Origin of the sequence: Actinomadura sp. 9N407 (assembly GCF_044326315.1) — a bacterium.
GTDB lineage: Bacteria > Actinomycetota > Actinomycetes > Streptosporangiales > Streptosporangiaceae > Spirillospora.
The window spans coordinates 113,069-228,411 of record NZ_JBIRAW010000001.1; the positions used below are offsets into that span (position 1 = coordinate 113,069).

The following is a 115,343-nucleotide window of genomic DNA, read 5'->3' on the forward strand; positions in this document are numbered from 1 at the left end:
GCCGTAGCGGCGCTGCTGATCGAGCGGGAGGCGGGGCAGGCGTGCGCGGCGTACGTCCAGGCGGTTGGACGCGCTGGAGCCGCGGGCCGCGACCGCGCGGGCCGCGATGTGCAGGAAGCCGGCGATGAACTCGGGCTCGAAGTGGTCGGGATCGGCGCGTACGAGATAGAGGTGCGGGCCCAGCGCGGCGCCCTCCTCCTTGCCGGTGACGACCCGGGGTACGGCGCCGCGGGCCGTCGCGAGGGTCACCACGTCGCCCTGCTGGAGCAGGACGTGGCCGGGGTCCTCCTCCGTACGGCCGGACGGGGGGCTCTCGGAGATCACGTCCTGGACGGTCAGCACGGGTACGCCGCCGGTCTCGGTCTCCATCTTCAGCGGCGCCTGGTGGAGGGAGAGGATGCCGGCCTTGGCGTGGTCGCCGAACGTTCCGGCCGACAGCGGCTGCTCGTCCACGTCCTCCAGGGAGGGCAGCGCCTGGCGGAGGCCCGAGAGCAGGTCTTCGGCCTCGGTACGTACCGTGGTGAACCGCCGGTCGGCGACCCGCTGGACGTGCCGGCCGGGATCGAGGTCCACCTCGTCGTCGAGCAGGTCGATGATGCGCACGGCACGGCCGACGCCGGGCTCGTCGTACTCGGCGGACGGGTCGCGCTGGAACCGCTGCCAGGCCGCCAGGGCGCGTTCGGCGAAGTCCTCGCGGTCGGCGGTGCTCACCATCAGGATGTGATCGACGCGGGGATCGCCGGGCGCGGGCCTGCGCATGATCCACACCGACAGCGGGACGGCCATGTTGGGCACCGCGCCCACCGGCAGCCCGAACACGCCGCGCAGTACGCCGCTGCGCAGCAGCTGACCGCGGATCCGGCGGCCCGATCTGCGGTTGGCGGCGGCCGGGGGCATCAGCAGGATCACCATGCCGCCGGGCCGGGCGTGCGCCAGCGCGTGCTGTGCCCAGGCCAGCTCGGACTCCATCCGCGGCGGCAGCCCATACTCCCACCGGGGATCGGCGATCAGCTCGTCATAGCCCCAGTTGCGGTCGTTGAACGGCGGATTGGTGACCACCAGATCGGCCTGGACCTCGGGAAAGGCGTCCTGGCGCAGCGAGTCGCCCGCGCGGATGACGGCGTCGCCGGTCTGCAGGGCCAGCCTGACCGCGGTGATCCGCGCCGTGGCCTCGTCGGCCTCCTGGCCGAGCAGCTCCCTGGCCTCCAGCGACTCCAGCCCGCCCAGCAGGAAGCCGCCCGATCCGCACGCGGGGTCGAACAGCGTCTCGGCCTCGTCGCCGGCCAGTTCCAGGACGAGCCGTACGATCGCCTCGGGCGTCTCGTACACGCGCCGCTTGTGCAGCTCGAAGTAGCGCTGCCGCAGGAACTCGAACGCTTCGGGAGCGCCCCGTTCCTTCGCCAGATCGGCCAGGCCCCGCGCGAGCGGAACGTGCCCCGGCTCCAGCGCGGGCGGGAACACCTCGTCGGCCGGCAGGCCCGTCGCGGCGGCCCGTACCGCGTCCGGTAGCTCCTTGACGAGCTTGTCATCGGCGTGCGCGGCGAGCTTGTGCCACTCTCGCGGCTCGCGGTGGGTGAACAGCAGGAAGGCGCCCGCGAACAGCAGCACGTCGGCCAGCGGCACCTGGTCGGCGGCCCGGCGCAGGTCCTGCCACAGGTGCTCGCCGGACGACTCGCGTTCGAGCTTGCCCTGGGCGCCGAGCCACTCGCGGATCTCGGACAGGGAGAACGACGGGCTCGTCGCGGTGCCGCCCACCGGCTCGGGAAAGTCGTCATGTCGCCGCCGCCAGTTACTCACCGCGGCCCGGCCCACCCCAGCGAGGCGGGCGATGTCGGCGGCGGTCACCGTCGCATCAGGCTGCACGTCAACTCCCAGGTCGTGCGCCACCCCGGAGGTCACGCGTGAACATAACGCTACCGCAGCGTACTGTAACCGACCAACGCCGTGTCGGTAATGGTTGATTTAATCAACAACTACCCCGGGCTCGTTCCTGGGACGCGCTTGTGAATGACGTAGCCGCGGGCCACGGCGGCCAGGCATAGCCTGGCCCGATGCGAGAAGACCTGGCGGCACGGCTCCGGCAGTTCGCGGCCGAACGGGACTGGGAACAGTTCCACACGCCCAAGAACCTGGCCATGGCACTGAGCGGCGAGGCGGGCGAACTGGTCGCCGAATTCCAGTGGCTCACCCCCGCGGAATCCGCGAACGTCATGGCCGATCCCGAAGCCGGCCCTCGCGTACGGGCGGAGATGGCCGACGTCTTCCTCTACCTGACCAGGCTCGCCGACGTCCTCGGCGTCGACCTGGCCGAGGCCGCCCACGACAAACTCGACGAGGGCGAACGCCGCTACGACGCCGAAACGTACCGGGGCACGATCCGCAAAGCCCCTCCCCTCCCCTGACCGCCTCATCCATCATGGGGCCGAAGTCCCCGAAGCGAGGACGGCGGCATGAGGATCTCCCGTTCACCTCAGGTCAGCGATGCCCGCACTCAGGCCGACTCCGTCACCACCGCCACATTCAACGAACTCGGCACACAATCGTGGCTCCACCACGAGGGACAGGCTCTGGACGAGTGCAGTTCCACTGCGGCCTTCCTCTCGCTAGGAGAGTGGGGTCCGGTGGAATGCCGCCGTACGGCCACGTACTACTTCACGGTCGAAGAGGACCTGTGCCGTTCGGTCGAACGCTTGCACCGCAGGCTCGGGGAGGCCGGCTGGTCGTCGCCCCCACCCTCCTGCGGCCAGGACGACTCTGCCCAGCAATGCGGAAACGAGCCCCGGGGCGTATACGGCCTGAAGAAGCCCGCGCAAAAGAATTCGTACGGCATCCCGAGAACGGAATGGGGCGACCATTCCTGCCCACCATCGGGCAACGACAACGCCGCCACTCGCGTCAAGCCCCTCAATGATGCGGAAGGGGTGTTCCGGGTGGAATATCGCCCCCTTGATATCCGTACCCTCGCCGCCCGTGTCCTGAAGCCCGGCACATTCCTACCTCAGTGACCATAACCATCGATTACCACCCTGAACGGGACATCGAAGTAGGCCCGAGACCCTTGCTGCCGGGTGTTCGGTGGCCCAGTCGTGGCCGTACCCTTTCCCGGCCTCAACTTGAGTCGTTCAAGACCTCATGAACCGAGTGGGCTCCGCCAGCACCACCAGTGCGCCGTCGAAGTCGGCCAGGCGAGCGGCGAGAGTCGCGGTGGCAAGACGTTCGCTGGGGCTCGCTCTCAGGCGACCGCTCCAGCAGATCCCGCCAGATCCAGGGCAGCCCGCTGTCGACCCCGTCACGGCCGAACACGCGGGTGCGCTGCACCTCGCCCAGTTCCGAGACCAGCCCGGGGTCCGTCAGGAGGATCGCGGGTTCGATCCTCGGAGTCCTGACGCCCGGCTTCCCGATCTTCTGATCGGCCCACAGGAGCCGCTGTCTCAGCTCTTTGGGCTTCCAATCGAGAAGGGGAAGGGGGCTCTTGAGCCCACGGACACGGTCACTTCCGTGGAACCGCCAGGTCCATTTTCTGTTTACGACCCGGCCGGAATGGCCTTTGAGTTCGAGAAGGTATATGCCTCCTGGGGTAGTGGCCAGGAGGTCACACTCGCGTACGCCCCGACGGTGCGATGGACGAGAGAATGACCAGGCGCGGTACGGTTTTACCGCGGGCAGGCGCTTCTTGGTGTGATCGAGGCCGTCCCGTTCCCACGGGTATTTGGATCTGCGTTCCTGGAACCAGCATGGTGAGGACAGCGACGGCGGCTCGATGAGGGGCTCACCGGATGCTGGCACCTTTCACTCCCGTTCGCCTGCCACTCCCCTCAATATTGATCCAGATGTTAGCCACGTCACGCTGGATTCTCTCTCTCCCCCCCGCTGGCCAATGACGGGCAGATATCCCCGCTCGCCATTATCCCACCTCGATTATCGAACACATGAACGAGATTGTTCAGTTTCGGATTTCCGTGCTCTGCGTTCTGGACGAGAACCTAATCGGACGAGCGCTCGCAGGACGAACGCAAAGTAGTCAATCGCATGACGTTGAGTCAATGAACCGGTAACGTCGAAGCCCGGCCCACGCGCAGCGAAGGGAGTCGCGGTGACCGAGAGCCGCGCCATGCCGTACCCGATTCCCGAGTTGCTCCGAGCGGTCCGGGCCGAGATCCGAGCACTGCTGAACCACGACAAGAGCAGCGCCGAGAAGGTGGCGCTTCACGAGGGACGGCATATACGCCAGGTCGGCGACCAGCGTGAGTACCTCTTCTCGTGCAAGAAGTGGAACGAGGCGTTCGGAGTCAGGGACGTGCTGATCCGGCGGTCCCGGTCGAAGGACCCCTGGGCGCCCGCGGACGTCCAGCGGATGCCCGATGGCAAGGTCCGCGTCCAGACAGGCGCCGACCTGGGCTCTCCGCCGTTGAACGTCCAGTTGACGGAGGACGACACCGCGAACATGGAAGTCTTGGCCGAGCGCCTTGAGCAGGCCGGTGGAACGGATTCGGCCATCGATCCCAAGATGGCGGGATTGCTGATCGGTCAGGGCCGTCCGCGAGTCGGCCGGTGCGATGACACCGACCGGCTGGTCCGCGGGTACCGCGACCGGAGGCTGAACCCTCGGCAGCGGCATGCCATCGAGCAGGCGCTCGGCAGCGAGGCCAGCTTCATCTGGGGGCCGCCTGGAACGGGCAAGACGGAGGTCGTGGCCACCGTGGTCGAGGGTTGCTACCGGCAGGGCCTGCGCGTGCTCTTCCTGGCTCCGACTCATGTGGCGGTCGATCAGGCCCTGCACCGGATGTGCGATCTCCTGTCCGCCGAAGACGGGTTCGACGCGGGGCTGGTCCAGCGGGCCGGAGACATCGCGGTCCCCTCGCTCGCGGCCAAGTACGGAGAGCAGATCAACCCCGATCTGATCGCCGACCGGCTCGCCACATCGCTGGACGCGCAGATCGGCCGGCTGACCACGGACCTGGCACCCCTCGCCGCCGGTATCACCCGGCACGAGGAGGCGGCCGCCGCCTCGGTCGACCGGAAACGGCTACGTGACCTCGTCGATTCTCTGGACGCGACCGCCGACGAAGCCGAGAGCGAGGCGTATACCGCGTCCTTCAACGCTCAGCGCATCCGGCAGGAGATCGGCCGTGTCGGCGCCTCCACAGGACTGTTCGCAGCCAGGAAGGAGGCAAGGCTCCGGAGCCTGCACGCCGAGCTCGCCAACGCTGACTACGCATACGAGACGTTCAGCCGCCGGGCTGATGGCGCGCGCCAGGACCGAAGCCGCTGTGCCGCCGACCTGGAGGCGGTGGAGGCCAGGCTTCGTCCGCTCTTGGAGACAGTGAGCGTGCTCCCGGCGATCGGACGGCTCCAGGCGGAGGCCGAGCGCCTCCAGCGGCAGTTGAAGCAAATGCGGGACGAGCGGCAGAAGGTCGCCCAGGCGGTCCGGAGCCGCTGCCGGGTCATGGGGACGACCGTGCCCAAAGCCGTGCAGTCGCGCGCGCTGATGAGTACCGTCGACGTGGTGGTCATCGACGAGGCCGGCATGGTGAACCTCCCCTCGGCATGGTGCGCGGCGGGCCTGGCCGGAAAGCGCCTCGTGGTGGCGGGTGACTTTCGCCAGTTGCCCGCCGTCACTCATGGTTCGGGCGACTGGAAGGCGTCGTCGGAGGACAAGACGCACTCGCGGTTCTGGATGGACCGCGACGCGTTCCACGCCGCGGGACTGGTCGACCAGCAAGGGGGCGCGATCCGCGACGACCCTCGGATGATCTCGCTGAACGAGCAGTACCGCATGCGCCCGGCGATCTGTTCCCTGGTGAACGAGGTCGCCTATCCCGACTCTCCTCTCCGGACCGGTCGGCCGGACGGCAGCCGGTTGCCCCGTTCGCCGCTCATCGAGAGCCCGCTGGTGCTGGTGGACACCTCCAGCCGGGTGCTGAACGGCACGGGCCGGGAAGCGCACAAATCCAACCCGGTCCATGAAGCGGCGGTCCACGAGTTGATCCGGGGGCTCCAGTACGACACGGTCCTGCCCGCCCGCAAATGGAAGGATCTGCCTGAGGGGGAACGGCCGACCGACAGGCTCGCCGTCATCTCCCCGTACCGGAACCAGAAGAAGGCACTCAACGCCAGCCTGACCTACAGGTTCGGGTCCACCTACGAAGGGCTGGTGGACACCGTCCACCGCTTCCAGGGCAGCGAACGGCCCCTTGTCGTCATCGACATGGTCGCGGGCGCCGGGGCCAAGCTGGGGCAGTTCTACGAGGGCACCGGCCTGTCGTCCGCGACCTGTCGTTTGCTGAACGTGGCGTTGAGCCGCGCGCAGGACCATCTCGTTGTGGTCGCCAACGTCGATTTCATGCTCAATGCGCTGGGGCAGGGCAGCGAGGCCGGCAAGATGCTGCACCATCTCCAGCGGCACGCGCAGCGGATTCCGATCGAGGAACTCGTCCCGGTGCGCAGCGCCGCGGATCTCGGGCACCTGGATGCGGAAGAGTTGGCGCGACCGGCGTTCTTCCCTGCGGATGAGGTCGAGCGCGCCGTTGAATGGGACATCTCCCACGCTCGCAGCAGCATCGACATCTACTGCGCGTTCCTCAGTCCTCATCCGGTAAAGCGCTGGTTGCGCCATCTTGCGCCGCGGATCGCCGACGGTGTCCGGGTCACCGTTCACACACGGCGCCATGAGGCCGACACGCGGGAAGCCGACCTCGTCAAGACGCTCGAAACGTCCGGTTGCCAGGTCACGGCACGCGAACGGATGCACGAGAAGGTGATGATCCTCGATGACACCGTGCTGTGGCACGGCTCCCTCAACCTTCTGGCGCACAGCGGGTCCACCGACCTGATGATGCGCATCACCGACCCCGCATCATGCACGCGTGTTCGCCACATCGTGGAACGCGCCCGAATGGATCGTCCTGCGCGTACACCATGGAAACCTCGGTCCGGGACGGCCAACGAGAGGCCGGATTCCGCTCCGTCGGACATCGCCCCGGGGACCGTGGCCGACGGCCGGCTCTACCTGGCCGTCCCATTCGGAGAGAAGGACGATGCCAGGCGCCTTGCAAAAGCACGCTGGGATGGGAAGCTCAGGCTCTGGCACGTCGACGCGAACACACCGCGGGATCGCATTCGGCGATGGCTCCCTCACGACGCGTGACAGGCGCCGCATCGCAACCCCACCTGCGTAATCCGGCGATACCGGCACAGCGTCCCAGTCTTGCCTGCACCACCATCGGAAATCACGGGGAAGCCAATGCCCACTGAGCTGCCACGCACCCAGCTTCGGAACGTCCTGCACGCGTGGCGCGACGATCTGATCGACCTCACCGGGCGCAACCGGCTGCTGAACTTCCGGCATACCAGGACGGCCACCCTGGCGATCCGGGAGCCGTCCGCCGGTCCCCTCCTGGCCGGGCTCGACACCGGGTGGCGCTTCGCCGACCTCCCCGAAGCCGAAGCAGAGGAGGGGAACGGCGACGAGGCGGAAGGCGGAGCGCCTGCTGAGCGACCGGATCTGCCGTACCTTCACCCCGCACAAACCGATGACATCGTCACGCAGAAGACCACCCAGCAGGCATTGAACTCCTCGCTGCGCAAGCTCTACCGCGACTCCAACCAGGTGTTCAATGACACCGGCCTCTGGACGCTCCAGCTTGCCGCGGGCTTCCTCCGGTGGCGCGATCCGGGCGCCGAGGCGTTCAACTCCGCTCCCCTGCTGCTGGTTCCGGCACAGCTGGAGCGACTGGGCCCGGGAAGGTACCGGCTGATCGCCGAGGAGGGCGAGGACGCGGTCCCGAACCCCGCCCTGGCCGTCAAGATGGCCCAGCTCGATCTCGCCTGGCCCGCGGCGGACGACATGAAGGACCTTGACAGCACGCTGACGCTCGTCGGGGACGCGATCGCCGGACAGTCCGGCTGGGAGATCATCGAGGACGTCGTGCTCGCCACGTTCCGGTCCCACAAGGAGGCGATGTACCGGGACCTGCTCGATCACGAGGACACGATCCTCGCGCATCCGCTGGTGCAGGCGATCGGTCTCGGGCCGCAATCCGAACTGCCCGACGACGCATTGTCCTTCGAGCCGGTCGACTCGCACCGGATCGATGAGCTCCAGCCGCCGGAGGAGACGCCCCTCGTCCTGGACGCCGATTCATCGCAGCGCCAGTGCGTCGCCGCGGCTCTGGGCGGTCACTCGTTCGTCATGGACGGGCCGCCCGGCACGGGCAAGAGCCAGACGATCGCCAACATCATTGCGGCACTGATGCACCAGGGGCGCAGCATCCTCTTCGTCAGCGAGAAGGCGGCGGCGTTGGACGTGGTCCGCAATCGGCTGAAGGCGGTGGGGCTGGACTCCTTCCTGCTTCCCCTGCACAGTCACCATGCCAGCCGCAAGGAGGTGGCGAAGGAGCTCGGCCGTGCGCTGACGCTGCAGCCGCGTGCCATGCGTACGAGTTCGGACGAGAGCCGGCGGCTGCTGCGGCGGAAGCGGGAGCAGCTCTCGGCCTATGCCGCCGCGATGAACGAGGAGCGCCCGCCGTTCGACGCCTCGATGCACGAGGTGATCGGCCGGGTGAGCGCGCTGACCGACGTACCGCTGCTCCCGACCGGACTTCCCTCGGATCTGCAGAATGCCTCCATGGAGGAGATCCTGGCCGCGGCCAGGATGGCAGGTGACTCGTGGCGGCCGGTGGTCGAGGGCACGGAGTTTCCCTGGTACGGCCTCAAGAGCGCGGCGTCTCCTCATGGCCGTTTGCGCATGGTCGTAGAATGCGCGGAATCGCTGCGGCGACGGCTGGCGGCACACGCCCCGCTCACCGAGCCGATGGGCCTGACCGCGCCGCGGGACACCGAGCGGGTGCTGGCCCTCTTGGACGCGGCCTCCGAGCGTCCGCCGATCCCGGACGGGTGGCTCTCGACGTCGGATCTGCACGAGCTCCGCCAGAAGGTCGATGACTTCATCTCGCGCGTCACCGAACTCCGAACGGCCCGCTCGCAAGTCATGTCGGACGTCGGTCCCGAGTGGGACCTGCTGCCGGCCGGGCTCGGCACAGGGGTGCCCGCAGATGAAGGACGGCTCATGGAGCTGGCTCCCGAAGGGCTCGCCCTCGCGTCGCTGACGGCATCCCAGGCACGCCGCCTGGCCGATGACTTCCGGGCCACGGCGGCGATGCTGCGGCAAACGCGCTCGTCCCTGGCCGACGTCGCGGCCGCGTACGGCATGCCGGCGCCCCGGACGGCCGATCAGGCGCTCACGCTGTGTTCACTCACCGACTTCGCCCGCGCCGAGCACCGGCCGGAGTCCGCCTGGTTCAGTGCCACAGGTTGGGCCGCCGCCGCCCAGGCCGCGAGCGAACTCCAGAATCGGCTCGCTGCCCTGGCCGCGGCCAAGGCCGCCACCGGCGAGGCCTTCACCGAGGGGATCCTGAGCGTCCCGGACTTCCCGGCCGTGGCCGGACGTGTCATCGAGACGCACGGGCTGGGCAGGCTTTCCGGGGCGCACCGGGCCGACCGGCGCATGCTCGGTGCCCTGACGCACTCCGGTGAGTGGCACAAGTCCGTCGTGAACCGGCTGCCTCAGGCGATCGCCTGGCACGAGGCAGATCAGGCGCTCCGCTATGCCGTCTCCATCCATGCTCCGGCGCTCGGCCGCTACTGGCAGGGCGACCGCACGGCCTTCTCACTCATCGGGGGCCTGCTGGAGAGCGCCCGGCGAATCAGCCAGGCGTCCGCGAACCTCCAGGACGGCACGGCACTCCTGCGGCAGGTCGGCGCCGACGGGCGGCCGGACCTCGACATCTGCGCTCTGGGCCAGGAGATCCGCGACCGTATCGGCCAGTGGCGATCCACCCTGGTTCCGGCGCCGCGTCCCGGCGGCCGTACCAGGCTCGGCCTGGAGCCGCTGGAGGATGCCGCCACCTGGTACGCGGCCCATGTGGACCCGCTCGAGGCCGCCGCACAACTGATGGAGACCGTGCAGGCCGCATCCGCGCAAGACGGCGAACCGACCCTCGCACAAGCACGGCACATGATCCAGCGAGTACACGCCCTGCGCGGCGAACTTCGGATGTTCGAGGTCCGGTCGGGTGCGGACGCGATGGTCTTGCGCGTGTTCTACGACGGCCTGGAAACCGATCTCGACGCTCTCCGGAAGGCTCTTGACTGGGTCGCCTCCGTACGTTCGGAAGGCACCCCGATCCCGGAGGAGGCCGCCACTGCGCTGCTCGGCGAACGGCCCGACGACGAACTGCGCAGGTCGTGGAACGCCTTCCGTGCGGCGGCGGCAGACTTCACACTGCTCTTCGACGACTCCCGCCGGAGCCTCCTTCTTCGGCTCACGGGCTCTTTCGCCGAACTCGGCCAGGAGACGGACCGGCTGGCCGTGGACGAGTCCGGACCAGACGAATGGCGCTCCTTGCGCGAGGCGCGGGCCGTCTTGCAGCGGTACGGACTGGCGGGCCTGATCGACCGTGCCGCCGAGCAGGGCCTGCCCGGTGAGACGTTCGCCCGCGTCATGGAACGCGCCGTTCTCGAAGCCTGGGTCGAGAACGTGTTCTCGTCGGACCCGCGGCTCAAGCCGGTCCGTGCCGTCGAGCACGACAGGCTCGTCGACGAGTTCCGGACCCTCGACACAGCCCTGGTCGAGAACGCCCATGCCCAGGTCATCGACGCCTGCAACGCCAGGAGGCCGCGTACCGGAGTCGGGCAGGCGGCCATCATCCAGCGCGAGGCCGAGAAGAAGAAAAGGCACATGCCGGTCCGCACCCTCCTGGAGCGAACGGCGGACGTCGTCCCGCTGGTCAAGCCGTGCTTCATGATGAGCCCGCTGACGGTCAGCCAGTTCCTGCCGGCGGGATACCGCTTCGACGTGGTCATCTTCGATGAGGCGTCCCAGGTCCTTCCGCAGGACGCGATCAACTGCGTCTACCGCGGCGATGCCCTCATCGTGGCCGGTGACCAGAAGCAGCTGCCTCCGACGAACTTCTTCGCCCAGTCGGAAGACCAGGACGATGAGTACGACGAGGACGTTCCCGATTCCCACGAGTCTCTGCTCGACATGTGCAAGGCCAGCGGACTGATCCGCAGCCTGTCGCTGCGCTGGCACTACCGCAGCCGCCATGAAGGGCTCATCGCGTTCAGCAACCGGTCGTTCTACGACGGCGATCTGGTGACCTTCCCCGGTGCGCGTGAATCGGGCGGCGACGTCGGGGTCACGTTCACCAAGGTCGCCGGAATCTACGAGCGCGGCCGCACCCGCCGCAATCCGCTGGAGGCCCGTACGGTGGCCGAACGCGTTCTGCACCACTACACGGCCCGTCCCTCGATGAGCCTCGGTGTGGTGGCGATGTCGGAGGCCCAGGCGCAGGCCATCGAGGAAGCCGTCGAGGAAGCCCGCGCCGGGCGTCCGGATCTCGACCGGTACTTCACCGAGGACCGGCTCAACGGCTTCTTCGTGAAGAACCTCGAAACCGTCCAGGGCGACGAGCGCGACGTGATCCTGCTGTCCGTCGGGTACGGCCCCGACCAGAACAACAAGTTCACCATGGCCTTCGGCCCGCTCAACCGTGAGAACGGCTGGCGGCGGCTCAATGTCGCCGTGACCCGCGCCCGGAACCGTGTGGAGGTCATCGCATCGTTCTCGGCGGGCGCCATCCGCGACAGCGACAACAAGAGCCGCAACCACTTCAAGCGCTATCTGGACTACGCCGAACGTGGCCCGCTCGTACTCGAACACGCCCCCGTCACTGATGATGCCGCTCCCGAAAGCCCCTTCGAAGAATCGGTGCTGGCCGTTATGGAAGGCTGGGGTTACGAGGTGCAGCCGCAGGTGGGCGTGAGCGGCTACCGGATCGACATGGCGGTACGGCACCCGGATGCGCCAGGCCGCTTCGCGCTTGGAATCGAGTGCGACGGCGCGATGTATCACTCTTCCAGGGCCGCGCGTGACCGCGACCGGCTCCGGGAATCGGTCCTGTGCGGCCTGGGCTGGGAGCTCTACCGCATCTGGGGAACGGACTGGTACCGCCACAGGAACGAGGCGGAGGAACGTCTTCGTCAGGCGGTCGAAGCCGCGATCGCCCGTCCCATCGGTCCTGCCGAGGAGGAGATCCCTCATTCCGCTGCGCCGGATGACGTGGCTCCACCGGCTGAGACACCCGATACCCCGCGCGTAACGATGGAGACCACTGACGGCGAGCACGAGCGTGCTTGGGCCGCCCGCTACAAGATGGCCCAGCTGGAGTTCACGGCGCCGCCCATGGAAATGCACGTTCCGGAGGCGCGGGAGCTCATGCGCAGGGTCTTCCGCAAGATTCTGGAATTGGAGGCCCCGATCCAGAGTGAACTACTCTTCCGCAGGACTGCGGACGCCTGGGGCGGCAGCCGCATCGGTCCCCGTATCCGCGACAACCTCAGCCTGGCCCTCTCCCAGCTCCTGCAGATGGAGCCCGAAGTCGAACGGAAGGGCGAGACCATCACCCTCCGGGGCAGGGCGGTGGTCGCACGGGAGCCGGCCGACCAGATGATCCGCCGGATCGCCGAGGTGCCGCCGGTGGAGCGGAGAGCGGCGATGCTCGGCGTCATCGGCGAGTCTCCCGGCATCTCGGAGGACGAGCTCACCACCCTCGTGGCGCGGTTCTTCGGCTGGGGCCGCCGCGGCCAGGACATCACCCGGGCGCTCGCCGAGGACATGCGCGCGTTGGTGATCGACGGCCGCATCGAGGGGCTGCCGGACCGGATCACCCTGCTCTGACTACCGGTCAGAGGGTGCGGAGGTCGTTGGCGGAGGTGACGACGTGGTCGACGAAGCCGTAGGCGAGGGCCTCTTCGGCGGTGTAGTAGCGGTCGCGGTCGGAGTCGGCCTCGATGCGTTCGACCGGCTGGCCGGTGTGGAAGGCGATGCGCTCCTGCATGAGCTGCTTGGTGGCGCGCATGTGCTCGGCCTGGATGCGGATGTCGGAGGCCGTTCCGGCGATGCCGCCGGAGGGCTGGTGCATGAGGATCGAGGCGTGCGGCAGGGCGTAGCGCTTGCCGGGAGCGCCGGCGCAGAGGAGGAACTGGCCCATCGAGGCGGTGAAGCCCATGGACAGCGTGGCGACGTCGTTCGGGATGAACTGCATGATGTCGTAGATCGCCATTCCGGCGGTCACGGAGCCGCCGGGCGAGTTGATGTAGAGGTGGATGTCGCGCTGCCGGTCCTCGGCGGAGAGCAGGAGCATCTCGGCGCAGATGCGATTGGAGATCTCGTCGTCGACCTGCCGGCCGAGGACGATGATGCGCTGGCTCAGGAGCCGCTGGAAGACCTGGTCTCCCATGAGGGGTGCGGGGGCCTCGGTGGTACGGGAGTCGATGAGCATCTGCATGGCCCCAGGTAACCGGCAGTGCGGTGGGGGCGTCCAACAGCTTCTCGGGGCGCTTTGACAACCGAGGGTTGTTAATCTCGGGGTATGGAGCCTGATCTTCATGGGATGCGGGCCTTCGTGGCCGCGGCCGATGAGCTGCACTTCGGGCGGGCGGCGGCACGGTTGTTCCTGACGCAGCAGGCGCTGTCCAAGCGGGTGCGGAGGCTTGAGGAGGCACTCGGGGTCTCGCTGTTCCTCCGTACGACGCGCAGTGTCGAGCTGACGAACGTGGGGCGGACCTTCCTGCCGCTTGCGCGGGACGTGCTGGACGCGTACGACGTGGCGGTCGCCGCCGTACGGGAGAGCCCGCTGCGGGTCGACGTCTGGGCCGAACGGTTCACCCCGATGGTGCTGCTGCGTGAGGCCGTCGAGCGTTCGCCCAGGCTGCGGGTGGAGCCCAGCATGCGGCAGGGGCTGGCGAACGCGCTGCCTGCCGTACGGAGCCGGGAGCTGGACGCCGCGTTCGGGCGCGTACAGGACCTCGGGGCGTGGCCGGGCGAGCTGGTTCATCGGCCGGTCGAGGTCGTGTCCTTCGAGGCCTTCGTGGTCGAGGAGCATCCGCTGGCCGGCAGGAGCGTGCTGAGCATCGCCGAGCTGCGGGACGTGGGGGTGGTGATGCCCGATCCGGGCGGGGCCGCCGAATGGCGCGGGTGGCTGGAACGGTTCCGCGACGAGCTCGGCGTGCCGGTGCGGTTCACCGAGCCCGCGCTGGGCGTACGGGACTACGGGGAGCTGATGCGGCGGGAGGGCCGTGCCGTCGTGCTCGCGGAACGCGGCATGGAACTGCCGGGCGATCCGGTGATGCGGCGGATCCGGCTGGTGGAGCCGGTCCCGCTGCACCTGTGGTCGATCACCTGGCACCGCGACAACCGGGATCCCCGGCTGGTACGGCTGCTCGAGGCGTTGCCGTGGCCGGATCCGCCCGGGGAGGGCACCTGGCTGCCCGAGGTGGATCTCGAAGGGTGGGGCCCGAGCCCGTCAGAGGGCTGAGGCGCCCGTCTCCGCGTCGATGGCGTAGAGACGGCCGTCGTCGCTGCGCAGGTAGACGATCCCGTGCGCGGCCGATGGGGTCGACCTCACGGCGCCTCCGGTCTGCATCCGCCAGCGGCGCCGGCGGGTCTCGGTGTCGATGGCGTAGACGCATCCGTCCGCGCTGCCGACGTACACGATGCCTCCGGCCAGTACGGGCGAGGAGTCGAGGCGGGCTCCGACCTCGTGCTTCCAGTACGGGCGTCCCGTGGGCGCGTCCAGGCACCACAGGTTGCCTTCGCAGGTGGTGACGTAGACCGATGTGCCGTCCACTGCGGGAGAGGAGTTGATGGGCTCGTCGGGGGCGAAGCTCCAGTGGAGGAGTCCGGTGAGCGCGTCCATGGCGTACGTACGGCCGCTGTAGGTGCTGACGTAGACGGTGCCCTGGACGACGGCGGCGGAGGCGGCGACCGGGCCGTCCATCGGGACCGTCCAGCAGACGTTGCCGTTGCGGGCGTCCAGTGCCGTCAGGTGCCCAGCCTGGCTGCCCATGTAGACGACGCCGTGGACGACCGCCGGTGAGGACGTGACGGGGCCGTCGCTCTGGTAGCACCAGCGGGGGTCACCGGTGGCGGCGTCGAGCGTCCAGAGCCTGCCGTCCTCGCAGCCGACGTGGACGGCGCCGCCGGCGACGGCGGGCGAGGACAGGACGGGGCCGTCGGTGGCGAAGCGCCAGCGGGACTTGCCGGTGTGCCGGTCGATGGAGTGGACGTACCAGGCCCCGAAGATGAACCCGTCGCCGCTGCCGACGTAGACCGACGTGTCCACGACCGCTGCGGAGGAGTCGACCGTGCCCGCCTGGTAGCGCCAGTTCTCCTCGCCGGTGAAGGCGTCCACGGCGTGCAGGTAACCGCCGCCACCGAGGAAGACCGTGCGGCCTTCGACGACGGGCGAGGATGACGCGGCGCCTATGGCGTTGAAGCTCCAGGGGCGCCACGAGGGCGGCTTGATGCCCGGGGCGTACGTCCCGCTGCGGGAGGGGCCTCCACGGAACATCGCCGTCCGCTCCCCCGGCGGCTCGGCCCGCCGCCAGGCCGCCTCGAGGATCGCCCCGGCCTCGAGGCGGGCCTCGGCCACGATCCGTTCCGCCTCTTGACGGGAGCTCTTGACCAGCTCGTCCGGCTCCGGACCGGTATGGGAGGCGGCGGCGACGCGTTCCCAGGCGCGTACCCAGTCGGTCAGCTCCCCTGGCGGGACACCGCAGGCCTCCACGATGGCCACCAAGGACTCACGCCGCGGGTACCTGTTGCCCTTGAGGATCTCGGCGACGTTGGACTTGGAGACATGGTGCCCCGCCTTGCGCGTGCGGCTCTCGACCTCGCGGTACGAAAGGCCGGCGCGAGCCTGCAGCGTACGGAGCAGCGCGTGCAGCCGGTCGGCATCGGTCACCGCGGACAGGTCCAGGTCTCCGGTGTGCGGCGGAACGTCCACCTCGTCCTCGCCTTCTTCCGCCGACGTGCGGCCAGCCTACGCCGGTGTCCAGGATCGTCCCGCGGGTTGTCCACTCCCGGTCCTTACCGGCACCGGTTCGGCCGGACTCGTCCCCGCCCCTGTCGGACGGCACCCGTTCCGGGGTCTGCTGGGACCGGCACGACAACTGAACAGCACGACAACCGAATAGGAGAACGTCCCATGATCCGCAGCACGGGTGAAGGCGGCGAGACCCGCCGCGGCCATCTGGTCACCGACATCCTCAGGCACGCGTTCCTGACCGCCGTCCGCATCCTGACCGGGTGCACGCGCGGGCCCCGGGCCGGTACGTGACGATGGGCGCCACCGATGTCCTCGCCGCCCGGCTCGCGATCGGCGGGCTGGCGGCCGAGCTGCGCGCGTTCGACGGCCTCTGGCTGATCTCGTGGGAGGACGGCCCGACCCTCGCCCGGATGCGGGAGCCGGCCACCGCGCTCATCGCCGGCCACGCGGCGGCGGCGGGCGCGCGGGTCGCGTTCAGCCGGAGCACGACCCCGCGGGCCTGGGCGGCGCGGGCCACGGCGGCGGTACGCGAGGGCCGGCTCGCCCAGGTCCTGCCGAGAGGCGCCACCGCTCCGGAGGGCCTGGTCGACGTCACCCCTGCCCATCTGGCGCTGATCGCGTACGTCCAGGTGCTGGTCGACACCACCGACGATCCCGGACGGCCCGACCTGCCCGAGGACGCGCCGTGGATCGAGCGGCTGCTGGACGCGACGGGCGGCGACCGTACCCTCATGGCCGTCCAGGTCCTCGCCCGGCTGAACACGGCGGCCTCGCCGGCCCCGGCCGACCCGTGTTCGATCGGCACGTGTTCGGCCGGCACGTACGACGAGCTCGCCGCCCGCCGCCTCCTGCGCTCGGCGCGCGGCACCCGGTGCGAGTCCATCCGGTCGCCGCGCCGCAACGGCTGAAGGCGGGATGTGGCCTCGCCGGGGTACGGGTCTTGCGTCGCCGGTACGGGTGTTACGCCATACGGTGGGTCGTTGTGGAGGGCAATGTCGTTGTGGAGGGGCAGGCGCGCGATGCGGAGGAGCTGGAACGGCTCACCGCCTACACGTACCTGACGGTGCAGGACCGGGCCACGCATCTGGCCGTGATGCGGGTGTTCGCCGCCACCCTGCTGGCCGACCTGTCGGCGCACGACGTCGCGGCGCGGATGCTCGGCGAGGTCCCGGTCGACACGGTGGCCGCGAAGCTGGAGCAGCTGCGGGGCTGGGGGAACCTCATCCCGAGCTCGCGCCCGGTCAAGGCGGCCAGCATCCGCGAGTACCACCGGGTGCGGTCGCGGTACCAGCTGTCGACGCTGGGCGAGCGGATCCAGCGGCAGGCGGACGAGATCCTGGCCGGGGCGGACGCGGCGCGGGAGGTCAGCCGGGAGCTGCTGGCGCTGGTGGCGCGGGGGCTGGCCGAGCTGGCGGAGCTGGACGGGCGGCCCGGCGGCGCGGAGCCCCGGGAGGCGCTGGAACGGATCTCGACGCTGTTCGCGCAGTTCGGGCAGTTCGCCGACTCGGTCCGGGACTTCTACGCCTACCTGGGCGAGGTCGTCTTCCGCTACGACCTGGACACCGCGGAGTTCACCGGGTTCAAGGAGCTGCTGCTCGACTACGCCGAGACGATCACCGAGGACGTGGCGCACCACGCGCCGCGGATCCAGTCGAGCCTGGAGGTGCTGTGGCCGCGGCTGCCGGAGCTGCTGGCACGTGTCGACGCCTCCGAGCAGGGGCTGGCCGGGCTGGCGCAGGGCGGCGTGCAGGTGCAGCGCAGCCGGGGCCGCGACCTGGCGGACTGGGCGGGGCTGCGGGCCTGGTTCTTCGACGAGGGCGGGCAGGGCAGCCAGGTGGAGCAGCTGCGGGACGCCACGCTGAGGGCCCTGCAGGCGCTGCTGGCCAACGCCAAGCGGATGATCCGCTCGTCCACGGGCGGGCTGTCGCGGCGGCGTGACCTGCTCCGCCTGGCGGGGTGGTTCGACGGTGCCGACGACGCGACGGCACATGACCTGTTCGCGGCGGCGTTCGGGCTGTACGGGGCGCGGCATCTCGGCCTCGCGCCGGACGCCGAACGCGACGTACCGGCGACGACGAGCTGGTGGGACGGACCTGCCATCGAGGTGCCCGTCGCGCTGCGAGACCGGGGAACGCGAGCGCCGCGAGGCCGTACGGCGGGCCCCGAGGACTACGGCGACCAGCGCGGCAAGCTGCGGCAGGAAGCCGAGGAAGAGGCGCGGCGGCGGCACGCGGCGGCGGCGGAGCTGCGCGCGGCGGGTCCCCGGCTCACCGGCGTGCGGCTGTCGGCGCGGGCCACGGTCCTGCTGCTGGACATGCTGGCGCGCTCGCTGGCCGGGGCGCCGCCGGAGTTCGGCGAGGCGCTGGCCGAGGACGAGGACCTGGGCGTACGGCTGCGGCTCGTACGGGTCCCGGGTGGCGGCGGGAGCGTCGTGCACGGCGCCGACGGCGATCTGTTCCTGGACGGCCTGGAGCTGTGGGTCGGGGCGGACGAGCGTTCCGCGGCGGCGGGATGAGTGCGGACGGCGACTTCGCGGCGGAGCTGGCGGCGGAGCGGCGGGCCGCGGCGCGGCTGCTGCTGCGCTGCCCGCTGGTCACGGCGCGGAGCCATCCGGAGGAGTTCCCGCTGATCCGGCGGCACGCCGACGAGCTGGGCCGCCAGTTCGCGCAGCTGCTGGGGTACCGGCTGGTCGTCGAGCCCGGGTTCGCGCGGCTGATGAAGGCGGGGCTGGGCACCGGCGGCGAGCGCTTCCTGGCGCGGTCGTCGGGGACGCCGTTCACGCCGCGCACCTACGCCTACCTGGCGCTGGCGCTGTCGGTCCTGGTCACCGCGCCCGAGCAGCTGCTGCTGACCGAGCTGGTGACCCGGATCCGCGCGGCGGCGGCCGAGGCGGGCATCGACCCGGGCGAGCCGGGACGCGCGGTCGAGCGGCGGGCCCTGGTCGCGGCGCTGAAGCAGCTGATCGCCTGGCGGGTGCTGGGCGAGGACGAGGGGACGGTCGAGTCGTACTCCGGCGGCGGCGAGGACGCCGAGGCGCTGCTGACGGTGGACCGGGAGATCGCGCGGCGGCTGGTGAGCGGTCCGATCGGGCGGTCCTCCTCGGCCGGTGAGCTGATCGCGCTGGCCTTCGTACCCGAGCGGGACGGGCCGCGGCACGCGGTGCGGCGCCGGCTGGTGGAGACACCGGTGGTGTACGTGGCGGACCTGCCCGAGGATCAGCGCGACTGGCTGCGCCGCAACCAGCGGCGGGAGCAGCGGGTCTTCGAGGACGCGCTTGGGCTGGACACCGAGATCCGCGCGGAGGGCGTCGCGCTGGTCGATCCGCGCGGCGAGCTGAGCGACATCGACTTCCCGGGGACCGGCACGGTGGCCTGGGCGGCGCTGCTGGTCCTCCGGGAGCTCACCGCCGCGCGCGACCGGGACGGCCAGGACGTTCCGGCCGATCGGATCGAGGAGATCCTGGCCGGGCTGGTCGAACGGCACGGCAAGGCGTGGGCCGCGCAGTACACCGCCTCTCCCCCATTGCTGTACGAGGCGGTCACCGGCCTGCTGCGCCGGATGTACCTGCTCGCGCCCGTCCCCGGGGGCTGGCGCCTGCTGGCCGCCGCCGCCCGTTACGCACCAGAGGTGAAGAGCACGTGATCCCGCTGCCGAAGCATCCGCACCGGTTCCGGCTCGGCCGGGCCGGGATCCACCAGGTGTGGCAGTACGAGGAGCAGTTCCTGTTCGGGGACGGGCGGCTGCTGCTGCGCGGCAAGAACGGCGCGGGCAAGTCCAAGGCGCTGGAGATGCTGCTGCCGTTCCTGCTGGACGGCGACACCCGCAAGCTCGACGCGGCGGGCGGGGGCAAGACCACGCTCAAGTGGCTGATGCTGGACGGCTGGAGCGGCGGGACCAACCGGCTCGGCTACCTGTGGGTGGAGTTCGTCCGCGACCGGCCCGGTGGTGAGGGGCAGGATGGCGAGGGGCAGGGCGGGACCGAGCGCGTCACGCTGGGCGCGGCGGTCAAGGCGTCCACCTCGACGCAGGACGCCAAGCCGATGTTCTTCGTGACCTCGATGGCCGTCGGCGGCGGCGAGGGCGAGCTGCCGCTGCACGATCCCGTCCGCCGCCCGTCGGCCGCCCGGCTGCGCGAGCTGGTCGGCCCCGAGAACTGCTTCGACCGGGCCGCCGACTACCGGGCCCGGGTGGCGCGGCAGCTGTTCGGTCTGACCGACACCGCGCGCTACCGCAACCTGGTGCACCTGCTGTACGGGCTGCGCCGCCCGACGATCGGCGACCGGATCGAGTCGGGCGAGTTGGTGAAGGTGCTCGGCGACGCCCTGCCCCCGCTGGACGACGAGGTCATCGACAAGGTGGCCCGCAATCTCGACGACCTGGACACGGTCCGCGCGGAGCTGGCGCGCCTGGAGCGCACCGACCGGGCGCTCACCACGTTCCTGACCGCGTACCGCGGCTACCTGCGGGGCGTGCTGCGCGGCCGGGTCGGGCAGGTCCGCGACGCCCTCGCCGAGCTGGCGTCCCGGCGGCGCAAGGCCGGGGACGCCGAACGCAGGCTGGCCGGCCTCCGGGACGAGGTGGACGTGGCAGCGGCCGCCGTGGACTCGCTGGAGGAGGCCCGCGACGCGGCCGATACGGACCTGCGGGCCCTGCGGGAGAGCGCCGCGTACCGGGCGCTGCAGGATCTGGGCGACAAGCGCGACACCGTACGGGCCAAGCAGGCTGCGGCGGAGGCCGCCTGGAGCGCGGCCGGACTGGCCCGGAAGGGCGAGGCGTCGGCCGCCGGCCGGGTGGACGACGAGGCCGTGGCGGCCGGCGAGGACCTCAACGGGCTGCGGACCTCGCTGCGCGACGCGCGCGGCGAGACCCGCGCCTGCGGCCTGGACGACGCGCTGCTGGGAACGCCTCCCGAAGCGAAGGCGACCGTGCTGTCGCCCGCCCGTACCGACACGGTCACCGATCCCGGTGACGACGACCACCAGGTGGAACGGCCCGCACCTCGCGCGCTGGACGAGGGCGTCGGCGGCGCGCTGGCCGCCTGGGCCGGACGGCTCGGCGAGGCCGACCGGGTCGTCGGGGAACGGCGGCGGGCGGCCAAGTCCCTCATCGACGAGCTCGGGAAGGCCGCCGTCGCGGAACGCGAGGCCACCGCGCTGCGCCAGGACGTGGAATGGCTCGACGAGCAGGTGACGAAGGCCCAGGAGCGCGAGGCGGAACGCGGTGCCGACGTGGCCGCCGTGTCGGCCGGGTACGCGACGGAGGCGCGCGCATGGGCGGAGCGGCTGCCCGAGCCCGGCCCGCTGCTCGCGATGGTCGCGGTCCACGGCGATGACGACGGCGGGCCACCGGCGGAGCGTTCCCTCGACCGGTCCGTCCCCGGGTCCCTCGTCCGGCTGGCCCACGAGATCGCCGAGCCCGTGCTGGCCGCGTACGAGGTGGAACGGGACGCGGCGGTCGCGCGCGAGCGCGCGCTGGACGCCGAGCTGCTCAAGGCGGAAGCGGAGAAGGGGGAGCAGGAGCGGAAGGTCGATCCCGAGCCGCCCCGTTCCCGCTACGCGACCGCCGAGAGGGTGCCGGGATCAGGGGCGCCGCTGTTCCTGCTGCTGGACTTCGAGGACTCCGTGGGCCCCGCTGAACGTGCGGGGCTGGAGGCGGCGCTGGAGGCCGGTGGCCTGCTCAACGCGTGGATGAGCGCGGACGGCGCCGTTCTGTCCCGCGACACCCGGGACGTTCTGCTGCACGCTGGCGCGGCCCCGCTCCGGACACCGAGCCTGCGGAACGTGCTGCGGCCCGTTCCCTCGCACGGGGTGGACGAGGAAACGCTCGAACGGCTGCTGCGCTCGATCGGGCTCGGTGTATCGGACGCGCACAGCTGGGCGGCCACGGACGGGTGCTGGGGGCTCGGGGTCGCGCGCGGCGCGTACGGGAAGGAACGTCCCGAGTTCGTGGGCGCGGGCGTACGGGCGGCCACCCGGGAGCGGCGCATCGCCGAGCTGGCCGCAAGGATCGAGGCGCTGGGGATCCGCCTGGAGGCGGCCGGCGAAGCCCGACTGAGCGTCGAGGCGGCCCGGGAACGGCTCCGCCGCGTCCTGCGCGAGCCGCCCGACTCCGAGCCGCTGACCGGTGCCTGGGTCGCCTACGACCAGGCGATCGGGGAGACCGCCCGCATCACCGTCGAACTGGCCGCCGCGCGCCGCAAGGCCGAGGAGTCCGCCGCCACGGCGGTGAGCCTGCGGACCAAGGCGGAGGCACAGGCCACCGCCGATGCCCTTCCCGCCGATCTGGACACGCTCAACCCGCTGCAGTCCGAGCTCGGCACGCTGCGCGACCGCATCGACAGGCTCACCGGCGACGCTCGCCGCATCGGTTCCCGGCTGGAACGTCACGCGGCCACCCGGGCGGCCTGGGAGGAAGCCCGCGCGAGCCGTACCGGCGCGGAGTCGGCCTACCGCGATGCCCGTACGACCCTCGTCGACGCCCGCCGCGAGCTCGAGCTCCTCGAAGCCGCGGTGGGGGCCTCCGAGCAGGAGCTCATCGAGCGCGAAGGGGCCGCGCGGCAGCGGTACGCGGACGCGCAGCGGGCGCTGCCTGGCCGCCAGGCCGAGCTGGAAAGGGTCCGTGACGAGCGCACCCGCGCCGGAGTGCGGCAGGAGGGCGCGCAGAAGGCGCTGGCCGAGCAGGAAGGGATCGTCGTCGCCGGTGGCGGCGGGCTCCGGCGGCCGCTCGGCCTGCCCGGGCTGCCGCTCGCGGCCGGGACCGGCGACCTCGAAGCGGCGGTGGAGGCGTACGACGCGGCCCAGGACGGCGACGTGCGGGCGCGGATCGCGGCCCTGCGCGTCCTGGCCGACGACATCGCCGGACGGCTCGGCCCCGCCTCGGCCGACGTGAGCGACTCGCTCATCCTGCGCCGGGGGGAGGAGCTGCGCGACGGCCTGGCCGGGGGCTACGACGCCGGGATCGAGGAGGTCGGCGGCATCAAGCGGTTCGCGCTGCACGACGACTCCGGGACCCACGACGCGGCCGTCGTCGGTGAACGGATCCGTACCGCCGTCGAGGCGGCGCGGCTGCGGCTGTCCACCCGCGAGCAGGAGGTGTTCGAGCGCTACCTGCTGGGCGAGCTGGGCGACCACCTGTCCCGGCAGGTGCTGGCCGCGCACGAACTCGTCCAGCGGATGAACGACACGCTCGACGAGGTGCGGTCCTCGCACGGGATCGGCGCGCGGCTCCAGTGGGAGCTGCCGCCGGGCGGCGACGCCGACGTCAAGGCCGCCGTCGCGCTCCTGCGCGGCCCCTCCGCGCTGCGTACGCGCGACCAGTCCGAACGCCTGCGCGACGCGCTGCGGCGCCGCATCGAGGACGCGCGCCAGGCCGACCCGTCCGCCGGGTACGCACTGCACCTGCGGGCCGCCCTGGACTACCGGTCGTGGTTCGCGTTCAAGGTGAAGGTGACCGACACCGCCGATCCGCAACGCGAACGGGTGCTCAGCCATCGCACCGCGCTCAGCCAGGGCGAGCAGCGTGTGGTGTCCTACCTGGTGCTGTTCGCCACGGCGGCGGCGCACTTCTCCTCGCTCGGGGGCACCACCCCGACCGCACCCCGGCTGATCCTGCTGGACGACGCGTTCGCCAAGGTCGACGAGCCGACGCACGGGCGCCTGCTCGGCCTGCTCGTCGAGCTGGACCTGGACTTCGTCATCACCAGCGAACGGCTGTGGGGCTGCTTCCCGACCGTACCGAGCCTGCACATCTACGAGTGCCTGCGCGATCCGCGCGTGCGCGGCGTGGCGACGGTGCACTTCACCTGGGACGGCCGGCGCAAGCGGCTGATGAGCGTGTGAGCGGTCCGCTCGACTGGCTCCGCCGGCCCGCCCTGGCACGCCTGTGGGACGGTCTCGGCAAACGCCTGGAACGCAACGGCCTGGAGGTCAGGGGCCGCCTGACGATCAAGGACGCCACCGCGGCGGAGCGGGAGGCGCTCGGGCTGCTGATGGGCCGCCCGTTCACGGGTGCGGCCGTTTCCATTCCGCTGGCCGAGCTCGACGAGCGGCTCCGTGCGGGCGCGGCCGAACGGGGCCTGGTCGAGATCGTCGAGGCGCTGCGCGGGCCTCTGACCGACCGTCCCGCCGACCGCGCCGCCCGCCGGGACGCGGCCGCGACGATCTGGGCCGACGCGCGGGACGCCCTGCGCGCGCACGAACTCAACACGGCGGAGTGGGCCGTGCCGTGGCTGGAGGAGACCAGGCGCAGCGGCGCGCTGGCACGGCTGCCGGCCGGCGACTCCCGGCGGCTGATCGTCCAGGCCGTCGAGGTCCTCGCCGCGCTGCGGCCGGGGCGGGGCGCCGTCCGTACGGGCCGGGGCGAGCTGGCCGAGCGGGTGACCGGTACGGCGCACGGGCTCGACGACGGCACGCTGCTGGCGCGGATCGTCCAGCGCGCCCTGGCCCGCGCGCACGGAGTCGAGCCGCCGCGCGACGCCTGGACGCGGCGGGAGCTGTGGGAGTCGGCCGGGGTGGCCACCGACCAGGTGTCCAGCACGGTCCTCACGTACGGGCTCGCTCCGCTCGGCACCGACCGTCCGGCCCGCCACCTGCGGGAACGTACCGAAGCGGGCGCCGAGACCCACCTGACCCTGCGGGACCTGCGCGGGATGGGCTGGCGGCTGCCGCCCGGCACGCGGGTGCACGTCTGCGAGAACCCGCGCGTGGTCGAGGCCGCCGCCGACGCGGGCTGCTCGCAGTGGCTCGTGTGCGTGTCGGGCAACCCGGCCACCACCGCCCTGACACTGCTCGACGCCCTCGCGGGCGCCGGGGCCTCCCTCGCCTACCGGGGCGACTTCGACTGGCCGGGAGTCGCCATCGCCAACCGGATGATCCGCCGGTACGAGGCCCGGCCCTGGCGGATGGGCGCCCTCGACTACGAGGAGCACGTCGCCGCCGCACGGGAGCGCGGCACGCCCTTGCAGGCGCTCGGCGGCACGCTCACCGAAGCGGAATGGGACCCCGAACTGGCCCCCGCGATGCTCGCCCTCGGGGTGTCGGTCCAGGAGGAGTCGGCCCTGGAACTCCTGATCGCCGACCTCCGCTGAGCCTGCGGACGTTCAGGTCTCGGTGCCCGGCGACCGCTGCGGCGTCCCGCGGAGGGCGCCGAGGGCGGTACGGACCAGGCCCTTGGCGCCGGCGGCGATGAAGGTCGGCCAGTCGAAGTAGTCGCGCCAGAGGACGATCTTGCCGTCGCGCACCTCGAAGGTGCCGCAGACCCAGAACTCGGCGCGGAACGAGTTGATGATGAGGGCGTCGGTGCGTTCGGTGAGGACGATGTCGCCGTTGGCGGCGATGTTGTGCAGGCGCGCCTCGAAGCCGGTGCCGTAGCGGGCCATGCCGCGCATCTGGCGCTCGAACGCCTTGATGCCGCGGGCGGGAGGGAGCGGGACGTTCTGGTAGACGATCCCGGGGGCGGCGTAGGTGAGGGCCCGGTCGATGTCCAGGTCCTCGAGGGCGGCGAGGAAGTCGGTCACGATCTCGGTGGACATGGCTCCTCCGATGTCGGGGAGGCACCACGCTATACGGGACAATCCCCACATGCAGAGTCTCCCCGACCGACCAACGCCGACCGACCTCGCGTTCGGCGTTCTGGGACCGGTCGAGGTACGCCTCGATGGGCAGGCCGTCGCGGTGGGCGGGCCGCGCGTACGGGCGCTGCTGGCGATGCTGCTGCTGGACGCGGGCAACGTCGTGGGGACCGACCGCCTGATCGACGGCCTGTACGGGGAGGATCCGCCCGGCGACGCCGCCAACGCGCTGCAGTCGCAGGTGTCGCGGCTGCGGCGGGGCCTCGGGAACGGTGCGCTGGTCGCGGGGCATCCGGCCGGCTACCGGCTGGCCGTCGATCGCGAGGACGTGGACGTCCACCGGTTCGAGCGGCTGGCCGGGACGGGCCGGGCGCGGGAGGCGCTGGAGCTGTGGCGCGGCCCGGCGCTGGCCGACGTGTCCGCGCCGTTCGCGGCGGGCCAGGTGGCCCGGCTGGAGGAGCGGCGGGCCGGTGTGGCCGAGGACTGCGCCGAGGCCGAGGTCGCCTCGGGCGAGTACGCGGCGGCGGCGCGGCGGATGCGCGGGCTGATCGCGGACCATCCGCTGCGGGAACGGGCGCGCGGGCTGCTGATGCGGGCGCTGTACGGGAGCGGGCGGCAGGCCGAGGCGCTGGAGGTCTACGAGGAGGCGCGCACGCTGCTCGCCGACGAGCTGGGCGCCGATCCCTCGGCCGAGCTGGCGGAGGTGCACGTCGCGATCCTGCGTGGCAGTCCGGCGCTGCGGCGCGACCAGGTACTCAGCGAGCTGCCCGCCCAGCTGACCAGCTTCGTCGGGCGCGAGCAGGAGCTGGAACGGGTCGGCAGGACGCTGGCGGAGGGGCGGCTGGTGACGCTGCTCGGGCCAGGCGGCGTGGGCAAGACGCGGCTGGCGCTGGAGGCGGCGGCCCGGGAGGAGGGCGAGGTCTGCTTCGTCGACCTGTCCCCGGTCGGCGACGGCGCCGAGGTACCGAAGGCGGTGCTCGGCGCGCTGGGCCTCAGGGAGAGCGGGATGCGTCCCGGCACCGAGACCGCGGCCGATCCGGTGGAACGGATTCTCACCGCACTGGACGGGCGCCGGATGCTGCTCGTCCTGGACAACTGCGAGCACGTGATCGAGGCGGCGGCACGGCTGGCGCACCGGCTGCTCGGGGCCCGTTCGGGGCTGCGGATCCTGGCCACCAGCCGGGAGGCGCTCGGGATCACCGGTGAGTCGCTGCGCCCGCTGCCCCCGCTCCCGCTGCCGCCGGACGGCGCCGCGGCCGGGGAGGCCGCCGCGTACCCGGCGGTACGGCTGTTCGCCGACCGGGCGGCGGCGGTACGGCCCGACTTCGAGGTGGACGCGGAGAACACCGAGGCCGTGCTGCGGATCTGCGCGGCGCTGGACGGGCTGCCGCTGGCGATCGAGCTGGCGGCGGCGCGGCTGCGCGCGCTGCCCGTCCAGGAGGTGGCCAGGCGGCTGGACGACCGGTTCCGCCTGCTGTCGCGCGGCGACCGCGTCGCGGCGCCGCGGCACCAGACGCTGCGCGCGGTGGTCGAGTGGAGCTGGGACCTGCTGGACGAGGCCGAACGGACGCTGGCGCGGCGGCTCACCGTCTTCGCCGGCGGCGCGACTCTGGAGACCGTGGAGGCCGTCTGCGGCGTGGGCGAGGCCGACGACGCGCTGGTCGGGCTGGTCGACAAGTCGCTGCTGCAGACCGACGGCACCCGCTACCGGATGCTCCAGACCATCCGGGCGTTCTGCGCCGAACGGCTGGAGCAGGCGGGCGAGGGCGACCGGCTGCGCGAGGCGCACGCCGCGTACTTCCTCGGGCTCGCGCGGCAGGCCGATCCGCACCTGCGCGGCGGTGAGCAGCTGGAGTGGCTGGCCCGGCTGGCGGCCGAGCACGCCAACCTGCACGCGGCGCTGCGCCGCTGCGTCCGCGACGATCCGGCGACCGCGCTGCACCTGGTGGCGGCCCTGTCCTGGTACTGGTGGCTGCGCGGCCGGATCGAGGGCGGCCCGCTGTCGGCCGACCTGCTGGAACGGGTCGGGCTCAAGCCGCCGGAAGGCCTGGACGAGGAGTACATCCTGTGCGTCACCAACGCGATCTCCGCCGGCGCGTCGGGCCCCGGCACGGCCGCGGCCCTGGATCTGGCCACCGAGAAGATGGCGGCGCTGCAGTGGCAGGTCGCCTACCCGCCCACCCTCGTGCTGTGGGCTCTCACCGCGGGCCCGGAACGTACCGACATCGAGGCCCATGATCTCCAGATCGGCCGGGACGCCTGGTCATCGGCGCTGCTGCACATGAGCGACGGCTTCCTGCGGCAGTTCCGCGGCGAGCTGGCGGGGGCCGAGGAGGCGACCCGGCGGGCGCTGGACGGCTTCCGGGCGCTGGGCGACCGCTGGGGGATCGCCAACTCCCTGGATCCGATGTCCCAGCTCGCGAGCCGGCTCGGCGACCGGCCGCGGGCGATGGCGCTGCTGAACGAGGCGATCGAGCTGATCCAGGAGCTGGGCGCCCTGGAGGAGCACGCCGACCTGCTGTGCCGCCGCGCCGAGATCTTCATCCGCGACGGCGACCTGGACGCCGCGTGCGACGACTTCGAGAGCTCGGCCGACCTGGGCCGCCGCGCGGGTGTGCCCGACAAGGTCGCCGCCGCCCGCTGCGGGCTCGGCGACGTCGCCCGGCTGCGCGGCGACCTGGACACGGCGAGGCGGCTGTACGCGCAGACCGGGGAGGGGTTCACCACCGAGCGCTTCATCGCCTCGGCCACCCGCGTGGCGGCCTCGATCGGGCTGGGCTGGATCGCCCTCGCCGAGGGGGACGCGGAGCAGGCCCGGGCGCGGCTGCGGCGGGCCCTGGAGATCAGCACCGACCATCCGGTCTTCATGAACCGGGTCAACGCGGTCGTGGGCCTGGCGGGCGCCGCACTGCTGGACGGCGACGGCGATCAGGCGGGGCTGCTGCTGGGGGCGGCCGGCGCGCTGCACGGGGTCCGGATCGACGGCGATCCCGACGCCGAGCGGATCGCGGCCGGGGTCCGCGCGCTGATCGGGGACGCCGCGTACGAGACGGCCCGCATGCGCGGCACCGCGATGACGCTGGACGACCTGCTCCCCCGCTGACCCCGTTCCTCGGCCGACCGGCCCCGCCCGCCCCTGACCCTCGCTGACGGGCCGCCGCCGGCACGGTCAGCCGGCGGTGCGCGGACGGTCAGCGCCGCCGCCGAGGGTGAGCGGCATGAACGAGACCTCCCCTGCCTACTCCACGGCCCGCAAATGGGCGACCTTCGCCCTGTGCGGGCTGGTCATCATGGTCCCCGCGCTGGACCTCACCGCGCTGAACCAGGCCGTACCGCACCTCACCGCCGATCTCGGGCCGTCGGCGACCCAGATCCTGTGGATCGCCGACGCGTACGGGTTCGCGCTGGCCGGGCTGCTGATCACGATGGGCGGCATCGGCGACCGGATCGGGCACAAGCGGCTGCTGCTGATCGGCGCCGGGCTGTTCGGGATCACCTCGGCGCTGACCGCGTACGCCTGGACCGCCGAGGTGCTGATCGCGGCGCGGTTCCTGCTGGGCATCGCGGGCGCGACGCTGATGCCCTCCGCGCTGTCGCTGATCCGCCGGGTCTTCACCGAGCCCAAGGAACGGACGATGGCGGTGGGGATCTTCAGCGGGATCGGCGGGCTGGCGGTCGGCCTCGGCCCGGTGCTCGGCGGCGCGCTGCTCGACCACTTCTGGTGGGGCTCGGTGTTCCTGATCAACGTGCCGATCATGATGGTGATCCTGGTCGCGGGGTTCGCCGTGCTGCCCGCCGGGCGCGGCACGCGTCCCGGCCGGCTGGACCTGCTCAGCGTGCCGCTCTCGATCGCCGGGCTGATCGGCCTGGTGTACGCGATCAAGGAGGTCGCGGCGAGCGGCGCGGTGCACGCCGATGCCCTGGTGGCCGCGGCGATCGGCGCGGCGTCGCTGGCGGCGTTCGGGCTGCGCCAGGTCCGGATCGACGATCCGCTGATCGACGTGCGGCTGTTCCGGCGGATGGCGTTCTCCGGCTCGGTGGCCACCAACATGTTCGCGATGTTCGCGCTGGTGGCCCAGTCGCTGATCTTCTCGCTGTACTTCCAGCTGGTGCTGGGCTGGTCGCCGCTGCAGTCGGGCCTGGCCGGGCTGCCCGGCGCGCTGGGCGCCATGGTGGGCGGCGCGGCGCTGGCCCCGCCGCTGATCGGCCTGGTCGGCCGGGCGCGGGTCGTGGCCGCCGGCCTGGCGCTGGGCGCGGTGGCGTACGCGCTGCTCGCCCAGGTCGGGACCGATACTGGCTACCTCGTGATGGTGGGGCCGATCGTGCTGTCCGGGATCGGCATGGGCATGGTCATGACCGTCACCGCCGACACCGTTCTGGCCACGGTGCCCCGGGAGCGTACGGGCGCGGCGTCGGCGATCTCCGAGACCGGGATGGAGCTGGGCGGATCGCTGGGGATGGCGATCCTGGGCAGCGTGCTGAACGCCGTCTACCGCGACAGCGTCCAGGTGCCCGCCGGGCTGCCGGCCGCGGCCGAGCACGCCGCGCGGGACTCGGTCAGCGGCGCGGCGCAGGTCGCCGCCGAACTGCCCGGACGGCTCGCGGCCGAGGTCACGGGCGCCGCCGGCGAGGCGTTCGCGGACGGCATGAACGCCGCGCTGCTGTGCAGTTCCGTGCTCGCCGCCGTCGTCGGGGTGTTCGCGCTGATCGCGCTGCGGAACGTACCGAAGGTCATCCCGGACACCTCCGAGGACGCTGCCGTCCCGGCCGCCGAGACCGTCCCGGCGGCCGCCGGTTAGCAAAAGTGATATCACTTTGCTATTCTGGTGCCATCCACCCTGGAGGTAGCAGATGAACGAAACGACCGGCGTCGCCGGACCCCCCGTCGAGATGCCGAAGATCGAGATCACCGAGCGCATCGCGCACGGCACCGGCGGCTGGCGCATGCTCGGCCTGTCCCTGCTGCTGATCCTGGTCGGCGCCGCCGCGGTCCTGGCCGGGATCGTCGCCGGCGGCGCCGCGGCGATCGCGGCCGGGATCGTGATCGGCTCCCTGCTCGGCGTGGCCGGGCTGGTGATGATGGCCGGGCTGACCGCGGTGGCGCCGGGCGAGGCCCGGGTGCTGCAGGTGCTCGGCCGCTACACCGGCACGCTGCGCACCGACGGGCTCCGCTGGGTCAACCCGATCAGCGAGCGGAAGAAGATCTCCACCCGGATCCGCAACCACGAGACCGGGCTGGCCAAGGTCAACGACCTGGACGGCAACCCGATCGAGATCTCGGCCGTGGTCGTCTGGCAGATCGAGGACACCGCGCGGGCGGTGTTCGCGGTGGACGACTTCGTGGAGTTCGTGGCGTTCCAGACCGAGGCCGCGGTCCGGCACATCGCCGGCAGCTACCCCTACGACTCGCACGAGCGGCGCTCGCTGCGCGACAACGCCGACGAGATCACCGGCAAGCTGTCGGAGGAGCTGTCGCTGCGGGTCGCCTCCGCCGGGGTGACGATCATCGAGTCCCGGATCACCCGGCTGGCGTACGCGCCGGAGATCGCCCAGGCGATGCTGCGCCGGCAGCAGGCGGGCGCGGTCGTGGCCGCCCGGCAGCGGATCGTGGAGGGCGCGGTCGGCATGGTCCAGCTCGCCCTCGAGCGGCTGGACGAGGAGAACGTGGTCGAGCTCGACGAGGAACGCAAGGCCGCCATGGTCAGCAACCTGCTGGTGGTCCTGTGCGCCGACAAGGACGCGCAGCCGGTGGTCAACACCGGCTCCCTCTACCAGTGACCCGTGGCCTCCGAGCGTAAGAAGATCCTGCTGCGGCTCGACCCCGCCGTCCATGACGCGCTGGCCCGCTGGGCGGCGGACGAGTTGCGCAGCACCAATGCCCAGATCGAGTTCCTGCTACGCAAGGCGCTGACCGACGCCGGGCGGATGCCCCGCTCCGCCGGGCAGATGCGGCGGCCGGGACGCCCGGCCCGCCACGACGGCGGCACCGCGAGCGACGAGCGCGGCGCCACCGCGGACGATCTCCCCGAGCCCCCATCCAGCGGGGCCCGCCAGAGCGAGGATTAGACCATGGTCCAGGTTCCCGAATCCCTCCCGGCCCGGATGTACCTGCTCTCGTACGACCTCAACAAGCACCGCATGGCGGTGAAGGGCGGCCGGCTCGGCTACGTGCTGCGGGCCGCCGCCCTCACCGAGCTCTACCTGGACGGCCGGCTCACCGAGGAGCGGCGCCGTCCCCGTCCCGGCACCCCGGGCGACGACCCGTACGGGCTGCTCGCCCGGATCGCCGCCTCCCGGCCGCGCTCCTGGCAGTACTGGGTGCGCAAGGACGGCCGGGCCATGGTCCGGGCCGTCCGGGACGAGCTCGTCCAGGGCGGCTGGATCCGGGTCCAGCCGAGCCGGATGTTCGGGATCTTCCCGTCCCAGCAGGTCACGGTGAAGGACCCGCGCGTGGTCAAGACGCTGTGGGGCGGTGCCTCCTCGGCGCTGCGCGGCAAGCCGGTCGCGCACGTCAACAGCTACGACGCGGCGGCGGTCGCGCTGGCCGCCGCCGGGGAGCTGAAGACCGTGCTCCCCCGGCCCGACCGGCGGCGCCACAAGCGGCGCATCGCCGAGCTGACCGCCCGTTCCGGCCCCGCCGCCCCGGCCGTGCGCAAGGTCCTCTCCGCCGAGCGCGCCGCCGCCGCCGGCTGACCCGGCCGACCCGGCTGAATTGACAGCGCGGCCCCGCTTCGAGGACCCTGACAGGGATCGTTAACCAACCTAACGACCTGGACGGGGAGGGACCGCCGGTGCCGGAGTCCACGGGCGACGGCGAGCGGACGGAGAAGCCGGCCCCTAGCGAGCCGGAGGGGCGCCTGAAGGCGCCCCGAAGGCGAGCGCGAAGCACAGCCAATCCGTGGCGGGTGCTGTCCGCGGTCAGTCTCGGCACGGTGCTGCTGGTCGTCAACGTCAGCACGCTCAACATCGCGCTGCCCGTGGTGGTCCGGCACTTCGACGCGAGCGCCGCGGCCTCGTCCTGGCTGCTGCTGTCGTTCATGCTCGCGCAGACCGGGCTGCTCATGGTGTTCGGGCGGCTGGCGGACGTGTTCGGCCGGCGCGGCACCTACCTGTGCGGGCTGGCCGTGTTCACGCTGGCCAGCCTGCTGGCCGGGTTCTCGCCGAACGTCGAGACGCTGATCGCGATGCGGGTCATGCAGGGCATCGGCGGCGCCGTGCTGCTGGCCAACGGGACCGCCATCATCGCCCAGGCGTTCGGGCCCGCCCGGCTCGGCCAGGGCATGGGCGTCTACCTGGGAGTCCTGGGCGCCGCGCCGCTGCTCGGCCCGTCCATCGGCGGCTACCTCGCCGAGACGGCCGGCTGGCAGTGGGTGTTCTGGTTCAACGTCCCGCTCGGGCTCACGGCGCTGGCGTGGGGGTTCCGGTCGCTCCCCCGGATCCCGCACGGGCCGCGCGAGCCGATCGACATCCTCGGCGCGGTGCTGCTGATCGGCTGGCTGGGCGGGCTGGTGGTGGCGTTCTCCGAGGCCGGCTCGGGCGGCTGGAGCGCTCCGCTGACCCTCGCGGGGGCGATCGCCTGCGCGCTGCTGCTCCCGGTCTTCGTGGTGCGGCAGCGGCGGAGCCGGCATCCGCTGGTGGACCTGGCGCTGTTCGCCGACCGCGGCTTCACGCTGGGCTCGATGGCCGCGCTGTTCAACACCCTCGCCCGGTTCGGCACGCTCCTGCTGCTGGCGCTGTTCCTGCAGGCGGTCAGCGGCATGACGCCCGCCCAGGCGGGCCTGGCCGTGCTTCCCGGCCCGCTGGCCGGCATGATCGCGGCGCCGATCGGCGGCTTCCTGAGCCGCCGGGTCCGGCCCCGAACGCTGGCCGTGGCCGGGTCGGCGACCGTCTGCGCCGGGCTGGCGATGATGCTCCCGCTGCTGTCCGCCGACACCCCGTACCCGCTGGTCGCGCTGTGCCTGGTGCTGGTCTCGGCCGGCAGCGGCGTCTTCGCCACCGGCAATACCGCGGCGATCCTGGGGCGGGTCCCGTCCGAGCGGCTCGGCATCGCCAACGGCCTGCGGATGACCTTGCAGAACGTCGGCAACGTGATGAGCGCCGCGCTCTGCCTGGCCCTGGCCGCCTCGGCCCTGGCCCGTACCGACCGCCACCTGCTCTACCAGGGCGCGGCGGGCGAACTGTCGGGCGGCTCGCTCGGCGCGCTGGTCGACGGCTACCAGCGGGCGTTCGCGCTGCTGCTGGCGGCGTCGGTCATCGCCACGCTCACCTCGCTGTCCAACCGGCTCACCCGCGAGCCGGACGCGACCGGGACTCCCGTTCCCCTTGCACCGGGAAAGGAGCCGGAGCCTAAATCGCGTGCCCGCTGAGAATGGTTCGGCCTAGAGTGTCCGGATGTTCACCAGGCGGCGCAAGAACCCTTCTCCGGTATCGATTCTCGAGCATGTGCGCGCGCACATTCCCAAGGAGGGGCCAGGGCTCACCGAAGGCGGGGAAACGCTGCCCGACGAGGCCGAGATGGAGGGCGCCAAGTGGGCACCGGGCGCGCGCGACGGCGTCCTCACCCACCACTGGGGCGGCAGCGCCGATCCCGACGAGGTCGAACGGCTGTCGGCCGCGCTGCTGGAGGCGGTGAACGGCTCGTCCGGGCCCGGGGCCATGGCCGACGTCGCCGCGTCGCTGCGGATCGTCTCCCTCGTCGACGAGGTGCTGAGCCGGGTGGCCTCGGCCGACCCCGACGCCGAACGGGTGTACGAGCTGGCCTACGCCCTGGCCACCGGGGAGCGCCGCCGCGAGCCGGTGAAGCTGGGCATCGCGCTGCTCGGCCTGTTCGACGCCGGCCACCATCGCGACGAGCTGATGACCCTGGGACGGCACGACGAGTTCACGCTGTTCGTGCTCGTGGCGCTGAGCAACGATGAGGCGACCGCCGAGGACGACCTGTGGGCGCTGGCCCGCGACGTCGAGGGCTGGGGCCGGATCCATCTGGTCGAGCGCCTGTCCGGTACCTCGAATCCGCTGCTGAAAGAATGGATCCTCCGCGAGGGATTCCGCAACGAGGTGGTGGACGCCTATCTCACCGGAATCGCGGCCGAGACGGGCGATCTCGCGGGCGCCCTGTCGAACGAGCCGGACGACGAGCTGCTGTACGCGGCGGGCGACATTCTCACCGGGCTCTGCGAAGAGGGCGGGCCCCTGGAGGGAATGCCCGGCTACGACGACGGCGAGCGCGCAGCCGGCCTTTTCATCGGGCATATGGCCACCCGCGCGAACGACCTGCGCCATTTCCTCGCCGTGCACGCCGTGCGGTCCTACGCGGAAGGCACCTGGCCGGACCTGGCGGCCCGCTGCACCGAGATCATCGATCGTCCCCTGTGGGCGGACCTCGCCCGGCTGGACCTGCGCTCGGCGGACGCCCGGACGTTCAACCTGGCCTCCACCGCGTGCCGGATCCTCGGCATCCCCACCCTGGACGTCCATCTGGAACGACTCCGTACCGGCGACGCCTTCAACGAGACCGACTGGTTCAGGGTCCTCGAGCAGGCCGGGCCCGGAGAGATCGACGCGGTCGTCGGCCTCGCGGCCGAGGTGCTGCCTCTGGAGGCCATCGCCGCCGGCCCGGCGGACGAGGCGGGCACGGGGCCGGACTTCGCGCCGCATCGCAGCCTCGACTGCCTGCTGCAGGACCTCGGCAAGTGGCCGGGCAAGGGCCGTCCGCTGGTGTCGGCGGGCCTGGCCAGCCCCGTGGTCCGCAACCGGAACATGGCCGTCCGCACCCTGGACGGCTGGGGCCGGGACGCCTGGCCGGACGGGATGCGGGACGAGGTCGCCGCCGCCCTCGCCCGCGAGCCCAACGACGGCGTCCGCGGGCGCCTGCAGGCCCTCCTGGACGGCCGCCCGATCGCCTGACTACTCGATCACGATCTCGACCGGGATGTTGTCCCGGGTCGCGTTGGAGTACGGGCACACCCGGTGCGCCTGGTCGACGAGCGCCCGGCCGGTGTCGCCGGCCAGCTCGTCGGGCAGCTCGATCCGCAGCACGACGCTGAGCCCGAAGCCGGACTCCAGGTCACCGCCGATGCCGACCTCGGCGGTGACCGAAACGTCCTTGACGTCCTGCTTGCCGGCGCGCGCCACGGCACCGAGCGCGCTGGCGAAGCACGCCGCGTACCCGGCGGCGAAGAGCTGCTCCGGGTTGGTGCCCTCGCCGTCGCCGCCCATCTCGCGCGGGGCCGCCAGGGCCAGGTCGAGCCGCCCGTCCGAACTGACCGCGCGGCCGTCCCTGCCGTTGGCCGTCGCGACCGCCGTGTAGTGCGTTGCCATGCTTCCTCCTCAGCCGCCGGCGGGTCGTGTCCCGCCGCAAAACTGAAGGTAGCACAACTCAATTGTGCGCAATCTATACATGTGGTTCATCCCACTACAGGCGGTTTGCCGAGTCCTCGGGGGGCAGACCAGACCTATGGGGGAAACAGAGCTACGGAGACGACGTGGAGATCAATCTTGATCTTCGGTTCCCGAGGGACGCGGCCAGCGTCCCGGCGGTGCGGCGGCTGCTGGACGCCTCGCTCGACGTTCTCGGGGTCGAGGAGCCGATCCGCGGGGACATCCGGCTGATGCTGACCGAGGCCTGCGGCAACGTGATCCAGCACGCCCGCGAGGGGGACGCGTACACCGTGCGGGTACTGATCCTGGACGAGCGCTGCATCATCAAGGTCATCGACCGCGGCCTGGGCTTCGAGCCGGGCCCGCCCATGATCGCCCCGGATCCGTCGGCCGAGCACGGCCGGGGCATGATGATCATGCAGACGCTGGCCGACGAGGTACGGCTGCACTCCTACCCCGAGCACGGCGCCCTGGTGGCACTGGAGAAGAAACTGCACTACGGCGGCGACACGCTGGGCCGCAAGCTGGCCGACGCCGGCTGGGCGAACGGCCCGCCGCCCGGAAGTAGAGTGCGTCTGATGAACGAGGCCGATCCCGAACTGCGGGAGTTCGCGACCAAGCTGTTCGACCTGGCCCGGGAGGGCGGGACCGAGCGGATCGTCGCCTATCTGGACGCGGGGATCCCGCCCAACCTCACCAACGACAAGGGCGACACCCTGCTCATGCTGGCCGCCTACCACGGCCACGCCGACACGGTCCGGGCCCTGGCCGCGCGCGGGGCCGACCCCGAGCGCGAGAACGACCGCGGCCAGCGCCCGCTGGCCGGCGCCGTCTTCAAGAAGGAGCCCGAGGTCGTACGGGCCCTGCTGGAAGCAGGCGCCGACCCGCGAGCCGGACAGCCGTCGGCGTACGACACGGCGAAGATGTTCGGCAACACCGAGTTCCTCGCCTGGTTCGACGAAGCCGCCTCCTAAAGCCCTGTCGACTCGTGGCGAGTTCGCCCCGGGCGTCGCCCGTGGAGGCGAACACGCCACGAGTCAACGCAAGGCGGCGGCGTTGTCAGGGAGGGCGTTGTCGGGGAGGAGCAGGCGGCGGGTGGGCAGCGGGATCTCGATGCCCTCGGACTGGAAACGGCGGTGCAGCCGCTTGAGGAACTCGTGCTTGATCCGGAACTGCTCGCCGAACTCGGTGATCCGCAAAATGACGGTGAAGTCGATCCCCGACTCGGCGAAGGTGTGGAAGCGGACCAGCGTCTGGCCCTCCTTCACCGCGCCCTCGATCTCGGCCATCACCGCGTCGCCGATCTCGACGACGACCTTCTCCACGAACTCCAGGTCGGCGCCGTAGGACACCTTCGACTGGACGAGCAGCGACATGTCCTGGGCGGGACGGTGGTAGTTGGTCAGTATCGTGTCCGAGAACCGCTGGTTCGGGATGACCTCGATGTTGTCCGAGAGCGTGCGGATCGAGGTGTTGCGCCAGTTGATGTCGACGACGTACCCCTCCTGGCCGCTGCTCAGCCGGATGTAGTCGCCGGGCTCGATCGTCTTGGACGCCAGCACGTGCACGCCCGCGAACAGGTTGGCCAGGGTGTCCTGCAGGGCCAGCGCGACCGCCAGGCCGCCGACGCCCAGGGCGCCCAGCAGCGGGGTGATCGACACTCCGACGCTCTGCAGCATCACCAGGATGCCGATGCCCAGCACGAGCACCCGGGTGATGTTGGCGAAGATCGTCACATTCGCGGCCACGCCCTGCCGGGCCAGCGCGATCCCCGAGACGACGCCGGCGATCATCCGGGCGCAGGCGAGCGTCACGATGATGATCGTGACGGCGGTCAGCACGCTGGCGAAGACCGACAGCGTGCCCGGCTTGAGCCGCAGGACGTTGACCGCGATCCAGACACCGCCCAGGAGCGCCAGCGGTACGGCCAGGTCGTGCAGCAGCCGTGCGGCCAGGTCGTCCCAGGCCCACCGGGTGTCCCCCGCGCGCTTGTTCAGCCGTCCCGACAGCATGCGCAGGACGACCGCGACCAGCAACGCGACCGCGACCACCGCCGCGGCCACGATGATGCGGGCCAAGTCCAGCGACTCAGGCATGCGTGAATCTCTCCCTCTGGGCGGCGGCTCGGCGCCGGCCGCTCCGTTTCCGCCGATGCGCGGCATTCTTAACGCTCTGCTGCACCGGTCCCGATATCGCCCGATCGTAGTGACTCTGGGCGATGCCCGGGACGTTCCGGAAAGACTGCGAAGGGTGGCCGCGGGGCGACAGTGCGGTGGGTCAGAAGCCTTGCCACGGCGTCACCAGGGCGCATGACGGCCGGCGTTCGGGTCAGCACGCACGGTCAGATCCGGGTCGCGGGCGGACCGGTCAGGGCCTGCGATTACGATCGATCGGATGGTAGGTATCGGGCTCATGCGCCGCCTGGGGACAACGGCGCTCGGTCTTCCGAACGGTCCCCACCGGGTGTCGGTGCACCGCGATCTGAAGGTGCCCGCCGCCGACGGTGTCACGCTGCTGGCCGACCACTACGCGCCGGTGGGCCTGGAACGCCCGCCGACCGTCCTGGTGCGCTCCCCGTACGGGCGGCGCGGGCCGTTCGGGCTGATGTGCGGGCAGGCGTTCGCCTCGCACGGCTTCCAGTCGGTGGTGCAGAGCGTGCGCGGCGGCTTCGGCTCCGGCGGCGTGTTCGAGCCCCTGGACGAGAGCGAGGACGGCCTGGCCACGATCGCCTGGCTCAAGGAGCAGCCGTGGTTCGGCGGCACCTTCGCCATGCACGGGCCGAGCTATCTCGGGTACGTGCAGTGGGCGGTGGCCGCCGCCGCCGGACCCGAGCTGAAGGCGCTGTCGATGCAGGTCACGGCGTCGCAGTTCCGAGACGCCATCAATGTGGGCGGCACGTTCGCGCTGGAGTCCACGCTGATCTGGGTGGACCTGACGTCCCGGATGAAGCATCCGCTGTCCGGCATCACCACCGGCATCATGTCGCCCCGGCGGGCCCGCAGGGCGGCGCTGTCGGGCCGTCCGCTGGCCGAGCTGGACGTGCTGGCGACCGGCGAGCAGCAGCGGTTCTTCCAGGAGCTGCTGGTGAACGGCCCGGACACCCCGTTCTGGGACAAGCGCGACTTCAGCCCGTCGGTGGCGCGGGTCGGCGCGCCGGTGTACATGACGGGCGGCTGGTACGACATCTTCCTGCCCTGGCAGCTCAAGGACTACGCGGCGCTGCGCGCGGCCGGGCACCGCCCGTACCTGACGATCGGTCCCTGGTTCCACGCCGACCAGCGGATGATGCGCGGCTCCATCGGCGAGTCGCTGAAGTGGTTCCGCGCTCATCTGCAGGACGACCCGAGCGAGCTGCGCGAGCTGCCGGTGCGTGTCTTCGTGACGGGCACCGGGGAAGACCGGGAAGTCGGTCGGGGTCGGTTGGTCGGGGAAGGCCGGGAGGTCGGTCGGGGTCGGTTGGTCGGGGAAGGCCGGGAGGTCGGTCGGGGTCGGTTGGTCGGGGAAGGCACTGCGTGGCGGGAGTTTCCGGACTGGCCGGTGCCGGGGATGCGGGAGCGGCGCTGGCATCTGCAGCCGGACGGCGGGCTGGCGCACGAGCGGCCGGGCGATTCCGAGCCGGACCGGTACCGGTACGACCCGATGCATCCGACGCCGTTCATCGGCGGGCCGACGCTGCTGGGCGACAACCGCCCGGTGGCCGACCAGCGGAAGCTGGAGCGCCGCCGCGACGTGCTGACCTACACCTCCGCGGAGCTGGCGGAGGATCTGGAGATCATCGGTCCGGTGTCGGCCGAGCTGTTCCTCCGGTCCGACCGCGAGCACACCGACCTGGTCGTCCGGCTGTGCGACGTGGCACCGGACGGGGAGTCGCTCAACCTGTGCGAGGGGATGCGGCGCCTCGTGCCGGGGACGCCCGAGGCCGACGAGGACGGCGTGCGGCGGGTCGCGCTGGAACTGTGGCCGGCCGGGCACCGGTTCCGGGCCGGGCACCGGATCCGCGTGCAGGTCGCCAGCGGCGCCTACCCGCGGGTGGCGCGCAATCCCGGCACGGGCGACCCGATCGGTACCGCGGACCGGATGCTGACCGCCGACCAGGAGATCTTCCACGAGCCCGGCCGCCCCTCGGCCATCATGCTGCCCGAGATGCCCTAGGGCTTGTCTCAAAGTGGCCTCAGCCGCCGCGCGAGCGCGTTACCTGGCCGGTGAGGCGATGCCGGAGGCGAGCCTCACCGGGCAGATCGCGAAGCGATGCCGCGCTCGCCCAAGGCACGGTCACGGTGCGAGCCGCCAGGCGAGCACCGTGGGCCGGGACTTTGAAACACTAGGCCTTCTTGCGGGCGCGCAGGGCGGCGAGGGCGCGGTCGGCGTGCACGTTCATCCGGATCTCGCTCTTGACGACCTCCAGGACGCGGCGGTCGGTGTCGATGACGAACGTCTGCCGCTTGGTGGGGGCGAGCGCGATGCCCCGCTTGACCCCGAAGGCGGCCCGTACCGTGCCGTCGGCGTCCGACAGCAGCGGGTAGCCGAAGCCGTGCTTGTCGGCGAACTCCTTCTGCTTGCCGACCTCGTCCGCGCTGATCCCGACCGGGTGCGCGCCGGCCTCGGCCAGCTCGGCGGCCAGATCGCGGAAGTGGCACGCCTCGGCGGTGCAGCCGGGCGTCATCGCCGCCGGATAGAAGAAGAGCACCACCGGCCCCTCTTCCAGCAGGCCGCTCAGCGTGCGCGGCCGTCCCGTCTCGTCCGGCAGCTCGAAATCCTCGACCACGTCGCCCACATTCATGGGGATCCTTCCGTTGATGCCCTGCCTTCAGACAGGGAAGGAAACTGACTCCTGCGGAGCAGGGCAGGCAAACCGATCCACCTCAAGGGAGAACTTACGTCCATCACAATGTGTTGCATGAATATCGCAGACTGTTGCGATATCTTGCGAGCCATGGCCACTGGCGTGAAGCGGGCGTTCAAGTTCCGCTTCTACCCGTCCGATATGCAGGCGGCGGAGTTGTCGCGGACGTTCGGGTGCGTGCGGAAGATCTACAACATGGCGCTGGCGGCGCGTTCGGAGGCGTGGGCGCTCCGGCAGGAGCGGGTCGGCTACAACCAGACGTCGGCGATGCTGACGGAGTGGAAGAAAACCGAGGAACTGGCCTACCTCAATGAGGTGTCCTCGGTTCCGCTGCAGCAGGCGCTGCGGCACCTGCAGACGGCGTTCACCAATTTCTTCGCGAAGCGCGCCCGGTACCCGCGGTTCAAGTCCAAGCGGCGCTCCCGCGCGAGCGCGGAGTACACCAGTTCGGCGTTCCGGTTCCGCGACGGAACGCTGACACTGGCCAAGATGGCCGAGCCGCTGAACATCGTCTGGTCCCGGCCACTGCCCCCAGACTGCGCACCGACCACGGTGACGGTGTCGCGGGACGCGGCCGGACGCTGGTTCGTGTCCCTGCTTTGCGAGGACCCAACCGTACAGCCGCTGCCGGTCACGGACGCGGTAGTCGGGATCGACCTCGGCCTGAACCATCTACTGACCCTGTCCACCGGAGAGAAGACCACCAATCCCCGGCACGAACGCCGTGACCGGGACCGGCTGGCCAGGGCGCAGCGGGAACTGTCGCGCAAAATCAAGGGCAGCAGCAACCGGACGAAGGCCAGGCAGAAGGTCGCCCGCGTCCACGCCCGTATCGCCGACCGTCGGCGGGATCACCTGCACAAGCTCACCACTCGACTCGTGCGCGAAAACCAAACGCTCGTGATCGAGGACCTGACCGTCCGCAACATGGTCAAGAATCGGAGTCTGGCCCGCGCCATCTCGGACGCGGCCTGGAGTGACCTGCGGAGCATGCTGGAGTACAAGACGGCCTGGTACCGGCGAGAACTGGTCGTGGTCGACCGGTGGTTCCCCTCCTCCAAGCTGTGCTCTCACTGCGGCGCCCTCGCCGAGAGGATGCCGTTGAACGTCCGTGCCTGGACGTGCAACTGCGGCGCGACCCATGACCGGGACGTGAACGCGGCGAAGAATCTTTTGGCCGCCGGGCTGGCGGTGTCGGTCTGTGGAGCCGGTGTCAGACCTCAACGGGACTCCCTCCCGAATGGGGCGGTCGGCGACGAAACAGAAAACCCTGCGATGCGAGCCGTAGGAATCCCCCTCCATCAGGAGGGGGAGAAGCCAAGGGCTGAACGTATACCAGCGCGGCTCAGCCGAGGAGGGCGCTGATCTGTGGCACCGACCACTTCGCCCGGGCGCCGGGACGGGTGCCCAGGTAGGTGGCGGCGCGGCCGGCGGTCCAGCCGTGCGCCTCGCGCAGGCCGTTGCCGAGCATGGTGAGGTACGGGGCGGTCGGCGCGTTCAGCCGCGCGGGCCCAGCGCCGTGCGGGGACGTGAACGTGAGCATGGGACGGCCCTCGTGCTCGCCGACCTTGACGACGGTCTCGTACCGTCCGGGACCGAGCGTCTGGAGGCCGCCGGCGAGGGCCTCCGACAGGTCCGGGTCCGCGCCCACTTCGCGGTGCATCTCCTGCGCCATGACATCGCAGAACTGCTGCCTGGTCAGCAGGTACGCGCGGGCGGCGGCCCTCCCGGGCAGGGCGGGGTCGTAGAACGCGATGCCGCCGCCCCACGTCGGTGACTCGTGGGCGAAGTAGATGCCGCCGGGCAGCGTGACCGCGTGCTCGGCCTTGGCGGGACGGGAGTCGCGGCAGCCGGTGTACGTATGCGCCCCCCCGGCGGGCCGTCCGCCGGCGAGATAGCAGGAGAAGCGGGCCCGGAAGAGGTTCGAGCCGTAGGCGACGTACCAGACCGAATCATCTTTGCTCATCGCCGCCGATCTTACGGACGGCCCGGCTCCAGGGCGCGAGCGACGGCGAAAACCCCAGCTCAACGCGGTAGCCGCACGCAGACGGCCCATCCCGCCCGGACGGTATGACGCCGGTCATGGTTCCCCTTGTCCGGGTCGTTTTTCTCCGGCGGCACGTTTCATCCGGCCGGGGTCGGAAACACAAAGATCAGCAGGTGTCTAAGACGCAGATACCTCCCGGTTATACCTGTGCTAACCCGGAGGTTCTCGTCATGCACCGTCCTTTGACCATCGCGCTCGTGTCCGCCTCCGACCTTGACGGCGAGCACGTGCAGGCCGTTCATATCCGGGAGATCGCCCGCGCCCTCGGCCGGCCGGTCTCCGATGACAGGGACGGACACCAGGTCACGGTCTATACGCGCCGCCAGGACGACGCGGCGCGGACCCGGAGCCGGCTCGGTTCGGGGGCCGTCCTGCACCAGATCGACGCCGGTCCGGCCCGGCCGCTGAGCGAGGACGAACTGCTCGGCCACATCCGCGATTTCGCCGACGGGCTGCGCGACCGCTGGACCGGTCCCGGCCGCCCGGACGTCGTGCACGCGCATGGCTGGATCGGCGGGCTGGCCGCCTGCGCCGTCGCCCGCGAGCTGGACATCCCGTACGTGATGAGCCCGCACGGGGTCAGCGTGACCGAGCAGCGCGCGGGCCGTACCGTGCACCGCGCCCGCCGCCGGATGGAGACCGTGCTCGGCCGCGAGGCCGCCATGGTGATCGCCGCCTGCGACGACGAGGCGAACACGCTGGTCCGGATGGGCGTGCCGCGCAAGAAGATCGCGGTCGTGCCGTACGGCGTGGACGGCGACCAGTACGCCCAGGTCGGCCCCGCGATGCCGCGCGGCGACCGGGACCGGCTGGTGGTCGTGGCCGCCGACCTGGAGGACGGCGGCGCCGGCACCGCGATCCGCGCCCTGGTGCACGCCCCGGACGCCGAGCTCGCGGTCGTCGGCGGGCCGGACCGCGAGGAGCTGGAGAACGACCCCGCGGTGCACCGGCTGCGGCTGCTGGCCAAGGAGCTGCACGTCGCCGACCGGGTGATCTTCCTGGGCCGGATGCCCCGCAAGACGCTCCCCCGCCTACTGCGCACCGCCAGGCTCGCGCTCTGCCTGTCCCCGCACCAGCCGTCCCCGCTCGTTCCGCTGGAGGCCATGGCCTGCGGCGTCCCGGTGGTCGCCACCCGGGCCGGCGGGAACGCCGACAGCGTGCTGGACGGCATCACCGGCCTGCTCGTCCCGGGTGACCGGCCCGTCGCGGTCGGCCGCGCGATCCGCCGGCTGCTCGCCGAGGAGACGACGCTGCACGGGTACGCGATCGCCGCCGCCGACCGGGCCCACTCGCGCTTCTCCTGGGAGCGGATCGCCGCCGAGACGGCCCGTACCTACCTCAAGGTCCTGCCGCCCGAGCCGGAGCCGGAGATCGTTCCCGAGCCCGAGATCGAGGCTGCGGCCGAGGCCGAGGCCGATGCCGACCTGGTCCCCGAGCCCGAGCCCGCGCCGGAGAACGAGAAGGTCCCCGCCTACACCCGCTGACCCCGTGGCGCAGGGGCCCCCGGAGACTTCCGGGGGCCCCTGCGTTTTGCCCGGGATGGAATACTCGGGCCCATGGGGAGCGAAAGAGCGCTGGTCGGCCGTACCGAGGAGCTCGGTACGCTCACCGGCGCGCTCGACCGGGCCGCGGCGGGTTCGGCCGGCGTCGTCCTGGTCAGCGGGGACGCCGGGGTCGGCAAGACCACCCTGGTCGCCGCCCTCACCCGGGCCGCCCGCGAGCGCGGCTGCGGCGTCCTGGTCGGCCAGTGCGCCGAGCTGGGCGAGAGCATGCCGTACCTGCCGCTGGCGGACGCGCTGTGGGCGGGATCCGGCGAGCCGGGGCTCGGCACGGCGCTGGAGTCGCGGCCCGTCCTGCGCCGCCTGCTGCCCGACGGTGACGGCGGCGGCATCCCGGCGGGCGACCTGGGGCAGCAGCAGCTGTTCGGTGCCGTCCTCGGGCTGCTCGGCGAGCTGGGCCGGGAGCGGCCCGTCGTCCTGGTCCTGGAAGACCTGCACTGGGCCGACCGCTCCACCCGCCACCTGCTGATCTTCCTCAGCCGCGTGCTGCAGCGCGAGCGCGTCTGCCTGATCGGCACGTACCGCTCCGACGACCTGCACCGGCGGCATCCGCTGCGGTCGGTGGTCGCGGAGCTGCTGCGCCTGCCCGACGTGCGGGCCGTCGAGGTCGCGCCGTTCGGCGTGAACGAGACCGCCGAGTACCTCACCACCCTCGCCGGGGACGGCGCCCCGCCCACCGCCGACGAGATCGGGCAGGTCCACCGCCGTTCCGAGGGCAACCCGTTCTACGCGGGCGAGCTCTACACCGCGGCCCGTTCCGGCGAGGACCTCCCGGCCGGGCTCGCCGACCTGCTGCTGGCCCGGCTCGAGGACCTCTCCGAGAACGCCTCCCGCGTCGTCCGGGCCGCCTCGGTCGCCGGCCGCCGGGTGGACGACGAGCTGGTCCGCCAGGTCTCCGGGCTCGACGAGGCCGCCGTCGGTGAGGCCCTGCGCGAGATCGTCTCCCACCAGCTGCTGGTCCCCGACCGCGCCCAGGGCTACACGTTCCGGCACGCCCTGCTCCGCGAGGCCGTGTACGCCGACCTGCTCCCCGGCGAGCGGACCCGGCTGCACGCCGCGTTCGCCGCCCTGCTCGCCGGCACCGGAGCGGCTGCCGAGCTGGCCCACCACTCCCTCGCCGCGCACGACCTGCCCGCCGCGTTCGCCGCCTCCGTCCGCGCTGGCCGCGAAGCCGAGCGGATGGGCGCCCCCGACGAGGCCCACGAGCACTACGACCGCGCCCTGTCCCTGTGGGACGCCGTACCGGATCCGGAACGGGCCGCCGGGACGGAACGCGTCCAGATCGAGCTCGCCGCCGTCCGTGCGTCCGGCCGTTCCGGCGAGCCCCGCCGCGCCATCTCCCGGCTCCGCCGCCTCCGCGCGAGCGAGACCGACGTCCGGATGGGCATGCTGATCCGCGAGCACCTCGCCTATTACCTGGGAGACATCGACCAGTACGAGGAGTCGCTGGCCGTCTCCCGCGAGGCCATCGCCATGATCCCCGCCGATCCGCCCACCCCCGAGCGCGCCGCCGCGCTGGCCACGTACGCCCGTACCCTGCTCGGCCAGGAACGCGACCCCGCCATCCCGGCCATCGCCGAGGAGGCCGTCGCGGCCGCCCGCGCCTCCGGGGCACCCGACGCCGAGGCCAGCGGCCTGGTCACCCTCGGCATCTACCGGGAGTCGCGCGACGCCGGCGGCTCGGTCGGCGCGCTGTTCGCCCGCGCCCGCCGGCTGGCCATCGACTCGGGCAACTACCAGGTCGGGCTGCGCGCGGCGTTCCACCACGCCCGGTCCATGTTCGACCGTGGCGACCTGGCCGGGGCCAAGGACGCCGCCGACGACGCGCTGCGCTTCGTCGTCGCCCACGGCCTCGAATGGAGCGCCTACGGCACGACGCTGCGCTGCCTGCAGTTCCTCATCCACTACACGGCCGGCGAATGGGAGCGGGCCGACCGCCTGGCCGCCGACTTCCCCATCCAGGTGGTACGGCCCGTGGAGGCGCAGGTCTCCTCGTACGCCCTCTTCATCGAGGTGGCGCAGGGCCGCGAGATCGTGCCCGAACGGCTGCGCTGGCTGGAACCCCAGTGGCGCGACGATCCGTACATCGCCTTCGTCGCCCGCAGCCAGGCGGCCGAGTACTTCCTGTGGCTGGACGACCCCGGCGCGGCCCTCTCCCACCTGACGCCCGTGCTGGCCGCCCAGGACCCGAACGACGCCGCCGCCATCAGGGGCGCGGCCACCGCCCTGTGGGCCCAGGCCGACATCGCCGCCCGTGCCCGCGCCTCCGGCGACACCGAGACCGCCGAATCGGCCGAGAAGGCCGCCGACACCCTGCTCGCGCGTGCCCGCGACGCCGCGTCCACGACCCCGGACGGCCACCACCGCGCATGGCTCGGCCTGGAAGGGCACGCCTGGCTGGCCCGTGCCGAGGCCGAACGAGCCCGCGCCCACGGCGTCAACGACCCGGCCCTATGGCGTGCGACGCTCCGGGCCTTCTCGTACGGCTACACCTACGAAGTGGCCCGCTCCCGCTGGCGCCTGGCCGAATCCCTGGCCGAGCGCGGCGACCGCGAGGAGGCCGTCGTCCAATGGCGTACGGCCAAGGAAGAGGCCACCACCCTGGGCGCGGCTCCTCTTCTCAAGGCCCTGGACGACCTGGGCCTGCGCGCCCGCCTCGGTACGGCCCGTCCCGCCAGCAACGGGCTCACCGGCCGCGAACGCGAGGTCCTCAAGCTCGTGGCCGAGGGCCGCAACAACAGGGAGATCGCCGCGGCCCTGTTCATCTCCCCCAAGACCGCGAGCGTCCACGTCTCCAACATCCTCGCCAAGCTCGAGGTCACCAGCCGCACCCAGGCCGCCGCCAAGGCCCACAGCGAAGGCCTCCTCACCTGACCCTGCTCCGTTGACTCGTGGCGTGTTCGCCCCGCCAGTCCGCCGGAAAGGCGAACACGCCACGAGTCAACCGGGAGCTCGGGCGGGGGTGAGGGGGAGGTCCAGGGCGGTGAGCAGGCCGGGTGGGGCAGCGACCACAGCGGGGATGGCGTTGACCAGGCGCATCGCGGTGGCCTTCAGGCCGGCGGTGTTGTGGTCGCCGTCCGAGCCGAGCAGCTGGAGGTCGAGGGTGTAGTCGGGCTCGCCGCGGACCTCGATGCGGTAGCAGCCGGCGCCGACGGGCTGGGGCCAGGCGGGGGCGAGATCGCCGCGCAGGCGGGTGACGTGCTCCAGCACGATGATCGGCTTGCCGCCGCGCATGCCGCGGACCTCGAAGCGCAGGGCGGCGGTGGTGCCCTTCTCGATGGTGCCGGAGGCGACCTCGAACGTCTCGGGGGCGGGGAAGCGGTGGTGCCACTCGCCGATCTCGTCGAGCTCGACGCCCAGGCCGGCGGCCAGCTGGCGGACGACGCTGCCCCAGGCCATGGTGAGGACGCCGGGCTGCAGGAGCATGGGGGTGTCGTCGAGCGGGCGGCCGAAGCCCATGATGTCGAACAGGACCGTGGGCTGGTCGTAGGTGGCGTAGTCCAGGATCTCCAGGCAGCGGATCTCGTCGACGCGCTCGCTGATGCTGGTGAGGGCGAGGGGCAGCACGTCGTTGGCGAAGCCCGGGTCGATGCCGTTCACGAAGATGGAGGCGCCGCCCTCGGCGGCGGCCTCGCGGACGGGGTCGGACATCTCCGGCGGTACGACGCCGTCCGGGAACTGCAGGAAGACGGGGCTGCTGGAGACGACGTTCGCGCCGGAGCGCAGGATGCGGCACAGGTCGTCGATGGCCTCCATGATGCGGATGTCGGCCATGGCGGTGTAGACGACGCAGTCGGGGCGCAGCGCGAGGATCTCGTCGGCGTCGCCGGTGGCCGCGACGCCCAGCGAGCGGTTGAGGCCGGCCAGGTCACCGGCGTCCTTGCCCACTTTCGCGGGGTTGGAGACCCAGACTCCGGCGAGTTCGAGTTCGGGGTGGGCGTCGATGCCGATCAGCGCGTTCCGCCCGACGTTGCCCGTGGACCACTGGACTACGCGAAGGGTCATCTCTGCTCCTAGAGGTCGGGCAGGCCGAGGTCGAGGTTCGGCGTATCGATACCGCCGTCGACCTGGAGGATCGTGCCGGTGACGTACGCGGCGGCCGGGGAGCCGAGATAGAGGGCGGCGGCGGCCACGTCCTCGGCGGTACCGATCCGGCCGAGCGGGGTCTTGGCCTCCATCTCGGTACGGAGCGATTCGGTGGACATCACGATGTCCAGGGCGGACGTGGCGACCGCGCCGACGGAGATGGCGTTGACCCTGATCTTGGGCGCCAGGTCGAGGGCGGCCAGCCGGGTGTAGTGCGAGAGCGCGGCCTTGGCGGTGCCGTACGCGGCGTACCCGCGGCCCGCGAGGCGGCCGATCGCCGAGGAGATGTTGATGACCGAGCCGTCGCTCTCCATCAGGTGCGGCACGGCGGCGCGGGTCAGCGCGTGCGCGGTGCTCACGTTGAACTGGAACGCGTTCTCCATGTGCCGCGGCTCGGTGTCCATGAACGCGCGCGGCATCGCGCCGCCCATGTTGTTGACGACGATGTCGATCCGGCCGAACTCGGCGGCGGCGCGGGCGGCCAGATCGGCCGTCGCGGCGGGGTCGGACAGGTCGGCGGGGACGACCAGGGCACGCCTGCCCAGAGCCTCGATGTCCGCGGCGACTTTGCGGAGCTGGTCCTCGGTGCGGGAGGACAGCACGATGTCGGCACCGGCCTCGGCCAGCGCGCGGGCGCAGGCGGCGCCGATCCCGCGGCCGGCCCCGGTCACGACCGCCACCCGGCCGGGGATCAGGAAGCGCTCTGTGATCATCCCGTCAGCGTAGCCAGAACTAGAACCTGTTTCAATGGATCGGCGCAGCGCGGTCTCAGCCGAGGAAGTCGAAGTCCTGGCCGGCGCCGGCGTCCCGGGCGGCGCGGTAGGCCGTCCAGGCCAGGGACAGGTCCTGCCACGGCAGCCCGACCGGCGCGTACACGGTGATCTCCCGGGCCTTCACCCGGCCCGGGACCTGGCCGCGCAGCAGGTCGCCCAGCGTGCCCGCCGCATGCTCGACGCCGAGGCCGGCGTTGCCGAGCGCGCCCGTCTCCATCGCGAGCGGGATGTCGTCGACCACCACCCGGGCGCTCTCCAGCAGGTCGGTGGACAGCTCGGCCTTGCCGGGCTCGTCGGCGCCCAGCGAGGTCACCTGGGTCCCGGGCGCGATGTCGGCGGCGTGCAGCAGGGGCCGCCGCGACCAGGTCGCGACGATCACGATGGCCGCGTCCTTGACGGCGGTACGCGGGTCGGCCACCACCGAGGCGGGACGGCCCGCCGCGTGCCGTTCGGCGAAGGCGGCCGCGCGCCCGGCGTCGGTGTCGCAGACGGTCAGCCCGCCCAGGTCGCGCAGCGTGGGCAGCCCGCGCATCACCAGCTCGGCCTGCGCTCCGGCGCCGATCACGGTGATCGTACGGGCGTCCGGCCGGGCGAGCGCGTGGGTGCCGAGCGCGGCGGCCAGCCCCGTCCGCCAGGCGGTGACGGTGGCCGAGTCCAGCAGCGCCAGCAGCTCGCCGCTCTCCAGATCGTGCAGGCACACCACGCCGCGCAGCGCCGGGCGGCGGCCCGGGAACTTGGCGTTCACCTTGACCGTGTACGCGGGGATGCCCTCGACCAGGCCGGGCAGCAGGGCCGTGGCGGTGCCCGTGCCCGGCAGCGCGGCCACCGTACGGGACGGTGCCACCTCGGCCGGCCCGGCGGTGAAGCCGCTGCGCAGCCCGGCCATGCACGCCACCGGGTCGAGCAGGCCCTCCAGCACCGGACGGCTCAGCAGTAGGGTCACCAGACCATTCTCGGGGCGGGCCGGTCCGAGCGTCGAGCTGAGATTCTCAGAGTCTGACATCCGGTCAGGTCACCGGAAGGCCCGCCAACCCGGCGAAGACCCCCAGGACGCCCGCGCCGAGGAGGGTGGTGACCACGCCTCGGCGCAGGGCCAGCAGCGCCAGCGCGGCCGCGGCCAGGACGCCGAACTGCCAGGGGTGGGCGAGGGTCAGGCCGAGCGTGACCGCCGAGCCGGCGATGGCGCCGATGACGGCCGGGCCGGCGCCGTCGAAGAAGCCCTGCACGGCGGGGCTGGCGCGGAGCCGGTCGAAGCGCGGGGCGGCGGCCAGGACCAGCGCGAACGACGGCGCGAACGCCACCAGCGCGGCCAGCAGACCCCCGCCCACACCGGCCGCCGCGTACCCGACGACGGCGACGGTGTGCACGACGGGTCCGGGCGTGATCTGGCCGAGCGCGACGGCGGTGGTGAACTCGCCCGAGGTCATCCAGTGGTAGTTGGTCACGGCCTCGGACTGCATCAGCGGGATGATGACGAAGCCGCCGCCGTACGAGAGCGCGCCCACCTTGAACGCGAGCCACGCCACCGCCGCGAGACCGCCCGCGGCCAGCGGCGCGCCCGCGAGGAACGGCGGGAAGAAGGGCGGCAGCATGCGGGTGCGGATCGGAACGCGGCGGACCGCGAGTTCGGCGAACCCGCAGGCCAGCAGGACGAGCACGAGGTAGGGGCCGAGCGTCACGGTGGCCACGCCGCCGATGAGGAGGTAGGCGTACCAGCGGGCGCGGTGGCCGCGGCTGCCCGCCGACCGGGCGCGGCTGGACGGGATGAGGTCGAGCGCGGCCCGTACCGCGACGGCCGCCACGGCGGCGCCCGCGCCCGCCGCCGCGCCGCGTACCCACACGGGCGCCTCGCCGGACAGGAACAGCGCCGACAGCAGCAGGATCGCGACGAGCCCGGGCACGATGAAGCACAGCCCGCCGATCAGCGCGCCGGGGACGCCGCGCAGCCGCCAGGCGCACAGGATCGCCAGCTGCGTGGAGGCGGGGCCGGGCAGCAGGTTGGTCGCCGCGATGCCGTCCTCGAACTCCTCGGCGTCCAGCCAGCGCCGGTCCCGCACAACCAGGCGGCGCAGCAGCGCGATGTGCGCGGGCGGCCCGCCGAAGCCGACGCAGCCGATCCGGCCCCATTCGCGGGCGATCGTCCGCAGGCCGACGGGGGCGCTCGGTGGCGATGGGGACGATGGGGCCGGCTCTGTCACTCCCCCATCATCCACGCCCCCCGCATCACTGAGGGCGCTGCCGTGACATCACCAGGTGGTCCCATTCGGTGAGCCAGTTGCGGCCCTCGTCGTCGATGAACGAGCCGGGCGGCGGTTTCACCTGGTGCTGCCGCAGCCACTCCCCCGGCCGCCGCATCGCGGGACGCAGGCTGCCGTCGCTCGGCATCAGCTGCGGCGGGATCGGGGCGGGCATCGCCTGCGGGACATGGCCCTCGTCCTCCATCTGGGCCAGGTCCTTCTCCTCGGCCATCCCGATCGGGCCCTGCCGCCGGGCGTTGAAGAACTGGTTCACCGCCGGGTGCGTGCTGGACAGGATCATCTCGCGCGGCCCGAACATCACCAGGCCGCGCCGGAACAGCAGGCCGAGGTTGTCGGGCAGCACCCGGGCGGTGCCGATGTCGTGGGTGACGATGAGGAAGGTGGCGCCCAGCTCGGTGTTGAGGTCCACGAACAGCTGGTTGAGATAGGCGGTACGGACCGGGTCGAGGCCGGAGTCGGGCTCGTCGGCGAGGATCACCTCGGGGTCCAGGACGAGCGCGCGGGCGAGGCCGGCGCGCTTCTTCATCCCGCCGGAGATCTCGCCGGGCAGCTTCTGCTCGTTGCCGCCGAGCCCCACCATCTCCATCTTCTCCAGCACGATCCGCCGGATCTCCGACTCGCTCTTCTTGGTGTGTTCACGCAATGGGAAGGCGATGTTGTCGTAGAGGTTCATGGAGCCGAACAGCGCGCCGTCCTGGAACAGCACACCGAACTTGCGGCGCATCTCGTACAGCCGGTGCTCGCTCAGCCGGGGCACGTCGCCGTCGCCGACGTAGACGTGGCCGCGGTCGGGGCGCAGCAGGCCGACGAGGTTCTTGAGGAACACCGACTTGCCGGTGCCGGAGGGGCCCAGCAGCGCGGAGATCTCGCCCGCCGGGATCGTGAACGACACGTCCTCCCAGATGACCTGCCGCCCGAACGACTTGCGCAGCCCCTCGACCCGGATCTCGACGCCCATGGCGACTCCCAGGGCGGGGCGTCCGGGGGCGGGTTTTTCCGCAGCCTCCTGCCGGTCCCCCGCCGACTTCGACTGTACGACGCGATCCGCGCGCGCGGGAGGCCCAGCGGGGACTTATTGGACCACTCGTCAAGGGCCGTCTCCCCCGCCGCAGCGGACCCTCCCGCACCCAATGTGCCCAACCGGCCCACCGAACTTCGGCACATTCTCGACTTACCCGGAGGAATGCGAATCTCCGACCATGTCCGGTGACCTCCGGCGCGCCACAAGGGCGCGCCCAACCCCCACTGGAGGCTCAGTGAAACACCGTCATGCCCGCGTTCGCGGCATCGCGGCCATCGGCGCGGCCACCGGAGTCGTGGCGACCGGCCTGGTCGTCGCCTCGGCCGCACCGGACGACGTGACCGCGGCACCGGCCGGAGCATCGGCCGCGCTCGCACCCTCCCCGCAGGCCGGCGCGGTCAAGACCGCCCGGTCGCTCGCGGGAACGCTCGGCGCGCGCAGCGCCGGGTCGTACATCGACAAGGCCACCGGCTCCCTGGTGGTCACCGTCACCGACACCGGGGCCGCGCGGACCGTCCGCGCCGCCGGAGCACAGCCGCGCACGGTCGAACGCAGCGGCACCGACCTGAAGGAGGTCATGGCCGCGCTCAAGCGCGACGCGACCGTACCCGGCACCGCCTGGGCCGTGGATCCCGCCACCAACCAGGTGGTGCTCTCCATGGACAGCACCGTCACCGGAAGCAAGCTGACCAAGGTGAGGAGCGCGGCGGGCAAGCACGGCGCCGCCGTGCGCACCAAGCGCGTCGCGGGAGAGTTCCGTACGTTCACCGCCGGTGGCGAGGCCATCTTCACCGGCGGCGGGCGCTGCTCGCTCGGCTTCAACGTCAAGAGGGGAAGCGAGTTCTTCTTCCTGACCGCCGGGCACTGCACCGACATCGGCGGCTCCTGGTTCTCCGACCAGGGCAACACCCAGAAGCTGGGCGACACCGACGGCAGCAGCTTCCCCGGGGACGACTACGGCATCGTCAAGTACACGGGTACGCCGTCCGACTCCCAGGGGACGGTGTCCCTGTACGGCGGTACCCAGGACATCACGAGCGCGGGCGCGGCGGCGGTCGGCCAGAACGTCACCCGCAGCGGCAGCACGACCCAGGTCCACGAGGGCGAGGTGACGGCGCTCAACCAGACGGTGAACTATGCCGAGGGCAGCGTCAGCGGACTCATCCAGACCACGGTGTGCGCCGAGCCCGGTGACAGCGGCGGCTCGCTGTTCGCCGGGTCCACCGCGCTCGGGCTGACCTCGGGCGGCAGCGGCAACTGCACCATCGGCGGGACGACGTTCTTCCAGCCGGTCGGCGAGGCGCTGAGCGAGTACGGCGTCGAGGTCTACTGACCGGCGCGGCGACCGACCCATCACAGAGAGGTGTGCGGAAGTCTTGAGACCGCCGGCCCCCGGCCTGGTACCGGGTCAGGGGCCGGCGGGCACCTCGAGGGTCCGCAGGATCTCGGCCACAACCTCGGACTGCTTCGGTACGAGGTAGAAGTGGTCGCCCGGAAAGACCTTCACCCGGACGGGACCGGCGTCGGTGGCCTCGCGCCATCCGGCCGCCGTCACCTCGTCGACATGCGAGTCCTTGTCGCCGAGGAGCACCGTGAGCGGGACGTTCAGCCGCGGCTCGGGCCGGTACTCGTAGTCCTCGATCAGCGCGAAGTCGTTGCGGATGTACGGCATGACCAGCTCGCGCAGTTCCTCGTCCTGCAGCACTTCCGCATCGGTGCCGCCGAGCTCGGCCAGCGCGGCGATCACGCCGTCGTCGTCGCGGCCGGCGACGCGCTCGTCGTCGCGGTCGTGCGGCGGCCGGGCACCGGAGACGAACAGGTGGACGGGGGGCGTGCCTCGCTCCTGCAGCAGCCGCGCCACCTCGTACGCCAGCACGGCGCCCATGCTGTGCCCGAACAGCGCGGCGGGCCGGTCGAGCAGCGGCGCCATCGCCCCGGCGATCAGCCGGGCGAGCTGCCGGGCGTCGGTGACGAACGGGTCGGCCATCCGGTCGGCGCGGCCCGGGTACTGCACGGTGTGCATCTCCACCGCCGGGCCGAGCTCGCGTGCCCAGGTCCGGTAGAAGACCGCCGACCCGCCCGCGTGCGGCAGGCAGAACAGCCGCATCGACGCCCAGGGGCGCGTCTCCACGCAGCGGAACCAGGTCAAGAGATCAACTCCTCCTCGTCGGCCGGGTGCGGGCCGGCGCGCCCGCCCGTGTCCCGGGCCGGGCGGGGGTCGCGGGGCAGCGGCCACGGCGCCGCCCGGGGGTCCGGTACGAGCTTGGGCCCGGTGGACTCGGCGGCCACCTTGAACCCGCGCCGCCGGTAGTTGGCCATCGCGCTCGGGTGATCGAGCGTACTCGTCCGCAGCCACACCCGGGAAGCCGGGCCGGTGCCCTCGGCCCACAGCCGCCCGCGCTGCCAGGCCCGCCGCACGCACTGCTCGACCAGGTAGCCCCCGTATCCCAGCCCCACGAACGCCGGGGTCAGGCCGACCAGGTGGATCTCGGTGTCGCCGCCGTCCTGGGCCTCCATCTCGAAGAACCCGGCGAGCGTGCCCTCGGCCATCGCCAGCCAGGTGCTCAGGCCCGGCCGCCGCACCCAGTCCCGCCAGTCGTCGTACGACCAGGGGAAGCGGTCGGTCCAGCAGACCGGTGCCCCGACCGCCGCGTACAGCGCCCGGTTCACGTCGGCGGACGGGCGGCGGGCGAGGCTGAACGTCATCTCGACGCCGGGCAGCGGCGCGGGCCGCAGGTCGGCGCTGTCGAGCATCTCCATCGTCCACTCGGTGACGGCGGGGACCTCGACCGGGCTAGTCACCCATGGCCTCGATCAGGCTCTTCGGCCGCATGTCCGTCCAGTGCTCGGCGATGTGGTCCAGGCAGGCCTGCCGGGTGTCCTCGTCCTTGGCGACCGTCCAGCCGGCGGGCACCTCGGCGAACGACGGCCACAGCGAGTGCTGCCCCTCGCCGTTGACGAGCACGAGGTAGGTGCCGTCGGGGTCCTCGAACGGGTTGCTCATCGGTGTTCCTCTCGTGGGGGGTTCCGGGGTGTCAGTCGAGCTTGTCGAGCCGGGCGGCGAGGATCGCGCCCATCTCGGCGGCCGGGCCCGGCTCCATCAGCAGGTGGTGGTCGGCGTCGATGGGATGGTCCTCGATGCCGCCGACCAGGGGTCCCCAGTTGCCGGCGGCCGTGGGCGCGTCGGTCGTACGGCCCTGCAGGGCGGTGAAGAACAGCAGGTCGCCGCCGAAGCTCCCGGGCCGGTACTCCTCGGCCTGCCGCAGCCCGTTCTCGTAGTTGCGGTAGACGTTGACCAGGTCGCCCTCGGCGAGGGTGGACAGGGAGTCGCCGCGCGCGGCGAGCACCGCCATGATCTGCTCCAGGTCGGGGTTGCCGTCGGCGGCGACCATCCGCGCGTCGATCCCGATCGACTCCAGCAGCTCGGGCAGGATCTCGCGCCGGTCGGCCTCCAGGTCCTGGCCGTGGTAGGCGTCGATCAGCGCGAGCACGCCGACCTCCTCGCCCGCCTCGCGCAGCCGCAGCGCCATCTCGTACGCGATCAGCCCGCCCAGCGACCAGCCCACCAGGTGGTACGGCCCGGCCGGGCACACGGTCCGGATCTGGGCGAGGTAGTCGGCGGCCGTCTCCTCGACCGAGTCCGGCAGGTCGGGCTCGGTGAACGCGCGCGCCTGGAGCCCGTAGATCGGACGGTCGGCGCCCAGGTGCCGCTGGAACTGGAAGTAGCTCCAGGCCAGGCCGCCCGCCGGATGCACGAAGAACACCGGGGGCCGGGTCCCGGCGGTCCGGATCGGCAGCAGCACCTCGAAGCCCAGCCGGTCCGCCGGCTCGCCGAGCCGGGTCAGCGCCTCCACGGTCTGGTGGGTGAACACGTCGCGCGGCGTGATCTCCAGTTCCGCCCGGCGGGCCAGCCCGGCCAGCCTGAGCGCGGCGATGCTGTCGCCGCCGAGGTCGAAGAAGCCGACGTCGGCCCCGACCCGTTCCAGGCCGAGGGCACCGGCGAACAGCCCGCACAGCACCTCCTCCTCGGGGGTGCGCGGGTCGCGGCCGGCGCGGGCGGCGGTGCCGAAGTCGGGCGCGGGCAGCGCCGTGCGGTCGAGCTTGCCGTTGAGGTTGGTCGGGAACGTCTCGAGCGGGACGAACGCCGCCGGGACCATGTACTCCGGCAGCCGCTCGGCGACGAAGGCGCGCAGCTCCTCGGGCGGGGCGGTCGCGACGACGTAGGCGACCAGGCGCTTGACGCCGGGGGCGTCCTCGCGGGCGATCACCGCGACGTTGGCGACCGCCGGATGGGCGGCGATGGCCGCCTCGATCTCGCCCGGCTCGATCCGGAACCCGCGGATCTTCACCTGGAAGTCGGCCCGGTCGAGGTACTCCAGGGTGCCGTCGGGGCGGCGGCGCATCAGGTCGCCGGTGCGGTACATGCGGTCGCCCGGGGCGCCGAACGGGTCGGCGACGTACCGTTCGGCCGTCAGCGCGGGCCGCCCGAGGTAGCCGCGGCCGAGCCCGGCGCCCGCGATGTAGGCCTCCCCCGGCACGCCGGGCGGGACGTGGCGCAGGGCCGCGTCCAGCACGTACACCCGCATGTCGTCCAGCGGACGGCCGAGCACGGTGGTCGACTCGCCGGGATCGGCGAGGGCCGCGCGCTGCCCGCCGGCGGTGGCGTACGTGGTCGTCTCGGTCGGCCCGTACACGTTGCCGACCGCCGTCCCAGGACAGGCGGCGAGAACCCTGCGGATGGCGGTGGCCGAGCCGGCTTCGCCGCCGGTCAGGACCTCCTTGAGCCCGGCGAACGCCTGCGGCCGTTCCTCCGCGACGAGGTTGAACAGGGTGGTGGTGAGGAAGAGCCCGGTGACGCCCGCCTCGCCGACGATCCGTTCGAGGTCCTCGGCGGAGAGCCGTCCCGGCGGCGCGATGGCGGCCGTACCGCCGCCCAGGAGCGGCGTCCACAGCTCGTAGAGGGAGGCGTCGAAGGCGTGCGCGGAGTGCACCAGGACGCGTTCGTGCGCATCCGCCTGCAGCAGGGAGTCCGTGGCCAGGTCGACGACGTCCCGGTGCCGCAGCATGACGCCCTTGGGCTCCCCGGTCGAACCGGAGGTGAAGAACACGCAGGCGAGCTGGTCGGGCTGGACCGGGACTCCGGGATCGGTGGCGGGGTGGCCGTCGCCGTCGTCCAGCAGCAGGACGTGCGCGCCGGTGTCCAGACCGGCGACGCGATCCGCCATCGCGGTGTCGACGACGAGGACCGGTGCCCTGGCCTCGGAGACCGCCCAGGCGATCCGTTCCGGCGGGTAGCCGTGGTGGATCGGCGCGTAGCAGCAGCCCGCCTTGAGGACCGCCAGGCAGGTGGCCACGAGATCGGCGGAACGTTCGAGGAGGAGGGCCACCGGGGTCTCGCGGCCGACGCCGAGCGCGATCAGGCGGTGGGCCAGCCGGTTGGCGCGCGCGTCCAGCTCGGCGTAGGTGACGGTCGCGCCGTCGGCCGTACGGAGCGCGATGGCGTGGGGGTGCTCCTGGACTCGGGCGGCGAACCGGTCGGTGATGGTGCCGGGGCGGCGGGCGGTGGCCGTTCCCCGCGATGCGCTCAGGGCCGCGCCGCGCTCGGCGTCGTCCAGGACGCCGATCCGGGCGACGGGGGCCTCGGGCCGGTACGCGATCGCGTCGAGGATCGTGACGAAGCGTCGCATCATCCGTTCCGCCTCGGCGGCGGAGCAGACGTCGGCCCGGTAGTCCAGGCGCAGCGACAGACTCGGGCCCGGTACGGCCGCGAACGTGTACGGGTAGTGGGTGGCGTCGTAGCCGTCCACACCATGGAGACTGAGCCCGCCCAGGTCCGTTCCGGCGGATCCGGGATCGAACGGGTAGTTCTCCAGCACCGTCATCGTGTCGAACAGCGTGCCCCGCGTACCCGCGAGCCGCTGGATGTCGGCCAGCCCGAGATGGTGGTGGGCCATCAGGTCGGCCTGCTCGCCCTGCACCCGGGTGAGCGCGTCCGCGACCGTGTCGCCGGGCCGGAACGCGACCCGGACCGGAAGCGTGTTGATGAACAGCCCGATCATCTGCTCCACGCCGGGCAGCTCGGGAGGGCGGCCCGACACCGCAGCGCCGAACACCACGTCCGTACGGCCGGTGAGTCCTCCGAGCAGCAGCCCCCAGCCGAGCTGCAGCACCGTGTTCAGCGTGACGCCCTGGGCGCGGGCCCGGGCGGACAGCGCGGTCGTCAGGTCCTCGTCGAGCCGGACGCGGACGCGCTCGGGAGACGTGACGGCGTCCGGTTCGCCAGCCTTGGGTGCCAGCAGGGTCGGCTCGTCCACTCCGGCGAGCGCACGGCGCCAGGCGTTCTCGGCGGCGTCCCTGTCCTGCGCGGCCAGCCAGGCCAAATGGTTCTTGTACGGAGCGACGCGCGGCAGGCCGGTGTCGTCGCCACCGGCGAGGTAGAGCGCGAACAGCTCGGTCTGCAGCACCGGCGTGGACCAGCCGTCCAGCAGGATGTGGTGATGGGTGAACACCATCCGGTGCAGGCCGTCCGCCAGCCTGAGCAGGACGAACCGCAGCAGCGGCGGCTTGGCCATGTCGAACGGCAGGGCCCGCTCGCGGGCGGCGATCTCCCCGGCGCGGCCAGGGTCATCGGTCAGGTCGATCTCTTCCCACGGCAGCCGCACCTGGCGATGCACGACCTGGACGGCGCTGCCCTCCTTGCGCTGCCGGAACCCGGCCCGCAGGTTGGCGTGCCGGCGCAGCAGCGTCGCGGCGGCGGCGCGCAGGGCTCCGGTGTCCAGCGGGCCCCGCAGGTCGAAGACGATCTGCGCGGTGTACGCGTCCCGGCCGGTGTCGTCGTACAGCGCGTGGAAGAAGAGCCCCTGCTGCAACGGCGACAGCGGCAGGATGTCCTCGAGCTGCGGCTTCTTCTGCTGCGCGGTCAATCCCACTCCTCTTCGGCGTCCAGCTCCGCGGCCAGCTCGTCGATCTCGTCCTGGCTCACCGACACCAGGTCCAGGTCGGACGGCGTGAACCCGCCGACCGGCCCGCCGTCCCGGCCCTGCTCGACATGCGCCACCAGCCCGCGCAGCGCGTCGCACCAGCGGTCGGCGAGGTCCTGGACCCGTTCCGCGTCCAGGAGCCCGCCCGCCCAGGTCCAGGTGGCCGACAGCTCCGGCCCGCCCGGCAGGTCACGGGTATGGGCGTTGACCTCGATCGCGTGTACGAGCGCGAGCGCATCGTCCTGGCCACCGCCGAGCGCGCCGCTCTCCGCCGCGTCCGCCGGGCCCCAGTCGGTGGCCTCGGGGACGGCGCTCCGGCCCAGGTAGTTGAACGCGATCTGTGGGGTGGGCGTGGTCTCGCCGTCCTCGCCGTCCCTGCCGTCTCTGCCGGACAGCCGGGGGCGCAGGAGCCCGTACCCGATGCCGTTGTCCGGGATCTCGCGCAGCTGCTCCTTCACCTTCTTCAGCGCCGTCCCGACGGCCTGGCCGCCCTCCCGGATCTCCATCCGGCCGATCGTTCCCGCGTCCAGCCGTACGGGATAGATCGAGGTGAACCAGCCGACGGTGCGCGACAGGTCCACGCCCGGGACGATCTCCTCCCGGCCGTGCCCTTCGAGATCGATCAGGACGGCCGTCTGGTCGCCGCCGCGCCAGCCGGCGACGGCAAGGGCCAGCCCGGTGAGCAGCACGTCGTTGATCCGGCCGTGGAACGCAGCGGGCACGTCGGTGAGCAGCGGCCCTGTCACCTCCGGCGGGAGGTCCACGGTGAGGTGCCGGGCGTTCCCGAACGTGTCGCTCGCGGGGTCGAGGGGCCGTTCCCCGATAAGGGGATCCGGCGTGGCGAGGATCTCCGACCACAGCGGCAGCTCGACGGCCCGTTCCGGACTGGACGCCTCAGCGACGAGGCGCTGCGCCCAGCGGCGGAACGAGGTCCCGACCGGTTGCAGGTCCTCCCCCGCCCAGGCGGTGACCAGATCGGGGATGAGGATCCGCCAGGACACCCCGTCCACGACCAGGTGATGCAGCGTCAGCAGCAGCCGTCCGGAACGCTCCGGCCCCGCGTCGAACCACACCAGCCGCACCATCACCCCGGCCGCCGGGTCAAGACGGCCCCGGGTCGCGGCGGCCTGCTCGGCGAGGGTCGCCCGCAGCGCTTCCGCATCGAGACCCGCGATGTCGACGCGCTCGACGAGCGTCGCGGCATCGACCGTGCCGGGCTCGGTGACCTCGAACTCCGTCGCATCGGCCCGGAGCCGCAGCATGTCGTGGTGATCGATGACCTGCTGCAGCGCGCGGGTGAGATCGTCCATGCGGAGGCCAGGCGGTACCTGGAGCAACATCCGCTGGCTGTAGTCGTCGACCGGCCCGTTCAGGTCCTCCCGGAACCACCGCATGATCGGCGTCGCCGGAACGAGCCCCACGCCGGTGCCCGGCGGCTCGGTCTCGATGGTCTCGGCCTCGCCGGCGGGGCGGGCGATGGCGGCCAGTTCCTGGACGGTCTGGTGCTGGAAGACTTCGCGGGGGGAGATGACCAGGCCGGACTGGCGGGCCCGGGACACGAGCTGGATGGCGATGATCGAGTCACCGCCCAAGTCGAAGAACCCGTCCTCGACCCCGACCCGTTCAAGATTGAGAACCTCGGCGAACAGGCCCGCGAGGGTCTCTTCTTGGGGGGTGCCAGGTGCCCGCGAGGACACCTTGGCCGAGAAATCGGGATCGGGAAGCGCTTTGCGGTCCAGCTTGCCGTTCGAGGTCAACGGCAGAGCATCGAGTTCGACGACCGCGGCCGGGACCATGTAGCCGGGAAGGTGCTGGGCGGCGTGCGCGCGCAGATCGTCGTCCTTGCCGACGATGTAGGCGATCAACCGCTCATCACGAACGATGACCGCAACATCCGACACCGCCTCATGACGGGCCAGGACCGCCTCGATCTCGCCCGGCTCGATCCGGAACCCACGCAACTGCACCTGCTGATCTGAGCGCCCCAAGTATTCGAGACGACCGTCGGCCAGCCAGCGACCCAGATCGCCGGTGCGATACATCCGCGTGCCCGGCGCTCCGTGCAGGTCGGCGACGAAACGCTCCGCCGACAGACCCGGACGGTTGAGATACCCGCGCGCCAGGCCAGGACCCGCAACGAACAACTCCCCGACCACACCGGCGGGGACCGGCTGGAGACGGCCGTCCAGGACGTAGATGCGCAGGTCGGGGATGCCGGTGCCGATGACACTGCCCGGCGCGGTCGCCGCATAGGCGCGGTCCAACTCGATGTGCGAGACATGCACCGTGGTCTCGGTGATCCCATACATGTTGACCAGCGTTGGCGCGTTGTCGGCGTGCCGGGAGTACCAGTCATCCAGACGACCCAACTCCAGGGCCTCACCACCGAACACCACGTACCGCAACGCCGACACATCCACGCCAGGGTTATCCCGGTCGGCGGCCATCAGCTGGTAGAACGCCGACGGCGTCTGATTCAGAACCGTGACGCGCTCGGTCTCCAGCAGCCGCAGAAAGTCCTCCGGCGAACGCGACGTCAGATACGGGACCACGACCAGCCGGCCCCCGTACAGCAGCGAACCCCACAACTCCCACACCGAGAAATCGAACGCATACGAGTGGAACAACGTCCACACATCATCGGCACCGAACCCGAACCGGCCCTCGGTCGAGCGCAGCAGCCGCACGACGTTCGCATGCGGGACCACAACACCCTTGGGACGACCCGTCGAACCCGACGTGTAGATCACATAGGCCGGATTGTCCGGCGACACCGGCACTGCAAGGTCGGTATCGGCGTACTCCTCGCACGCCCCGACCTCGTCGATCGTCAAAACCGGTTGCGCGTCGTCCAGGACGTATGCGATCCGGTCCGCTGGATAATCCGGGTCGATCGGAACGTACGCGGCACCGGCCTTCAGCACCGCCAGCACCGCGACGACCAGCTCCACCGAACGCGGCAACTTCAACGCCACGAAACGCTCAGGACCCGCACCCCGCGCCACCAGCGACCGCGCCAGCCGATTCGCCCACGCGTTCAACTCCCCATACGACAACGTCCGACCCTCGAACGACACCGCCACCGCATCCGAAGACGCAGCCGCCCGCGCCTCGAACAACGAGACGATCGTCGCGTCGCCCGCCGGTTCGCCCCCGCGGCCGCCGGCCCATTTCTTCAGCAGCGTGCGGCGTTCGGCGCGGTCGAGGATCTCGGCGGTGCCGATGGGGGCGTCGGGCTCGGCGACCATTTCGCGGAGCAGCCGTTCAAAGCGAGCCGCGAGCGACTGGGCGGTGGCGGGGGCGAACAGGTCGAGGGCGTATTCGAGGCCGCCCTCGATCCCGGCAGGGGTGCCGTCCTCGGCGTGCCGTTCTTCCAGGTACAGGGACAGGTCGTACTTGGCCGCGACCGAGGGAAGGGACTCGGCGCCGCCGCTGAGCCCGTCCAGTTCCAGCTTCGCCTCGGGGTTGTTCTGGAACGAGAGAACGACCTGGAAGAGGGGGTGCCTGGCCATCGAACGGGCCGGATTGAGCACGTCGACGAGGCGCTCGAACGGGACGTCCTGGTGCGCGTACGCCGCCAGGTCCGTCTCCTTCACCCGGGCGACCAGTTCACGGAACGACGGGTCCCCGGACGTGTCGGTGCGCAGGACGAGCATGTTGACGAACATGCCGACCAGATCGTCCAGGGCCTCGTCGGTACGCCCCGCGATCGGGGAGCCGATGGCGACGTCGGTGCCGGCGCCCATCCGGGTCAGCAGGGCCGCGTAGGCTGCCTGCGTCACCATGAAGAGGCTGGCTCCGGTCTCGCGGGCCAGCTTGCGGAGCCCGGCGTGCAGGTCGGCGTCCAACTCGAAGGGGACGGTGCCGCCTCGGTACGAGGCCTCGGCCGGACGCGGACGGTCCGCCGGCAACACCAACTCCTCCGGCAACCCCGCCAGCGCACCCCGCCAATACGCGATCTGCCGCGACACCAGACTGCCCGGGTCATCCTCCGACCCCAGCAACTCCCGCTGCCACAACGAATAATCCGCATACTGCACCGGCAACGGCGCCCACTCCGGCACAACCCCCGACACCCGCGCCCCGTACGCCACGATCACATCACGCGCCAGCGGCGCCATCGACCACCCATCACCCGCGATGTGATGCAGGACCAGCATCAGGACGTGCGCGTCCTCGCCCAGGGAGAACAGGGCGGCGCGCAGGGGAGGTTCGACGGACAGGTCGAAGCCCTGACCGGCCGCGGCGGCGAGGACGCCCGGCAGGCCGGACTCGCCGGTCTCGATGACGGAGAGCGTGGGGCGGGCGGTCGCCGCGTCCAGGACGAGCTGGCGGGCGGTACCGGAGGCATCCGGGAAGATCGTGCGCAGCGACTCGTGCCGTGCCACGACGTCGCCGAGCGCCGCCCGCAGGGCCGCGTGGTCGAGGGCGCCGTCGAGCCGCAGCGCGATCGGCATGTTGAACGTGGCGGAGCGGCCCTCGAAGCGGTTGAGGAACCAGAGCCGCTGCTGCGCGTACGACAGCGGGACCACGTCCGGACGCTCCTCCCGCGCCACCAGCGCGGGACGTACCGAACCGGACGCCTCGGCGACCCGTTCGGCCAGCCGCGCGACGGTCGGGGCCTCGAACAGCGCGCGGACCGGCAGTTCGGCACCGAAGGCGGAGCGGACCTTGCCGATCAGGCGGGTGGCGGTGAGCGAGTCGCCGCCGAGGTCGAAGAACCCGTCGTCGACGCCGACCCGGGACACCCCGAGCACCTCGGCGTACAGGCCGCAGAGGATCTCCTCCTGCGGCGAGCGGGGCGCGCGGGTGACGGCGGTGCCGGTGCCGGGTTCGGGCAGCGCGGCCTTGTCGAGCTTGCCGTTGACGGTCAGTGGCAGGGCGTCGAGCGCGGTGAGCGTCGGCACCATGTGGGCGGGCAGGCGCGCGGCGGCGTGCCGGCGTAGCCCGGCCAGGTCCGCCGAGGCCGGTACGACGTAGCCCGCGAGCCGCCGGTCGCGGACGACGACCACGGCGCGGGCGACGCCCTCGTACGCGGCCAGTACGCTCTCGATCTCGGCAGGCTCGACCCGGTAACCGCGGATCTTGACCTGGTCGTCGACCCGGCCGAGATGCTCGATGGTGCCGTCGGCACGCCAGCGGGCGCGGTCGCCGGTGCGGTACATCCGTTCGCCCGGGGTCCCGTACGGGTCGGCCACGAACCGTTCGGCGGTCAGGCCCGGCCGGTCGAGGTAGCCGCGTGCCAGCTGGGCACCCGCCAGGTACAGCTCGCCCGGAACGCCTGCCGGGGCCGGCTGGAGCGCCGCGTCCAGGACGTAGGCGCGGGTGCCGGTGTGCGGGGCGCCGACCGTGGGCGTCTCACTGCTCACCACGGCGGCGTTCATCGTGTCGACCGTCGATTCGGTCGGCCCGTAGAAGTTGCGGACGGTCGTCCCGGTCAGCTCGCGCAGCTCGCGCCACAGCTCGTCGCTGATCGACTCGCCGCCGAGCAGCACGTGCGCGGGCCGGTGTCCGTCGAGGAACCCCGCCTCGCGCAGCGCCTGGAAATGCGAGGGCGTCGTGTTGATCAGATCGATCCGGGCGCGTTCCACATAGGCGGTGTACGCCCGGGCGTCGCGGCGGGTCTCGTCGTCGATGAGGTGCAGTTCCTGGCCGTACATCATCCACAGCACGCCCATCACGGACGTGTCGAACGAGAACGACGCCAGATGCGCGAACCGCATCGGGCGGTCCTGGCCGTGCGCGGCGATCGCCGGTTCGAACAGGGCGGCCCGATGCACCTCGAAGTAGTTGAGGACCCCTTCGTGGGGAACGGTGACGCCCTTGGGCCGCCCGGTGGAGCCCGAGGTGTAGATGACGTACGCGGCGTTGCCCGGCCTGGCCCGGCGACCGGGATCGTGGTCTGGTCCGCCGGCGTCGGCGGCATCGCCGGGCCTGAGCGTACGAGCCGGACGGCAGTCGTTCAGGAGGTCGGCGATGCGCTCGGCCGGGTATTCGGGATCGATGGGCACGTACGCGGCGCCCGCCTTCAGCACCCCGAGCAGCGCGACGACGATCTCCGGCGTGCGCGGCAGGACGAGCGCGACCCGATCCTCTGGGCCGATGCCGCCCGCGATCAGGTCGTGCGCGAGCCGGTTGGCGCTCGCGTTCAGCTCGCGGAACGTCAGCGAACGTTCGCCGCAGACCAGCGCCACCACCTCGGGTGTCCTGGCGGCCTGCTTCTCGAACAGCTCGGGCAGCGTGCCGGGGCGCTCTCCAGTGGTCACGGCCGTGTCGTTCCAGGCCGCGAGCCGCGCCCGCTCGTCCTCGCCGCCCAGCTCGACCGAGCCGATGAGGCGGGACGAGTCGTCCGCGAACGCCTCCAGGAACGCCCGGACCCGCGCGAGCAGCGCCTCCACGACGTCCCGCTCGTACACGTCGGGCCGGTAGTGCAACCGCAGCAGCAGCTCGGGACCGGGCGCCGCGACGAACGACAGCGGGAAGTGCGTCGCGTCGTAGGAGTCGGCGGCGGCGATACGCACGCCGTTGAGCGAGCCGTCCATGGACGCCGGATCGAACGGATAGTTCTCCAGCACCGTCATGGTGTCGAACAGGGCGCCGCGATGCCCGGCCGCCCGCTGGATCTCGGTCAGACCGAGGTGATGGTGCGGGAGCAGCTCGGTCTGCTCGTCCTGCAGCCGTTCCATGAGGTCGGCGAGCGAGTCGCCGGGGCTGTGCCGGACGCGGATCGGCAGCGTGTTGATGAACAGCCCGACCATCTGCTCGACGCCGGGCAGGTCGGCCGGTCGGCCCGAGACAGTCGAGCCGAAGACGACGTCGCCGCTGCCCAGCAGCCGTCCCAGCACAAGCCCCCACGTCCCCTGCAGGACGGTGCTGAGCGTGACGCCGTGGCGGCGGGCGGCCCGGCCGAGCCGCTTGGTGAGCCGCTCGTCCAGATGGACGGTGACCGCCTCCGGCGGCACGGGCGGGCGGGCGGCGGCCTCCGGAGCCACCAGGCTCGGCTCGTCCACGCCCTGCAGAGCGTGCCGCCAGGCCTCCTCGGCCGCGCCCCGGTCCTGCCGGGCGAGCCAGGCGAGATAGGTCTTGTACGGGGTGACGCGCGGGAACCCGGCGTCGTGCCCGCCCTGCATGTAGAGCAGGAACAGCTCGGTCGCCAGGATCGGCGTCGACCAGCCGTCCAGCAGGATGTGGTGGTTGGTGAACACCAGCCGATGGCGGTCGGCGGCCAGCTCGACCAGCGTGAACCGCAGCAGCGGCGGCGCCGTGACATCGAATCCGCGGGCCCGTTCCCGCGCCACCACCGCGTCCGCCTCGGCCTCGGACGCGACGCGGACCTCCTCCCACGGCAGCTCCACCTCGCGCGGGACGATCTGGACGGGCCGGGACAGGTCCTCGTGCCAGAACGCGGCGCGCAGGTTGGAATGGCGGCGCAGCAGCGTGTCAGCGGCCGTACGGAGCGCCGGTACGTCCAGCGGTCCTTCGAGTTCCAGGACGATCTGCGCCGTGTAGACGTCGGAGCCCTCGCGGTCGAACAGCGCATGGAAGAAGAAGCCCTGCTGGAGCGGCGACAGCGGCAGGATGTCCTCCAGGTCCCCCCGGTTCAATTGGTCCCCCTCCAGGCGTCCTGCAGCTTGTCGATCTCCGCTTGGTCGAGCTCCACGAGCAGGTCGGACGGGGTGAAACCGTCACCATCGCCCGAGGCCACATGGGCGACGAGCCCGCGCAGAGCCGCGAACCAGTCCTCGGCCAGCTCCCGTACCTCCTCCTCGGTGAACAGCCCGTCCGGCCAGGTCCAGGTGGCGGCCAGGCCGTCCCGCGCGATGGCGTTGATCTCCAGGGCATGCGCCATCGGCATCCCCGGGTCCTCGCCCGGCGGAAGCTCCTCGGGCGCGATGCTCCAGTCGCCGCCCTCGTCGCCGGGCATGACCCGTCCCAGGTAGTTGAACGCGATCTGCGCGGGCGGCAGTTCGGCCAGCTCCGCCGCGTCGCCGCCGCCTTCGCCGAGGTAGCGCAGCACGCCGTAGCCGATGCCGTCCGGAACGGCGCGGAGCTGCTCCTTGACCTTCTTCAGCGCGGTGCCGACGGCCGGGCCCCCGTCGCGTACCACGGCCCAGTCGACCTGGCCCGCGTCCAGCCGTACGGGATGGATCGAGGTGAACCAGCCCGCCGTCCGCGACAGGTCCGTTCCGGGAACGAAGTCGTCGCGGCCGTGCCCTTCGAGGTCCAGCAGCACGCTGGTGCCACGGCCGCCCCGGTGCTTGCGCCACTGCGTCACCGCCAGGGCCAGCCCCGTGAGCAGCACGTCGTTGACCCGGCCGTGGAACGCGGCGGGCACGTCGGTGAGCAGCGGGCCGGTGATGTCGGCGGGCAGTTCCAGCTTGACCGAACGCGCCCGGGCCGCGATGTCCACGCGCGGATCGAGTGCACGGTCGGCCAGCGGCCGGTTCGGCCCGTCGACGATGTCGAGCCAGGCGTCCAGGTCGTCCGGCCGTGCCGTCGTCGAGAGCCGCTGCGCCCAGCGGCGGAACGAGGTCCCGACCGGCTCCGGATCCACGCCGGCCCAGGCGGCGACGAGATCGGGCAGCAGGATCCGCCAGGACACCCCGTCCACGACCAGGTGATGCAGCAGAACGAGCAGGCGACCCTGCGCCTCCCCCGCGTCGAACCACACCAGCTGCGCCATCGTGCCGCCGACCGGGTCGAGCCGGTCCCGCGCGGCCGCCGCCTGCTCGGCGATGGTCGCGTTCAGCTTGTCGGCGTCCAGCCCGGCGGTGTCGACCCGGGTGATCAGGTCACGCGCGTCGACCGTCCCGCGCTGCCGGACGACCGGCTGCCAGCGGTCGCCGTCCACGACGTCGAGGCGAAGCCGGAGCATGTCATGGTGATCGAGCAGCGTCCGCAGTGCCTCCGCGAGCCGCTCCACGCCGAGATCGGCGGGTGCCCGCAGCAGCATCGACTGGTGGAAGCCCTTGACCAGCGAGGCGTCCCCGCCGACCCGCTCCCGCAGCCACGCGACGATCGGCGTGACCGGGACCGGTCCCATCCCGGTGCCGGGCGGCTCGGTCTCGATGGTCTCGGCCTCGCCGGCGGGGCGGGCGATGGCGGCCAGTTCCTGGACGGTCTGGTGCTGGAAGACTTCGCGGGGGGAGATGACCAGGCCGGACTGGCGGGCCCGGGACACGAGCTGGATGGCGATGATCGAGTCACCGCCCAAGTCGAAGAACCCGTCCTCGACCCCGACCCGTTCAAGATTGAGAACCTCGGCGAACAGGCCCGCGAGGGTCTCTTCTTGGGGGGTGCCAGGTGCCCGCGAGGACACCTTGGCCGAGAAATCGGGATCGGGAAGCGCTTTGCGGTCCAGCTTGCCGTTCGAGGTCAACGGCAGAGCGCCGAGTTCGACGACCGCGGCCGGGACCATGTAGCCGGGAAGGTGCTGGGCGGCGTGCGCGCGCAGATCGTCGTCCTTGCCGACGATGTAGGCGATCAACCGCTCATCACGAACGATGACCGCAACATCCGACACCGCCTCATGACGGGCCAGGACCGCCTCGATCTCGCCCGGCTCGATCCGGAACCCACGCAACTGCACCTGCTGATCTGAGCGCCCCAAGTATTCAAGGCGACCGTCGGCCAGCCAGCGACCCAGATCGCCGGTGCGATACATCCGCGTCCCAGGCGCCCCGTGCGGGTCAGCGACAAACCGCTCCGCCGACAGACCCGGACGATTCAGATACCCGCGCGCCAGACCGGGGCCCGCGACGTACAGTTCGCCGACCACACCCGCCGGAACGGGTTGGAGACGGCCGTCCAGGACGTAGATGCGCAGGTCGGGGATGCCGGTGCCGATGACACTGCCCGGCGCGGTCGCCGCATAGGCGCGGTCCAACTCAATGTGCGAGACATGCACCGTGGTCTCGGTGATCCCATACATGTTGACCAGCGTTGGCGCGTTGTCGGCGTGCCGGGAGTACCAGTCATCCAGACGACCCAACTCCAGGGCCTCACCACCGAACACCACGTACCGCAACGCCGACACATCCACGCCAGGGTTATCCCGGTCGGCGGCCATCAGCTGGTAGAACGCCGACGGCGTCTGATTCAGAACCGTGACGCGCTCGGTCTCCAGCAGCCGCAGAAAGTCCTCCGGCGAACGCGACGTCAGATACGGGACCACGACCAGCCGGCCCCCGTACAGCAGCGAACCCCACAACTCCCACACCGAGAAATCGAACGCATACGAGTGGAACAACGTCCACACATCGTCCGCACCGAACCCGAACCGGCCCTCCGTCGAACCCAGCAGCCGCACGACGTTCGCATGCGGGACCACAACACCCTTGGGACGACCCGTCGAACCCGACGTGTAGATCACATAGGCCGGATTGTCCGGCGAGATCGCAACGTCCAGGTTCCCGTCCGCGTAGCCGTCGCAGCGGTCCACCGACTCGATGGTCACGACCGGATCGGCGTCGTCCACCATCGCGGCGATGCGGCCGGACGGGTAGTCCGGGTCGATCGGAACGTACGCGGCACCGGCCTTCAGCACCGCCAGCACCGCCACGACCAACTCCACCGAACGCGGCAACTTCAACGCCACGAAACGCTCAGGACCCACACCCCGCGCCACCAAAGAGCGCGCCAGCCGATTCGCCCACGCGTTCAACTCCCCATACGACAGCGCCCGGCCCTCGAACGACACCGCCACCGCACCCGGACTCTCCGCCACCCGCGCCTCGAACAACGAAACGATCGTGTCGCCGTGCACCGGCACGGCCTCATGCCCCCCGGCCCAATCACTCAGCAGGGTGGTGCGTTCGGCCGGGTCGAGGATGTCGACCTCGCCGATCCGGGCGCCCGGGTCGGTGAGCAGGGCGGTCAGGTAGCGCTCGAACCGGGCGGTCAGGCGGCCGGCCGTCGCGGGGTCGTAGAGATCGAGCGCGTACTCCAGTTCCCCGTCCAGCCCGTCGGGACGCTCGGTGAGGACCATCAGCAGGTCGAAGCGGGAGACGCCGGCGTGCAGCGGCTCGGGTTCGGCGGTGAAGCCGGGCATCTCCAGCCGGGCCTCGGGGTTGTTCTGGAAGGTCAGGCCGACCTGGAAGAGCGGGTGGCGGCCGAGGTGGCGCGGCGGGTTCAGGACCTCGACCAGGCGCTCGAACGGGACGTCCTGGTGCGCGTACGCCGCCAGGTCCGTCTCCTTCACCCGGGCGACCAGTTCACGGAACGACGGATCGCCGGACGTGTCGGTACGGAAGACGAGCATGTTGACGAACATGCCGACCAGATCGTCCAGGGCCTCGTCGGTACGCCCCGCGATCGGCGAGCCGATCGGGACGTCGGTGCCGCCGCCGAGCCGGGTCAGCAGGGCGGCGAACGCGGCCTGGGCGATCATGAACGGGCTGGTGCCGGTCTCGCGGGCGAGGGCGAGCAGGGCGGTCCGCACGTCGGGGCCGAGCCGGAAGCGGGCGGTGCCGCCGCGGTATGAGGCCTCGGCCGGACGCGGACGGTCCGACGGCAACGCCAACTCCTCCGGCAACCCCGCCAGCGCACCCCGCCAATACGCGATCTGCCGCGACACCAGACTGCCCGGGTCATCCTCCGACCCCAGCAACTCCCGCTGCCACAACGAATAATCCGCATACTGCACCGGCAACGGAGCCCACTCCGGCACAGCCCCTGACACCCGCGCCCCGTACGCCACGATCACATCACGCGCCAGCGGCGCCATCGACCACCCATCACCCGCGATGTGGTGCATGAGTAGCAGCGCCACATGGTCGTCCGGCCCCAGCCGGAACAGGTGGGCGCGCAGCGGGGGCTCGGCGGAGATGTCGAAGGCGTATCCGGCGGCCATGCCGAGCCGGGCCGGGAGTTCGGCGGCGGTGGTGTCGACGATCTCCAGTTCGGGACGGGCTGCGGCCGGGTCGAGGATCAGTTGCCGGGGGACGCCGCCGCTGTCGGGCAGGATCGTGCGCAGCGACTCGTGCCGCGTGACGACGTCGCCGAGCGCGTCCTGGAGGGCGGCGGGGTCGAGGGCACCGCGGATCCGCAGGGCCAGCGGCATGTTGTACGTGGCGGACGGTCCCTCGAAGCGGTTGAGGAACCAGTGCCGCTGCTGCGCGTACGAGGGCGGCAGGGTCGCCGGACGCTCGCGGGCCGTCAGCGCCGGGCGCCTCGGTCCGGACGCCTCGTCCAGCAGCGCGGCCAGTCCCGCGACGGTCGGGGTCTCGAACAGGGCGCGGACGGGGACCTCGGTGTCCAGGGCGCGGCGGATCCGGCTGACGACCCGCATCGCGATCAGCGAGTTGCCGCCCAGCGCGAAGAAGTCGTCGTCGATCCCGACGCGCTCGGCGCCGAGGAGTCCGGCGAAGACGGCCGCGATGGCCTCCTCGCGGGCGGTGCGCGGTGCCCGGTAGGCGGTCGCGGGAACGGGCGCCGCGAGCTCCGGCTTGGGCAGCGCCTTGACGTCGACCTTCCCGTTGGGGGTGAGTGGCATCGCGTCGAGGACGACGACGGCGGCCGGGACCATCGACTCGGGCAGGCTCTCGCGGACGTGGGCGCGCAGTTCCTCGGGGTCGACGCGCTGGCCGGGCGCGGCGACGACGTACGCGACGAGGCGCTTGACCTCGGGCCCGGCGGCGACGGGCCGCTCGCTCGGCACGAAGCCCGGAGGTGCCAGGGCCCCGACGGTCACGGCGGCGTCGGCGGCCACGGCCTCCAGGACGTGGACGTACGCGGCGGCCAGGCGTTCGGCGGTCTCCCGGTCGAACAGGTCGAGCGCGTACTCCAGTGTCCCGGCGAGCCCGTCCCCGCCCCCGTCCTCCTCCAGCAGGAACTCGAGATCGAACTTGGCGACCCCGGCGTCCACCGGTTCGGGGGCGACGGTCAGCCCCGGCAGCTCCACCGCGGCCTCGGGGTTGTTCTGCAGCGTGAGCATGACCTGGAACAGCGGGTGCCGGGCCAGCGACCGGGCGGGGTTGAGGGTCTCGACGAGGCGCTCGAACGGGACGTCCTGGTGCGCGTACGCCACCAGGTCGGTCTCGCGGACGCGCGCCAGCAGTTCGGCGAAGGCGGGGTCGCCGGAGGTGTCGGTGCGCAGCACCACCGTGTTGACGAAGACGCCGACCAGGTCGTCCAGGCCCTCGTCGGTCCGGCCGGCGATCGGCGAGCCGATCGGGATGTCGGTCCCGGCGCCGAGCCCGGTGAGCAGCGAGGCGAGCGCGGCCTGCAGCACCATGAACAGGCTGACGTGGTGCTCGCGGGCCAGCGCGGCCAGCCGTTCGGCCAGCTCGCCGTTCACCTCGAAGGGGATCTGGGCGCCCCGGTACGAGGCGCGCTCGGGTCGCGGCCGGTCGGCCGGAAGCCGGATCTGGTCGGGTAGGCCGGCCAGGGCCCGCTTCCAGTGCGCCAACTGCCGGGCGGCGAGGCTGCCGGGGTCGTCCTCGGCGCCGAGGAGCTCGCGCTGCCAGATCGCGTAGTCGGCGTACTGGACGGGCAGTGGCGCCCATTCGGGTGCCAGTCCTTCGCGGCGCGCCAGGTAGGCGCTGATGAGGTCCTTGGCCAGCGGCGCCATCGACCAGCCGTCGGCGGCGATGTGGTGCAGGACGAGTAGCAGCAGGTGCTCGCCGGGCGCCGTCCGGTACAGGTGGGCTCGCAGCGGCGTCTCGGCGGCCAGGTCGAAGCCGCGGGTGGCGTCGGCCAGGAGCGCGGCGTGCAGGTCGCCGGGCGCGACCGAGCCGATGACGAGCCGCGGGGCGGCCTCGTCCGGGTCCAGGACGCGCTGGTACGGCTCGCCGTCGCGGTCGGCGAAGACGGTGCGCAGCGACTCGTGGCGGGTGACGACGTCGTGCAGCGCGGCCCGCATCGCGCCGTGGTCGAGATCGCCGGTGATCCGCAGCGGGATCGGCATGTTGTACGTGGCGGTCGGCCCGTCGAGCCGGTTGAGAAACCACAGCCGTTCCTGCGCGTACGACACCGGAAGCGGGTCGGGCCGGCCGGCGCGCCGTTCCAGCGCGGGCCGGTCGCTTCCCGCGCCGGCCTCGGCGATGTGCGCGGCCAGCCCGGCGACCGTCGGCGTCTCGAACAGCGCCCGTACGGCCAGCTCTACGCCCAGTGCGGCGCGGGCGCGGGCGACCACGCGGGTGGCCTTGAGGGAGTCGCCGCCGTGGTCGAAGAAGCCGTCGTGCAGGCCGACCCGGCGCACGCCGAGCACCTCGGCGAAGATCCCGCAGAGGATCTCCTCGCGGGCGTCGCGCGGCGCGCGGCTCACGGCGGGCGCGGAGAGGTCGGGTGCGGGCAGCGCGGCACGGTCCAGCTTGCCGTTGGGGCTCAGCGGCATCGCGTCGAGCACGACGACCGCCGACGGCACCATGTAGCCGGGCAGCGTCCCGGCGGTGAAGGCGCGCAGCTCGGCCGGATCGACGGGATCGCCCGGGACGCCGGTGACGTAGCCGACCAGGACCGTGTCCCCGGCGGCGTCCTCGCGGGCCACCACCACGCTCTGCGTCACGCGCGGATGCGCGGCGAGCGCGATCTCGATCTCCCCCAGCTCGATCCGGAAGCCGCGGACCTTCACCTGGTGGTCGAGCCGGCCCAGGTACTCGATCTGCCCGTCGCGATTCCAGCGCACCAGGTCGCCGGTCCGGTACATCCGCTCGCCGGGCCGCCCGAACGGGCAGGCCACGAACCGGTCGGCGGTCAGGTCCGGCCGCCGCAGGTAGCCGCGGGCCAGGCCGTCGCCCGCCACGTACAGCTCGCCCGGTACGCCGGGGGGAACGGGACGCAGGGTGGTGTCCAGCACGTACGCGCGGGTGTTGGCCATCGGGCGGCCGATCGGCGCGAGCCCCTGGAGGTTGCCGTCGTCGTACCAGCCGGTGACGAAGACGGTCGCCTCGGTCGGGCCGTAGATGTTGGAGATCCGCGCGTCCGGCAGCAGCGCCCTGGCGTCCTGCAGCAGCCGTGGCGGCAGCGCCTCGCCGCCGAGGGCCAGGTCGCCCACGCGCAGCGCGGGCCCGCCCCGCGCCAGCAGCACCGCCACCGCGGACGGCACGCCGCTGACCAGCGTGCCCTCCCAGCCGCCGCGCTCGGCGACCTCCAGCAGGTCGCGGACGACCTCGATCTCGCCGCCGGCGGTGAGCGGCACCAGCCACTCGAACAGCGACACGTCGAAGTTGAGCGAGGTGGAGAACAGCACCCGCGCCATCCGGGCCGGCCCGTAGCCCGCCATCGACTCCGCGCAGAAGTCCACGACGCTGGCGTGCGAGATCACCACGCCCTTGGGGCGGCCGGTCGAGCCGGAGGTGTGGATGACGTAGGCGGAGTTGCCCGGCCGCAGCGGGCGGACCCGTTCGGCGTCGGTGAGGTCGGTCCCGGAGTACGCGGCCAGGTCGAGCGTGTCCAGCTCGACGCGCGGCGTGCCGCCGGGCAGGGCGGCGCCGGCGGTGGTGATCGCGCAGGCGGGGGCGGCGTCGGCGAGCATGTAGGCGACCCGGTCGGGCGGGTACGCAAGGTCGATCGGCTGGTACGCGGCGCCCGCCTTCAGCACCGCGAGCGCGGCCACGACCAGGTCGGCCGTCCTCGGCAGCGCCAGCGCGACGAAGTCCTCGGTACCGACGCCCTGGGCGACCAGGTGGCGGGCCAGCCGGTTGGCGCGCGCGTTCAGCTCGGCGTAGGTCAGCCGGGTGGGGCCAGCGACGACGGCGGTCGCGCCGGGCGTGCGGGCCGCCTGCGCCTCCACCAGCTCGGGGACGACGGCGGGCGCGACGGGAAGCGCGGTGTCGTTCCACTCGTTCAGGACCAGGTGCCGTTCGGCCTCGTCCAGCAACTCGACCGCGTGCAGCGGGGTGTCGGGGTCGGCGGCCGCGAGGGCGCGCAGGTAGCGGATGTAGCGGTCCTGGTGCGAGGCGACCTGGTCGGCGGTGTAGAGGTCGGGATGCGCGTCGAAGTCGACCCGCATCCCGGCGCCGTCGGAGTTGTCGTAGATGTTGATCGACAGGTCGTCGATCGGCCCGGTCGTGAGGGCGTGCACCCGGGCCGGCAGGCCGGCGAAGTCCAGCCGGTAGTCGAAGGCCATGATGTTGATGACCGGCCCGTGGATCCGGCGGCGCTCGCCGAGCAGCTTCAGGTCGCGCAGCAGGTCCTCGCGCCGGTACCGCTGGTGCCGCAGTCCCCGCGCGGCGGCCCGGGTCGCGGCGCGTACCAGCTGCTCGACCGTCATGTCCGGCCGTACGGTCACCCGCAGCGGCAGGACCGTGGCCAGCTGCGCCGGGGTCTCCAGGGCGATCTGGGTGGTCCGGCCGGTGACCGCCAGCCCGAGGATCACGTCGTCGGTCCCGGTCATCCGGGCCACGTAGGCGGCGGTCGCGGCGATCGCCAGCCCCTGGGTGGCGGTGCGCAGCCGGCGCGCGCCCGCCGCCAGCCCGGCCGCCGGCTCCGGCGGGATCGTGACGATCCGGCTCAGGTAGTCGGCGGTCGGCGCGGCCGTCTCCTCCGACAGGCTCACCGCGACCGGGCGGTCGGCGAACCGCTCGGTCCAGTAGGCGCGGTCCCGCTCGTACCGCTCCGACTCGCGGTAGGCGGCCTCGTCGGCCAGCACGGTCCGGTACGAGCCGCGCTCGGCGGGCACGTACGTGCCGCCGCCGGCCAGCGTCGTGTAGATCTCGGCGGCGCGGCGGCTGATGATCAGGCCGCTGTAGGCGTCCTCGATCACATGGTGCACCCGCAGGTACCACCAGTGCAGATCCGGTGCCAGCCGCAGCAGCCGGTTGTCATGGAGCCGGTCGCCGTCCAGCGGCAGCGGCTCGGCCATCCGGTCGCGCATCCACGCGCGCGCGGCGGCCCGCGGGTCGGCTTCGGCGCTCAGGTCGAGCAGCGAAATGGTCGCGGACGCGGCGGGGTCCACGATCTGGCCGGCCATTCCGTCCCGCTCGGCCAGCCGCACATTCAGCGACTCGGCCTCGTGCGCGGCGATACGCGCGACCCGGTCGAACAACTCCGGCTCGACCGGTCCTTCGATCTCGATGTACTGCGCGATGTGAATCGGTGTTTCCGGGGCCAGTTGCTGCGCGTACCAGACGCTGCGCTGTGCGGCGGAAAGAGGAAGGAACTCGCTGGACGACATCACGCAGTGCTTTCCCGATCAGAGGCGTTTTCTTAACACCGGTGCCGGGCACTTCGCCGGGCTCCGGAACAGGAAATGAACAGTGACCAAAAAACGTCGGACAGTCCCCGTCCCCTTTCTGCGGGGTACCGCCGGTGCGCCGGCCTGGCACGCTCCCCGTCGCAGGGCCGGGGGCACACCCGGCCGGTTCGATGGCGTGCCGCTTTCCACCGCCGGCGCGCCCCCCTCGATCACGTCTCTACTCAGGAGTAGCGAACGCATAGTCAACCAGCCGCGTCACCTGGGCCGCAATCCCCTCGTTTGTAGAACTTGACATCAGGAATTACTCACAGGTGTGACAAAGAATCGGCCGGGACGGCGCGGGCCAGATGCGCATGACGCTCGGGAAGTGACAATGGTTGGCCACCCTTTTCGGCCACTGCGCTCACCCTGCGTCACCGAAGTCCCACTGGGTGGGATTTACCGGCCGGGATAGTCGTGCACCACCACGGCGGCGGCGCCCACCGACGGGTGCCGCTGCAGGACGGCCTCGATCTCGCCCAGCTCCATCCGGACCCCGGAGATCTTCACCTGGCGGTCCACCCGGCCCAGGTACTGCAGGGTGGGACGGTCCTCGCCACCGGCGCCGGGCGGCAGCAGCCGTACCGCGTCGCCGGTCCGGTAGAGCCGGCCGGTGGGGCCGTCGCCGAAGGGGTCCTGGTAGAAGGCGTCCCGGGTGCGCTCGACATCGCCCAGGTAGCCGCGGCCCACGCACACGCCGCCGACGAACAGCTCGCCCGTCTCGCCGATGCCGCACGCCGTCCAGCCGTCGTCCCCGTCGCCGTCCCGCTCGTCGCGGCGCAGCACGTACAGCTGCGCGTTGATGATCGGCGAACCGATCGGCAGCCGGAGAAGGCCCAGGTCACCGGCCGTCACGCGGTGATGGGTCACGTCATCGGAGCATTCGGTGGGGCCGTAGGCGTTCAGCAGCCCCGCGCCCGGCATCGCCGCGATCCAGCGGCGGGCCAGCTCGGCCGGCAGCTCCTCGCCGGTCGCGATCATCCAGCGCAGCCCGGCCAGCGCCTCCCGCTCGCCGCCCAGGTCGTCCAGCAGGTGCCGGACCATGGTGGGGACCAGCTCGACGACCGTGACGTCCCGCTCGGCCACGGCCCGCGCGAGGGCCACCGGATCGTGCCCGGTCGCGTCGCCGATCACCACCACCCGGCCGCCGGTCAGCAGCGGGCAGAGCATCTGCCAGACCGAGATGTCGAAGCCCAGCGGGGCGGTCTGGGCCACCGCGTCGGCGCCGGTCAGCTCCAGGTCGACGATCTTGGCGTACAGGTGGTTGATCATGCCCTGGTGCTCGACCACCGCGCCCTTGGGCCGGCCGGTGGACCCGGACGTGAAGAGCACGTATCGGGGCTGGTCAAGGGAGTCCAGCCGGGCCGGTCCCCGCCACGGCTCGCAGCCCGCGGCGGCCGCGGCCCGGACGATCCGGCAGCCCGCCTGGGCCGCGCCGGCCAGCAGATCGGGCGCGGACGGCCCCTCGTCCACGGTCAGCAGCAGCGGCGCCCCGGCCTGGTCGAGCACGTCGCGGACCCGGCCCGCCGGCCAGGTCGGGTCGGCGGGCACGTACAGGGCGCCGACCAGCTCGATCGCCAGGAACGCGGCGACCACCGTGGCGCAGCGCTCGCCGCCGACGCCCACCACGACGCCGGGCCCGGCGCCCTCCCGCTCCAGCAGCGTGGCCAGGCGGCGCGCCTCGGCGGCCAACTCCCCGTACGACAGCGTCCGGACGTCGTCGGCCACGGCGGGACGGTCGCGCTCGGCGGCGATCCGCTCCACCCGCGCGATCACGGGATCGGCCAGGTCGACGGCCTGCTCGCGGCTCAGGCCGTGCCGTGCGGCCAGCTCCACGGCGCGGGCCGCCTCGGCCGCGGCGATGCCGACCACGGGCAGCTCCGCCCGGCCGGGCAGCCTCTCGTCCACACGTCCACGAGCATTCATGATTACTCTCCGTGATCTAGAACTTCTGCACCGTCATCAAGAAATCGGCACTCTCGGAGTCGGCCGCCATAGCTTATGCCCGGACCAGCGATTTCGCGCTACCAATGAGTAATCAAGGGTTGCGAGGTCCGAAGCCCGAAGGTACGGTGAGGCTCCGCCATGTTCGATCAGAAACAGTGGGGAATGGCGAGGAAGACCACCACACTAACAAATTGTCATTCATTCGAGGGTGGCAGCGTGCCCATCATCTCCGCGCCGCAGGAGTTCAACGTCGAGGACCTTTACGTGGACCTCAGGACGATCCTCGGCTTCCCCATCTATCTCAAGTGCGAGGGGTTCAATTTCGCTGGTTCGGTCAAGCTCAAGGCGGCCGCCGAGATGGTCGGCGCGGCGGAGCGTGAGGGGCTGCTCACGCCCGGCTCGGTGATCATCGAATCCTCCTCGGGCAACCTCGGGATAGCGCTGAGCATCATCGCCGCCGCGAAGGGTCACCGTTTCCTGTGCATCACCGACCCGCGGTGCAATCCGGCCTCGGTACGGCTGATGCGGGCGCTGGGCGCCGAGGTGCGGGTGGTGGCCACCCAGGACGCCAACGGCGGGTTCCTGGAGAGCCGGATCCGGTACGTCCGCGACCTGTGCGCGACCAGCGACCGCTACGTCTGGCTCAACCAGTACGGCAACGCCGGCAACTGGAAGGCGCACTACGCGGGCACCGCCCCGGCCATCGCCGACAGCTTCCCCGACCTCGAGGTGCTGTTCGTCGGCGCCGGCACCACCGGCACGCTGATGGGCTGCGCCCGCTGGTTCCGCGAGCACCGCCGCCCGGTCACGATCGTGGCCGTCGACGCCGTCGGCTCGGTCACCTTCGGCGGCATCCCCGAGCGCCGGATGGTCCCCGGCCTCGGCACCAGCCGCCGCCCCGAACTCGTGGACGAGTCGTACATCGACGACGTCGTGCACGTACCGGAGGACGACACGATCCGTACCGTGCACCGGCTCTCGTCGCACGGCTTCCTGTTCGGCGGCTCCACCGGCACCGTGGTGTCGGGCGCGGCCCGCTGGCTGGAGGAGAAGTACCCCGGCGAGGAGCCGGTGGCCGTGGCCATCGCCCCCGACCTCGGCGAGCGCTACCTCGACTCGATCTACGAGGAGAGCTGGCTGCGCGCCAACTTCGGCCACATCCTGGCCGAGCTCGACCTGCCCGGCACCGACGTCCAGGAGATCACCGTCCCATGACCCAGCCGCCCACCTTCGCCGTCATCTCCGGAGCCCAGGTCCACGAGGCGATCGGCGGCCGCGAGGAGCGGGTCACCCGCATGGTCGAGGCCGCCTACCGGCTGCACGGCGAGGGCGCGACCGTCAACCCCGACTCCTACTTCCTGCGCTTCCCCGACCGCCCGTCCTCGCGGATCATCGCGCTGCCCGCCTCGGTCGGCGGCCCGGTCGGCGTGCACGGGATCAAGTGGATCTCCAGCTTCCCCGGCAACGTCGCCGCCGGCCTGCCCCGCGCCTCGGCCGTGCTGATCCTGAACGACGCCGAGACCGGCTACCCGTTCGCCTGCCTGGAGAGCTCGATCATCAGCGCCGCCCGGACGGCCGCGTCCGCCGCCCTGGCCGCCACCGCGCTCACCGAGCGCCGCGAGCTGCGGGTCGGCTTCGTCGGCGTCGGCCTGATCGCCCGCTACCTGCACACCTACCTGGCCGGGAACGGCTTCACGTTCACCGGGCTGGGCGTGCACGACCTCAGCCACGAGCACGCCGAGGGCTTCAAGGGCTACCTGGAACGTACCGAATCCGGCCCGGTCACCATCCACGACAAGCCCGAGGACCTGATCCGCTCGTCCGACCTGGTCGTCTTCGCCACCATCGCGGGCGAGCCGCACGTCACCGACCCCGCCTGGTTCGGGCACAACCCGCTGGTACTGCACATCTCGCTGCGGGACCTGTCCCCCGAGATCATCCTGTCCGCGTACAACGTCGTCGACGACGTGGACCACTGCCTGAAGGCGAACACCTCGCCCCACCTGGCCGAGCAGCGCACCGGAAACCGCGACTTCGTGGCCGGCACCCTCTACGACGTGCTGACCGGCGCGGCCACCCCGCCCACCGACCGCCCGATCGTCTTCTCCCCGTTCGGCCTGGGCGTCCTGGACCTGGCCGTGGCCAAGTACGTCTACGACGAGGTCGCCTCGTCCGGTGCCCTGCAGACCGTCCCGGACTTCTTTCACGAGCTCAAGCGCTACGGCTGACCCAGAACGGGCATGCCGACCCCATGGATGAGAAACGCGGCGACGTCCAGGAACTGACGGACTTCGAGCTCCTGGTGTACGAGACGGTCGCCGAGATCGACAAGGACGGCGGCGCGGCCGACATCGACACGCTCAAGCGGCTGATCGACCACCCGGAAGAGGACATCTGGGCCGCCCTCGGCCACCTGACCTCGGCGAACCACCTGCACTCCACGGAGGGCGGCTTCGTCCTGGGCCCCCACGACTGGGCCCCGTGACGGCCCCGATCAGATGAACCTGGAGGTGTCCAGCTCGAAATCGAACGGCTCCGGCAACGCCAGGGCCTTGCCGTACGGCACCCACACGGTCGCGTGGTAGTCGCCGTCCTCCGGCTCGCTGAAGAGGGTGACGACCTGCTGCCCTCGGTCCACCAGCAGGTAGTGGGCGATCTTCGCCCGCGCGTAGCAGCGCCGCTTCTCCTCGCGATCCCGTTCGGCGCGGGTGGAGGTCACCTCGACCACCATGACGACCCCCTCCGGGGACATCCAGGAGGTGGCTTCGCCGTACAGGTCCTGCTCGCCGAGCGCGATGGTGAGGTCCGGGATCAGCCGCCCCGGGGTACCGTCCTTCTCGCGGCTGGGGATGGCCAGCCCCTTGTGCCCGGACACGTCGAGCTCGACGGGGCTGTTCCTGGTCAGCTGCGAGATGATCTTTGCCGTGTTGTGCTCGTGCGGTCCGCCGGGGGGTGGTGTCACGACGATCTCTCCATCGATCAGCTCCGCTCGGAAGCCCTCGGGGGTCTCAAGGGCGAGGAAGCCTTCGAGGAGAGTGTCCTCCTGCGTCTGCGGTTCAAGAGCCATCACTGCCATGCCCTGCTCCCTTCCTCGTGCGGACGAGTTCAGAGACAGAGCGCCACCTTTCGCATACAGAACGTGGTTTCGACGTCGCTCGATATCAGCCTAACGGGACCCGGCTGGTTTTCCCGGGACGGTGTGCGGCAGACTTATCTAACAAACATCTGTTTGGCAGAACGGGAAGTTGCTGATGAAGCTCGCGGTGACCGAGGAGCAGGAAGAGTTGCGGGACGCGCTGCGGCGGTTCTTCGGCGACAAGTCGTCCGGGGCCGAGGTGCGCCGCCTGATGGAGACCGCCGAGGGGTACGACCCGGCGGTCTGGGAGCAGATGGCCGGGCAGCTCGGCCTGCAGTCGATGGCGATCCCCGAGGAGTACGGGGGCGCGGGCTTCGGGATGCGCGAGGTCTCGATCATCATGCAGGAGATGGGCCGCGCGGTGGTGTGCGCGCCGTACCTGTCCGGGCTGGTGGCCGCGGCCGCGCTGCTGGGGACGGGGAACGAGGACGCCAAGCGGGAGCTGCTGCCCGGGATCGCCGAGGGCGGCACGATCGCGACGCTCGCCTGGACCGAGGGCCAGAGCTGGGACCCGGAGTCGGTGGCCATGGCGGCGCGCCGCGAGGGCGACGGCTGGGTCCTGGACGGGACGAAGTCGTACGTGCTGGACGGGCATGTCGCGAACCTCGTGCTGGTGGTCGCGCAGGGCGAGGACGGCCTGGCGCTGTTCTCGGTGGACGGGGACGCTCAGGGCCTGGTGCGGACGGCGCTGCCCACGTTCGACCAGACGCGCAAGCTGGCGCGGCTCGACTTCACGGCGGTGCCCGCGCGGCTGATCGAGGCGCAGGCGGCGCCCGTCCTGGCGCACGCGCTGGACGTGGCGGCCGTCGCGCTGGCCGCCGAGCAGCTCGGCGGGGCGCAGCGGGCCATGGAGATGACCGTCGAGTACGTCAAGGTCCGGCACCAGTTCGGCCGCCCGATCGGGTCGTTCCAGGCGATCAAGCACCGGTGCGCGGACATGTTCGTGCTGGTGGAGTCGGCGCGCTCGGCCGTGCTGCAGGCGGCGCTGGTCGCCGACGAGAGCCCGGGCGAGCTGCCCGCGGCGGCGGCGCTGGCCAAGGCGTACTGCTCGGACGCCTTCTTCGAGGTGGCCGGCGAGACCATCCAGCTGCACGGCGGGATCGGCTTCACCTGGGAGCACGACGCCCACCTGTACTTCAAGCGGGCCAAGTCGTCGCAGGAGCTGTTCGGGCCGCCGGCGCGGCACCGGGGGCGGCTTGCGGAGCTTGTCGGCATCTGAGCCGTTTCCCGCTCTAGGCTGGGCCGATGCGGACTTCACTGGCGAGCGGGAGCATCTTCGGGCTGGCGTACGGGGACGCGCTCGGCGCCCCCACCGAGTTCCTCGACATGAAGCAGATCCGGCGGCGCTTCGGCGAGGACGGCCCGCGCGAGCCGTCCGGGAACCCGGCGCTGGTCACCGACGACACCCAGATGGGGATCGCGGTGGCGCTCGGGCTGCTGGACGCGCTGGAGAACCCGCCGTTCACGCCGGATCTGATCACGCCGATGTGGCGGCGCCGCTTCGTCGACTGGCTGATCAGCCCCGACAACAACCGCGCGCCGGGCGGTACGTGCCTGCGGGCCTGCCGGGGCCTGGAGGAGGGCCGGCCCTGGCTGGAGGCGACGCAGCACAACTCCAAGGGCTGCGGGGCCAACATGCGGGTCACGCCCGTGGGCCTGGCGCCGGGGCTGGACGACGAGCAGCGGGCGGGCGCGGCACAGCTCCAGGCCGCGATGACGCACGGGCACCCGACGGGTCTGGCCGCCAGTGATCTGACCGCGTTCACCGTGTGGTGGCTTCGCGAGGGCATGGCTCCGGCCGACCTCCCCGGAGCGCTGCGTGAGCGCGCCCATGAGCAGCGCGGCACGTACCACGAGAGGTGGCTGGGCGACCTCTGGTCGCGCTGGGGCGTCAAGACGCCCGAGGACTACATCTCCTACGGGTGGGACGAGTGCCTGGGCGTCCTGGACCGGCTGGACGCCGCGCTCGCGCGTCCCGATCGCGGCGCCGACCCCTGCGAGGCGACCGGGGCCGGGTGGATCGCCGAGGAGGCGTTCGCGACCGGGCTGCTGGCGTTCCTGCTGTTCCCGGACGAGCCCGTCTCGGCGATCTGGCGCGGTGCCGCCAGTTCCGGTGACTCCGACTCGATCGCCTGCCTCGCCGGGGCCTTCGCGGGCGCCCATCTCGGGATGGACGCCTGGCCCGCGGAGTGGGCGGCGCGGATCGAGTACGCCGGCATCCTGACGAGGATCGGCCAGGCCTGGGACTAAGCGGCCGCCCAGCCCGTCCAGCGGTCGATGACGATCGCGATGACGGGGCCTTCGGGCGGGTGGTCGCGGTACTGGTGGTAGCGCTCGGCCAGCAGCGCGACGGGCTCGGCCATCTGGGCCCGGTCCTCGATGATGTGGGCGTGACCGTCCACCCGGACCCACCACAGGCGCTCCCAGTCGTCCTCGTAGTGGTCGGCCAGGAGCGACACGTGCGGGTTGGCGCGGATGTTGTCCAGGCGCTTGAGGTCGCGGGTGCTCTTCGGCTTGTGGTCCACGGCGGTGTAGACGGTCCCCTTGCGTACCGCGAACGTCACGGCGACCAGGTGCGGGCGGCCGTGTTCGTCGGCGGTGGCCAGCCGTACGACCGGGGCCGTCTCCAGGCGGTGCAGCGCGTCGTCAGGTGTGAGCCGGGGCACGGCAGCAGCCTGTCACGCCGGTACGGCTCCGGCTACCTGCGCGGGTAGTGGGGCGGGGTCAGGCCGCGTTCGATGACCTGGTGGAGCTCCTCGTCGGTCAGGACGCGGGGTTCGCCGATCGTGCGGGCGCGGACGTAGACGCCGCAGAGCCATTCGAGCAGGACGGCGTTCTCGTACGCCTGCTCCAGGTCGCCGCCGATGGTGACGCCGCCGTGGTTGGCCATGAGGGCCGCGTGCATGCCGCCGCCCCCGATGCCGCCCTCCATCGCGGCGCGGACGTTGGCCGCCAGCTCGGGCGTCCCGTACGTGGCGTACTCGGCGACCTTGACCACGCCGCCCAGGACCAGGGTGTTGTAGTGGATCGGGGGCAGCTCGGTCATGGTCGTCGCGACCACCGCGCCGTACGTGGAGTGGGTGTGCACGATCGCGTTCGTGCCGGTGGCCTCGTAGATCGCCAGATGCATCGGCGTCTCGGACGACGGGACCCGCTCCCCCTCGACCAGGTGCCCGTCCAGGTCCAGGACCGGGCAGTCCTCCGGGGCCATCCGGTCCAGCATCATCCCGGACGGCGTCACCGCGACCAGATCGCCCGCGCGCACGCTGATGTTGCCGCTCGCCCCCGACACCAGCCCGGTTCCGGCCATCTTCCGGCCGATCCCGCACAGCTCCGCGCGCTCGTCCGCCAGTTTCATCGCGTCCACCTTTCCGATCCACCGGTCCGCAGGGCGTACGCTACGGCCCCAACGATCAAGAGAGGGAGCCGCCATGGCCGTCGTGACGCTCGGGGCGCACATCGTCGACGTCCTCGCCCGCCCGGTGACGGAGATCCCGCCCGGCCAGGACACCGTGGTCGTGGAGCGGATCCGGGTCACCGCGGCCGGCGCCGCGGCCGGCACCGCGGTGGCCCTGGCCAAGCTCGGCAACGAGGTGGTCTCGGTCGGCGCCATCGGCGACGACGAGCTCGGCGACCTGCTGGTCGCGGTCATGTCCCGGCACGGCGTGGACGTGAGCGGCCTGGTGCGGCGGACCGCCGACCAGACGGCCGCCTCGATCCTGCCGATCCGGCCGGACGGCGGGCGCCCCTCGTTCCACGCGCCCGGCGCCAACCTCACGCTGTCGCCCGGCGCGGTCGAGCCCGGCCTGCTCACCGCCGCCGACGTCGTGCACCTGGGCGGCCCGGACGTCACGTTCGGGCTGAACGACCCGGCGTTCTTCGCGATGCTCTCGGCCGCGCGGGACGCCGGGACGGTCATCACGATGGATCTGCTGTCGGGCATGCCCGACCTGATCCTCGGGGCCCGGGCGTTCCTGCCGCTGGTCGACTACTTCCTGCCCAACCTCGAGCAGGCGCAGGCGATGACCGGCGAGACCGACGCCGAGCAGGCCGCGTACTCGCTGCTCGTCCAGGGTCCCAAGGCCGTCGTGGTGACGATGGGCGCGGAGGGCAGCCTGCTCGTCGACGCCGGCGGTACGCGGCGGATCCCGGCGCTGGAGGTCGAGGTCGTCGACACCACCGGCTGCGGCGACGCGTACTGCGCCGGGTTCATCACCGGCCTGGTGCACGGCAAGGAGGCGCTGGAGTGCGCGCGCTGGGGCGCCGCCACCGCGTCGATCGTCGCGCAGGGGCTCGGCTCGGACGCGGGGCTCACCGACCTCGGCGCCGTCCTGGCGCTGCTCGGGGAGCCGGAAGAGAAATGACCCCCGGCGCGGCCGCGCCGGGGGTCCGCACCGAGGGGCCATGTCCCTCAAAGTAGACGCTCGCGGCATCTAACCGGTTTCATCCGTATTAAGAACTCCGTACCAAAATCAAGAACTCCGTACCAGATCGCCCCCTGGCGGCGGGCCGCCCGAACCGCTGGAACCGCCCAGGGCCCGCACGCCGAGCACCGCCTCGGCCGCCCCGACCAGCTGGGCGAGCCGGAAGACCTCGCTGCGGTGGAACGGCGGCGCGTCCCTGCGGGCCACCACCAGGACCAGATCCTGTACGGGGCAGATCGCGTACTCCGTCCCGTCCCCAGCCGTGAACGCCCTCGGCCGTACCGGCTCCAGGTCCGCGAGCTCCGCGTCCGCCAGCCCGCCCACGCTCGCGTGCACCAGCGCGGCCCGTTCCGGACCCGTCCGGGCCAGCCCCGCCCAGTCGGCGCTCAGCAGCGCCGGGACCGCGTCCGCCAGCGTCACCGCGCCCCGTCCCGGATCGGCCGCCAGCTGCCCGATCAGCGCCGCGTCCGGGAACGCCCCGTGCGGCTCGGCCGTCGTCCAGATCCCGACGGTCTCCACGCCCGGCACCGACGCCAGCCCGTCGCGCAGCCGCCCGGTGTCGGCCCCGGCCGGCCAGACGACGGTGAAGTCGTCCAGCGCCCGGCCGTTGTCGCGCTCCAGCACCGCCATCTGCACCACGTCCGCCCCCGCGGCGCCCAGCAGGCGGGCCACCTTGCCCAGCGATCCCGGCCGGTCGGGCAATCTCACCCGAATCCGCAGCAACATGGCCACCTCCCGTAGTCGAACAATGGCCTCCCACCGTGGGACACCATCGTTTCCATCGTGTTACCCCGCCATGTCCGCGTTAAGAAACCGCATGACCGGCGGGGACACACCTAGGAAACGGCCCGCGCGGGCTCTATGCTCACCCCAAGCGGGCCATTAAGGTAACTGCACGTGTCGAGCGCCCCGGACCCCCCAGTCAACGAGGGCTCCGCCCCCGCGGAGCCATCGCCCCCTGCCACCGGCGAGGACGTGCCGTCCCCGCCCGGCGATGACCTTCGGGACGAGATCATGGAGGCGCTGGCGGCGCTCACCAAGCGGCTGGAGCGCGAGCACGAGCGGGCCGCGCACCGCGAGACGGTCATCGACCGCCTGCACGAGGAGAACCAGGGCCTGCGCCGCGGCGAGCTGCAGTCCGCGTTCGAGCCCGTCCGCGCCGCCCTCTACCGCCTGCACGACATGGTCGGGCGCGAGGCCGAGCACTGGGCCGCCGCCGAGCCCCCCGACCCCGCGCACGCCGCGGCGCTGCTCACCGCGGTCGCCGACGAGGTCGCCGACGCGCTGGCCCGTACCGGCGTGGAGCGGTACACCGTCGAGCCCGGCGAGCCGTACGACTCCACCCGGCACCGCCCGGTCTCCGTCGAGACCGTCACCGATCCCGCCGCCGCCGGCACCGTCGTCACCGTGCGCACCCACGGCTTCGAACGCGACGGCCGGGTGGTGCGCAAGGCCGAGGTCGGTGTCGGCAAAGCCCCCGACACCGGACCGGAACCTCTTGCCACGGACAGGTCAAGTGGCCTGCACGAGGCGGGACGAGACGAGACGATGAAGCCCGGACCCTGAGGCTCGACCCCCGCCGAGCCCGCGACCTGCGGGACCTCCCGCGCCACCGACACCTGGAAGGGAGCGAGCGCGACCAGCGTCACGGCCTCCGCCGCGGCGCCGCGCGACTCTGATGGCCGTCTACGGGATCGATCTGGGAACGACCTACTCCTGCATTGCCTCCATCGACGATGTGGGACGGCCGGCGGTGCTGCGCAATCTGGAGGGCACCGACACCACCCCGTCCGTCGTGTACTTCGAGAGCGGCGACAACGTGGTGGTCGGCGCGACCGCCAAGGACACCGCCGTACTGGAGCCCGACAACGTCGTCAGCCTGATCAAGCGGGACATGGGCCGCGACGTCCGCCGGCAGATCAACGGGTTCGACTACACGCCCGAGGAGGTGTCGGCGTTCATCCTGCACAAGCTCGCCACCGACGCCCGCACCTCCACCGGCGACGAGGCCCGCGACGTCGTCGTGACCGTGCCCGCCTACTTCGGCGCGGCCGAGCGCGACGCCACCCGCAAGGCGGGCCGGATCGCCGGGCTCAACGTCATCGACATCGTCTCCGAGCCGATCGCCGCCGCGATCACCTACGGGGTCCTCAACCCCGACACCGACCGCACGATCCTGGTGTACGACCTGGGCGGCGGCACGTTCGACACCACCGTCATCACCCTGCGCGGCGGGCACATCGAGGTCGTCTGCACCGACGGCGACCACGAGCTGGGCGGCGCCGACTGGGACGCGCGCCTGGTCGAGTACCTGGTCGAGCGGTTCCGCGCCGAGCACGCCGACGCCGGCGACCCGCTGGAGGACAAGCAGACCGAGCAGCAGCTCCGCCGGGACGCCGAGGACGTCAAGAAGGCCCTGACGACCCGTACCGCGCACACCGTCCGGGTGACGCACGGCGGCCGGGTGGCGTCCGTCGAGGTGACCCGCGAGAAGCTGGAGGAGATCACCAGGGACCTACTCGACCGGACCATAGAGATCACCGGCCGTACCCTCGGCACCGCCGCCGACAAGGGCGTCGACAACTACGACGACCTGGTCCTGGTGGGCGGCTCCACCAAGATGCCCGCGGTGGCCGCGCGCCTGGAGAACGAGCTCAGCATGCGCCCCCGCCTCCAGGACCCCGACCTCGCGGTCGCCAAGGGCGCCGCGCTCTACGCGTTCGAGGAGACCTACCGGCGGCTGCTGGCCGCCGGCGACCGCGACCAGGCCGAGGAGATGGCCGGCCGGGCCGGCCTGTCCACCGACCAGCAGGCCCAGATCGCCGCCCGCCAGATCAAGACGGTGGCCTCGCACGCCTTCGGCATCGTCGTCGTCGACCGCGAGACCGGCGCCGAGCACGTCGCCCACCTCGTACACGCCAACGACGAGCTGCCCGCCGCCAAGAGCGAGGACTTCTTCACCGTCTACGACGACCAGACCTCCGCCGACATCCGGGTGATGGAGCAGGCCGGCAGCGTGGAGTCCCTCGAGCTCATCGACAACTCCGAGATCGCCACCGGCGACATCCGCGTCCCGGCGGGCAAGAAGGCCGGCTGGCCCATCGAGGTCACCTTCGCCCTCGACTCCTCCGGCCTGCTCAACGTCACCGCCGTCGAGAAGGAGACCGGCGAACGCCTGGAGCTCAAGGTCGACGTCGGCGGAATGTCCGAGGAGGAGGTCGAGAAGTCCCGCCGAGCCCTCTCCCAAGTCCAGATCACCTGACCCCAGGATGCACGCGAGCGGCCCCGCCTCCACTGGACTGCGAGCGGCCCCGCGCCGCCTGGACTGACGAGCGCGGGGAGCGAGGAACGAGCGACTGAAGCGAGGAGGGAAGGCGGTGCGTCAAAGGGCCGCGAGCCGGCGAGCGGAGGCGAGCCCATGGGTAGAGCGCCGCCGAGCGAAGCGAGGCCATGAACACTGATCTTGAGTATCAGCGGGAGGTGCTGGAGCCGGCTCGGGCGGCCGGGGATCAGCCGCCGGAGGATCTGCGGGTGCGGTACGGGCTGCCGGATCCGCTGACGTCGGCCGTGGTGGCGGCGCGGGTCAAGGAGGTCCGGCAGTGCTGGCGGCGGGCGCGGGGGCAGCTGAAGTACCGCAAGCTGATCGACCGGCTGGAGGCCGAGCACCGGGAGCTGGCGCCGCTGTTCCAGGCGGCCGAGCGGGGCGATCTGCGGCCGCTGGCCGAGCGGCTGCGCGGGGGCGAGGAGCGGACCCGGGCGCGGCGGGGGCAGGCGCGGGCGCGGCTCGCGGACGCGGCGGGGATGCTGCGGATGGTGACGCCGGCCGAGGTGGAGGGGATCGCGCGTACGGCCGGGGTGGCGCGGGCGGAGCTGGAGTCGCTGGCCGAGGCCGACTCGATCGCGATCCGGGAGCCCGACCGGCTGCCGGCCTCGGCGCCGTACGCGGCGTACCGGAAGGTGCGCGAGTCGCTGGAGGTGCTGGGGCGGCGGCATCTGGCCGACTTCGTGTTCGGCGGGCGGATGCGCGGGCCGATGCGGGTGGCGGCGGGGTTCGCGGCGCCGGGGCCGAAAGGCGAGGCGCTGCGGCTGGACGCGGAGGCGATCGCGGCGACGACGGCGGCCTGGGCGCGGCGGAGCCGTGACACCAGTACGACGCATGCGGACACGGTGCTGGCGGCGCTGAAGTCGGGTGCGGACCTGACCGAGCTGGTGCGGTACGACGTCGCCGAGCGGCTGCGGGAGCGGCTGGGGCAGCGGGCCTCGGACCGGGCGCTGCTGCGGTACGCGGTGGAGGATCTGGGCATCGAGCCCGACGACGCCCATCGGCTGGTGTTCTCGGTGTTGCGGGAGGCCGGGCCCGGAGGGGGGCTGGCGGGACGGCTGCGGGCGCTGCTGGACGCGGGCGAGGTGTACGCGGCGGCGGAGCTGGCCGAGGCGTCCGAGCCGGAGGACGAGACCGCGGGCGTGCTGGCGGCCGAGGCCCGGCACCGGGTGGACACGGCCGTACGGCTCCGCGAGCACGCGGTGGCCGAGGCGGATCCGGACCGGGCGTGGCTGCTGCTGGCCGACGCGTTGCAGCTGGTCCGTGATCTGCCGGGGGTACAGGAGCATCAGCGGCGGCTGGCGCCGCGGCCGGTCGGCCGGGTGCGCGCCGATGTCGACGACGCGGTGGTGCGGCTGTCGTGGCCGCCGTCGCCGTCGACGGCGGGCGAGGTGGCCTACCTGGTCGTACGGCGGGACGGGCGGCCGCCTCGTACGGCCGGTGACGGGGAGCGGATCGCGGGGGCGCGGGACGACCGGCCGCCGGTCAACGTGCCGCTGTTCTACGGAGTGGTCGCGGTACGGGGCGACGCGGCGGCCGAGCCCGCGGTGGCGGGGCCCGTGGTCGTACGGCCGGAGCCGGGCGAGGTGGAGTTGGTCCCGGGCGACGGCGTGGTGACCGGGCGGTGGCGGTGCCCGGCGGAGGCGGCGCGGGTCGAGGTCGTACGGGACGGGCGGAACGTGCCGGCGGGCCGCGAGGGTTTCCGGGACGAGGTGCCCAACGGGACGACGCACCACTACCGGATCCGTGCCGTCTACCTGGACGGGGAGGGCCGGGAGGCGGTCACGCCGGGGGTGAGCGCATCGGTGACGCCGAGCGCGCCACCGGAGCCGGTGTACGAGCTGGCCGCCGAGCCCGATCCGGCCGATCCGGCCACGCTGCGGGTGCGGTTCGAGCGGCCCCGGCATGGTGTTCCGGAGCTGGTGCTGCTGGACCGTTCGCCGCCCTGGCCGCGCAGCGCTGTGGTTCCGCTGGAGGAGGTGCGGCGGGCGAGCCGGCGGGTCGCGGGGACTCCGGTGGCGGACGGCCTGACCGTACGGCCCGGGGCGGGCGGCTGGCTGCTCGCGGTGACGGTGGCCGAGGGATCGGCGGCGATCGGGGCGTACCACCGGCACGTCCATCTGCCGCCGCCGCAGCGCCTGGTGGCCGAGCGGCGGGGCGCGCATGTGCATGTGGGGTTCGACTGGCCCGCGGACGTGGCGGAGGTGGAGATCGCCTACCGGGTGGGCGCGGCCCCCTCGGCGCTGCCGAGCCGGGAGAACGACGGGGAGCCCGAGCGGGAGATCGTCACGCGCGCGGCGTACGACACCCAGGGCGGGATCCGGGTGCCGGTGCCCGAGGAGCTGCCGGTCGAGGTGTCGGTGGCGTCGGCGGGGACCATGGGCGGTGCGCTGGTCACGGGGCCGCCGGTAAGGGCCGAGGTGGGGGCGCGCGTTCTCGTTCACTACGACGTGGAACGGGTCGGGCCGCCGTGGCGGCGGTCGCTGACGATCCGGCTGACGTGCGGGAAGCCACTGCGGATCCGGCGGCTCGTGCTGGTACGGCGGGCCGGGCGGGTGATGCCGCACCGGGCCGGGGACGGCGAGACGGTCGGCGACTGGGAGCAGGTCCCGGTGCCGGGCGAGTTGTCGGTGTCATTGCCGAAGGGCGCCGACGGCTCTGCGGGAAGAGAACATTGGCTGCGGTGCTTCGCCGAGGATGATGTCATCGAACTGCGCGATCCGCCGGTCCGGCGCTTGCAGAGCTCGAGGTGACGATGCCGTTCAGTGAGGGTGGGAAGCCGTGTCGCTAGCGTCCCGGGTGCAGCTTCCAAGCGCGCGCGCTCGGCAGGGCCTGACCTGTCCGTACTGCTTCGCGGTGGTGGCGTCGCAGCGGATCCCGTTCCGGTGCCGGGGGCGCGCGGGACGGCGGCAGGGGTGCGAACCCGTGCTCGACAAGGAGCTGGCCGACTATCTGGGGTCGACGGCCGGTGCGTCCCTGCCGCCGGTCTTCGCGGCGCCGGGACGCAAGGGGCGCGCGGACTGTCCCGACTGCGGTCAGCTCACGGGCAACCGGGTCTGCCCGGAGTGCCACAACCCGCTGCCGCCGGCGTACGTCGACTCCCCCGGCCGGATCGTCGCGCTGGTCGGGGCCAAGAACGCGGGCAAGAGCACCTATATCGCGGTGCTGCTGCACGAGCTGATGAACCGGGTCGGGACCGAGCTGGACGCCTCGCTGGTGGCCTGCGACGACCGGACGATCGAGCGCTACAAGCGCGACTTCGCGCGGCCCCTGCTGGAGCAGCGGCGGCTGCTGCCGACGACGGCCAGCGCCGCGACCACGCCGCGCGAGCCGCTGGTCTACCTGCTCACCCGCACGCGGCGGTCGCGGTTCGCGGCGGGACGGCTGGGGCGGTCGCGGAACGACTCGCTCGCCCTGGTGCTGTTCGACACGGCGGGCGAGGATCTGCGCAGCCGCGAGGTCCGCGACCTGCATCTGCGGTATCTGGAGGCGGCGGACGCGGTCATCTTCCTCGTCGATCCGCTGGAGCTGCCGGGCGCGCGGTCGGCGCTGCTGGAGGGCGCGCCAGGGCTGCCGGACGCGCCGGGCGACGATCCCGACAGCGAGCCGATCAACATCATCGCCCGGGTCACCGAGGCACTGCGCGCGCGGCACGGGTCCAAGCCCGGCGAGCGGCTGCCGGTCCCGGTCGCGGTGGCGCTGACGAAGATCGACGTGCTGCGGCCGGCGCTGATGCGGCAGTCGGCGCTGCACCGCTCGCGCGGTGGCACCGGTGTCCTGGACCTGGACGACAGGGAGGGCGTGGACGCGCAGGTACGGGCGCTGCTGCACGAGTGGGAGGCGGGCCAGCTCGACACGTACCTGGGCCAGCAGTACGCCGATCACGCGCTGTTCGGCATCTCCGCGCTGGGCGGGATCCCCGAGGATGGACGGGTGGGGGCGGGCGGCGTGCGGCCGTACAGGGCCGAGGATCCGTTGCTGTGGCTGCTCTACAAGTTCGGGATGCTCGACGGGCTCCGGCCGGGGGACGATTCGTCCTCACAGGGGGCGTGACCCAGGTGGCCTGGCAGTTGCACTACACATCGGCTAGGCGCGGGCCAACGGGACGGGCCGGTTTCCAGTTCGTGGCGGAGACGCCGGGGCTGCCGGACGGCGCGCGCGCGGACGTGACGCCGTACCTGTCGTACCGTCCCCCGCCCGAGGCCCCGCTGTCCCCCGATGACAGTGAACTCGACCGCTTCCCTGTGGCACTCCTGTACGACAGGGTCGCCGAACGGCCGTTGCTGCTGCGGTGCCGCTACCTCGGCCAGGACTATTCGGGCCGGTACGGCAATTTCTTCGCGCACGCGGTCGTGGCCGAGGAGGAGGAGCTGGAAGGGCTGCGTCCCGCCGAGCTGTGGCACTCCCCCCTGTGGACCGACGGGCCGTTGAAGGACGCGGACCTCCCGCTCCTGGAGGACCTCGCCCCCGGCGACGGTTTCGATCCCGAATCGCTGGCGGGGTGGCTGAGCACGCAGGACGGCGCGTACGGCCTGCTCGCGCACCTGATGGACGCCGTGGCGGAGGTCATGGCGCGGGGGCATGGACGGGTCGTGCTCGTCGCCGACGACGTGGAGCCGATCGCGCGCTGGATCGCGGTGGTCTCCTACTCGCTGCCGGTCGCCGCGGCGGCCCGGATGTCGTTCGTCACCTACAGCGCCGATCCGGACAGCGCGGCCCAGCGGCTGGTGGGCACGACCCCGGACGTGTGGGGCGCCGCCCAGCGCCTCACCGACCACGCGTTCCACATCGCCGGGGGACGGCGCCGGGAGGGTGCGGTGAGCCGTTTCGCCCGTACGGTCGCCGGCTGCTGGCGCGACTTCGACTTCGCCGGGCTCGACGCACTGGGCGAGCTGGCACCGCCCGCGCCCGCAGCGCCGCCCGAGGTCTTGGACCAGGCGGCGGCGCTGCTGTCGCTGTGCCGGGGCGACCGTACGGTCACGGCGGAGGAGGAGGGCGCGGTCGCCACGCTGCTGGCCGGGCGCGGCGACGAGGTCCCCGAGTGGGTCTGGCGCGACCTGGCCGGAGGCACGTCGGCGATGGGCGTCGATCTCGCCCTGATCGTGCACGGCCATGCCAAGGCCGCCGGTGTCACGGGCGGCGCCGGTCCCGTCCAGGCGATCGCGGCGGCGCTCGCGGCGGCTCCCGATCTGGACGAGGTGGCGCGGATCGCCGTCACCGCGTCCCGTACGGGAGCCGGGATCGAGGCGTCCGAGGTGCGGGAGGCGGCAGCGCGTTGCGTCCGCGACGGGGCCGCCGGGCTGCCGGGCGCGCTTGCACGCGTCCCCGACGGGTCGCGCGGGCCGCTGCTGGACGGCTGCCTGGCCGGACTCGCGGAGGCCGGACGCGAAGCGCGGCGGGCGGTGCTCACCCCGGACGCCTGCGACCTGCTGTACGAGGACCTCGAACGGCTCAGGGCCTTCCCCGCGGTCGCGCTGCCGGTGCTGGTGTCGGTCGGCCGGCGCCGTACCGAACGCAGGCTCACGGTCACCGGCGAACTGCTCCACCTCGCCACCGAGGACGTCGACCGCGCGCTCGCCGAGGTCTGGAAGGCACCTCCGTCCGCCTCCGAGTGCCTGACGCTGCTGGAGCTGCACGAGGACGCGCTCGCGGCGTTCCCGTCGCTCGCCGCGCTGCCGTCGCGGGCGTTCGCGCGCCTGGCCGCCGAGGGCGACGGGGCGCTGTGCGCGCAGGCGACGCTGCGGCTGGCGGCGCGCGTCCGCTCGACGCTTCCGGACGACGGTGAGGCGGCCCTCGGCGCCGCCGTGATCCAGGCGTACGCCGAAGCGGTCACGGCGGAAGGGGGCGAGCAGGCCGCGAAGGCCCTGACCACCGCCGGGGCGTCGGCGCGGCTGGCCGACGACGTGCTCGCCGCCGCCGCCGGGCGGCTGGCCGAGCGCGGCCCCGGCTTCCGTGCGGAGCTGCTGGCCGCCGTCAGCGGCCAGGTGCGCTCGCGGCTCGGCGCGCTCTGGACCGCGGGCCTGCCGGGCCGGGCACGTTCCGGCCGGTCCCCGGTGCGCGGTACGGAGGTCGCGCAGCGCAACGAGCTGATGGAGGTCGTGCTGCGGCTGAGGCGGCGCGGGGTCGGCGAGCCCGCGCTGGAGACCTGGGCGCGCTCGGTGACGGGGCGATGGCTGTCGGTACGGCAGCTGGACGCGCACTTCTCCAACGCCCCCGAGCTGCGCGCCGCGCTCCGCGACCTGATCTCCGAGTCGCGAGGGGACTGACGCGATGCATCCCCTTGTGCTGCTCCTGCTCGCCGCCGTGTGGCTGGGCGCGATGTGGGTCGGGTTCGTGCTGGTGTTCCCGATCCTGTTCCCGGTCACGCTGGTCGCGGCGGGCGCCGCCGCGCTCGGCCTGTACTACCTGCACGCCTGCCGCACCTTGGGCCCGTCCACCCTGAAGGGCCCCTCGCCCGTGGCCGAGCCTGAGATCGCCTACCGGCACTACCTGCTCGCCCAGGTCTGGTGGGACTGGTGGACCATCACCCGCACGGTGGTGCCCCGCGTCTGGCAGACCGCGTCCGGCGTCATCATCACGCTGACCCGCACACTGCTCGGGGGCCTGTGGGGGTTCTTCGCCTTCCCCATCTGGCTGGCCCTGTGCGCGGGGATCGTGGCCGCCGCGATACCGGCCGCCGTCATCGGGGTGGCGCTGACCGTCCTGTACGGGGTCGTCGCCGCCATCGGCCTCGGGGCATGGCTGGCGTGCGTGCTCGTACTGGCCGCCGTGGAGCGGCTCTTCATGGCGTACGGGCGGATCCTGCAGACCTGCCCGCACCCCTTCTGCTACGAGAAGATCGCGCTTCCCGTGTACGAGTGCCCCGGGTGTGGGGCGCTCCACCCGCGCCTGACCCCTGGCCAAGGGGGCGCGTTCCGCCACGTGTGCCGGTGTGGGGCACGGCTCCCGACGACCGTGTTCCTTGGACGGTTCCGGCTCGCCGCGTACTGCCCGCACTGCGACGGCCGCCTCCCCGACCGCATCGGGCGCGTACGGGTGGAGCCCCTCCCCTTCGTGGGCGGCCCGGCGGCCGGCAAGACGACGTTCATGGTGCTCGGCATCCGTGCGCTACACGCGCGCGCCCAGGCCCTCAAGGGACGGCTTGCCTTTGTGGAGCAGCGCCATGCGCTGGCGTACGCGAGGGCCATCGGGGAGTTCCAGCGCGGCGGCCGTCCAGCGAAGACGGGCCCCGAACTGCCGTTGGCCACCATGGTCGACGTGGATCTGCCCGGCCGGGCGCGCAGGATCCTCTACATCTTCGATCCGGCCGGGGAGCACTACACCGGGGCCACCGAAGTGGAGTCGCTGCGCTACCTGGACCACGGCGAGGCGGTGCTGTTCGTCGTCGATCCGTTCGCGCTGCCCCAGGTACGCCGGGCGCTCACCGCCGAGGAGCGCGAATCGGTCGACCAGGCCGCGGCCTCGTCCGGCGAGGACCCGGCCGACACCCTGCAGCGCGTCCTGAACGGCCTGCGCTCCCGGCCCGACCGGGGCCGCCAGAAGCGGGTCGCGGTCGTCGTCACCAAGGTCGACCTGCTGGCCGGCACCGAGATCGGGCGCGCCGCCGCGCAGGACGACGCCGCACTGCGCGACTGGCTCGACCATGTCGGCCTCGGCAACACCGTCCGCGCGCTCGACCAGGCCGCGGGGCAGGTCCGCTATTTCGGCTCCGGGCTGGGCACCGCCCCCGACGACGTCGCCGACCTGCTCGGCTGGGTCTCGGGGCTGCCCGCCGACGGGCGGCAGGCCGCCGCCGACCCCGGCCACGACCTTCCCGGTACGGCCTCGCTCCGCGCCCCCTGGCCGGTACGCGGGCGTGGCGACACCCGCGTCCCCGCCGGCTACCAGGCGGGCCGCTGGGCCGTCCTGGCGGGCCTGTCGGTGCTGACCCTCGCCACCGTGGCCGGCGTGATCGTCGCCGCCGCCGACCGCTATCCCTTCCCGTACTGGAACCTGCCGTTCTGATGCCGTTCCGGGCAGATACCGAACTCCGCCCCTGGACGCAGCGTCCCAACGCGCAAGAGGGGGTACGGCCCCCGCTGACGATCGGGGGCATCGGATGCCCGAGCAGGACGTCCACGTGGCCGAGGAGCAGGAGAGCTCCAGGAGCGGCTACACCGAGATATCCGTACGGTCCATGCTGCTGCTCGGCGGTATCAGTACCGTCGCCGCCGCGGCCGTCCTGGGCCTCACCCTGCTCGTGGTGCCGGGAGGCGGAAGCGTCTCCTCGCCCGGGTACTCGCCGCCCGGCACGGCATCACCGGACGCACCGGGACCGGTGAACGGCACCGGCCCTGCCGACCCGGCTCAGCCGGTGGGCGTTCCCGCCGTCGCGGGGCTCGACATGGCGTCGGCCGTCAACCGGCTCGCGGTACGGCGCATCCCGCTGGGCGGCGTCATCCGCGTACCGTCGTCCCAGAACGCGGGCCTGATCGTCCGCAGCTACCCGCCGGGCGGAACCGTCGTCTACGGCGGGACACCGGTCACGCTGTACGTGTCGGCCGGAATGGGCGGATCGGTGACGGGAGCCGAGGCCACCGTGCCCTACTTCGTGGGACTGGACCAGCAGCGGGCGCGCGGCACCGCCGTCGCGCTCGGGTTCCGCGTCGTGGTGCGGGGCTCGGGAACGGCCGTCGCCGCGCAGCAGCCCGCGCCGGGCTCGGTCCGGCCCCGGAACGCCACCGTCACGCTGACCCTGGGCTGATGCCTCCCGGCAGGTACAGATGGCGCGGATCCATGTGACGCACTCCACTTCCTGACACGGCAGATAACGTACCGTCATCTCGTTGCATCCGTTGGGGCTCAGGCCTGGGTCCCGCACGCGACAGAGAGGTGACGAGATGGGCACGCCCGCGACCGGACACGCGCGGATCCTGGACGAGGCGGCGGGGGACCTGCTGTTCCGCGCGGCCCGTACCGCCGACTCGTTCACCGGCGAGCCCGTCACCGAAGAGCAGGTCCAGGCCGTCTACGACCTGGTCAAGTGGGGTCCGACCGCGTTCAACGCGCAGCCGCTGCGGCTCCTCCAGGTGCGCTCGGCGCAGGCGCGCGAGCGGCTCGTCGCCCATATGGCCGAGGGCAACAAGGCCAAGACCGCGACCGCCCCGCTGGCCCTGATCGTGACCGCCGACGCCGACTTCCACGAGCACCTGCCGGTGATGTTCCCGAACAAGCCGGGCATCCGGGAGTCGATGGAGGCCGACCCCGCACGCGAGCGCATCGCCCGGCACAACGCCACCATCCAGCTCGGCTACCTCATCGTGGGCATCCGGGCGGCCGGCCTCGCCGCCGGCCCGATGGCCGGCTTCGACGCCGAGGGCCTCAAGAAGGAGTTCCTGGGCGACACCGGCCAGGAGGTCATCGCCGTGGTCAACGTCGGCCGGCCCGGTCCCGACTCCTTCCGCCCGCGCAACCCCCGCCTGGAGTACGACCAGGCCGTCCGCACGGTCTGACGCCTGGCGGCGTCCGCACACCCCCCGATCCCCCCTGGCGCACCGCCGCACGCTCCCCCGCTCGCGGCGGTGCGCCCCGCCCGTACGGAGGCCCGATGAGCCAGGCGGAAACGCGCGCCGAACCCGCGCCGCCCAGCACTCCCGCCGCGCCCGCCCCCGCCGGGCGGCTGCGGCTGATCATCATCCTGGGCGCGCTGACCGCCGTCGCGCCGCTGTCGATCGACATGTACCTGCCCGCTCTGCCCGAGCTGTCGAAGGACCTGTCGACGGGCACCATGCAGGCCCAGCTCACGCTGACGGCCTGCGTCATCGGGCTCGCCCTCGGCCAGGCCATCGCCGGCCCGCTGAGCGACACCTTCGGCCGCCGGCGGCCGCTGCTGATCGGGATCGCCGCGTACGCGGTCGCCTCGCTGCTGTGCGTGCTGGCGCCGACCGTCGAGACGCTCATCGCGCTGCGGCTGGTGCAGGGCGCGACCGGCGCGGCCGGGATCGTGATCGCGCGCGCCATCGTCCGGGACCGCCATGACGGCGTGGCCGCGGCCAAGTTCTTCTCCGCGCTGATGCTGGTCAACGGGCTGGCCCCGATCCTGGCCCCGGTACTGGGCGGCCAGCTGCTGCGGCTGACCCCGTGGCCGGGGGTCTTCGCGGTGCTCGCCGGGATCGGGACGCTGCTGTTCTTCGCCGTGCTGCTCGGGCTGCGCGAGACGCTGCCGCCGGAGGCGCGCGCGACCGGCGGCGTGCGGGCGACATTGACGACGTTCCGCCGGCTGCTGGCCGATCGGATCTTCGTCGGGTACGCGCTGGCGCTCGGGCTGTCCTTCGCCGGGATGTTCACCTACATCTCCGGCTCACCCTTCGTCCTCCAGGGCATCTACGACATGTCCCCCCAGGCCTACAGCCTGGTGTTCGGAGTGAACTCGATCGGCATCGTGGCAGCCGGGCAGGTCGGCGGGTGGCTGGCCGGACGGGTCGCGCTGGAACGGCTGCTGGCCGTCGGACTGGGGATCTCGGCCGTGGGCGGGATCGCGCTGCTGGCCGCCGTGCTCACCGGGGCCGGGCCGGCCGTCGTCCTGCCCGCGCTGTTCCTGGGCGTAACGGCACAGGGGCTGATCCTGCCCAACAGCACGGCGCTGGCGCTGAACGGGCGGGCACCTCGGGTGGCGGGCAGCGCGTCCGCCCTCCTTGGGGTGGCCCAGTTCGGCCTCGGAGGCGCCGCCGCGCCGCTGGCGGGCCTCGCCGGACCGGACACCGCGGTGCCGATGGCGGCCGCGATCGCCGTGCTGGCTATCCTGGCCGCCCTCGCGGTGGCGATCATCGCCCGTCCCGGACGGGTTGCTTCACAGGACTGACGCCCCGTACGGTCGGATGGTGATCGTCAGAATCGGCTACATGCCCGCCGCCGCACCGCCCGACCGGGACGGCTTCACCGCCCTGGTCCAGGGCCTGGAACGCGAGGGCTTCGACTCGCTGTGGGTCTCCGAGCGGCCCACCGGCCCGGCCGGGGACCCCGTCGTCGCGCTCACCTACGCCGCGGCGCTCACCTCCCGGATCAAGCTGGGCACCGCCGTGATGGCCCTGCCGGGCCGGCCGCCCGCGCTGGTCGCCCAGGAGCTGGCCTCCCTGGACCTGCTGTCCGGCGGGCGGCTGCTGCCCGCGTTCGGGCTCGGTGTCCGCAACCCCGGCGACCAGCAGGCGTTCGGCGTCCGGCGGGAGGAGCGCGCGGCCATGCTGGACGAGGCGCTGCCGCTGCTGCGCCGGTTCTGGGCCGGGGACGAGGTCACCCACCACGGCGCCCACTACGACTACGACGGCCTCCGGATCACCCCGCGGCCCGCCAAGGGCGGCTTCGACGTGTGGCTCGGCGGGGCCTCCGAGGCCGAACTGCGCCGTACCGGACGGATCTCCGACGGCTGGCTCGCCTCGTTCACCACCCCCGCCGAGGGCGAGCGCGGCCGGCTGCTGATCCAGGCGGCCGCCGCCGAGGCCGGCCGCGAGATCGAGGAGGAGCACTTCGGCGCGGTCGTCCCGTACCGGCGCGGGCCGCTGAGCCCCGAACTGGAGAAGCGGATCACCGGTGCCGCCCGCCGGGTGCACGGACCGGCCGCACCGGACGACGTCGCCCCGCCCCTGGAGGCGCTGGAGGCCCATCTCAAGCGGCTGGTGGAGGCCGGGCTGTCGAAGTTCGTGCTGATCCCGCTGGGCCCGCCGGAGGACTGGGACACCGAGCTGGCCGCCGTCCGCGACGCCGTCCTGCACCTCCAAAAGGGCTAGCAGGGGCGCAGGGCGGCGAGGACGAAGGCCGAGACCTCCTCGGCCAGTTCCCCGGCCGTCTTGCGGCCGCCCGCGCGGTACCAGTAGGGCATCTGGTTGACCATGCCCAGGGCGACGATCGTGACCGTGTCGGCCGAGGCCTCGGTCGCGAACGTCCCGTCCCGCTGGCCCTGCTCGATCAGCGATCTGAACCGGACGTGGTAGCGGCGCCGGTCGGCCCGTACGGCGTGCATCCGGTCGTGGTCGAGCCGGTACATCTCCCGGGCGAAGACCTTGGCCTCGTCGATGTGGTCGGCGGTGCTCCGGATCAGGCCGGTCACGATCGCCCCCACGGTCTCCCCCGGCGGCCCGCCGGCCGCCAGGATCCGGTCCAGATCGGCCAGCTGCCGCGCGATCAGCGAATGGTAGATCTCGTAGAGCAGATCGTCCTTGGAGTCGAAGTAGTGGTAGAGCGCGCCCTTGGTGACCTCGGCGGCCTCCACGATGTCCTGGACCGGTGTCCCGGCGAAGCCGCGCTCGGCGAACAGCCGTACGGCCGCGTCCAGGATCCGCCGCTCGACCGGGCTGCGCCGTACCGCGGCGGACCGCCCGTCTCCCGCCATGATCGCGGCTCCTCCCACTGACCCCATTGACGCCCGCCCGGCACGGTCATAGCTTGCCAGAAAACCGACCGGTCGGTATGCGCAGAGGAGACCCACCCATGCCCTCAGTCCAAACCGCCCGAGGCCCGGTCGACACCGCCGCCCTCGGCCGGACCTACATGCACGAGCACGTGTTCGTCCTTTCCACCGAGCATGTCCAGAACTACGGCGAGGGCGCCTGGTGGGACGAGGACGAGCGCGTCGCCGACGCGGTCGCCAAGCTCCACCAGCTCGTGGAACGCGGCATCACCACCATCGCCGACCCCACGGTCTGGGGCCTCGGCCGCTACATCCCGCGGATCGAGCGGATCGCCGAGCAAGTCCCCGACCTCAACATCATCGTCGCCACGGGGATCTACACCTACAACGACGTCCCGTTCCAGTTCCACCACCGCGGTCCCGGCACCCTGCTCGGCGGCCCCGACCCGATGATCGCCGACTTCACCCGCGACCTCACCGAGGGCATCGCCGGCACCGGCGTGCGCGCCGCGTTCCTCAAGTGCGCCGTCGACCAGCCCGGGCTCGTCCCCGGGGTCGAGCGGGTGCTGCGCGCCGTCGCCGCCACCCACCGCGAGACCGGTGCCCCCATCACGGTCCACACCGAGAGCTCCATCCACGCGGGCCGCGCCGTGGTCGAGCTGCTCGGCAAGGAGGGCGTCGACCTCGGCAAGGTCGTCATCGGCCACGCCGGCGACAGCAACGACCGCGACTACCTCAAGGAACTGGCCGACACCGGCGCCATCCTCGGCATGGACCGGTTCGGCCTGGACATCATCAACTCCACCGCCGACCGCGTGAGCACCATCGCCGCCCTCTGCGAGGAGGGCTACGCCGACCGGATGGTGCTCAGCCACGACGCCAGCTGCTTCATGGACTGGTTCGGCCCCGATCCCGAGACGCTGCGCGGGATGGCCCCCAACTGGAACTACCGCCACATCAGCGAGGACGTCCTGCCGTCCCTGCGCGCGCTGGGCGTCACCGAGGCCCAGCTCGACCAGATGCTGGTGGAGAATCCCCGGCGGTATTTCTCCGGGTAGTTCTGGAGCGGATTACCGGGGAAGATCGTTCAAAAGTGCGAAACCGTTGTTTCCGGGCACGGGAACGGCCGGAGGAGGCACAGGTTGAACGAGACCCCGGAGCGCCGCGGGTGCGGCGGCTGCCTGCTGATCCTGGCCGTCGTGATCGCGGTGGTCGCCGTGCTGGCCGGCCGTTCGCTGCTGGACGGCCGGTCGGGTCAGGTGCAGTCGGCGCCCGAGACCGTGATCCCGCCCTCCACCCGTTCGACCGAGAAGCCCAGCGGCCGGCGCCCCGGCGTGGTCAACATCGACACCGAGCAGGGCCTGCGCAGCACCAGGGCCGCCGGGACCGGCATCCTGCTGGACGCCTCGGGCCTGGTCCTGACCAACAACCACGTCATCCAGGGCGCCACCGCCATCCGGGGCACCGTCACCGACAACGGCCGCCGCTTCACCGCCGAGGTCCTCGGCTACGACAAGTCCGGCGACATCGCCGTGATCAGGCTGCGCGGCGCCGCCCGCCTCAAGCCCGCCGCCTTCGGCGACTCCACCCGGGTCCAGCTGGGCGACCCGGTCACCGCGGTCGGCAACGAGGGCGGCAAGGGCGGCGATCCCAAGGTCGTCACCGGCAAGGTCACCGCGCTCGACCAGCAGGTCACCGCCACCGACCAGAGCGACGGCAGCTCCGAGCGGCTGGCCGCGATGATCGAGACCGACGCCCCGATCCGTCCCGGCGACTCCGGCGGCCCCCTGCTGAACACCTCGGGCCAGGTCATCGGCATGAACACCGCCGCCTCCGCCGGCTACACGATGAAGATGGAGGGCACCCACCGCGGCTACGCCATCCCCTCCAACCGCGCCCTGAGCGTCGCCCGCCAGATCCAGCAGGGCCGCGCCTCCGACACCGTCCACATCGGCCCCACGGCCATGCTCGGCGTCCAGGTCCGCTCGGTCGGCCCCCGGACCCCCGGCCGGCGCACCCCGCCCCCGGCCACCAGCGGCGCCCTCATCGCCGGGATCCTCCCGGGCACCGCCGCCGAGTCCGCCGGCCTGCGCAAGGGCACGGTCATCATCGCCCTGAACGACCAGCACGTCGACTCCCCCGGCACCCTGACGAACATCCTGCTGCGCTACCACCCCGGCGACACCGTCCGCATCGGCTGGGTCGACCTCGACGGCCGCCGCTTCACCACCCCCATCCACCTGACAGAAGGCCCACCGCAATAGTGCTGGTGGGAGTGGGAGACTGGAGGGGCCCAGCACGAGTACGAGGATGTGGATCATGAGCCGGAAGGCCCCCCGGGACGACTTCGACGACACCGGCCTGCAGGTGTCCCAGCCCAAGGAGTGGGCGGCCGGGGTTCCGGGTGTGACGGCGGCGCTGCGGCAGGCGTACGACCAGATGGGCGTGGGACGGACGGCGCTGACGCTGGCGCGGGTCAACCAGAAGCAGGGGTTCGACTGCCCCGGCTGCGCGTGGCCCGAGCCCGGCAAGCGGCATGTCGCCGAGTTCTGCGAGAACGGCGCCAAGGCCGTCGCCGAGGAGGCCACGACGCGGCGGATCGGCCGGGACTTCTTCGAGCGGCACAGCGTGGCCGAGCTGGCCGAGCGCGGCGACATGTGGCTGGGGCAGCAGGGGCGGCTGACCGAGCCGATGATCAAGCGGGCCGGGGCCGGGCACTACGAGCCGGTGTCCTGGGACGAGGCGTTCGGGCTGCTGGCCACCGAGCTGAACGGCCTGGACTCGCCGGACGAGGCCCTCTTCTACACCTCGGGCCGGACGAGCAACGAGGCCGCGTTCGCGTACCAGCTGTTCGTGCGGGCCTTCGGGACCAACAACCTGCCCGACTGCAGCAACATGTGCCACGAGTCGTCCGGATCGGCGCTGACCGAGACGATCGGCGTCGGCAAGGGGTCGGTGTCGCTGGAGGACCTGCACCAGGCCGACCTGATCTTCGTGGTGGGGCAGAACCCCGGCACCAACCATCCGCGGATGCTGTCGGCGCTGGAGGAGGCCAAGCGGGCCGGGGCCAGGATCGTGGCCGTCAACCCGCTGCCCGAGGCCGGGCTGATGCGGTTCAAGAACCCGCAGCGTCCCGCCGGTGTCGCCGGGCGCGGCACGTCGCTGGCCGACCGGTTCCTGCAGATCCGGCTGAACGGCGACCTGGCCCTGTTCCAGGCGCTCAACCGGCTGCTGATCGAGAAGGACGCGGTCGACCACGCGTTCCTGGACGAGCACACGGCGGGGTACGAGGCGCTCGCCGCCCACCTGCGCGAGCTGGACTGGGACGCGGTGCTGGAGGCGACCGGCCTGTCCCGCGCCGACATCGACGGCACGCTCGCCGACGTGATCGGCGCCGAGCGGATCGTGGTGTGCTGGGCGATGGGACTCACCCAGCACCGCAACTCGGTGCCGACCATCCGCGAGGTCGTCAACTTCCTGCTGCTGCGCGGCAACATCGGCCGTCCCGGCGCGGGCGTGTGCCCCGTACGGGGGCATTCCAACGTGCAGGGCGACCGGACGATGGGGATCTACGAGAAGCCCGCCGCCGCGTTCCTGGACGCGCTGGGCGAGGAGTTCGGGTTCGAGCCGCCGCGCGAGCACGGTCTCGACACGGTCGACGCCATCCGGGCGATGCGGGACGGCACGGCCAAGGTGTTCCTCGGCATGGGCGGCAACTTCGTCCGCGCCACCCCCGACTCGGCGGTGACCGAGGCCGCCATGCGGCGCTGCCGGCTGACCGCGCACGTGTCGACCAAGCTCAACCGCTCGCACGGGGTGACCGGCGAGCAGGCCCTGATCCTGCCGGCGATGGGCCGCACCGAACGCGACGTCCAGGCCTCGGGCCCGCAGATCGTGTCGGTCGAGGACTCGATGGGCATGGTGCACGCCTCCCGCGGACGGCTCGCGCCCGCCGCGCCGGATCTGCTGTCGGAGGTCTCGATCGTGTGCCGGCTGGCCGGCGCGACGCTGGCCGGCTCCACCATCGGCTGGGCGGCGATGGAGCGTGACTACGACGTGATCCGCGACCACGTGTCGCGGGTGGTGCCCGGGTTCGAGCGCTACAACGAGCGGGTCCGCGAGCCCGGCGGGTTCACGCTGCCGCACGCGCCCCGCGACGACCGCAGCTTCCCGACCGCCACCGGCAAGGCCAACCTGACGGTGAACGAGCTGGAGGTGCTGCGCGTCCCCGAGGGGCGGCTGCTGCTGCAGACCGTCCGCAGCCACGACCAGTACAACACCACGATCTACGGGATGGACGACCGCTACCGGGGCATCAAGGCCGGGCGCCGCGTCGTGTTCGTCAACCCCGACGATCTGGCCGCGCTGGGCCTGGCCGACGCCGCCATGGTCGACCTGGTGTCGGAGTGGTCCGACGGCGTCGAACGCCGCGCGCCCGGATTCCGTGTCGTGTCCTACCCGACGGCCCGGGGCTGCGCGGCGGCCTACTTCCCCGAGACCAACGTCCTGGTGCCGCTCGACAGCACCGCCGACATCAGCAACACCCCGACGTCCAAGTCCGTGGTGGTCCGGCTGATCAGTACCGCGAGCCCGTCGTCGGAGGGGGCCGTACGGGATTAGGCTCGGGCCATGACGAATCTCCCCGATCGGGCGGACTCCCCCAAGCCGCAGGAGATGCGGGCGTCCGACACCGACCGCGACCAGGTGGCGCACATCCTGCGCGACGCGGCCGGCGACGGGCGGCTCACCCTGGAGGAGCTCGACGATCGGCTCAGCGCGGTCTACGCGGCCAAGACGTACGCCGAGCTGGCGCCGCTCACCCGCGACCTGCCGGTACCGGGCACGGTCACGCCCGCCCCGTCGTTCTCCCCCGCGACCGGCGGCGCCGACGCCCCCAGCTGGAAGACGGGCGTGGCGATCATGGCCGAGTTCCAGCGGCAGGGCGTGTGGACCGTACCCGAGAAGTTCACCGCGTTCGCGTTCTGGGGCGGCGGCAAGATCGACCTGCGCGAGGCCCGCTTCGCCACCGGCGAGGTGCGCATCCGCGCCTTCGCCATCATGGGCGGCATCGATGTGATCGCCCCCGATGACATGACCGTCCACGTCAAGGGCATCGGGATCATGGGCGGCTTCGACCAGCGCGCCAGCGGCCCGGGCGAGCCGGGCTCGCCGCGCGTGGTGGTGTCGGGCTTCTCCTTCTGGGGCGGCGTGAACGTCAAGCGCAAGGCGCGCAAGGAGCAGCGCAAGCTCCGCAAGGAGCAGCGCAAAGAGCTGGATTAGCTGATCAGGGGTGGGCGGCGGGTCTGCCAGGGGTCGGCTCGCTCGTACGCGGCGGACGCGTTCAGGACGGCCGCGTCCGCGTGGCGCGGGCCGACGATCTGCAGGCCGACCGGGAGGCCTGCGGCGGTGAAGCCGCACGGGACGCTGGCGGCGGGCTGCTGGGTCATGTTGAACGGGTAGGTGAACGGGGTCCAGCTCGTCCAGCGTCCCTCGCCCGGCGATTCGCGGCCGGCCTCGAAGGCGGGGATCGGCATGGTCGGGGTGAGCAGCAGGTCGTACTCCTCGTGGAAGCGGCCCATGACGCGGCCCAGCTCCATCCGGCAGGCGGTGGCGTCGAGGTAGTCGCTCGCCGAGAACGCGGCGCCCTGCTCGCAGATGTCGCGCAGGCCCGGGTCGAGCTCGGCGCGGCGGTCGGCGGGCAGGTGCTGGACGACCTTGGCGGCGCCGGAGAACCACAGCACCTCGAAGGCGGCGACCGGGTCGGCGAAGCCGGGGTCGATCTCCTCCACCTTGGCGCCCAGCTCGCTGAACCTCTCGGCGGCGGCCGCGACGAGCGCGGCGACCTCGGGGTCGACGGAGGCGAAGCCGAGGGTGGGGCTGTACGCGACGCGGAGCCCGGCGACGTCACCGGCGGGGTCGGCGAAGGGCACCGGCGGGGGTGCCAGCGCCGACCAGTCGCGGCTGTCGAAGCCGCAGACGACGTCCATCAGCAGGGCCGCGTCGGCGACCGTCCGGGTCATCGGGCCGACATGGGCGAGCGTGCCGAACGGGCTGGCCGGGAAGTGCGGGATCCGGCCGTAGGTGGGCTTGAGCGCGAAGACGCCGGTGAACGAGGCGGGGATGCGGACCGAGCCGCCGCCGTCGGTGCCGAGCGCCAGCGGCGCCATTCCGGCCGCCACCGCCGAGGCGGCGCCGCCGCTGGAGCCGCCGGGGGTACGGGACGGGTCCCACGGGTTGCGGGTGACGCCGGTGAGCGGCGAGTCGGTGACGCCCTTCCAGGCGTACTCGGGCGTGGTGGTCTTGCCGATCGGGACGGCCCCGTGCTCGTACAGGCGGGCGACCGAGGGCGCGTCGTCGGGCCACGCCTGGCCGGGGCTGATCGTACGGGAGCCGCGCAGCGTGGGGCGGTCCTTGGTGAGCAGGACGTCCTTGATGGAGACGGGCACGCCGTCCAGGAGGCCGGCCGGCTCGCCCCGCCGCCAGCGTTCCGCCGAGGCGCGCGCGGCCTCCAGCGACCACTCGGGATCGATCAGGCAGAACGCGTTGAGGCCGGGGTCGACCCGTTCGATGCGTTCCAGGACGGCCCGGGTGACCTCGACCGGGGACAGCTCCCCGGCGCGGTAGGCATCGAGCAGTTCGGTCGCGGTGAGGTCCGCCATCGCGGTCATCTGTACCCCCTGAAGATCGGTCAGGATGGGGCGGACGCGCCGGAGCTCACGTAGCCCAGGCGCTTGTCGACCACGTTGCGCAGCGGTTCGCCGCGCACCCGCCGGCCGAGGTTGTCGGCGAACAGCCCGACCAGCTCGTCGCGCCAGCCGACCACGTCGCCCGACATGTGCGGGGAGACGATGACGTTCGGCAGGTCCCACAGCGGCGAGGGCTCCGGCAGCGGCTCGTCGACGAAGACGTCCAGGGCGGCGCCCGCGATCGTGCCCGCGCGCAGCGCGGTGACCAGGGCGTCCTCCACGACCAGCTGGCCGCGGCCCACGTTGATCAGCCGGGCGGTGGAGCGCATCGCGGCGAGCGCCGCCGCGTCGATCATGCCCCGGGTGCGGTCGGTGAGCGGGGCGGCCAGCACGGCGTAGTCGGCCGCGGCCAGGGCCTCGTGCAGCCGGTCGTCGGGCAGCACCTCGCCGAGGTCGGGATCGCCGGTACGGGCCGTACGGCCGATTCCGGACACCCGCAGGCCGGCGGCCGTGAGCGCGCGGGCGATGGCGCGGCCGATCGGGCCGGTGCCGACGACCAGCGCGCTCGAGCCGGCCAGCCGCTCGGTCTCGCGGTGCCGCCAGCGGCCCTCGGCCTGGAGGCGCAGCGTGGTGTGCAGGTCCTTGGCGAAGCACAGCACCAGGCCCAGGACGTACTCGGCGATGGGCTGGTCGAAGACGCCGCGCGAGTTGGTGACGACCGTCTCGCCCTCGACCAGCGCCGGGAACAGCAGCCGGTCCACTCCGGCGCTCGCGATGTGCACCCAGGGCGGGCCGCCCTCACGCGGCCAGGCCCCCGGCAGCGCCTCGGACCAGAAGTCGTACACGAACAGCACGTCGGCGCCCGCGAGCGCGCCGGCGAGCTCGTGCTCGCGGACGTAGCGCACCTTGGCGATCCGCTCGATCGGCTCCATGCCCGGCGGCTTGTCGCCGCCCTGCAGTACCACCACTTCTGGCACGGACTCCATGTGCCTCGCTTCCAGGCTCAATTAACGAAGACGCAACGCGTGGGGGCATTGACACGCTAGGAACCCTTCGTAGGATTGTCAACAATCAGCGCGGGCATACCAGCTTCAAGATGACCCCGCTGATCGTGCTGCAAGTCCGTCGCAACCGTTCCACAGGCCAGGGCGGGTCCCAAGGCGCTCTAATCCGACAGAGTCCGCACGGGTGAGCGACGCGTCGCCCACCCCTGTGCCCGGGGAGGCCGGCATGCCCAAGCTCATGACCATCACGCTGGAGCGCCGCGGCGTCTCCTGCGTCGCCGAGCTGCTCGAGAAGGACGCCCCCAGGACCTGCGAGGCGGTCTGGGAGTCGCTGCCGCAGGGCGGCGACGCGTACCACGCCAAGTACGCGCGCAACGAGGTCTACACGATGGTCGAGCGGTTCGCCGCCCACGAGGTGGGGCTGGAGAACCCGACCGTGACCCCCATCCCGGGCGACGTCGTCTACTTCTCCTTCCCCGGCGGGATGCTGGATCGCGGGTTCAAGGAGGAGAAGGGCATCGACGCGCTGCCCGGAGTGATCGACCTGGCGATCTTCTACGGGCGCAATAATCTGCTGCTCAACGGGGATGTCGGGTGGGTGCCCGGCAACGTCTACGCCACGATCGTCGAGGGGCTCGGCCCGATGGCCGAGGCCTGCAACGACGTCTGGCGCTCGGGCGGCGCCGGCGAGCGCCTGGTGTACCGACGGCACGGCGACTGAGCGGCGGCCGGGGATGGCATTCGACCCTCAGCTGATCGTCGGGCCGGAGCTGACGGCCCAGCACGGCATCGGGGTGGTCGCCCCGTTCGACTTCGCGCTCGACCGGGAACTGTGGCGGTGGACGCCGGACGACGTCTCGCTGTTCATGACCCGCCTGCCGTACGTCCCGGTGCCGGTCACGGTGGAGATGGCCTCCGCCCTGGCCGACCACTCCATCGTCCGCCAGGCCACCCGCGACGTGCTCGCCCCCGAGCCGCTGGCGGTCGCCTACGCCTGCACGTCGGGGAGCTTCATCAACGGCGCGCAGGGCGAGCGCGAGCTCAGCCAGGCGATGCTGAAGGCGGGCGCTCCGGCGGCCACGACCAGCTCCGGTGCCCTGGTGGAGTCGCTCGCCCTGCTCGGCATCAGCCGGGTCGCGGTGGTCACGCCCTACATCGACAGCGTCACCGACCGGCTGGTGTCGTTCCTCGGCTCGCACGGCATCGGCGTCGTGTCGTCGGTCGGGATGGGCCTGCTCAACCACATCTGGAAGGTCGGCTACGGCGAGGTGGTCAACGCGGTCTCCGCGGTCGACTGCCCCGAGGCCGAGGCGGTCTTCATCAGCTGCACCAACGTCCCGACGTACGACATCATCGCCCCGCTCGAAAGGATGCTGGGCAAGCCCGTGCTGACCGCTAACCAGGTGACCATGTGCTCCGCGCTGCGGGCGATGGGCTGCCAGGCGGCCGGGGACGGGCAGTGGCTGGTGCAGCTCAGCCGGGCCGATGCCGCCTGAGTCCGCCTGAGGTGGCGCCGCCGTCGCGGGGACGCCGGCGGCGCCACTGTTAGGATTGTCGACAATCTGCCAACGCATGCGGATCGGAACGGAGGGCCGGATGGCGGCCAGCGTGGGATTCCTGTACCCCGGTCACAGCGCCGAGGACGACTATCCGGTGATCGAACGGATCCTCGGTGACGTGCGCCTCCCGGTGGTCCACACGCTCATGCGGGAGGACGCCCACCGGGTGGACGCCCTTCTCGACGTGGGCGGCGCCGACGTCCTGTCCGACGGCGCCCGCAGGCTGCGGGAGCTGGAGGTCACGGCCGCGGTGTGGGCCTGCACGAGCGGCAGCTTCGTCTTCGGCTGGGACGGCGCCGCCGACCAGGTGGCCGGAGTACGGGAGGCCGCCGGGGCGCCCGCGTCGAGCACGTCCTTCGCGTTCGTCAACGCGGCCCGCCATCTCGGTCTGAGCCGGGTGGCGGTCGCGGCGACGTACCCGGCCGACGTGGCCGAACGCTTCGCCGCGTTCCTCGGCCACGCCGGGATCGAGGTGGTCGCGCTGACCTCCCGCGGGATCATCACCGCGGCCGAGGTGGGCACGCTCGGCCGGGACGAGGTCCTGGACTTCGTCGCGGCCAACGACCATCCCGGCGCCGAGGCCGTCCTGGTGCCCGACACCGCGCTGCACACGGTGGCCTGGCTGGACGACCTGGAGGCCCGCCTGGGCAAGCCCGTTCTCACCGCCAACCAGGTGAGCGTCTGGGAGGGCCTGCGGCTGGCGGCGGCGAGCGGCGACGGAGCCGCGAGCGCGCTGCGCGCCCGTCCAGGACTGGGCACACTGTTCGCCACCGAGTTCATGGGGGACGCCGGCGCCGCCGTCCCCGTGCCGTCCGGGCACGCCTCCGCCGAACCGGTGCCGGGTGCGAGGCTACGCACGCTATGAGAGAGGGGCCCTCGATGGGCCGATTGGGTGAGCTGGAACCCGTCCCCCGCAAATCCACCGTGGAGATCGTCTACGACGAGCTCCGTTCCGCGATCATGTACGGCTCGCTGGAGCCCGGCGAGCAGCTGGGCGAGGCCGAGCTGGCCGGCCGGCTCGGCATCAGCCGCGGCCCGCTGCGCGAGGCGATGCAGCGCCTCGTCCAGGAGGGCCTGCTGCACAGCGAGCCGCACCGCGGGCTGTTCGTGATCACCCTGGACCAGGGCGACGTCGAGGACGTCTACCTGGCCCGGCTCGCCATCGAGCGGGCCGCCTGCACGCTGGTCATGGAACGCAACCGCGGCGAGGCCGTGGCCCGGCTCACCGACGCGCTGGACCACCTGGTCGAGGCCGCGCGGCAGCGCGACCGGATCGCGATGAGCGATGCCGACCAGGCGTTCCACGAGGTGCTGGTCAGCGCCTCGGGCAGCCCCCGGCTGGAACGCATGGCGCAGACGCTGCTGGTCGAGACCCGGATGTGCCTGAACGCCCTGCAGGACACCTATCCCGAGCCGGAGGAACTGGTCGAGGAGCACCGCCGCCTCGTCGACGCCATCTCCGACGGCGAGGAGGAGCGGCTGCTGGTGCTCATCGAGGAGCACATGACCGACTCGATCGAACGGCTCGGATAGCGCCCCGTACCCGCCCGTACACCGAATTTGCCCTCGCGGGACTGGACAGCGCGCCGGTGCGCGTGCTGCCATAACTGTAGATTGTCAACAATCCTACGGAGGGTCGCATGGCTCAGCTGTCACCCGCGCTCAAGCAGGCCACTCCCGTCCTGGCGCAACGCGGCGAGGGCGTGTACCTCTACGACGAGGCGGGCCGCCGCCATCTCGACTTCACCGCAGGGATCGGCGTCACCGGCACCGGGCACTGCCATCCCCGGGTGGTCGAGGCGGCCCAGCGGCAGGTCGGCACGCTGATCCACGGCCAGTACACGACGGTGATGCACCGGCCGCTGCTGGACCTCACCGAACGGCTCGGCGAGGTCCTGCCGGAGGGCGTCGACTCGCTGTTCTACATGAACAGCGGCAGCGAGGCCGTGGAGGCGTCGGTCCGGCTGGCCCGGCACGTCACCGGGCGGCCCAACATCGTCGTGTTCCACGGCGGCTTCCACGGCCGCACCATGGGCGCCGCCGCCCTCACCACGGCGGGCACCAAGTTCCGCGCCGGGATCGGCCCGCTGATGCCCGGCGCCGTGGTGGCTCCGTTCCCGCAGGCCTACCGGTACGGGTGGAGCGAGGAGGAGGCCACCCGGTTCGCGCTGCGCGAGCTCGACTACGTGCTGGCGACGACCGGCCCCGTCCAGGACACCGCCGCGTTCCTGGTCGAGCCGGTGCTCGGCGAGGGCGGCTACATCCCCGCGCCGGACGCGTTCCTGCAGGGCGTGCGCGAGCGCGCCGACCGGCACGGCATCCTGCTGATCGTGGACGAGGTCCAGACCGGCTTCGGCCGTACGGGGCGGTTCTGGGGCCACGACCACGCCGGCATCGTGCCCGACGTCGTCATCACGGCCAAGGGCCTGGCCAGTGGCTTCCCGCTGTCGGCGATCGCCGCCCCGGCCGCCCTCATGGAGCAGGCCTGGCCGGGCTCCCAGGGCGGCACGTACGGCGGCAACGCCGTCGCCTGCGCCGCCGCCCTCGCCACCCTGGACGTCATCCAGGACGAGCGCCTGGTGGAGAACTCGGCCGAGATGGGCGCCCGCCTGCACGAGGGCCTGCGCAAGGTCGCCGCCGACCATCCCGAGGTGGGCGATGTCCGCGGGCTCGGCCTGATGCAGGCCAGCGAGTTCACCGCGCCGGACGGCGAGCCCGACGCCGGCACCGCCCAGCGCGCGCACCGCGCCGCCACCGAGCTCGGCCTGCTGCTGCTCACCTGCGGGGCCGCGGGCAACGTCGTCCGCATGATCCCGCCGCTGATCGTGGACGGCGCCCAGATCGACGAGGCCCTCACCCTCTGGTCGGAGGCCGTCACCAGCGCGTGTTGACGGCTGACGCGAGCCGGGCTCGGGTCCGTTCCACCTGGGGAAGGGCGGGGACGGACCCGGCCCGGCCACCGTCCGGGTGGTGCTGTTAGATTCCGCGTCCATGAGCCCTTGGAACACTCCAGAACGCACCGCCCTGCGCAAGCTGGTCCGCGACTTCACCACGCGCGAGATCGTTCCGCATATGGCGGAGTGGGAGGACGCCGGGGAGCTGCCGCGCGAGCTGCACCGCAAGGCGGCGGAGGCGGGACTGCTGGGCGCGGGGTTCCCGGAGGAGGCCGGCGGGAGCGGCGGCGACGTGTTCGACGCGCTGATCGTGGCCGAGGAGCTCATCCAGGCGGGCGGCTCCGGCGGGCTGGTGGCCTCGCTGTTCACGCACGGGATCGCGCTGCCCCACATCATCGCCTCCGGCGACAAGGACCTGATCGAACGGTTCGCGCGGCCGACGCTCTCCGGCGAGGCGATCGGGGCGCTGGGCGTCACCGAGCCGGAGGCGGGATCCGATGTGGCCGGGCTGCGGACCACGGCGGTACGGGACGGCGACTCCTACATCGTCAACGGCAGCAAGCTGTTCATCACCTCCGGGGTGCGGGCCGACTTCGTCACCACGGCGGTCCGGACCGGCGAGCCGGGCGCCGGCGGGCTCTCGCTGCTGGTGATCGAGAAGGGCACGCCCGGCTTCGCGGTGTCGCGGGCGCTGAGCAAGATGGGCTGGCTCTGCTCCGACACCGCCGAGCTGTCGTTCAGCGATGTCCGGGTGCCCGCCGCCAACCTGGTCGGCGCGGAGGGCTCGGGCTTCCTGCAGATCATGATGAACTTCGTGACCGAACGGCTGTCGCTGGCCGTCCAGGCGTACGCGACCGCGCAGCGCTGCCTCGACCTGACGCTGGAGTGGGCCCGGGCGCGCGAGACGTTCGGGCGCCCGCTGGCGTCCCGGCAGGTCGTCCGGCACAAGATCGCCGAGATGGCACGCCAGGTGGACGTGGCGCGGGCGTACACCCGTACCGTCGCCGAGCGGTACGTGGCGGGCGAGGACGTGCTGACCGAGACCGCGTACGCCAAGAACACCGCCGTGTACGCGGTCGAGCATGTCGTGCACGAGGCCGTCCAGCTGCACGGCGGGATGGGCTACATGCGCGAGTCGGAGGTCGAGCGGCACTACCGGGACGCGCGGATCCTCGGCATCGGCGGCGGCACCAACGAGATCATGAACGAGATCATCGCCAAGCGGCTCGGCCTGTAGACGCCCTCGGCCGGGGCGGCCACAGGCCGAGCCGCGTGCGCGGTCAGCTCTGCACGACGGCGCCCGTCGAGAGCAGCGTGTCGATGTCGTCGAAGCCGAGGTCGGTCAGGACGTCGCGGCTCTGGCCGCCCGGCAGGACGGGGATCCCGTCGGTCCCGGTGACCGAACGGG

General features: G+C 72.3%; 78 protein-coding genes and 2 pseudogenes (2 of these 80 running past the window's edge). 51 read left to right on the forward strand and 29 right to left on the reverse strand.

Annotated elements, in window-relative coordinates:
- Nucleotides 1–1,863, reverse strand: partial view of an N-6 DNA methylase gene (locus tag ACH34Q_RS00520; protein ID WP_395980652.1) — the 5' portion only. The gene continues 117 nt to the left of window position 1, outside the view; 1,863 of the gene's 1,980 nt are visible here — the first part of the coding sequence; the start codon lies at nucleotides 1,861–1,863; the stop codon falls past the left edge of the window.
- 188 nt (nucleotides 1,864–2,051) lie between these two features.
- Between ACH34Q_RS00520 and ACH34Q_RS00525 the strand changes: the two genes are divergently transcribed.
- The gene (locus ACH34Q_RS00525; protein WP_395980653.1) at nucleotides 2,052–2,402 is read left to right on the forward strand and encodes a nucleotide pyrophosphohydrolase; all 351 of its coding nucleotides are present in this window, start codon (nucleotides 2,052–2,054) and stop codon (nucleotides 2,400–2,402) included.
- A 48-nt stretch (nucleotides 2,403–2,450) separates the two neighbouring features.
- Nucleotides 2,451–3,005 (forward strand): hypothetical protein, encoded by a 555-nt coding sequence (locus ACH34Q_RS00530; protein WP_395980654.1) that lies wholly within the window; start codon nucleotides 2,451–2,453, stop codon nucleotides 3,003–3,005.
- A 103-nt stretch (nucleotides 3,006–3,108) separates the two neighbouring features.
- On the opposite strand, the gene ACH34Q_RS00535 is transcribed toward ACH34Q_RS00530, so the two are convergent.
- A complete protein-coding gene (locus tag ACH34Q_RS00535) occupies nucleotides 3,109–3,786 on the reverse strand; it encodes an NERD domain-containing protein (protein ID WP_395980655.1) in 678 nt (225 codons plus the stop codon).
- Between the two features lie 568 nt (nucleotides 3,787–4,354).
- On the opposite strand from ACH34Q_RS00535, the gene ACH34Q_RS00540 reads away from it, so the two are divergent.
- Both ACH34Q_RS00540 and ACH34Q_RS00545 read left to right on the forward strand, forming a co-directional pair.
- Nucleotides 4,355–7,147: an AAA domain-containing protein gene (locus ACH34Q_RS00540; protein WP_395980656.1), complete on the forward strand. Its 2,793-nt coding sequence runs from the start codon at nucleotides 4,355–4,357 to the stop codon at nucleotides 7,145–7,147.
- Between the two features lie 96 nt (nucleotides 7,148–7,243).
- Nucleotides 7,244–12,739 (forward strand): DUF3320 domain-containing protein, encoded by a 5,496-nt coding sequence (locus tag ACH34Q_RS00545; RefSeq protein ID WP_395980657.1) that lies wholly within the window; start codon nucleotides 7,244–7,246, stop codon nucleotides 12,737–12,739.
- A gap of 7 nt (nucleotides 12,740–12,746) precedes the next feature.
- Here ACH34Q_RS00545 and ACH34Q_RS00550 read toward each other — a convergent pair whose 3' ends face one another.
- Nucleotides 12,747–13,349, reverse strand: a complete 603-nt coding sequence (locus ACH34Q_RS00550; RefSeq protein WP_395980658.1) for an ATP-dependent Clp protease proteolytic subunit — start codon at nucleotides 13,347–13,349, stop codon at nucleotides 12,747–12,749.
- 84 nt (nucleotides 13,350–13,433) lie between these two features.
- On the opposite strand from ACH34Q_RS00550, the gene ACH34Q_RS00555 reads away from it, so the two are divergent.
- The gene (locus tag ACH34Q_RS00555; protein WP_395980659.1) at nucleotides 13,434–14,378 is read left to right on the forward strand and encodes a LysR family transcriptional regulator; all 945 of its coding nucleotides are present in this window, start codon (nucleotides 13,434–13,436) and stop codon (nucleotides 14,376–14,378) included.
- Here the strand turns inward: ACH34Q_RS00555 and ACH34Q_RS00560 are convergent.
- Nucleotides 14,367–15,848: a PQQ-binding-like beta-propeller repeat protein gene (locus ACH34Q_RS00560; protein WP_395980660.1), complete on the reverse strand. Its 1,482-nt coding sequence runs from the start codon at nucleotides 15,846–15,848 to the stop codon at nucleotides 14,367–14,369. The genes ACH34Q_RS00555 and ACH34Q_RS00560 overlap by 12 nt on opposite strands.
- A gap of 201 nt (nucleotides 15,849–16,049) precedes the next feature.
- On the opposite strand from ACH34Q_RS00560, the gene ACH34Q_RS00565 reads away from it, so the two are divergent.
- The 6 genes from ACH34Q_RS00565 (at nucleotide 16,050) to ACH34Q_RS00590 (ending at nucleotide 24,975) form a co-directional block, all read left to right on the forward strand.
- Entirely contained in the window at nucleotides 16,050–16,181 is a 132-nt protein-coding gene (locus ACH34Q_RS00565) for a hypothetical protein (RefSeq protein WP_395980661.1), read from the forward strand.
- Complete coding sequence (locus tag ACH34Q_RS00570) at nucleotides 16,151–16,798, forward strand: hypothetical protein (RefSeq protein WP_395980662.1); 648 nt, start codon at nucleotides 16,151–16,153, stop codon at nucleotides 16,796–16,798. The genes ACH34Q_RS00565 and ACH34Q_RS00570 overlap by 31 nt, the downstream gene beginning before the upstream one ends.
- 74 nt (nucleotides 16,799–16,872) lie before the next feature.
- Entirely contained in the window at nucleotides 16,873–18,405 is a 1,533-nt protein-coding gene (locus ACH34Q_RS00575) for a TIGR02677 family protein (RefSeq protein ID WP_395980663.1), read from the forward strand.
- Nucleotides 18,402–19,532, forward strand: a complete 1,131-nt coding sequence (locus tag ACH34Q_RS00580; protein ID WP_395980664.1) for a TIGR02678 family protein — start codon at nucleotides 18,402–18,404, stop codon at nucleotides 19,530–19,532. The genes ACH34Q_RS00575 and ACH34Q_RS00580 overlap by 4 nt, the downstream gene beginning before the upstream one ends.
- Nucleotides 19,529–23,728 carry a TIGR02680 family protein gene (locus tag ACH34Q_RS00585; RefSeq protein WP_395980665.1) on the forward strand — a complete coding sequence of 1,400 codons (4,200 nt, stop codon included), beginning with the start codon at nucleotides 19,529–19,531 and terminating at the stop codon, nucleotides 23,726–23,728. The genes ACH34Q_RS00580 and ACH34Q_RS00585 overlap by 4 nt, the downstream gene beginning before the upstream one ends.
- Nucleotides 23,725–24,975 carry a TIGR02679 family protein gene (locus ACH34Q_RS00590; protein WP_395980666.1) on the forward strand — a complete coding sequence of 417 codons (1,251 nt, stop codon included), beginning with the start codon at nucleotides 23,725–23,727 and terminating at the stop codon, nucleotides 24,973–24,975. The genes ACH34Q_RS00585 and ACH34Q_RS00590 overlap by 4 nt, the downstream gene beginning before the upstream one ends.
- Nucleotides 24,976–24,987: 12 nt before the next feature.
- Here ACH34Q_RS00590 and ACH34Q_RS00595 read toward each other — a convergent pair whose 3' ends face one another.
- Entirely contained in the window at nucleotides 24,988–25,419 is a 432-nt protein-coding gene (locus tag ACH34Q_RS00595) for a limonene-1,2-epoxide hydrolase family protein (RefSeq protein WP_395980667.1), read from the reverse strand.
- Nucleotides 25,420–25,468: 49 nt separating this feature from the next.
- Here ACH34Q_RS00595 and ACH34Q_RS00600 point away from each other — a divergent pair, with 49 nt between their 5' ends.
- The 7 genes from ACH34Q_RS00600 (at nucleotide 25,469) to ACH34Q_RS00630 (ending at nucleotide 35,364) form a co-directional block, all read left to right on the forward strand.
- Nucleotides 25,469–28,561, forward strand: a complete 3,093-nt coding sequence (locus ACH34Q_RS00600) for a BTAD domain-containing putative transcriptional regulator (protein WP_395980668.1) — start codon at nucleotides 25,469–25,471, stop codon at nucleotides 28,559–28,561.
- A 115-nt stretch (nucleotides 28,562–28,676) separates the two neighbouring features.
- Nucleotides 28,677–30,257, forward strand: a complete 1,581-nt coding sequence (locus ACH34Q_RS00605; RefSeq protein ID WP_395980669.1) for an MFS transporter — start codon at nucleotides 28,677–28,679, stop codon at nucleotides 30,255–30,257.
- 52 nt (nucleotides 30,258–30,309) lie between these two features.
- Complete coding sequence (locus ACH34Q_RS00610) at nucleotides 30,310–31,236, forward strand: SPFH domain-containing protein (protein WP_395980670.1); 927 nt, start codon at nucleotides 30,310–30,312, stop codon at nucleotides 31,234–31,236.
- Nucleotides 31,237–31,239: 3 nt separating this feature from the next.
- A complete protein-coding gene (locus ACH34Q_RS00615; protein ID WP_395980672.1) occupies nucleotides 31,240–31,524 on the forward strand; it encodes a hypothetical protein in 285 nt (94 codons plus the stop codon).
- 3 nt (nucleotides 31,525–31,527) lie between these two features.
- On the forward strand, nucleotides 31,528–32,151 hold the full coding sequence (locus tag ACH34Q_RS00620; RefSeq protein ID WP_395980673.1) for a GPP34 family phosphoprotein: 624 nt from the start codon (nucleotides 31,528–31,530) through the stop codon (nucleotides 32,149–32,151).
- A 212-nt stretch (nucleotides 32,152–32,363) separates the two neighbouring features.
- Nucleotides 32,364–33,824, forward strand: coding sequence for a DHA2 family efflux MFS transporter permease subunit (locus ACH34Q_RS00625; protein WP_395980674.1), 1,461 nt, complete (start codon nucleotides 32,364–32,366; stop codon nucleotides 33,822–33,824).
- A 25-nt stretch (nucleotides 33,825–33,849) separates the two neighbouring features.
- Nucleotides 33,850–35,364 (forward strand): hypothetical protein, encoded by a 1,515-nt coding sequence (locus ACH34Q_RS00630; protein WP_395980675.1) that lies wholly within the window; start codon nucleotides 33,850–33,852, stop codon nucleotides 35,362–35,364.
- Here the strand turns inward: ACH34Q_RS00630 and ACH34Q_RS00635 are convergent, their stop codons facing one another.
- On the reverse strand, nucleotides 35,365–35,778 hold the full coding sequence (locus tag ACH34Q_RS00635; protein ID WP_395980676.1) for an organic hydroperoxide resistance protein: 414 nt from the start codon (nucleotides 35,776–35,778) through the stop codon (nucleotides 35,365–35,367).
- A gap of 164 nt (nucleotides 35,779–35,942) precedes the next feature.
- On the opposite strand from ACH34Q_RS00635, the pseudogene ACH34Q_RS00640 reads away from it, so the two are divergent.
- Together ACH34Q_RS00640 and ACH34Q_RS00645 are read left to right on the forward strand one after the other, a co-directional pair.
- Nucleotides 35,943–36,302: pseudogene (locus ACH34Q_RS00640) on the forward strand (ATP-binding protein); the annotation flags it as partial.
- 114 nt (nucleotides 36,303–36,416) lie between these two features.
- Nucleotides 36,417–36,812 carry an ankyrin repeat domain-containing protein gene (locus ACH34Q_RS00645; protein ID WP_395981064.1) on the forward strand — a complete coding sequence of 132 codons (396 nt, stop codon included), beginning with the start codon at nucleotides 36,417–36,419 and terminating at the stop codon, nucleotides 36,810–36,812.
- A gap of 63 nt (nucleotides 36,813–36,875) precedes the next feature.
- Here ACH34Q_RS00645 and ACH34Q_RS00650 read toward each other — a convergent pair whose 3' ends face one another.
- On the reverse strand, nucleotides 36,876–37,934 hold the full coding sequence (locus ACH34Q_RS00650; protein ID WP_395980677.1) for a mechanosensitive ion channel family protein: 1,059 nt from the start codon (nucleotides 37,932–37,934) through the stop codon (nucleotides 36,876–36,878).
- A 298-nt stretch (nucleotides 37,935–38,232) separates the two neighbouring features.
- Here ACH34Q_RS00650 and ACH34Q_RS00655 point away from each other — a divergent pair, with 298 nt between their 5' ends.
- Nucleotides 38,233–39,990, forward strand: coding sequence for a CocE/NonD family hydrolase (locus tag ACH34Q_RS00655; protein WP_395980678.1), 1,758 nt, complete (start codon nucleotides 38,233–38,235; stop codon nucleotides 39,988–39,990).
- Nucleotides 39,991–40,159: 169 nt separating this feature from the next.
- On the opposite strand, the gene ACH34Q_RS00660 is transcribed toward ACH34Q_RS00655, so the two are convergent.
- The gene (locus ACH34Q_RS00660; RefSeq protein WP_395980679.1) at nucleotides 40,160–40,618 is read right to left on the reverse strand and encodes a peroxiredoxin; all 459 of its coding nucleotides are present in this window, start codon (nucleotides 40,616–40,618) and stop codon (nucleotides 40,160–40,162) included.
- A gap of 153 nt (nucleotides 40,619–40,771) precedes the next feature.
- Between ACH34Q_RS00660 and ACH34Q_RS00665 the strand changes: the two are divergent.
- Nucleotides 40,772–41,969: pseudogene (locus tag ACH34Q_RS00665) on the forward strand (RNA-guided endonuclease InsQ/TnpB family protein).
- A gap of 57 nt (nucleotides 41,970–42,026) precedes the next feature.
- Here the strand turns inward: ACH34Q_RS00665 and ACH34Q_RS00670 are convergent.
- On the reverse strand, nucleotides 42,027–42,647 hold the full coding sequence (locus ACH34Q_RS00670) for a histone deacetylase (protein ID WP_395980680.1): 621 nt from the start codon (nucleotides 42,645–42,647) through the stop codon (nucleotides 42,027–42,029).
- A gap of 251 nt (nucleotides 42,648–42,898) precedes the next feature.
- Here ACH34Q_RS00670 and ACH34Q_RS00675 point away from each other — a divergent pair, with 251 nt between their 5' ends.
- Nucleotides 42,899–44,212 (forward strand): glycosyltransferase, encoded by a 1,314-nt coding sequence (locus ACH34Q_RS00675; RefSeq protein ID WP_395980681.1) that lies wholly within the window; start codon nucleotides 42,899–42,901, stop codon nucleotides 44,210–44,212.
- Between the two features lie 72 nt (nucleotides 44,213–44,284).
- Nucleotides 44,285–47,161 (forward strand): AAA family ATPase, encoded by a 2,877-nt coding sequence (locus ACH34Q_RS00680; protein WP_395980682.1) that lies wholly within the window; start codon nucleotides 44,285–44,287, stop codon nucleotides 47,159–47,161.
- 66 nt (nucleotides 47,162–47,227) lie between these two features.
- On the opposite strand, the gene ACH34Q_RS00685 is transcribed toward ACH34Q_RS00680, so the two are convergent.
- The 5 genes from ACH34Q_RS00685 to ACH34Q_RS00705 form a co-directional block, all read right to left on the reverse strand.
- A complete protein-coding gene (locus ACH34Q_RS00685; protein ID WP_395980683.1) occupies nucleotides 47,228–48,292 on the reverse strand; it encodes a dihydrodipicolinate reductase in 1,065 nt (354 codons plus the stop codon).
- A gap of 8 nt (nucleotides 48,293–48,300) precedes the next feature.
- Nucleotides 48,301–49,086, reverse strand: coding sequence for an SDR family oxidoreductase (locus ACH34Q_RS00690; RefSeq protein WP_395980684.1), 786 nt, complete (start codon nucleotides 49,084–49,086; stop codon nucleotides 48,301–48,303).
- 55 nt (nucleotides 49,087–49,141) lie between these two features.
- On the reverse strand, nucleotides 49,142–50,089 hold the full coding sequence (locus ACH34Q_RS00695; protein WP_395980685.1) for an ornithine cyclodeaminase family protein: 948 nt from the start codon (nucleotides 50,087–50,089) through the stop codon (nucleotides 49,142–49,144).
- 64 nt (nucleotides 50,090–50,153) lie between these two features.
- Nucleotides 50,154–51,344 carry a chromate efflux transporter gene (gene chrA, locus ACH34Q_RS00700; protein ID WP_395980686.1) on the reverse strand — a complete coding sequence of 397 codons (1,191 nt, stop codon included), beginning with the start codon at nucleotides 51,342–51,344 and terminating at the stop codon, nucleotides 50,154–50,156.
- A 25-nt stretch (nucleotides 51,345–51,369) separates the two neighbouring features.
- Complete coding sequence (locus ACH34Q_RS00705) at nucleotides 51,370–52,362, reverse strand: ABC transporter ATP-binding protein (protein WP_395980687.1); 993 nt, start codon at nucleotides 52,360–52,362, stop codon at nucleotides 51,370–51,372.
- A 298-nt stretch (nucleotides 52,363–52,660) separates the two neighbouring features.
- On the opposite strand from ACH34Q_RS00705, the gene ACH34Q_RS00710 reads away from it, so the two are divergent.
- A complete protein-coding gene (locus ACH34Q_RS00710; protein ID WP_395980688.1) occupies nucleotides 52,661–53,758 on the forward strand; it encodes a S1 family peptidase in 1,098 nt (365 codons plus the stop codon).
- 75 nt (nucleotides 53,759–53,833) lie between these two features.
- Here the strand turns inward: ACH34Q_RS00710 and ACH34Q_RS00715 are convergent, their stop codons facing one another.
- The 7 genes from ACH34Q_RS00715 to ACH34Q_RS00745 form a co-directional block, all read right to left on the reverse strand.
- On the reverse strand, nucleotides 53,834–54,574 hold the full coding sequence (locus ACH34Q_RS00715; protein WP_395980689.1) for a thioesterase II family protein: 741 nt from the start codon (nucleotides 54,572–54,574) through the stop codon (nucleotides 53,834–53,836).
- Nucleotides 54,571–55,227: a GNAT family N-acetyltransferase gene (locus ACH34Q_RS00720; protein ID WP_395980690.1), complete on the reverse strand. Its 657-nt coding sequence runs from the start codon at nucleotides 55,225–55,227 to the stop codon at nucleotides 54,571–54,573. Before ACH34Q_RS00720 ends, ACH34Q_RS00715 begins: the two co-directional genes overlap by 4 nt.
- Entirely contained in the window at nucleotides 55,220–55,429 is a 210-nt protein-coding gene (locus tag ACH34Q_RS00725) for an MbtH family protein (RefSeq protein WP_395980691.1), read from the reverse strand. The genes ACH34Q_RS00720 and ACH34Q_RS00725 overlap by 8 nt, the downstream gene beginning before the upstream one ends.
- Before the next feature lie 31 nt (nucleotides 55,430–55,460).
- On the reverse strand, nucleotides 55,461–59,348 hold the full coding sequence (locus ACH34Q_RS00730) for an amino acid adenylation domain-containing protein (protein WP_395980692.1): 3,888 nt from the start codon (nucleotides 59,346–59,348) through the stop codon (nucleotides 55,461–55,463).
- The gene (locus ACH34Q_RS00735; RefSeq protein ID WP_395980693.1) at nucleotides 59,345–67,009 is read right to left on the reverse strand and encodes an amino acid adenylation domain-containing protein; all 7,665 of its coding nucleotides are present in this window, start codon (nucleotides 67,007–67,009) and stop codon (nucleotides 59,345–59,347) included. Before ACH34Q_RS00735 ends, ACH34Q_RS00730 begins: the two co-directional genes overlap by 4 nt.
- Nucleotides 67,006–76,521 (reverse strand): amino acid adenylation domain-containing protein, encoded by a 9,516-nt coding sequence (locus ACH34Q_RS00740; RefSeq protein ID WP_395980694.1) that lies wholly within the window; start codon nucleotides 76,519–76,521, stop codon nucleotides 67,006–67,008. Before ACH34Q_RS00740 ends, ACH34Q_RS00735 begins: the two co-directional genes overlap by 4 nt.
- 459 nt (nucleotides 76,522–76,980) lie before the next feature.
- Nucleotides 76,981–78,507, reverse strand: coding sequence for an amino acid adenylation domain-containing protein (locus ACH34Q_RS00745; RefSeq protein WP_395980695.1), 1,527 nt, complete (start codon nucleotides 78,505–78,507; stop codon nucleotides 76,981–76,983).
- A 237-nt stretch (nucleotides 78,508–78,744) separates the two neighbouring features.
- Here ACH34Q_RS00745 and sbnA point away from each other — a divergent pair, with 237 nt between their 5' ends.
- Genes sbnA through ACH34Q_RS00760 form a run of 3 tightly spaced genes read left to right on the forward strand, consistent with a single transcriptional unit; the run spans nucleotide 78,745 to nucleotide 81,013 of the window.
- Complete coding sequence (gene sbnA / locus ACH34Q_RS00750) at nucleotides 78,745–79,743, forward strand: 2,3-diaminopropionate biosynthesis protein SbnA (protein ID WP_395980696.1); 999 nt, start codon at nucleotides 78,745–78,747, stop codon at nucleotides 79,741–79,743.
- On the forward strand, nucleotides 79,740–80,756 hold the full coding sequence (gene sbnB, locus ACH34Q_RS00755) for a 2,3-diaminopropionate biosynthesis protein SbnB (RefSeq protein ID WP_395980697.1): 1,017 nt from the start codon (nucleotides 79,740–79,742) through the stop codon (nucleotides 80,754–80,756). The genes sbnA and sbnB overlap by 4 nt, the downstream gene beginning before the upstream one ends.
- A 23-nt stretch (nucleotides 80,757–80,779) precedes the next feature.
- A complete protein-coding gene (locus ACH34Q_RS00760) occupies nucleotides 80,780–81,013 on the forward strand; it encodes a hypothetical protein (RefSeq protein ID WP_395980698.1) in 234 nt (77 codons plus the stop codon).
- Nucleotides 81,014–81,022: 9 nt separating this feature from the next.
- Here the strand turns inward: ACH34Q_RS00760 and ACH34Q_RS00765 are convergent, their stop codons facing one another.
- Nucleotides 81,023–81,604 carry a Uma2 family endonuclease gene (locus ACH34Q_RS00765; protein ID WP_395980699.1) on the reverse strand — a complete coding sequence of 194 codons (582 nt, stop codon included), beginning with the start codon at nucleotides 81,602–81,604 and terminating at the stop codon, nucleotides 81,023–81,025.
- A 175-nt stretch (nucleotides 81,605–81,779) separates the two neighbouring features.
- Here ACH34Q_RS00765 and ACH34Q_RS00770 point away from each other — a divergent pair, with 175 nt between their 5' ends.
- On the forward strand, nucleotides 81,780–82,883 hold the full coding sequence (locus ACH34Q_RS00770) for an acyl-CoA dehydrogenase family protein (protein WP_395980700.1): 1,104 nt from the start codon (nucleotides 81,780–81,782) through the stop codon (nucleotides 82,881–82,883).
- 26 nt (nucleotides 82,884–82,909) lie between these two features.
- A complete protein-coding gene (locus tag ACH34Q_RS00775; RefSeq protein ID WP_395980701.1) occupies nucleotides 82,910–83,914 on the forward strand; it encodes an ADP-ribosylglycohydrolase family protein in 1,005 nt (334 codons plus the stop codon).
- On the opposite strand, the gene ACH34Q_RS00780 is transcribed toward ACH34Q_RS00775, so the two are convergent.
- Nucleotides 83,911–84,330: a TIGR03668 family PPOX class F420-dependent oxidoreductase gene (locus ACH34Q_RS00780; protein ID WP_395980702.1), complete on the reverse strand. Its 420-nt coding sequence runs from the start codon at nucleotides 84,328–84,330 to the stop codon at nucleotides 83,911–83,913. The genes ACH34Q_RS00775 and ACH34Q_RS00780 overlap by 4 nt on opposite strands.
- A gap of 32 nt (nucleotides 84,331–84,362) precedes the next feature.
- Nucleotides 84,363–85,022 (reverse strand): class II aldolase/adducin family protein, encoded by a 660-nt coding sequence (locus tag ACH34Q_RS00785; RefSeq protein ID WP_395980703.1) that lies wholly within the window; start codon nucleotides 85,020–85,022, stop codon nucleotides 84,363–84,365.
- Between the two features lie 73 nt (nucleotides 85,023–85,095).
- Here ACH34Q_RS00785 and ACH34Q_RS00790 point away from each other — a divergent pair, with 73 nt between their 5' ends.
- Nucleotides 85,096–86,028 carry a carbohydrate kinase family protein gene (locus ACH34Q_RS00790; RefSeq protein ID WP_395980704.1) on the forward strand — a complete coding sequence of 311 codons (933 nt, stop codon included), beginning with the start codon at nucleotides 85,096–85,098 and terminating at the stop codon, nucleotides 86,026–86,028.
- A gap of 108 nt (nucleotides 86,029–86,136) precedes the next feature.
- Here ACH34Q_RS00790 and ACH34Q_RS00795 read toward each other — a convergent pair whose 3' ends face one another.
- Nucleotides 86,137–86,814 (reverse strand): ACT domain-containing protein, encoded by a 678-nt coding sequence (locus tag ACH34Q_RS00795; protein WP_395980705.1) that lies wholly within the window; start codon nucleotides 86,812–86,814, stop codon nucleotides 86,137–86,139.
- Between the two features lie 171 nt (nucleotides 86,815–86,985).
- Between ACH34Q_RS00795 and ACH34Q_RS00800 the strand changes: the two genes are divergently transcribed.
- The 10 genes from ACH34Q_RS00800 to ACH34Q_RS00845 all read left to right on the forward strand — a co-directional run bounded on the left by ACH34Q_RS00800 (nucleotide 86,986) and on the right by ACH34Q_RS00845 (nucleotide 101,172).
- Nucleotides 86,986–87,654 (forward strand): nucleotide exchange factor GrpE, encoded by a 669-nt coding sequence (locus ACH34Q_RS00800; protein ID WP_395980706.1) that lies wholly within the window; start codon nucleotides 86,986–86,988, stop codon nucleotides 87,652–87,654.
- A 112-nt stretch (nucleotides 87,655–87,766) separates the two neighbouring features.
- Nucleotides 87,767–89,350 (forward strand): Hsp70 family protein, encoded by a 1,584-nt coding sequence (locus tag ACH34Q_RS00805; RefSeq protein WP_395980707.1) that lies wholly within the window; start codon nucleotides 87,767–87,769, stop codon nucleotides 89,348–89,350.
- Nucleotides 89,351–89,538: 188 nt separating this feature from the next.
- Nucleotides 89,539–92,163, forward strand: coding sequence for a hypothetical protein (locus ACH34Q_RS00810; RefSeq protein WP_395980708.1), 2,625 nt, complete (start codon nucleotides 89,539–89,541; stop codon nucleotides 92,161–92,163).
- Between the two features lie 172 nt (nucleotides 92,164–92,335).
- The gene (locus ACH34Q_RS00815) at nucleotides 92,336–93,463 is read left to right on the forward strand and encodes a hypothetical protein (protein WP_395980709.1); all 1,128 of its coding nucleotides are present in this window, start codon (nucleotides 92,336–92,338) and stop codon (nucleotides 93,461–93,463) included.
- Nucleotides 93,464–93,468: 5 nt separating this feature from the next.
- Nucleotides 93,469–95,676 carry a hypothetical protein gene (locus ACH34Q_RS00820; protein WP_395981065.1) on the forward strand — a complete coding sequence of 736 codons (2,208 nt, stop codon included), beginning with the start codon at nucleotides 93,469–93,471 and terminating at the stop codon, nucleotides 95,674–95,676.
- Between the two features lie 4 nt (nucleotides 95,677–95,680).
- Nucleotides 95,681–97,414, forward strand: a complete 1,734-nt coding sequence (locus tag ACH34Q_RS00825; protein WP_395980710.1) for a hypothetical protein — start codon at nucleotides 95,681–95,683, stop codon at nucleotides 97,412–97,414.
- A gap of 94 nt (nucleotides 97,415–97,508) precedes the next feature.
- Nucleotides 97,509–98,153: a PASTA domain-containing protein gene (locus ACH34Q_RS00830; RefSeq protein ID WP_395980711.1), complete on the forward strand. Its 645-nt coding sequence runs from the start codon at nucleotides 97,509–97,511 to the stop codon at nucleotides 98,151–98,153.
- A 136-nt stretch (nucleotides 98,154–98,289) separates the two neighbouring features.
- Complete coding sequence (locus ACH34Q_RS00835) at nucleotides 98,290–98,901, forward strand: malonic semialdehyde reductase (protein WP_395980712.1); 612 nt, start codon at nucleotides 98,290–98,292, stop codon at nucleotides 98,899–98,901.
- Between the two features lie 95 nt (nucleotides 98,902–98,996).
- On the forward strand, nucleotides 98,997–100,250 hold the full coding sequence (locus ACH34Q_RS00840; RefSeq protein ID WP_395980713.1) for a multidrug effflux MFS transporter: 1,254 nt from the start codon (nucleotides 98,997–98,999) through the stop codon (nucleotides 100,248–100,250).
- 16 nt (nucleotides 100,251–100,266) lie between these two features.
- Complete coding sequence (locus tag ACH34Q_RS00845; RefSeq protein WP_395980714.1) at nucleotides 100,267–101,172, forward strand: LLM class flavin-dependent oxidoreductase; 906 nt, start codon at nucleotides 100,267–100,269, stop codon at nucleotides 101,170–101,172.
- On the opposite strand, the gene ACH34Q_RS00850 is transcribed toward ACH34Q_RS00845, so the two are convergent.
- On the reverse strand, nucleotides 101,169–101,774 hold the full coding sequence (locus tag ACH34Q_RS00850) for a TetR/AcrR family transcriptional regulator (RefSeq protein ID WP_395980715.1): 606 nt from the start codon (nucleotides 101,772–101,774) through the stop codon (nucleotides 101,169–101,171). The two genes, ACH34Q_RS00845 and ACH34Q_RS00850, sit on opposite strands and share 4 nt — an antisense overlap.
- Before the next feature lie 98 nt (nucleotides 101,775–101,872).
- Here ACH34Q_RS00850 and ACH34Q_RS00855 point away from each other — a divergent pair, with 98 nt between their 5' ends.
- The 4 genes from ACH34Q_RS00855 (at nucleotide 101,873) to ACH34Q_RS00870 (ending at nucleotide 107,072) form a co-directional block, all read left to right on the forward strand.
- Entirely contained in the window at nucleotides 101,873–102,850 is a 978-nt protein-coding gene (locus tag ACH34Q_RS00855; protein WP_395980716.1) for a phosphotriesterase, read from the forward strand.
- A gap of 84 nt (nucleotides 102,851–102,934) precedes the next feature.
- Nucleotides 102,935–104,056, forward strand: coding sequence for a S1C family serine protease (locus ACH34Q_RS00860; RefSeq protein ID WP_395980717.1), 1,122 nt, complete (start codon nucleotides 102,935–102,937; stop codon nucleotides 104,054–104,056).
- Between the two features lie 55 nt (nucleotides 104,057–104,111).
- Nucleotides 104,112–106,412: an FdhF/YdeP family oxidoreductase gene (locus ACH34Q_RS00865; protein ID WP_395980718.1), complete on the forward strand. Its 2,301-nt coding sequence runs from the start codon at nucleotides 104,112–104,114 to the stop codon at nucleotides 106,410–106,412.
- A 9-nt stretch (nucleotides 106,413–106,421) separates the two neighbouring features.
- Nucleotides 106,422–107,072 carry a DUF1707 domain-containing protein gene (locus ACH34Q_RS00870; RefSeq protein WP_395980719.1) on the forward strand — a complete coding sequence of 217 codons (651 nt, stop codon included), beginning with the start codon at nucleotides 106,422–106,424 and terminating at the stop codon, nucleotides 107,070–107,072.
- On the opposite strand, the gene ACH34Q_RS00875 is transcribed toward ACH34Q_RS00870, so the two are convergent.
- Nucleotides 107,069–108,460 carry an amidase gene (locus tag ACH34Q_RS00875; RefSeq protein ID WP_395980720.1) on the reverse strand — a complete coding sequence of 464 codons (1,392 nt, stop codon included), beginning with the start codon at nucleotides 108,458–108,460 and terminating at the stop codon, nucleotides 107,069–107,071. The genes ACH34Q_RS00870 and ACH34Q_RS00875 overlap by 4 nt on opposite strands.
- A gap of 20 nt (nucleotides 108,461–108,480) precedes the next feature.
- The gene (locus tag ACH34Q_RS00880; protein ID WP_395980721.1) at nucleotides 108,481–109,464 is read right to left on the reverse strand and encodes a D-2-hydroxyacid dehydrogenase; all 984 of its coding nucleotides are present in this window, start codon (nucleotides 109,462–109,464) and stop codon (nucleotides 108,481–108,483) included.
- Between the two features lie 256 nt (nucleotides 109,465–109,720).
- Between ACH34Q_RS00880 and ACH34Q_RS00885 the strand changes: the two genes are divergently transcribed.
- The 6 genes from ACH34Q_RS00885 (at nucleotide 109,721) to ACH34Q_RS00910 (ending at nucleotide 115,172) form a co-directional block, all read left to right on the forward strand.
- Entirely contained in the window at nucleotides 109,721–110,203 is a 483-nt protein-coding gene (locus tag ACH34Q_RS00885; RefSeq protein ID WP_395981066.1) for a DUF3830 family protein, read from the forward strand.
- Nucleotides 110,204–110,216: 13 nt separating this feature from the next.
- Nucleotides 110,217–110,978 (forward strand): Asp/Glu racemase, encoded by a 762-nt coding sequence (locus ACH34Q_RS00890; protein WP_395980722.1) that lies wholly within the window; start codon nucleotides 110,217–110,219, stop codon nucleotides 110,976–110,978.
- A 76-nt stretch (nucleotides 110,979–111,054) separates the two neighbouring features.
- Complete coding sequence (locus tag ACH34Q_RS00895) at nucleotides 111,055–111,906, forward strand: maleate cis-trans isomerase (protein WP_395980723.1); 852 nt, start codon at nucleotides 111,055–111,057, stop codon at nucleotides 111,904–111,906.
- Between the two features lie 14 nt (nucleotides 111,907–111,920).
- Nucleotides 111,921–112,574: a GntR family transcriptional regulator gene (locus tag ACH34Q_RS00900; RefSeq protein ID WP_395980724.1), complete on the forward strand. Its 654-nt coding sequence runs from the start codon at nucleotides 111,921–111,923 to the stop codon at nucleotides 112,572–112,574.
- Nucleotides 112,575–112,681: 107 nt separating this feature from the next.
- Nucleotides 112,682–113,932, forward strand: a complete 1,251-nt coding sequence (locus ACH34Q_RS00905; protein WP_395980725.1) for an aspartate aminotransferase family protein — start codon at nucleotides 112,682–112,684, stop codon at nucleotides 113,930–113,932.
- Between the two features lie 100 nt (nucleotides 113,933–114,032).
- Complete coding sequence (locus tag ACH34Q_RS00910; protein ID WP_395980726.1) at nucleotides 114,033–115,172, forward strand: acyl-CoA dehydrogenase family protein; 1,140 nt, start codon at nucleotides 114,033–114,035, stop codon at nucleotides 115,170–115,172.
- Nucleotides 115,173–115,215: 43 nt separating this feature from the next.
- Here the strand turns inward: ACH34Q_RS00910 and ACH34Q_RS00915 are convergent, their stop codons facing one another.
- Nucleotides 115,216–115,343 carry the 3' end of a CaiB/BaiF CoA transferase family protein gene (locus ACH34Q_RS00915; RefSeq protein ID WP_395980727.1) on the reverse strand. It continues 1,021 nt past the right edge of the window, so 128 of the gene's 1,149 nt are visible here — the last part of the coding sequence; its start codon lies beyond the right edge, outside the window; its stop codon occupies nucleotides 115,216–115,218.

Bases quoted from the DNA above. Each gene is read 5' to 3' on its own strand.
- ACH34Q_RS00865 (WP_395980718.1), top strand. From the start codon at position 104,112: ATGAGCCGGAAGGCCCCCCGGGACGACTTCGACGACACCGGCCTGCAG.
- ACH34Q_RS00580 (WP_395980664.1), top strand. From the start codon at position 18,402: ATGAGTGCGGACGGCGACTTCGCGGCGGAGCTGGCGGCGGAGCGGCGG.
- ACH34Q_RS00635 (WP_395980676.1), bottom strand. From the start codon at position 35,778: ATGGCAACGCACTACACGGCGGTCGCGACGGCCAACGGCAGGGACGGC.
- ACH34Q_RS00595 (WP_395980667.1), bottom strand. From the start codon at position 25,419: ATGTCCACCGAGATCGTGACCGACTTCCTCGCCGCCCTCGAGGACCTG.
- ACH34Q_RS00550 (WP_395980658.1), bottom strand. From the start codon at position 13,349: ATGCAGATGCTCATCGACTCCCGTACCACCGAGGCCCCCGCACCCCTC.
- ACH34Q_RS00760 (WP_395980698.1), top strand. From the start codon at position 80,780: ATGGATGAGAAACGCGGCGACGTCCAGGAACTGACGGACTTCGAGCTC.
- ACH34Q_RS00530 (WP_395980654.1), top strand. From the start codon at position 2,451: ATGAGGATCTCCCGTTCACCTCAGGTCAGCGATGCCCGCACTCAGGCC.
- ACH34Q_RS00545 (WP_395980657.1), top strand. From the start codon at position 7,244: ATGCCCACTGAGCTGCCACGCACCCAGCTTCGGAACGTCCTGCACGCG.
- ACH34Q_RS00795 (WP_395980705.1), bottom strand. From the start codon at position 86,814: ATGTTGCTGCGGATTCGGGTGAGATTGCCCGACCGGCCGGGATCGCTG.
- ACH34Q_RS00890 (WP_395980722.1), top strand. From the start codon at position 110,217: ATGGCATTCGACCCTCAGCTGATCGTCGGGCCGGAGCTGACGGCCCAG.
- ACH34Q_RS00645 (WP_395981064.1), top strand. From the start codon at position 36,417: ATGAACGAGGCCGATCCCGAACTGCGGGAGTTCGCGACCAAGCTGTTC.
- ACH34Q_RS00690 (WP_395980684.1), bottom strand. From the start codon at position 49,086: ATGATCACAGAGCGCTTCCTGATCCCCGGCCGGGTGGCGGTCGTGACC.
- ACH34Q_RS00830 (WP_395980711.1), top strand. From the start codon at position 97,509: ATGCCCGAGCAGGACGTCCACGTGGCCGAGGAGCAGGAGAGCTCCAGG.
- ACH34Q_RS00845 (WP_395980714.1), top strand. From the start codon at position 100,267: ATGGTGATCGTCAGAATCGGCTACATGCCCGCCGCCGCACCGCCCGAC.
- ACH34Q_RS00620 (WP_395980673.1), top strand. From the start codon at position 31,528: ATGGTCCAGGTTCCCGAATCCCTCCCGGCCCGGATGTACCTGCTCTCG.
- ACH34Q_RS00875 (WP_395980720.1), bottom strand. From the start codon at position 108,460: ATGACCGCGATGGCGGACCTCACCGCGACCGAACTGCTCGATGCCTAC.
- ACH34Q_RS00810 (WP_395980708.1), top strand. From the start codon at position 89,539: ATGAACACTGATCTTGAGTATCAGCGGGAGGTGCTGGAGCCGGCTCGG.
- ACH34Q_RS00910 (WP_395980726.1), top strand. From the start codon at position 114,033: ATGAGCCCTTGGAACACTCCAGAACGCACCGCCCTGCGCAAGCTGGTC.
- ACH34Q_RS00605 (WP_395980669.1), top strand. From the start codon at position 28,677: ATGAACGAGACCTCCCCTGCCTACTCCACGGCCCGCAAATGGGCGACC.
- ACH34Q_RS00540 (WP_395980656.1), top strand. From the start codon at position 4,355: ATGCCCGATGGCAAGGTCCGCGTCCAGACAGGCGCCGACCTGGGCTCT.
- ACH34Q_RS00900 (WP_395980724.1), top strand. From the start codon at position 111,921: ATGGGCCGATTGGGTGAGCTGGAACCCGTCCCCCGCAAATCCACCGTG.
- ACH34Q_RS00775 (WP_395980701.1), top strand. From the start codon at position 82,910: ATGCGGACTTCACTGGCGAGCGGGAGCATCTTCGGGCTGGCGTACGGG.
- ACH34Q_RS00685 (WP_395980683.1), bottom strand. From the start codon at position 48,292: ATGACCCTTCGCGTAGTCCAGTGGTCCACGGGCAACGTCGGGCGGAAC.
- ACH34Q_RS00855 (WP_395980716.1), top strand. From the start codon at position 101,873: ATGCCCTCAGTCCAAACCGCCCGAGGCCCGGTCGACACCGCCGCCCTC.
- ACH34Q_RS00705 (WP_395980687.1), bottom strand. From the start codon at position 52,362: ATGGGCGTCGAGATCCGGGTCGAGGGGCTGCGCAAGTCGTTCGGGCGG.
- ACH34Q_RS00650 (WP_395980677.1), bottom strand. From the start codon at position 37,934: ATGCCTGAGTCGCTGGACTTGGCCCGCATCATCGTGGCCGCGGCGGTG.
- sbnB (WP_395980697.1), top strand. From the start codon at position 79,740: ATGACCCAGCCGCCCACCTTCGCCGTCATCTCCGGAGCCCAGGTCCAC.
- ACH34Q_RS00670 (WP_395980680.1), bottom strand. From the start codon at position 42,647: ATGAGCAAAGATGATTCGGTCTGGTACGTCGCCTACGGCTCGAACCTC.
- ACH34Q_RS00655 (WP_395980678.1), top strand. From the start codon at position 38,233: ATGGTAGGTATCGGGCTCATGCGCCGCCTGGGGACAACGGCGCTCGGT.
- ACH34Q_RS00785 (WP_395980703.1), bottom strand. From the start codon at position 85,022: ATGAAACTGGCGGACGAGCGCGCGGAGCTGTGCGGGATCGGCCGGAAG.
- ACH34Q_RS00600 (WP_395980668.1), top strand. From the start codon at position 25,469: ATGCAGAGTCTCCCCGACCGACCAACGCCGACCGACCTCGCGTTCGGC.
- ACH34Q_RS00835 (WP_395980712.1), top strand. From the start codon at position 98,290: ATGGGCACGCCCGCGACCGGACACGCGCGGATCCTGGACGAGGCGGCG.
- ACH34Q_RS00885 (WP_395981066.1), top strand. From the start codon at position 109,721: ATGACCATCACGCTGGAGCGCCGCGGCGTCTCCTGCGTCGCCGAGCTG.
- ACH34Q_RS00850 (WP_395980715.1), bottom strand. From the start codon at position 101,774: ATGGCGGGAGACGGGCGGTCCGCCGCGGTACGGCGCAGCCCGGTCGAG.
- ACH34Q_RS00870 (WP_395980719.1), top strand. From the start codon at position 106,422: ATGACGAATCTCCCCGATCGGGCGGACTCCCCCAAGCCGCAGGAGATG.
- ACH34Q_RS00765 (WP_395980699.1), bottom strand. From the start codon at position 81,604: ATGGCAGTGATGGCTCTTGAACCGCAGACGCAGGAGGACACTCTCCTC.
- ACH34Q_RS00680 (WP_395980682.1), top strand. From the start codon at position 44,285: ATGGGGAGCGAAAGAGCGCTGGTCGGCCGTACCGAGGAGCTCGGTACG.
- ACH34Q_RS00660 (WP_395980679.1), bottom strand. From the start codon at position 40,618: ATGAATGTGGGCGACGTGGTCGAGGATTTCGAGCTGCCGGACGAGACG.
- ACH34Q_RS00675 (WP_395980681.1), top strand. From the start codon at position 42,899: ATGCACCGTCCTTTGACCATCGCGCTCGTGTCCGCCTCCGACCTTGAC.
- ACH34Q_RS00725 (WP_395980691.1), bottom strand. From the start codon at position 55,429: ATGAGCAACCCGTTCGAGGACCCCGACGGCACCTACCTCGTGCTCGTC.
- ACH34Q_RS00895 (WP_395980723.1), top strand. From the start codon at position 111,055: ATGCGGATCGGAACGGAGGGCCGGATGGCGGCCAGCGTGGGATTCCTG.
- ACH34Q_RS00740 (WP_395980694.1), bottom strand. From the start codon at position 76,521: ATGTCGTCCAGCGAGTTCCTTCCTCTTTCCGCCGCACAGCGCAGCGTC.
- ACH34Q_RS00525 (WP_395980653.1), top strand. From the start codon at position 2,052: ATGCGAGAAGACCTGGCGGCACGGCTCCGGCAGTTCGCGGCCGAACGG.
- ACH34Q_RS00805 (WP_395980707.1), top strand. From the start codon at position 87,767: ATGGCCGTCTACGGGATCGATCTGGGAACGACCTACTCCTGCATTGCC.
- ACH34Q_RS00770 (WP_395980700.1), top strand. From the start codon at position 81,780: ATGAAGCTCGCGGTGACCGAGGAGCAGGAAGAGTTGCGGGACGCGCTG.
- ACH34Q_RS00840 (WP_395980713.1), top strand. From the start codon at position 98,997: ATGAGCCAGGCGGAAACGCGCGCCGAACCCGCGCCGCCCAGCACTCCC.
- ACH34Q_RS00825 (WP_395980710.1), top strand. From the start codon at position 95,681: ATGCATCCCCTTGTGCTGCTCCTGCTCGCCGCCGTGTGGCTGGGCGCG.
- ACH34Q_RS00630 (WP_395980675.1), top strand. From the start codon at position 33,850: ATGTTCACCAGGCGGCGCAAGAACCCTTCTCCGGTATCGATTCTCGAG.
- ACH34Q_RS00790 (WP_395980704.1), top strand. From the start codon at position 85,096: ATGGCCGTCGTGACGCTCGGGGCGCACATCGTCGACGTCCTCGCCCGC.
- ACH34Q_RS00745 (WP_395980695.1), bottom strand. From the start codon at position 78,507: ATGAATGCTCGTGGACGTGTGGACGAGAGGCTGCCCGGCCGGGCGGAG.
- ACH34Q_RS00880 (WP_395980721.1), bottom strand. From the start codon at position 109,464: ATGGAGTCCGTGCCAGAAGTGGTGGTACTGCAGGGCGGCGACAAGCCG.
- ACH34Q_RS00555 (WP_395980659.1), top strand. From the start codon at position 13,434: ATGGAGCCTGATCTTCATGGGATGCGGGCCTTCGTGGCCGCGGCCGAT.
- ACH34Q_RS00565 (WP_395980661.1), top strand. From the start codon at position 16,050: ATGATCCGCAGCACGGGTGAAGGCGGCGAGACCCGCCGCGGCCATCTG.
- ACH34Q_RS00610 (WP_395980670.1), top strand. From the start codon at position 30,310: ATGAACGAAACGACCGGCGTCGCCGGACCCCCCGTCGAGATGCCGAAG.
- ACH34Q_RS00905 (WP_395980725.1), top strand. From the start codon at position 112,682: ATGGCTCAGCTGTCACCCGCGCTCAAGCAGGCCACTCCCGTCCTGGCG.